Genomic DNA, 108,248 nt, shown 5'->3' on the forward strand with positions numbered 1-108,248 from the left:
ATGGTGGTCTTCGCGGTGAAAGCCGCGCTGTTCCCGGTGCAGTTCTGGCTGCCCGGCGCCTATGCCAATGCCCCCGCCCCGGTCGCCGCGCTGTTCGCGATCATGACCAAGGTGGGCGCTTACGCAATCATCCGGGTGCACACGCTGGTATTTGGCCCCGGTGCCGGGGCAACCGCCGACATCGCCTCGACCTGGCTGTTCCCCGCAGCCCTCGTCACCATTGCCATCGGCGCGTTTGGCGTGCTTGGTGCGCGTCGGCTCATGCCGATGGTTGCGTTCTCGGTGGTTGGGTCGATGGGCGCGCTGCTGCTGGCGGTTTCGGCCTTCACCCCCACCGCCCTCGCGGCAGCGTTCTACTACCTCGTGCATTCCACCTTCGCCGCCGCCGCGCTGTTTCTAGTGGCCGACCTCGTGCTCACCCGGCGCGGCGACGAGCGGCTCCTTGCCCTGCCGCCAACGGTGCAGAATGGGCTCTTTGCCGCGCTGTTCTTCGCCGCCGCCATCGCCATGGCGGGGATGCCGCCGCTCAGCGGTTTCCTCGGCAAGCTGCTCGTGCTCGACGCCCTGCGCGCGCCGGGACAGATCGGCTGGGCCTGGAGTGCGATCCTGATCGGCTCGCTGCTCACCATCCTCGGTTTCGCCCGTGCCGGGAGCACGCTGTTCTGGAAATCGACCGCGGTCGACACCGAGGCGACCACCACGACCGCCGCCACGCCGCTCCAGCTCGCCCCGGCGATGGTCGCGCTGGCGATGCTGGCCGGTCTGACCGCCTTTGCGGGCCCGCTCACGGCACAGTTCCAGCACACCGCCGACCAGCTCTTCGACCGCGGCGGCTATGTTGGCGCGGTGCTCGGCGCATCGCCGCCGGAGCCCACAACGGACGCCGCCACCGTGCCTGCGTCCAGCGAGGAGAATTGAGCCATGTTCGCCCGCCTCGTGCCGCACCCGGTCCTGAGCCTGACCCTCCTTCTCGTCTGGCTCGGCCTCGTCAACAAGGTCACCCCCGGCAACCTGCTCCTGGGCCTCGCCCTCGGTCTGGTCGTGCCGCTCATCACCGCCGCCTACTGGCCCGACCGCCCCACCCTGCACCGCCCGCTGAAAGCCGCCGAGTACGTGGCTGTCGTGTTCTGGGATATCGTCGTGGCGAATATCCACGTGGCCATGATCATCCTGTTCAAACCGAACGCGAATCTGCGCTCGTGCTGGATCACCGTGCCGCTCGAACTAACCTCGCCCGAGGCGATCACCGTGCTTGCGGGCACCATCACGCTGACGCCCGGCACGGTCTCGACCACGCTTGCCGCCGACGCGGGCAGCCTGCTCGTGCACTGCCTGCACGCCGAAGACCCGGACGCGGTGCGCGACACCATCAAGGCCCGTTACGAATCGCGTCTCATGGAGGTTTTCCAATGATCGCCGCTGCGCTCACCTTCGCCTTCGCCTGTTACGGGCTCGCGCTCCTGTTCAATCTCTGGCGCATCATGCGCGGCCCCACCAGCGCCGACCGCATCCTCGCGCTCGACACCATGGTGATCAACATCATCGCGCTGTTGATCCTCTACGGCATCCTGCGCGGCACCGCGGTCTACTACGAGGCGGCGATGCTCGTCGCCATGGTCGGTTTCGTGTCCACCATCGCCTACAGCCGTTTCGTGCTGCGCGGCGATATCATCGAGTGAGGCAATGATGGATTTGACACTGCTCAGTGAAGCCTTCATCGCGCTGTTCCTCGTGATCAGCGGCATCTTCGGCCTCGTCGGCTCCTTCGGGCTGGTGAAACTGCGCGAGACGATGCAGCGGCTGCACGCCCCGACCAAGGCCACCACGCTTGGCGTCGGCGGCGTGCTGATCGCCTCGATGCTCTATTTCCTGCTGGTGAAAGGCAGCCTGTCGTTTCACGAGCTTCTGATCACGCTGTTCCTGTTTCTCACCGCCCCGATCACCGCCGGGTTCATCGCCAAGACCTACATGCTTCATCGCGTTTCGCGCGAAGACCTGCCGTCCACCGGGCGCGACTATGGCTGGGCGCTCTACGATGCCGCGCCGGGCAAGGAAGACGACGGCAACGATCAACCCTGACCCGGGCCGGGCGTTGCCCTGCGCGAGCGCCTTGATTGCGCCCGGCAAACCCGTAATACTCTGATAACCGGGCCGGAGCGGCCATTTATCCCGGGAGGGTCTATGCGACGGATTGTTCTTGGGCTCGGTGCCGGGCTCGGCCTTGGGCTGGCTGTCAGCGCAGCGCATGCCGGCCCGCTCGACGTTCAGCCGGTGGTGCCGGATGTCTGGGCCATCGTCGGCCCGACGGAACAGCGCAGCCCCGAGAACCTCGCCAACAACGCCACCTTCGGCCTTGTCGTGACCGACGAAGGCGCGGTGCTGATCGACCCGGGCGGGTCCTCGCAAGGGGCGGCGATGCTGCATGAGGCGATCCGCGCGATCACCGACCAGCCGGTGGTCTACGTCATCAACACCGGCGGGCAGGATCACCGCTGGCTGGGCAACGGCTACTGGCAGGCAGAGGGCGCGACGGTGATCGCCAGTGCGGCGGCGGATGCCGACCACCACGCCCGGGCCTCACTGCAGATGAGCGCGCTCGCCACGTTTCTGGGCGACGGGCTGGAGGGCACCGCGCCCGCCTATGCCGATATCACCTTCGAGAGCGACCACAGGCTTGATATCGGCGGCCTCAGCTTCGAGATCATGCATCGCGGCCCGGCCCACACCCCCGGCGACGCCTTCGTCTGGCTCGATGAGCGCGACGTGATGTTCACCGGCGATATCGTCTATGTCGACCGGCTGCTCGGCAATGGTCCGGCCGGCAACACCCGAAGCTGGATCGAGGTTTTCGACGCGATGGCGGCGTTCGAGCCGGCCCATGTCGTGCCCGGCCATGGCCACGCCACCGACCTGGCCACCGCCCGGCGCGATACATACGACTACCTCGTGCACCTGCGCCGCGAGATCGGCGCGCTGATCGAGGCGGGCGGCAGCATCATAGAGGCACCGCAGATCGACCAGAGCGCCTGGGATCACCTGTCGCAATTCGACAGCCTCGCCGGGCGCAACGCGCAAGCGACCTTCGAAGAGATGGAATGGGATTAGCGCCGGGCCGGAGCGTCTGACCGGTCGCGACACAGGGCTGTTACAGAAATTTCACCCTCCGGTTATCTTATTTCTGTTATCCATGAAATATGGAAACAGTGATTCCCGACCGTCTTGCCACCCTCGGCCACCCGCAACGCCTGGCGATCTTCCGGCTGTTGATGCGGCGTCACCCCGACCGGTTGCCTGCCGGCGAGATCGCGGGCGCGTTGGGCTTGAAGCCCAGCACGCTCTCGGCCTACCTCGCCGCGCTGATGCAGGTCGGGCTGGTGCAGCAGGAACGCGCCGGCACATCGCTGCTTTACTCCATAGCCATGACGGAAGTGCAGAACACGCTCGACTACCTGATGCGCGATTGTTGCCGCGCGCGTCCCGAGCTTTGTGCTCCCGTCGCCTCATCCCGCCCCCAAGGACAAACCGCCATGCCCGACCGTAAGTTCAACGTGCTGTTCATCTGCACCGGGAATTCCGCCCGCTCGATCTTCGCCGAATCGATCCTTCGCGATACCGCCGGCGATCGCTTCACCGCCTATTCCGCCGGCACCAAGCCCTCGTCGGAGTTGAACCCCTATGCGCTCGAGGTGCTCAAGGCCAACGGCCACGACATCTCGCTGCTGCGCGCCAAGAACGTCGGCGAGTTCTCCGGCCCCGACGCCCCGGCGCTCGACTTCGTCTTCACCGTTTGCAACCAGGCCGCCAACGAGGAATGCCCGGCCTGGGAAGGCCAGCCGATCAGCGGCCACTGGGGCATGCCCGACCCGGTGAAAGCCGAGGGTGCCGAACCGGAAAAGCGGCTTGCCTTCCGCGAAGCCTATGGCGCGCTCTACCGGCGGATCACCGCCTTCGCCGCCCTCCCGATCGCCTCGCTCGACCGCATCGCCCTGCAGGCCGCCGTCGATGACATCGCCCATCTCAAGAAGGACTGACCCCTCATGACCACCTACGCCCTGAACGGCCTTGGCCGGATCGGAAAACTCGCCCTGAGGCCGCTTCTGGAGCGCGGGGCCGAGATTGCCTGGATCAACGACGCGGTGGGCGATCCCGAGATGCACGCGCACCTGCTGGAGTTCGACACCGTGCACGGGCGCTGGCCGGCCACGTTCAGCCATGACACCGCGAGCCTCACCATCGACGGCACCCGCCTGTCCTTCATCGGCACCAGGAACCTCGCCGATCTGCCGCTCGACGGCGTCGACGTGGTGATCGACTGCACCGGCGTGTTCAAGTCCGAGGCCGCCCTCGCGCCCTATTTCCAAGCCGGGGTGAAAAAGGTCGTGGTCTCGGCCCCGGTGAAGGACGGGCCGACCGCCAACATCGTCTACGGCGTGAATGATGACACCTACGACCCGGCGGCGCATGACATCGTGACAGCCGCCTCCTGCACCACCAACTGCCTTGCACCCGTGGTGAAGGTGATACATGAAAACCTCGGCATAAAACACGGGTCCATCACGACAATCCATGATGTTACCAACACCCAGACCATCGTCGACCGCCCCGCGAAAGACCTCCGCCGCGCGCGCTCGGCGCTGAATTCGCTGATCCCCACCACCACCGGCTCGGCCACCGCGATCACGCTGATCTATCCCGAGCTCACCGGCCGGTTGAACGGCCATGCGGTGCGCGTGCCGCTGCTCAACGCCTCGCTCACCGATTGCGTCTTCGAGGTGGAGCGCGCAACCACGCCCGAAGAGGTCAACGCACTGTTCGAGGCCGCCGCAGGGGGGCCGCTTGCTGGCATCCTGGGTTACGAGACCCGCCCGCTGGTGTCGGCCGATTACACCAACGACACCCGCTCGGGCATCGTCGACGCCCTCTCCACCATGGTGGTAAACGGCACCCAGGTGAAGGTCTACGTCTGGTATGACAACGAGATGGGCTATGCCCATCGGCTGGTCGACGTGGCGTTGATGGTGGGAGCTTCGCTTTGACCACCCGCCCCGAGGGACTTTCGGCCTATATCGCCGTCACCGCCGCCTATTGGGCCTTCATGCTCACCGACGGCGCGCTCAGGATGCTGGTGCTCTTGCACTTCCACACGCTGGGCTTTTCACCGGTGCAACTGGCCTATCTCTTCGTGCTCTACGAGATCGCCGGCATGGTCACCAACCTTTCGGCGGGCTGGATCGCCGCGCGTTTCGGGCTGACCTCGACGCTCTACGCCGGGCTCGGGCTCCAGGTGCTGGCGCTCCTCGCGCTGGCGCAGCTCGATCCGGGCTGGGCGCTCGGGCTCTCGGTGGCCTATGTGATGATCGTGCAAGGCGCGAGCGGCGTGGCCAAAGACCTTGCCAAGATGTCGTCCAAATCGGCGGTGAAGCTGCTCGCGCCCACCGAGGATGGCGGGCTGTTTCGCTGGGTCGCCCTGCTCACTGGCTCGAAGAACGCGGTAAAGGGCCTTGGTTTCCTGCTCGGCGCGGCGCTGCTGGCCACGCTCGGCTTCGTGCCCGCGGTGCTGGCCATGGCCGCGGTGCTCGCGGTGATCCTCGTGGCGGTGCTGGTGGCGATGCCCTCGGGCCTGCCGCGCGGCCGCAAGGGCGCCAAGTTTTCGGAAGTCTTCTCGAAATCGGCCAATGTGAACTGGCTGTCGGCGGCGCGGGTCTTCCTCTTCGGCGCGCGTGACGTGTGGTTCGTCGTCGGCATCCCGGTCTATTTCTACGCCGTGCTCTCGGACGGCAGCACCGAGGGTAACCGCGCCGCCTTCTTCCTGATCGGCACCTTCATGGCGGTCTGGATCATCCTCTACGGCGCGGTGCAGGCGGCCGCGCCCCGGCTGCTCGGCGCGCGCACCCGGCCCGAGGCGGAGCTGATCCGCGCCGCGCGGGGCTGGGCCGGGCTGCTCTTCGTCGTGCCCGTCGCGCTCGCCGTCGCCGCCGCATTCGCGGGCGGGCCGCAGCCATGGCTCACCACCTCGGTGGTGGCCGGGTTGCTCGTTTTCGGCGCGCTCTTTGCGATCAACTCGGCGCTGCACTCCTACCTGATCCTTGCCTTCACCCGGTCCGAGCGGGTGACGATGGACGTGGGCTTCTACTACATGGCCAACGCCGGCGGGCGGCTGATCGGCACGCTCTCCTCCGGGCTGACCTACCAGATCGGTGGCCTGCCGCTGATGCTGGGCACCGCCGCGGTGATGGTGGCGCTCGCCGCGCTCGCCGCCGGCCGGCTCGACGCGGGCGCGGGGGAGGCCGCCCCATGAGCCTGTTCGAACGCTACCTCACGCTCTGGATCGCGCTTGCCATGGCGGGCGGCATCCTGCTCGGCAGCCTCGCGCCGGGGCTGGTGTCCGCCATCGCCGCCGCCGAGGTGGCGCGGGTCAACCTGGTGGTGGCGGTGCTGATCTGGGCGATGGTCTACCCGATGATGGTGGCGGTCGACCCGGCCCATATCGGCGGCGCGCTGCGCGAACCGAAGGGGCTGGCGATCACGCTTGCCGTCAACTGGCTGATCAAGCCCTTCACCATGGCGGCGCTGGCGGTGCTGTTCTTCGAAACCGTCTTCGCCCCCTTCATCGCCCCCGAGGACGCCTCGCAATACATCGCCGGGCTGATCCTGCTCGGCGCCGCGCCCTGCACGGCGATGGTGTTCGTCTGGTCGCAGCTTACGAAGGGCGACGCCAATTACACCCTGCTGCAGGTCTCGGTGAATGACGTGGTGATGGTCTTCGCCTTCGCGCCGATCGTGGCCCTGCTGCTCGGTGTGACCGACATCTCGGTGCCCTGGGAAACGCTGGTGCTCTCGGTCGTGCTGTTCGTGGCGCTGCCGCTTCTGGCCGGGGTCGCCACCCGCCGATGGCTGGCCTCGCCCGCCCGCATCGCCACGTTCCAGGCCCGGGTGAAGCCGTGGTCGGTGATCGGGCTGATCGCGACGGTGGTGATCCTGTTCGGCCTCCAAGGGCAGGTGATCCTCGACCGACCCGCCGTGATCGGGCTGATCGCGGTGCCGATCCTGATCCAGTCCTATGGCATCTTCGCGCTGGCCTATGCCGCCGCCTGGGCGCTCAAGGTGCCGCACCGGATCGCCGCGCCCTGCGCGCTGATCGGCACCTCGAACTTCTTCGAACTGGCGGTGGCGGTGGCGATCTCGCTGTTCGGGCTCAATTCGGGCGCGGCGCTGGCCACCGTGGTGGGCGTTCTGGTCGAGGTGCCGGTGATGCTCTCGCTGGTGGCGCTGGCCAACCGCACGCGGGCGCGCTTCGGCTGAGCCGGGCGCGGCGAAATGGGGCCTTGGCAATCATCGCCCGCGCCGCTAAACCCGCGCCGAACGCATTTGGAGCCGGGTGAAACTCCCGGCTGGCTCCTCCGGCCGCCGATCCGCCGGATAACCCGACACGCACACCAATGACCAAGACCGCGATGCGCCGTCGCGGCCCCGGGAACCGCTTTCATGATCACACCCGCCCAATACCGCCGCCAGTGGACGAGCAACATCCGCGGCGATCTGCTCTCCGGCCTCGTCGTCGCGCTCGCGCTGATCCCCGAGGCCATCGCCTTCTCGATCATCGCCGGCGTCGATCCGAAGGTCGGGCTCTACGCCAGTTTCTCGATCGCGGTGATCATCGCCATCACCGGCGGCCGGCCGGGGATGATCTCGGCCGCTACCGCCGCCACCGCCGTGCTGATGGTGACACTGGTCAAGGACCACGGGCTGCAATACCTGCTCGCCGCCACCGTGCTGGCGGGGCTCCTGCAGATCGGCGCGGGGCTCTTGAAGCTCGGCCGGGTGATGCGCTTCGTTTCGCGCTCGGTGATGACCGGCTTCGTCAACGCGCTGGCGATCCTGATCTTCATCGCGCAACTGCCCGAGCTCGATCCGCGCAACGTGCCGATGCTCACTTACGTGTTGGTCGCCGCCGGGCTGGCGATCATCTACCTGTTTCCGCGCCTCACCACCGCCGTGCCCTCGCCGCTGGTCACCATCATCGTGCTGACCGGGCTCGCGCTGGTGCTCGGGCTCGACGTGCGCACCGTGGGCGACATGGGCGCCCTGCCCGACACCCTGCCGGTGTTCCTGATCCCCGACATCCCGCTCAATTTCGAGACCCTGCAGATCATCTTCCCCTATTCCGTCGCCGTCGCCATCGTCGGGCTGCTCGAAAGCCTGATGACCCAGCAGATCGTCGACGACCTGACCGACACCACCTCCGACCGCAACCAGGAGTGCATCGGCCAGGGCATCGCCAATACCGCCACCGGCTTCATCGGCGGCATGGCCGGCTGCGCGATGATCGGTCAGTCGATCATCAACGTCAAATCCGGCGGTCGCGGGCGGCTCTCGTCCTTCGTGGCGGGGCTGTTTTTGCTGATCCTCGTGGTCATGCTCGGCGATATCGTCGCGATCATCCCGATGGCGGCGCTGGTGGCGATCATGATCATGGTCTCGATCGGCACCTTCTCGTGGTCGTCGATCCGCAACCTGCGCGACCATCCGCGCTCGTCGTCGATCGTGATGCTGGCGACGGTTTTCTTCGTGATCTACACCCACAACCTCGCGATCGGCGTGCTGGTCGGCGTGCTGCTCTCGGGGCTGTTCTTCGCCTGGAAGATCGCGCAGCTTTTCCGGGTGCGCAGCGCGATCACGCCCGACGGCAGCCACCGCACCTATCACGTCGAGGGCCAGTTGTTCTTCGCCTCGTCGGAAGACTTCATGAAGGCGTTCGATTTCAAGGAAGCGCCCGAGAAGGTCACCATCGACGTGACCGGCGCGCATATCTGGGACATATCGTCGGTTGCGGCCCTCGACATGGCCGTGCTCAAGTTCCGCCGGGAAGGGGCCGAGGTCGAGATCATTGGCCTCAACGAGGCGTCCGAAACCATCGTCGACCGGCTTGCCGTCCATGACAAACCCGGCGCGATGGACAAGTTGATGGGCCATTGAGGGAGACAGACCCATGTTGAATCATACACTCATCGCGCTCGTCGACGGCTCGGCCTATGCTGAAAGCGTCTGCCATCACACCGCCTGGATTGCCCGGCGCACTGCCTCGCGGGTCAAGCTCTATCACGTGATGGGGCGGCGCGACGCGACGGAAAAACAGGATCTGAGCGGCGCGATCCGGCTCGGAGCCCGCACAAGGCTGCTCGAACAGCTTTCCGAGATGGACGCCGCCCGCGCGAAACTCGCCCATGAACATGGCCGCGCGATCCTCGAAGACGCCAAGGCGATCGTGGAAAGCGGCGGCGATATTGAGGTGGAAACCCGCCTGCGCCAGGGCGATCTGGTCGAGACGGTCACCGACAAGGAAGATCAGGGCGACATGATCGTGGTCGGCAAGCGTGGCGAGGCGGCGGGACTGGCCTCCGAGCACCTCGGCTCGAACCTCGAACGCATCGTGCGCGCCAGCCACAAGCCGGTTTTCATCGCCAACCGCGCCTTCAAGCCGGTCGAGAAGGTGCTTGTTGCCTTCGACGGCGGGCCTTCGGCGATCAAGGCGGTCGATTTCCTTGCCGATTGCCCCTTGTTCGCGGGCCTTGCGGTGTCTCTGGTGTCGGCCGGGCTCGAAACCCCCGACCTGCGCGCCGCGCTCGACAAGGCCGCGGCCCGGCTTGCCAAAGCAGGGCTCTCGGCCGAGATCATCCTGCGGCCGGGCGAACCGGAACAGGTGCTGTCGCAGATGACCGCGCTCGAGGATTACGACCTGCTGGTGATGGGGGCCTATGGCCATTCGCGGGTGCGCCACCTGATCATCGGCTCCACCACCACCGCGTTGATCCGCTCCTGCCGTGTGCCCGTCCTGATCATGAGGTAACCGATGGAAGAGCACGATCTCACGCCGCTGATCGACCGGCTGTTGCCGCGCATGCAGGCCGACCTGGCGGAGTTGAAAGCCAATTCGGCGCAGACCTCCGCCGATCGCAAGCCGGTCGAACTCGATCAGCAGAGCGTAGGCCGCCTGAGCCGGATCGACGCGATGCAGCAACAAGCCATGGCCGCCGCGCAGGAAGCCCGGCACCATGGCCGCGCCCGGGCCCTCGAAGCCGCCATTGCCCGGGTCGATAGCGGCGATTTCGGCTGGTGCGCTGATTGTGGCGACTTCATCGGCGCGCAGCGGCTGGACCTCGACCCGGCGATCATGAAATGCCGTGATTGCGCGTCGTGACAGCGCGCTTGAGCCGCGGGGCGCGCCGGTGCTAAGGCATCTCGTCATGACAAGTCTTGCTTTTACCTGCCACCACGTGCACCGGGTGCCCGGATGATCGACGCGGCCCTTCTGCCCTTGCAGCGCCGGGCGCTGGCACCGCTTGCGCGCACCCTCGCCGCGCGCGGGGTGAGCGCCGACGCGATCACGCTCGCAGGCTTCGCCATCGGCCTTGCCGCAATCCCCGCGCTGGCGTCGGGCCAGTTCGCCCTCGCGCTCGCGCTGATCCTCGTCAACCGGCTGGCCGACGGTCTCGACGGCGCGGTGGCGCGTCTCACTCGGCCCACCGACCGGGGGGCCTTTCTCGATATCGCGCTCGATTTCGTCTTCTACGCGCTCGTGCCGGTGGGCTTCGCGCTGGCCGACCCCGCCGCCAACGCGCTTCCCGCCGCGGTGCTTGTCGCCGCTTTCGTCGGCACCGGCTCGTCCTTCCTCGCCTTCGCGGTGATTGCGGCCGCAAAGGGCATGAGCGCCGCCGCCTATCCAACCAAGGGGATCTACTACCTTGGCGGCCTCACCGAAGGCTTTGAAACCATCGCGCTGTTCGTGCTCATGTGTTTGTTACCGCAGCACTTTGCAGAATTGGCCTATATCTTCGCGGGTCTCTGCGCGGTCACCACGTTCACGCGCTGGCGGCAGGGTTGGATCGCCTTCACGCCGACCGAAGACAACGACACCGCCTGAGCCCCGCGTGAGGGCCTGCATGAAGGATAAGCAATGCGCCTTGCCATCGCCGCCGCCGTCGCGGCCAGCCTGATGACCGCCCCCATCCGCGCACAAGACTGGCAAGACACGCTCGACGCCGCGCGCGGCCAGACCGTCTACTGGAACGCCTGGGGGGGCGACGGGCGCACCAACGCCTTCATCGACTGGGTGGGCAAGGAGACCGAGGCGCGCTTTGGTGTCTCGGTGCGTCACGTCAAGCTCACCGACACCGCCGAGGCGGTCACCCGGGTGCTGTCGGAGAAGGCCGCCGGGCGCGATACCGGCGGCTCGGTCGACCTGATCTGGATCAACGGGCCGAATTTTCTCGCGATGAAGCAGCAGGGGTTGCTCCATGGCCCTTTCGTGGCGGACCTGCCCAATGCGGATTACCTCGACTTGTCCCCCGGTGCCCCGGCCACGGTCGATTTCACCGAGCCGGTCGAGGGCATGGAAAGCCCCTGGCGGCTCGCCCGTTTCGTCTTCGCCTACGACACCGCCCGGGTCGATGCGCCGCCCGCGACGATGGCCGATTTCGTGCCCTGGGCCGAGGCCAACCCGGGGCGGATGACCCACCCGGACCCGTCCAACTTCATGGGCGCGACGTTTCTGAAACAGGCGCTGATCGAACTCGCCCCCGACGCCGGCGTGCTGCAAATGCCCGCCGACGATGCCGGCTTCGCCGCCGCCACCGCCCCGCTCTGGGACTGGTATGACGCGCTCAGACCCAACCTCTGGCGCGGCGGCGCGGCCTTTCCCGAGAACGAGTCGATCCAGCAGCAGCTCATGAACGACGGCGAGATCGACATCGCGATGTATTTCGACCCCGCCGCCCCCGCCGCCGCGATCAGGGCGGGGCTTCTGCCCGACACCGCCCGTGTTTTCGTGCCCGAGGGCGGCAGCATCGGCAATGTCAGTTTCGTGGCGATCCCCTACAACGCCGCCAACCGCGACGGCGCGCTGGTGGTGGCGGACTTCCTGCTTGCCCCCGAGACCCAGGCGCAGATGCAGAACATCGACGTGCTCGGTGCCTTCTCGGTGCTCGATCCGGGCAAGCTCGACGACGCCGGGCGCGCCGCCTTCGCCGCGCTGCCCGACGACCCCGCCCTGCCCCGGATCGAGGATCTCGGCCCCACCCTGATCGAGCCGCACGCAAGCTGGATGACCCGCCTCACCGAGGCCTGGGCGAACCGCTACACGCGATGAGGGTTTCGCCCGAAGGAAGGGTCTTGCGCGGGCTGGTGCTCGCGGTTCTGGCCTTCGGGTTGATCGGCCCGATCGCGGCGGGGCTTTGGGTCACCGCGCGGGCGGGGTTCGGGCTGATGCCCGCGATCGGGGCCACCGAGGCCGGACTTGACCCATGGGCCGCGCTCTTCGGCTTGCCGGGGCTGGTCACCTCGCTCAAGATCACCGCCTTCACCGGCGTTGTCTCAACCCTGCTTTCGCTCGTGCTCGCGCTGGCGCTCACCGCCGCGTTGCAGCCCCGCCTCAGTGGCGGGCGCGCGGCGCGGCTGCTTGCGCCGTTCCTCGCGATCCCCCATGCCGCGCTGGCGATCGGGCTGGCCTTCGTGCTTGCGCCCTCGGGCTGGATCGCCCGGGCGCTTGCGCCGGTGCTCGGTCTCGACCGCCCGCCCGATCTCGCGCTGGTGGGCGACCCCTGGGGGATCGCGCTAATCCTCGGGCTGATGCTGAAGGAGGTGCCCTTCCTGATGCTCGTCAGCCTCGCGGCGCTCACCCAGATCCCGCTGCGCCAGCACCTCGCCACCGGGCGTTCACTCGGCTACGGGCGGGCCGCGGTCTGGCTCAAGCTGATCGTGCCGCAGCTTTGGCCGCTGATCCGGCTGCCGGTGATGGTGGTGCTGGCCTATGCGCTCTCGACGGTGGAGATGGGGCTGATCCTCGGCCCCTCGAACCCGCCGGTGCTGGCGGTGCTGCTCACCCGGCTGTTCTTCGCCCCCGACACCGCGCTCCTGCTGCCCGCCTCCGCCGGGGCGCTGCTGCAGGGCGCCCTGGTGGCGGTGGCCTTCGCGCTCCTGTGGCTCATCGAGCGCGCGCTGGCGCTGGCCGGGCGGATGTGGGTCTGCCGCGGCGGGCGCGGGCGCGGGCTCGACCCGCTCCTCGGTATCGCCCATGCGCTCGGCTTCGCGGCGATCACCCTTGGCGGGCTGTCGATGCTGGCCTTGCTGATCTGGTCGTTCGCCTGGCGCTGGCCCTGGCCCGGGGCGCTGCCGGAAAGCTGGTCGCTCAGGGCCTGGACCGGGGCCGGGCCGGGGCTTGCGCGGGCATTCGGCCAGACGCTCCTGATCGCGCTCGCCACCACCGGCATCGCCCTCGCCCTCGCGGTGGCCTGGCTCGAAGGCGAGGATCGCGCCCGCACCCCGCGCGCGGCCTGGGCCGAGGCGCTGATCTACCTGCCGCTCCTGTTGCCGCAGATCGCCTTCCTGTTCGGGCTCAACGCAGGGTTCCTGCGGCTCGGCCTGCCCGGCGGGCTTGCAACCGTGATCTGGGCGCAGGCGCTCTTCGTCTTTCCTTACGTGATGATCACGCTGTCCGACCCCTGGCGCGCCCTCGACCCGCGCCTCACCCGCGCCGCCGCCTCGCTCGGTGCCGGACCGTGGCGGCGGCTGTTCACGGTCAAGCTGCCGGTGCTGCTCGCCCCGATCCTCACCGCCGCCGCCATCGGCGTTGCGGTGTCGGTCGCGCAATATCTGCCAACGCTGTTCATGGGCACGGGGCGCATCGCCACGCTCACCACCGAGGCGGTGACGCTTTCCTCCGGCTCCGACCGGCGGGTGACCGGGGCCTATGCGACGTTGCAAATGGCGCTTCCGCTCGCGGCCTATGCCGCGGCCTTCCTGATCCCCGCGCTCTTGCACCGCGACCGGCGCGCCCTGAAAGGCGGTGCCGCATGAGCCTCGTTCTCGACCGCATCACCCTGCAACCCGCAGGTGCCGCGCCGCTCTTCGCGCCCCTGAGCCTCACCATCGGCCCCGGCGAGATCGCCACCGTGATGGGCCCCTCCGGCGTCGGCAAGTCGACCCTGCTCGATGCCATCGCCGGTCACCTCGCCCCGGCCTTCACGCTCACCGGCGCTGTCACCCTCGACGGGCGCGATCTGCTCGCACTCCCCGCCGAGGCGCGTCGCGTCGGGCTGGTGTTTCAGGATGCCGTGCTGTTTCCCCACCTCGCGGTCGGTGACAACCTCGCCTTCGGCCTCACCGCCACCGTGAAAGGGCACACGGCGCGGCGCGCGGCGGTCGAGGCCGCCCTGGCACAGGCCGGGCTTTCAGGCCTGCATGACCGCGACCCGGCCAGCCTCTCGGGCGGCCAGCGCGCCCGCGCCGCCTTGATGCGCAGCCTGCTCGCCGAACCGGCTGCCCTCCTGCTCGACGAACCCTTCTCCAAGCTCGATGCGAACCTGCGCGACGAGATACGCGCCTTCACCTTCGCCCATATCCGCGCGCGTGCGATCCCGGCATTGATGGTCACCCACGATCCGGCCGACGCCGAGGCCGCCGCCGGGCCGGTGATCGGCCTGACCTCGCAAGGAGACCCCGCATGACATTCTCGCCCGCATCCACCGCATTCGCCCTTGGCACGACGGCCGTTTTGATGGCCTTCGCCGCACGCGGCGGGGCCGAGGCGCTCGGTGCCCACCCGTGGTGGGCCGCGCGGACCGGGCTTGTCGGTGCGCCGATCGGTCTTGGCCTCCATGCCCTGGCCCGCGCCTTCGGGCTGACCTCTCCCCGGCTCGCCCTGCTGGCGCTTGCCGGGTTCGTGCTGGCCGTGGCCGCAGCCATCGTCGGCAAGCAGCGCTTCGTTGCGTCGATGGCAGAAGACGCGCTTGCCGGTCGGTTCTGGTTCTTCGGCTGGTTCGGCGTCTTCGCCATGGCCTGCCTGCTGAGCCTCACCTTGATTGCACGCGCCCGGCGCACCTGACCTCATGCCGGCGTTCGAAAGCGCGCCTTGCCCCCGGCGCGCGTTCCTGCCATGCTGGGCGCGATGGTGGTCGTTCGGCTTGTCCGATGACCTTAAAAGGGAACGCGGTGCGGGGCTTGCCCCAAATCCGCGACTGCCCCCGCAACTGTGAGCGGCGAGCCATCCTGCAACATGCCACTGGGTCCCGTCCCGGGAAGGCGCAGGAGAGCCGAGACCCGCGAGTCAGGAGACCTGCCATCCTTGTCATGTCAACCCGGGCGGGGTGCCCCGGAGGAGGATCGCGGATCATGGGCCCTGCCCGCCAAATCGTTCGGTCTTTCACCGCCCCCGCCCTCATGCGCGGAGGGCGCGATGGATATTCACACCTTGTCACAATTGCTGATGGCCCCGGCGGACCCGGCCCGGGCGCGCGAGATTGGCCAGATGGGCTACATGCAATGGCTCGCGGGCCTGCCCGGGGGGGCGTGCTACGCGGCGGAGGCGCGCCGTGCGCTCTGCGCAGCGCAGCCGTTCGCCGCGAGCGATCCGGCGGTGGCCGAGGTCTGCCGCGTGTTGCGGGCCTCGCTCGGCGGGCCAACGGTGGCGCTTGGCCTTGCCCTGCCCGCCCCGCGTCGACGGGGCGGCGCAGGCGAGCGGCGGCGGGCGCTGTGACGGTCGTTCCGCGCGCCGGGTCAGAACCCGCTTTCCACCTTCACGTGGCTATGGGCATGGGCCTCGCCCGCGTTGTGCACATGTTCCGGCCCGCCTTCGGAGACCGGCACCAGCGCCAGAGCCCCGTGCATCACCCCGCGCTCGAGAAACAGCGCCTCGGCAAAACTCGCCACGTCACCGACCTGCCCGCGCATCACCGCCACCTCCAGCGAGGTGCTGTGATCGAGCGGCACCGAGAGCGCCGCCACGGTCTGGTCGTGCCGGTCGAGACGGCTTTGCGGCACCCGCACCGCGAGGTTGCGCGTCGAGTGATCGACGGCGCAGGACACGACACCGTAGCACGCGGCCTCGGCCGGGGCATCGGCGCGCGCGGCAAGACCGCGGCGCACGAGGTCGCGGATCGCCTCCGAGCGATTGGCTGCGCCGCTCGCGGACATGAAGGCATCGAGCGCCTCGGCGATGTCGTCGGTGAGAGTGATGGTCACGCGCTGCATGGGAGCCTCCGTCTGCCTTGCCGCAGCATATCAGCGCGGAATCGGCGGCGAAAGCGCCGGGTTTTCTGCACCTGCATCTTGCGCCCCTGATCCAGTATGATAATCATGCTTCATTGTCATACCCTTGCGGAGATTCGTATGCCCCAGCGTCCCCTCACCGTCGCAACCGCCCTTTTCCCGGTGATTGTCGGCCTCGGCCTCGCCCTGCCTGCGCAGGCGCATTTCCTTGAGATCCTGCCGCAGGCCGATGTGCTGCCCGAGGGCGGCGAGGTGACGCTCGATCTCACCTTCACCCACCCGTTTGAAGGCGGCCCGGTGATGCAGATGGACCGCCCCGCCGAGGTCGGCGTGCTGGCGGGCGGTGCAAAGACCGATCTCGACGCAGCGCTGGTGGAAGCCCCGAAAGACGGCGCCATGGCCTGGCAGATGAGCCACAGGCTCGACACCCCCGGTGCGGCGGTGTTCTGGGTTGCGCCGCAACCCTACTGGGAACCCGCCGAGGGCGCCTTCATCGTGCATTACGCCAAGGTCGTGGTTGACAGCTACGCAAGCGGCGAGGGCTGGGACGAGATGGTGGGCCTGCCGGTCGAGATCGCACCGCTGACACGCCCCACCGGGGTCTGGGCCGGCAACCTGTTCTCCGGCGTCGTGACCAAGGCGGGCGACCCGGTGCCCTTCGCCGAGGTCGAGGTGGAATTCGTCAACGACGGCCGCTTCGAGGCACCGAACGAAGCCTTCATCACCCAGGTGATCAAGGCCGACGCGGGTGGCACCTTCACCTATGCCATGCCCTTCCCCGGCTGGTGGGGTTTTGCCGCCCTGCTCGAAGCCGACTCGCCGATGACCTCGCCCGAGGGCGACGAGGTGCCGGTGGAGGAAGGCGCGCTGATCTGGGTTCACGCCCAGGGTACGGAAGACTGAGCCGGTGCACATTCCCGACGGCATCCTCTCGGCCCCGGTTCTGATCGGCGGCGCGGGCGTGGCAGCGGCAGGGGTTGGCCTTGCGCTGGCACGTCTCGACGAGCGCGCGATCCCGCGCGTGGCGATGCTGTCGGCGGTGTTCTTCGCCGGGTCGCTGGTCGCGGTGCCGGTCGGGCCATCGAGCGTGCACCTGGTGTTTTCGGGATTGTTGGGGGTGATGCTGGGGCTCGGCATCTTCCCCGCCGTTCTGGTCGGTCTGGCGTTGCAGGCGGTGATGTTCGGCATCGGCGGGATCACCACGCTCGGGATCAACACGGTCAACATGGCGCTGCCTGGCGCGCTGATCGGCCTCGCGGTCGGTCCGCTGATCCGCGCCGCCCGGTCGCCGGGGCGCGCGGCTCTGCTCGGGGGGATCGCGGGCGCGGCCACGGTTGTTGCCTCGGGGTTGCTGGTGGCGGCCTCGCTCTGGCTGTCGTCGGCGGATTATGGTCTGGTCGCGCAGGTCTTGCTGGTCACCTACCTGCCGCTGGCACTGGCCGAGGGCGCGGTGACGGCCGCCGTGGTGATCTTCCTTGCCCGGGTGCAACCCGAGGCCCTCGCGCCGCGTCTCGCCGTCGGACCGGAGTAGACGATGCGCGCCCTCGCCGCCTTTCTCCTCGCCCTGCTCCTCGCCGCCCCCGCCGCGGCGCACGGGCTGAAGGTTTTCGCTGCCGTCGAGGGCGACAAGGTGTCGGGCCATGCCTTCTTCATCGGCGGGGGGCGGCCCAGGGGCGGGGCCTGGCGCGCCGAGATGGGCGGGGCCGAGATCGCCTCGGGCAAGACCGACGACGAGGGCGGCTTCGGTTTTGCCGTGCCGGGCGCGGTGAGCGGGGATGTCACGATCACGGTCAGCCTCGGCGACGGCCACGCCGCATCGACGAGCCTTGCACCGGAGCGGTTCGGCGCGGTCTCCGTGGCGGGGTCCGATCCCCCCGCACCCCCCGCACCCGGGCCGAACGCCACCGACGCACCCGATGCCGTGGCCCGCGCGGTCGAAGCCGCCGTCGCCCGCCAGATCGCCCCGCTTCATGCGCGGATCGAGGCGCTTGACGCCCGGCTGCGGCTCACCGATGTGCTCTCCGGCATCTTCTTCATCCTCGGGCTGGCCGGGATTGGCCTCTGGGCCAAGGGGCGGCGGCGGTGATCCTGCCCGGCGATCTGCGCCTGCGCCTCGCCGCCGCCTTCGTCGCGGTGGCGCTGTGGTCGCAACTCGCCGGTCTCGCGCCGGCTCTGCTCGCCGTATTGCTCGCGCTGGCGCTCTTTGCCCTCGCCCGCCAACCTCTGCCGTGGCGGCGGCTTCTGCACCTCGAAGCCTTCCTGCTCCTTCTTTTTGTCACCCTTCCCTTCACCATCGAGGGCCACCCGGTGCTGAGCCTCGGCCCGCTCGACGCCAGCGCCGAGGGCTTTGCCCGTGCCTTTGTGCTGGCGGCCAAGGTGACCGCCTCGGTGCTGCTGATCGCGCTGCTGATTGGCGGGCGCGAACCCCTGCACCTTGGCCGCGCGCTCGCCGGGCTGGGCCTGCCCGAGCCCCTCGTGCGGCTCTTCATCGCCACCGCGCGCTACATCGGGGTGATCGGTGCCGAGGCGCGCCGGCTGCGCGACGCGATGCGCGCACGCGGCTTCCGGCCCCGATCCAACCTTCACACCTGGCGCAGTTACGGCTATCTCGTCGGCATGTTGCTCGTGCGTGCTCTGGACCGGGCCGACAGGGTGGAAGACGCGATGCGCCTGCGCGGCTTCACCGGTCGCTACCCGCGGGCCCCGTTGCCCGCCCCGGTGCCAGCCGACTGGGTGGGGGCTGCGCTGATCACCGGTGCCGCCGCGCTCACCCTGATTTGGGACAAGTTGTGACCGACCTCATCCGACTCACCGATCTGGACCTCGCCCGTGACGGCCGTGCGGTGCTTTCGGGGGCCAGCCTCGCGCTCGCGCCCGGCGAGCGCCTCGCCATCGTCGGCGCGAACGGGGCGGGGAAAACCACGCTCTTGCGCGCCATCGTCGGGCTGGAGCGGGCGCAGGCGGGCGAAGTGGCGCTGTTTGGCAACCCCGCCACGCGCGAGGCCGATTTTCGCGCCGCCAGGCCGCGCATCGGCTTTCTGTTCCAGGACAGCGACGATCAACTGTTCTGTCCCAGCGTGCTGGAAGACGTGGCCTTCGGCCCGCTCAACACCGGGCTGGGGCCGGGCGAGGCCAATGCCCGCGCCGCCACCACGCTGGACCGGCTCGGAATCGCCCATCTCGCCGAGCGCTTCACTCACCGGCTTTCGGGCGGCGAGAAACGCCTCGTCTGCCTTGCCGGGCTGCTTGCGATGGAGCCCGAGGTGCTGCTGCTCGACGAGCCCACCAACGGGGTCGACGCCGCCAACGGGGCCCGGCTGGCCGCGGCCCTTGCCGCCTACGACGGCGCGATGATCCTCGTTTCGCACGACGATGTCTTCGTCGCCGCCTTCGCCACCCGCGCGATGATCCTTGCCGAGGGCCGCCTCGCGCCGGGCGAGATCCACGACCATCCGCACCTGCACCGACACCCGCATATCCACCCGGCCTGACCGATCCCCCCTTTTCCCCAACCCCGCCGCGTGGCAGGTTCGGGGCGAACAGGGACAGGATCGATGACGCTCAAGCTTTACAACTACTTCCGCTCCTCCACCTCCACCCGGCTGCGCGCGGCGCTGAACCTCAAGGGTGTGGCCTATGATTACATCGGCGTGCACCTGCCAACCGGCGCGCATCGCACCGAGGAGTACGCCGGGGTGAACCGGCAAGAGCTGGTGCCGGCGCTGGAACTGGAGGACGGCACCGTGCTCACCCAGTCGCTCGCGATCATGGAATGGCTCGACGAGACCCACCCCGAGCGCCCGCTTCTGCCCGCCGAGCCGAAGGCCCGCGCAAGGGTGCGCGCGCTGGCGCAGATGGTGGCGCTGGAGATCCACCCGATCAACAACCTGCGGGTGCTGACCTTCCTCGATGCCGAGTTCGGGGCCGGTGACGCGGGCAGGAAGGCATGGTTCAACCACTGGGTGCACACCACCTTTCAACCGCTTGAAGCGATGCTTGCGCACAGCCCGGATACCGGCACCTTTTGCCACGGCGACACCCCCGGCTACGCCGATTGCTGCCTCTACGCCCAGATGTGGAACAACCGTCGCTTCGAGGTGGATATGACGCCCTACCCGACGATCCGGCGGATCTTCGACGCCCTCGATGCCTTGCCGGAATTCGCCAGCGCCGCGCCTTCGCAACAACCCGACGCGGGCTGACGCCTGCGCCGCCGCATCGCCGCAGGCCGGTTCAGACCGGGTTTCTCGGCGTGAGGCGAAGCCAGATGCCGTCTTTTCCCCGCACTGTCAGATGCGCCACCGGCATCGCAGGGCGGCCTTCCACGGGTTCGAACCGGAAGGCCCGCACCAGGAGCGCAAGCAGGAGCGGCCCCTCGGCCATCGCGAATCCCGAGCCGGTGCAGACCCGCGCGCCGGCCGAGAACGGCATATAGGCCGTGCGCAGCCCCTGTTTGCCGTTCTCGGTCGCAAAACGGGCGGGGTCGAAGGCATCGGGATTGTCCCAGATCCGCTCGTGGCGCTGCTGGTGCCAGGGGCTGAGCACCACCTGGCTGCCGGGCTTGACCTCGCGGCCCCGGAAATGCTCGCAGCCCGCCGCCTCGCGCACCATCATCGGCACCGGCGGGTAGAGCCTGAGGGTTTCGCGGAACACGTCGCGCGTGACCTTGAGGCGCTTGAGCGAGGAGAAATAGATCCGGTCGGGGTCGATCTCGCGCGCCGCCTCTTCGGCGACCTTGTCCTGCCAGTCGGGGTAGAGCGCGAGCAGGTAAAGCGCCCAGGCCAGCGCCGAGGCCGAGGTTTCATGCCCCGCGAGGAAGAAGATCGCCACCTGGTCGACCATCTCGGCGGTGTCAAAGGTTTGCCCGGTGACCGGATCGCGCGTCGTCATGATCTTGGTGGCGAGATCGTCGGGCGCGCGGCCCGCCTCGATCTCTGCCATCCGGCGCGCGGTCAACTCGGTGATCAGCGCGCGGATCCGGCGCGCCGTGCGCTTGGTTTCGCGACGGTGAAAGCGCGGAAACCAGTGCGGCAGCGGCAGGACCGCGCCGAGGTTGAGCACCGGCTGGGCACGCTGGTGGGCCTTGAACTCGGAAAACACCTTGCCCGCCACCTCGTGTTCGATCGGGATCGAGAACAGGGTGCGGAAGATCACGTCGGCCGCCGCCTCGCTGGTCTCTGCCTCGATCTCGACGGGCTGGCCGTCGGCGCGCGCCCGGAGCCGTTCGACCGCTGCCACGCCGGCGTCCCACATCGCCGGGAAGGTGTCGCGCAAGCGGCCCCCCTCGAAGGCCGGGTCGATGATCCGGCGCTGGCGCTTCCAGGTCTCGCCATTGGTGACGAAGACCGAGTTGCCAAGGAGCGGCGCCAACCCCTCGCGGATCCGGTCGGATTTCGGGAAATCGTCGGGCCGCGCCTTCAGCACCAGATCCACCAGCGCGGGATCGTTGCACATGTAGGAACGAAAGAACGGCGTGCGGAACTCCGCCATCCAGGCCCGGTAAAGATGCGCGGGCTGGGCCGAGAGGATATCGGCGCGAAACAGCCGCATGTAACGCCAGAGCGAAACCTTGCCGGGCCGGGCGGGGGGCTTGGGGGGAAGCGTCATGGCGCCATACTGGTATGTTTCGAGACGGCGACGTCAATGCGGCTTTTCGACGGGGGACGGCCTGCGAAGCGGCTGGCGAGGCTGAGCGGCCCGGCGGTAATCTGGAAATAGTCGTAATCCTTCGGCCGGTCGAAGGCGCAGAGATACTGGAAGTGCAGCCGGAAGAAGCGCCAGCGCAATTGGCGCCAACGTTCGGGGCTCAGCGTCTGGGTGAAGGCCGCCGAGATCACCAGCGGCCAGCGTTTGCCCTCGGCGGGTGCCACGCCCGACACGCTCACCGGGTCGCAGAGTGCGAAGGCGCAGCCGTCGCCCGGCGCGGTGACGTCGACCCAGGCGATACCCTCGGCCCGGCTCAGATCGTGCAGATCGCGCCTGAGCCGCCCGGCGTCAGGCAGGAACGACACCATCGGCACCACCTGCCCCAGCGTCAGGAACCCGAGCTTCGGCCCTCGTTCGGGCACCCGCCCCGCGCGGATCAGATCGGCGAGGATCGTCACGCCCAGATGCGCGCCCGACGAATGCCCCACCACGAGAACCTCGTCCACGTCCGCCTCCAGCGCCTCCGCGATCTGGTCGGCAAAGCGCGCCATTCGTGCCTCCAGCTCGGGCGAGTTCGCGCCCCGCGTGGCTGCCGAATAGGCGTAATCGTGCATCAGGTAATAGACGTAGAGCCGGTTGTCGATCTTGCGAAACCAGCGCAGCAGCGCGACGCCCGCACCGGCACCGAGCACCAGCCCGGCGGCCCAGCCGAGCCAGCCCGCCCCGGGCAGGAGCCGCTCCACGCCGAGCGCCGAAAGCGCCACCACCACCCAGGCCAGCGCCAGCGCCGCCAGAGCTTGCAGGATCAGCATCCCCACCGGGTAGAGCGCCGCGATCACCGGCCCCTTGCGCAGCCGCATCAGCCGTGCGAGCGCGCCGGTTGAGATGTATATCCACGCGGTGCGCGCCATCAGCGCATAGGTCTGCGGGATGTTCAGATCCATCGAGGCGCGCACGATATCGGACCAGACCAGCACGTCGAACTCGGCTTCCGTCTCGGCCCCGTCGATCCGTCCGGTCACCTGCCAGCCGTAGCTGTCGCCGCCCTGCCGCCCGATCAGGTCCACCTCGAAGCCCGAGATCTTTCCCTGCGCCGCCGCCTCCTTGCGGTAAAGCTCGCGGTAGCGGCGCGGGTGAATCGGGTCGTAGCCGGGAATATAGAACACCCGGCGGCGTTTCACCTGTTGTGGCATGGCACTGCTCATCGCCCGGCTTCAGATTGTTTCAGCACAGGCTATACCGGCAATCGGGCAATGATAAGGCCCTGCCGCCGTCATCTGTCTGCAAACGTCTCGTGGGGTCCGGTGGGGCGAAACCAGCGGCACTTCGGCCGGGCGCAAGCCCGCTCGAACCTCACCCCAGCGCCGAAAGCGCCGGGAAGGTTTCAAGCAGCCACCACGAGAAGGCCGAGAACCCGCCGGTGAGCATCAGGAGGCCGATGGTCCAGAGCAACAGCCCCATGACCCGCTCGATCCGGTCCATGTGCCGCTTCATCCACGACATCAGCCCCTGCATCCGCGGGAAGAAGGCGGCGACCAGCAGGAACGGCACGCCGAGCCCGGCCGCATAGATCGCCAGCAGGAAGGTCCCGCGCGCCACGCTCGCCTCGGAGGCGGCGAGCGACAGGATCGCGCCAAGTTGCGGACCGATGCAAGGCGTCCAGCCAAAGGCGAAGGCAAGCCCGAGCAGGTAGGCCCCGAAGGCCGAGCCGCCCTGGTCGCCGGCATCGAGCCGGGCTTCGCGGTTGAGGAAGGGAATCGTGAAGATCCCGAGGAAATGCGCCCCGAACACCATCACGATGATCCCGGCGATGGTGCTGAACAGGCTCTGGTTCTGCAAGAACAGCGCGCCGAACGCGGATGCCGCGAAACCGAGGAACAAGAACACCGTCGACAGCCCGAGCACGAAGAACAGCGCGGTGAGCATCGCCTTGCGCGAGCCCTTGGCTCCCGCCGACAACTCGCCCACCGAAATGCCCGACATGTAGGCGATGTAGGGCGGCACGATGGGCAGAACGCAAGGGCTGAGGAAGCTGAGAACCCCGGCGATGAGCGCGATGCTCATGGCCGGGATCAGGCTGGCGTCGATAAGGTCAATTCCGAACATGAGACTTCTCTAGCCTGCCCGCCTGCGCCCGTCACGCGCCATTTGGTCACATCAAGGGGAGCGGTCGGCCGGGCCGCGAAGCCCGGCCGAAACGGGATCAGCGTCCGAGCGCCCACCAGCCGCGCTTCTTGGGCGCGGCCGGCTTGGCCTCGTCCTGTTTGGTCTCGTCGGGCTTCGTTTCCTTTGCCTTTTCCGCCTCGGGCTTGGCGGGCGTGGCACGCGGTTTGCGGGCCGGCGCCTCTGCCTCGGCGGATTGCGGCGCGGGCTGGTCTGCCTCGGCCTCAGGCTCGGCCTGCTTTGCCGCCGCGGCCTTGGCCTTGCTGGCGGCCGTGCTGCGCGGCTTCGCGGTTGTGCTCTTCGCAGCCGCCGTCTTGCCGGCCGACGATTTCGCCCGTGACGAGGTGGTGGTTTTCGTCCGGGTCCGCGTGGGCTTCTTGGCGGTCTCTTCCTCGGCGGTGTCGGCGGCAGGGGCCTCGGGCGTGGCACCGGCACCGTCCTCGGTGGTTTCCGGCGCGCTCATGTCCTTCGGCTTGGTCGCCTTCGACGACCGCGACCGCGAGCCGCGCCTTGGCGCGGGTTTTTCGGCCGCGACATCGTCCGGCTGCGAGGCTTCGGCAGGCTCCACGGCAGCTTGCGGCGCAACCGCGCCGTCGTCCTGCGTCGCCTCGCTGGCGGCACCGTCGGTGTCAGCCGCACCGTTGTCGGCCTCGCCCGCCTCGCCGCCGTTCTGCGCGGATTTCGACTTCGACGGACGACGACGCCGACGGCGGCGCTTCTTCTTGGGCTGGTCATCGCCCTCGGTGCCCGCCTCGACGGCCTCATCCACCTCGTCCTCGACCTCGGGCTCGGACACGTCTTCATCGACCTCTTCCATCAGCGCCGCACCGGCCGACACCACCGGGGCCTCCGGCACCGCGCGGATGGCGGTCTTGAATTTCTCGATCGAGAAATCCGGCGAGATCAGGAAGGCATCGGCCTCGATGCGAATGCCCATGCCATAGCGCAACTCGATCTGGGCGATGTGCTCGCGCTTGTGGTTCATCAGGTAGTTCACGATGGCCACCGGGGCCTTCAGCAGAACCTCGCGTGACCGGCGGCGGGTGCCCTCTTCCTCAAGCTGGCGCAGGATGGTGAGCGCAAGGTTGTCATCCGAGCGGATCAGCCCGGTGCCATGGCAATGCGGGCAAGGCTGGGTGGTGGCCTCGATCATGCCCGGACGCAGCCGCTGACGGCTCATCTCCATCAGCCCGAAGCCCGAGATCCGGCCAACCTGGATGCGGGCGCGGTCGGTCTTGAGCTTGTCCTTCATACGCTTCTCGACGGCGGCGTTGTTGCGACGCTCCTCCATGTCGATGAAGTCGATCACGATCAGCCCGGCAAGGTCACGCAGGCGCAACTGCCGGGCCACCTCCTCGGCGGCTTCGAGGTTGGTCTTGAGCGCGGTTTCCTCGATCGAGCCTTCCTTGGTGGCCCTTCCCGAGTTCACGTCGATCGCCACCAGCGCCTCGGTCACGCCGATCACGATGTAACCGCCAGAGCGCAGTTGCACCGTGGGGTTGAACATCGAGCTGAGATAGCTCTCGACCTGGTAACGTGCGAACAGCGGCAGACCTTCGGCGTAATGCTTCACGTTCTTGGCGTGGGACGGCATGATCATCTTCATGAAGTCCTTGGCCACGCGGTAGCCCGCGTCGCCTTCCACCAGAACCTCGTCGATCTCCTTGGAATAGAGATCGCGGATCGAGCGCTTGATGAGGTTGCCTTCTTCGTAGATCTTCGCCGGTGCGATGCTCTTCAGCGTGAGGGTGCGGATCTCTTCCCACAGCCGCTGGAGATACTCGTAATCGCGCTTGATCTCGGCCTTGGTGCGCTTGGCACCGGCGGTGCGGATGATCAATCCGGCGCCGCGCGGCACCTCGATCTCGCCCGCGATCTCCTTGAGCTTCTTGCGATCGACCGCGTTGGTGATCTTGCGGCTGATGCCGCCACCGCGGGCGGTGTTGGGCATCAGCACGCAGTAGCGGCCTGCGAGGCTGAGATAGGTGGTGAGTGCCGCGCCCTTGTTGCCGCGCTCTTCCTTGACGACCTGCACCAGCAGGATCTGGCGCACCTTGATCACTTCCTGGATCTTGAACTTCTTCGGACGCGGCTTGCGCGGCTGACGGATTTCCTCGGTGACATCCTCATCGGCAACCGACTCGATGTCCTTGTCGTGGCCATTGTCGTCGTCGCCGTCATCGTCCTGGTTTTCGTCGTCCTGGGCCTCGCGCGGCGCTGCGTCGCCGTTCACGGGCTCTTCGACCGGGGTTTCCTCGACCCGCTCCATCGGCGATTGCGCGTCATCCGCATCGCCTTCGCCGTCGAGGTCGATCACTTCCATGCTCTCGGGCAGGTCCGAGTCGGCGTCGCCCTCGACCTCGGCGGTGACCACGGCATCGTCGGCGCGGGTGCCCTCGGCCTTCGGGCGCGACCGCGACCGCGAACGCGAACGGGAGCGCGACGACCGCGACTTCTCGTTGCGGGTCTCGCGCTCTTCCTCCTCGGCCTCCATCGCCTCGGCATAGGCGCGCTCTTCCTCGAGCAGCGCTTCGCGGTCGGCGACAGGGATCTGGTAGTAATCCGGGTGGATTTCCGAAAACGCCAGGAAACCGTGGCGATTGCCACCGTAATCGACGAAAGCCGCCTGAAGCGAGGGCTCTACGCGGGTGACCTTGGCGAGATAGATGTTGCCAGCGAGCTGGCGCTTGTTTTCGGACTCAAAGTCAAATTCCTCGACCTTGTTGCCGTCCACCACGACGACGCGGGTTTCCTCCGCGTGGGTGGCGTCGATAAGCATTTTCTTGGGCATGTTGTCTCGATGCACCCCGGCAACCCGCGGATCCTGTCGGAGGCGCGGCGGAACGGGGGTGACTTGTCTGGGCGACCATCGGCGCGGGCAGCGGCAGCGCGGACAGCGGCCATGTGCTGGCCCCTGCTCCTGTCTGGTCCTGTCCTGCGCGCCTCATCGCGTTTCTTCTCCGACACCGGTAGGCATGGCACCTCCGGGGCCTGTTCAGGGCCACGCCGCACCCTCGGGCTTGGCGGGCAAATGTCTGGCCGTTAGGCCGGTCCGGCCCGATGGGCCGCCTCTCGGTCTGGTCACGCGCCCGGGCAAAACGCGCCAAGGGCTCACGATCCAGCGAAACTTGTGGGCGGGACGGGCCATCGCCCGGCATCGCCTCCCCCTACATAGGGGCAGGCCAAGGTCCATGACAATGGCAAAATGCGCAATCGCGGCGATTGCCGAAACACGCACAGGTTGAAACTGGCGCTTTGGCAGAGCCTTAGTAGAGCCCGCCCGCGGCCACCGACCCGCTCTCGGCACGCTCGGGGACGACAACCACGTTGCCAGTCGAGGTCGTCACCTCGACGCCGCTGTCGACTTCGCCGGGCAGGAACAGCGGCAGGTTCGACCCCATCGCGAAGCCGCCATCGAACATCACCCCGAACAGCGGCTCCTCGCCGTCGCGGAAATACTCCGCCACCACGTGGTCGCCGCTGGCATCGTTCGGCAGGCGGGCCCCCGAGAAGCGGTCGATCTTGATGAAGTGGCCGCCGGGCGGCAGCTTGAACCGGCCGCCACCGTATTTTTCGACCGCCTCGGCCATGAACCGCTGGAACACCGGCGCGCAGGTGCCGCCGCCCGAGGCCCCCGACAGCGTGCGGGGACGGTCGTAACCGATGTAGCAGCCCGCCACCACGTTGGAGGTGAAGCCGACGAACCAGACATCGCGGGAATCGTTGGTGGTGCCGGTCTTGCCCGCGGTCGGCACCGGCAGGCGCACGGCCCCCGCCGCGGTGCCGCGCTGCACCACGCCCTGCATCATCGAGGTGAGCTGGAAGGCGGTGATCGCATCCATCACCCGCTCGCGGTTCGCGGTGATCTGCGGGCTCTCGCCCTCGGGCAGGTCGGGCACGTCGCATTCGTCGCAATGGCGGGTGTCGTGGCGGTAGACCGTGCGCCCCCAGCGATCCTGCACCCGGTCAACCAGCGTGGGCTCGACCCGTTCACCGCCATTGGCAAACATCGCGTAGGCCGCGACCATCCGCCAGAGCGTGGTTTCCTCCGAGCCGAGAGCATTCGCGAGATAGGGGTTCATCCGGTCATAGACGCCGAAACGTTCTGCATAGGAGGCCACCGTCTCCATCCCGACTTCCTGGGCCAGACGAACCGTCATCAGGTTGCGCGACTGCTCGACCCCGGTGCGCAGCGGGGTCGGGCCGTAGAACTTGTTGGAGGCGTTCTTCGGCCGCCAGACCGAACCGCCAACCTCCACCTCGATCGGCGCGTCGATGATGATCGAGGCCGGCGAGAACCCGGAATCCAGTGCCGCGGCATAAACGAACGGCTTGAAGCTGGAGCCCGGCTGGCGGGTGGCCTGGGTGGCGCGGTTGAACACCGAATGCTGGTAGGAAAACCCGCCCTGCATCGCGATCACCCGGCCGGTGTTGACGTCCATCGCCATGAAACCGCCCTGCACCTCCGGCACCTGCCGCAAGCTCCAGCGGATGAAATCGCCGTCGCCGTCGTCGCCGGAGGTCATCCGGCGCACATGCACCACGTCGCCGCGCTCGAAATTGTCGGCAAAGGAGCCGCTCATCCAGGAGATGTCGTCGCGCGGCACCTCCCAGGGATCAGGCTCGGGCTGGCCCTCGATCTTCAACGTGAGGCGCTGATCTCCGATCTCGTCGACCGCGGCGACGAACCACTTGCCGTCGAGCGTGACATCGCGCGCCACCGACACCTCTCCGAGCGCCTCTTCCCAGGTGCCGTCGTCAATCCGCGCCGGGTCGATCCGCTCATCGGTCCCGCGCCAGCTTCCCCGCGCGCGGTCGAACTCCTCAAGCGATTTCTGCAGCGCATGGGCGGCGACGACCTGGAGTTCCGGGTCCACCGTGGCGCGGATCGAAAGACCGCCGCCGAAAAACTCGTCCTCGCCGAAATCGCGGCTGAGCTGGCGCCGGATTTCATCGGTGAAATAGTCGCGATCGGGCAGGCTGGAGCGGAACGAAGGAATATCGCCGCCCTGAACCGTGCGCAGCGGTTGTTGCAACGCGCGGTCATATTCGGCGGTTTCGAGATAGCCGTTTTCCTGCATCTGGCGCAGCACGTAGTCGCGCCGCGCCACCGCGTCCTCTTTGTCGCGCACCGGGTGCAGAGTGCCCGGGCGCTGGGCGAGCGCGGCGAGATAGGCGGCTTCCTCCGGCGAAAGTTCGTCGAGGGTCTTGTTGTAATAGGTCTGCGCCGCCGCGGTCACGCCGTAGGAGTTCTGGCCGAGAAAGATCTCGTTGAGATAGAGGCCGAGGATCTGTTCCTTGTCGAGCGTCCCTTCGAGCCGCGTGGCGAGGATCAACTCCTTGATCTTGCGCTCGGCAGACCGGTCGGACGACAACAGGAAGTTCTTCATCACCTGTTGGGTGATCGTCGAAGCCCCACGCAGGCGCCCGCCCTGAAAGGCCTCGACGGCCGCTGCCGCCATGCCGCGCATGTCGTAGCCGCGATGGACGTAGAAGTTCTTGTCTTCCGCCGAGATGAAGGCGTGCTTGACGAGTTCGGGGATCTGCTCGCTCGGCGTGAACAACCGCCGCTCGGTGGCAAACTCGTCCATCAGGCGGCCCTGGCCGGAATAGACCCGGCTGATCGTCGGCGGCTGGTAATTGGCAAGCTGTTCGTGGCTCGGCAGGTCACGGCTGTACATCCAGAAGATCGCGCCAAGCGTGAGCGCACCCATCAAGGCCGCGAGCGTCAGCCATGAAAAGATCGCGCCAAAGATGCCAAGGATGAATCGGATCACGCCAGACCCCCGTAAACGAAACAGCGTGCTGTCTACACGAGCGGGCGCGACGGGTCAAAACACCTTTGCCAGATCTCGGCGGTAAGTGGCCAACAGCGGGCGGCTTTGTGCCAGTTCCGCGCGCGCACGAGGAGGTGACTGGACGCACCCGCCGCACAACGCCATGTCGGGGCCATGAAAGATGCATCTGCTCGCCCCGCCACCGCCCAGGCCACGCCCGAGGATATCCTGGCAACCTACGACCGCGTGGCGGAAGCCTTCGCGCGGTCGCGCGATCGCACCCTGTACGAACGGCGCTGGCTCGACCGCGCGCTCGCCCATGTCGGCGGCCGCCGGGTGCTCGATCTGGGCTGCGGCACCGGATTGCCGATCGCGGCCTACCTGCAGGATCGGCGCGGCACCGTCACCGGGGTTGACGGCGCGGCGGCGATGCTGGCGATCTTTGCGCGCAACCTGCCTCGCGCCCGCGCGATCCATACCGACATGCGCGGGCTGGATCTCGGCGAGACCTTCGACGTGATCCTTGCCTGGAACAGCCTGTTTCATCTTTCCGCCGACGATCAGCGCGACATGTTCAAGACCTTCCGCGCCCATGCCCATCCGCGCAGCGTGCTCCTGTTCACAACCGGGCCGGGTCCGGGCGAGGCGGTGGGCCGGGCCGGGGGCGCGCCGGTCTATCACGCCTCGCTCGCGCCGGAAGACTACCGCGCGCTGCTCGCCGAACAGGGTTTCGAGGAAATTGCCTTCGTCCCGGAAGATCCGGCCTGCAAAGGCCACTCGGTCTGGCTCGCGCGCCTGCGCGACGACGGTTGAGGCCGGGCTTGTCCTGATCGGGCCGGGCCGTGCCTTACCACCGACCGGTGAGAGACTTGACCAGCAAACTGCCGCGCCGCGTGATCTCGGCGCCTTCGAGCTCACCCGACGCAATCGCCGCAGGCCGGCGCGCCGCGCGGGCCAGCACTGCCGCGGCGCGCCACGCGGCGCGGATCGCCGGCAGGCCCGGGCCGAAGCGCGTTGCGCGGGCGGCCGCAAGCTCTGCCCGCGCGCGCGTGATCAACCCGGCAAGCCCCTCCGGTCGCGCGGGCCAGCCGCGCGCCTCCAGTTCGGGCACCGCCATCAGCCAGTTCGCGAGCCCCGAGGCCCGGCCCACCGCGCGCGCCGGCGCTTCGAGCGCAACACCGCCGCCAAGGGCGGTCACGCTGGCCCACATCAGTTGTCCCGACGTCGCGTCGAGATAGGCATCGAGGGCGGCGGCGTCGGCAAAGGGCGCGCGTTCCAGATCGGTCCAGCGCGCGCGCACAATGTCATCAAGCGGTGCCACCGGCAGCCCGGTCTCGCGCAGAACTTCGGCCAGCGGGCGCACCACCTCGTGCGCCCGGGGCGCGTCCCCGGCCCCGATCTCGGCCAGCACGTCGCGCCAGAACTGGAGCCGCATCTGGCCGATCATCGGTTCGGGCGACACCCAGGGCGCTCGGGCAACTTCGAGGTTGAAGGCGTAGAGCGGAAACAACCTTTCGCGCGCCTCTGGCGGTGCCGCCATCGCGGCGAGAAAGCGATCGGGATCGCCGCGCGACACGATCTCTGCGCAGGCCGCGAGGCTCATTTCGGCCGCACCACCGCGAGCGCGTAGCCAAAGGCGGCGCGATGCGCGCGCCACAGCGCGGCTTCCGTCTCGGCCTCGTCGAGCACCCGCGCCAGCGCCGCGTCGCCCCCCGGCCGGAGCCGGGCAATGCGCGCTTCGAGCGGCGCGTAGTAAGCTTCCCAGGCGGCGTCGGAGAGCACCCGCACGCCGCACAGCGCATACCCCGACGCCTCGATCCGCGCCTGCAGCGTCGCGAGATCGCCCATCGGCGGATATTCCTGTGCCAGCAGCGCCACCGCCGCCGCCGGGCGATCCTCGCCCAGCCAGACCAGTTCGGAGAAGGCCACCGCGCCGCCCGGCGCAAGCCGGGAGCGGAAATGCCCAAGCCCCTCGGTGATGCCGAGGAAATAGAGCGCCCCCGCCGACCAGACCAGATCGAACGGACCTTCGGGCGCGCGCATGTCGGCCACCTCGGCGGTCACGCGCGGATCATCGCCCCAGCGCGCTCGCACTTGGCCGATGAAGTCAGGGTGCAGGTCCACCGCCGTTACGTGCCCATGAGGCGCATGCGCCAGCAGCCCCTCGATATCGGCCCCCGGCCCGCAGCCCGCATCGAGAATCTCCGCATCGCGCGGCAGGTTGGCCACGCCCATCGCCCAGTCGAGGCTTTCACGGTCGCCCGGCCCCTCGCGCGGCATATCGGCATGGAGCGTGAAGAACGGATCATTCATTGCGCCGCCACTCCCATGTCGCGCACCGGCGCAACACCGTCGCGCAGAAGCTTCCAGTTGATCGCGTCGAGCAGGGCCTCGAAACTGGCGTCCACGATGTTGGGACTCACCCCCACCGTCGACCAGCGCCGCCCCTGCCCGTCTTCGCTGTCGATGATCACCCGGGTGACGGCTTCGGTGCCACCTTGGGTGATCCGCACCTTGAAGTCGACCAGCTTGAGATCGTCGATACAGGCCTGGTAGGGGCCGAGATCCTTGCCGAGCGCCTTGGCCAGCGCGTTGACCGGGCCGCGATCCGCGCCGGTCTCGTCCATGCTTTCCGACACCGAGAGCTTTTTCTCGTCGCCGATCTTCACCACCACGACGGCTTCGGAAAGGCTCACCATCCGGTCATAGCGGTTCTTGCGCCGCTCGACGGTGACCTTGTAGCGCTTGACCTCGAAGAAGCGCGGCATCTGCCCGAGCATGCGCCGCGCCAGCACCTCGAAACTGGCCTGCGCCCCGTCATAGGCATAGCCCTCGTCCTCGCGCCGCTTGATCTCGTCGAGGATCTCTCCGAGCCGTGCATCGCCCTTGTCGATCTCGATCCCGGCTTCGGCCAGCCGGCGACGCAAGTTCGACTGCCCGGCCTGGTTCGACATCGGCACGAGCCGGGCATTGCCGACGAGGCCCGGCGGGATGTGTTCGTAGGTGGTTGGGTCCTTGAGGATCGCGGAGGCATGCAGCCCCGCCTTGTGGGTGAAGGCCGAAGCCCCGACGTAAGGCGCCGAGCGTAAGGGCACACGGTTGAGGATATCGTCAAGCTGGCGCGAAAGCCGGGTGAGACTGGTCAGCGCCGCTTCGGTGATCCCGGTCTCGTAGGCAGAGCGGTAGGGCTCTTTCAGAAGCAGCGTCGGGATCAGGCTGACGAGGTTGGCATTGCCACAACGCTCACCAAGCCCGTTCAGCGTGCCCTGCACCTGCCGCGCGCCTGCGTCGATCGCGGCAAGGCTGCCCGCCACCGCGTTGCCGGTGTCGTCATGGCAATGGATGCCGATGTTGTCGCCCGGGATGCCCGCCTCGATCACCGCGCGGGTGATGTCGTGGATCTCGCCCGGCAGCGTGCCGCCGTTGGTGTCGCAGAGCACCACCCAGCGCGCGCCCGCGTGGTAGGCCGCCAGCGCGCATTCCAGCGCGTAAGGCGCATTGGCCTTGTAGCCGTCGAAGAAATGCTCGGCATCGAACAGCGCCTCGCGCCCCGAGGCGACCATATGCGCCACCGAGGCGCGGATGTTCTCGAGGTTTTCCTCCAGCGTGATCCCGAGCGCGGTGCTGACGTGGAAATCATGGGTCTTGCCGACGAGGCAGACGGCGGGGGTGTTCGCGTTCATCACCTGCGCCAGCACGTCGTCGTTCGCCGCCGACCGCCCGGCCCGCTTGGTCATGCCGAAGGCGGTGAAGGTGGCTTTTGTTTGCGGCCGCTGCTCGAAGAAATCGCTGTCGGTCGGGTTGGCCCCGGGCCAGCCGCCCTCGATGTAATCCACCCCGAGATCGTCGAGCGCCTCCGCGATGGCGACTTTTTCGGCCACGGAGAACTGCACGCCTTGGGTCTGCTGGCCGTCGCGCAGCGTGGTGTCGTAGAGGGTGAGGCGGTCAGTCATGGGACCGGCCCTTCCTGAGACTGTCATTGGTATCGTAACCCCACCGGATCGCTTGCGATCCGGTTTGCGCCCGCCCCGCCCCCAGGGCGGGCGCAAGCGCCCCCCCTCGGTCCGGGCGCAAACCTCTGTTGTTCAATGCCCGCATCACAGCCCCTCCAGTTTGGCGGGGTCGAACCCCGCGCCCGGCACCAGCTCGACGCCGTCTTTCGACATACGCACTTCAACGCCCGCCTCGGTGAGAGCGGTTTTCAGGGCATCGACGGCGGAGAAGTCCTTGGTTTCCATCGCCGTCCTACGTAATTCTTTTAGGCGATTGGCCATTGCCTTCAGGGCATCGCCATCATAATCCACCCCCTCTCCAAATGTTCTAAGGCCGACACTGGAGACAAATTCGTTGTCGTGCGCGGAAAGATGAAAGCTCTGAAACTTCTCCACCAAACGCACATCGTCAAAACCCAACAGCCGCATTGAAGCGACAAGATGGGATTCTTGCTCGGTTTTCAGGTATTTGCTTACAAGCGTAAGGGCCAACGGTGTATTTAGGTCATTTGCAACCGCTTGGACAAATTCTTCGGGCGGGCGAGTGTTTCGGCCCACCCACGGTTTCTGAGAAGGGTCTCGTCCCAGAAACCTAGCGATCTTCCGCAACGTCGCCTCTGCCTCCTGCCGCTTCTTCTCCGTCCAGTCCATCGGCTTGCGGTAATGCGTGCCGAGAAACACGAAGCGGATCACCTCCCCCGGCACCCCCTGCTCCAGCAAATCCCGCACCGTGAAGAAGTTGCCCAAGGACTTCGACATCTTCTTGCCCTCCACCTGCAGCATCTCGTTGTGCAGCCAGTAGCGGGCGAAGTCCGAGCCGGGATGGGCGCATTTCGACTGCGCAATCTCGTTCTCGTGGTGGGGAAACTGCAGATCGTTGCCGCCACCGTGAATGTCGAAGGTCTCGCCCAGGATCTCGTGGCTCATCGCCGAGCACTCGATGTGCCAGCCCGGCCGGCCTCGGCCCCAGGGCGAGTCCCAGCCCGGCTCATCCGCGCCCGCGGGCTTCCACAGCACGAAGTCCATCGGGTTCTTCTTGTAGGGCGCCACCTCCACCCGTGCCCCCGCGATCATGTCGTCCACCGAGCGGCCCGAGAGCTTGCCGTAATCGGCGTAGCTGTCGACGGCGAACAGCACGTGGCCCTCGGCCTCGTAGGCATGGCCGCGCGCGATCAGGTCTTCGATCATCGCGATCATGTCGCCGATATGCTGGGTCGCGCGCGGCATCTGGGTGGGCTCCAGATTCCCCAATGCTTTCATGTCGTCGAGATACCACTGTGTCGTTTCCGCCGTGATCTCGTCGATGGGCTTTGCATCGCGCTTCGCCCGGGCGATGATCTTGTCGTCCACATCGGTGAAGTTGCGCACGTAGGTGACGTGATCCGGCCCGTAGACGTGGCGCAGGAGCCGGAAAAGCACGTCGAACACCACCACCGGCCGGGCATTGCCGAGATGCGCCCGGTCATAGACCGTGGGCCCGCAGACATACATCCGCACGTTGTCCGGGTCGATCGGCTCGAAAACCTGTTTCGAGCGGGTGGCGGTGTTGTAGAGCTTGATCTCAACCATGGTCGTCCTCGCGCGCGCGTCCCGCGGCGGGCTTAGCAACTTCGACCAAAAGAGGAAACAGAAGAACGGCCCGCCTGACGGATGTCAGCCGGTAATGCAGATGCAGATGATGCTGCCGTTGGTCTTCATGGTCTCTGGATATCAGCCTGTGCACCGCCCCGCAAGCCTGCTAGGATCACCGCCATGTCACGCGCCTTCGTCATCGAGCTTTGCGCCGGCCTGCCCGCTGCCGAATGGTCCGAACCCTTCGGCCCCGGCACCGATGTCTGGAAGCTCGGCGGCAAGATCTTCGCGGCCATCGGCGAAAGAGCCGAAGGTGTCTCGGTCAAATGCCCCGATGTCGAAACCGCCGAGATGCTGCGCGCGGCGGGCGTGGCGAAGAAGGCGCCCTATTTTCACAAATCCTGGGTCATGGTGCCCTTCACCGCGGGCGAGGACGAACTCAACCATCGGCTGCGGGTGAGCTACGAGACGATCCGCACCTCTCTCCCCAAGAAAGTGCAAGCCGGCCTCACGCAGGCAACCTGACCCCCCCCTCTTCTTGGGTCGAAAAATACCTCGGGGGGTCCGGGACCCTCTCGGCGCTTCCCGCTGCGGGGAAGCGCCTGCCGGGTTACCGATCGCGCAGAGCGCGATCGTCCAGGCAGCGCCCCTCGCTTGGGTCGCGGCGCATGAGCGCCGTGAAACCGGTCAGGCCACCGCCGCGTTGGTTTTCGGCCCGAGGGTGCCCTTGAGCCACATCTGCCCCACTTTCCCCACCACGTAAGGGATGAATGCCGTCGCCACCACAAGGGCAACCGCACCGAGCAGGCGGAAACCACCACCATAGCCCGCCGCGCCCAGCATCATCATCAACGAGGCGAAAGCGGCGAGCGGAAAGGTCATCGCGCCCCAGAGCGGCGAAACCCCGGCCGCGATCAACCAGCGCCCCCGCGCCACCAGCAAAGCCATCAGCACCAGCGCCCAGATCGCCAGCCCGAAGCCGAGCGCGCCATGCCCCAGCAGGAGCGCCACCATCGCCAGCAGGCTCGCCGGTGCGGAATGGATCGCCAGCAGCGGGCGCAGCGGCGCGGGCACGTCGCGGCGGGCGAACTGTACCGCGGAGGCGATCCAGATCAGCACCGCCGCCGCCAGCGAGGCCCAGAATACGACGGTGGAATACCCGGTCCAGCCCAGCGGCAGCGCCGCCAGCGGGCTGACGATCAGGCCCACGAAGGTGAGGTGAAACACCGGCGTCACCGTGCGCGCCTCCGCCGGGCCGGTCAGCAGCGCGCGCGTGACGAGCAGCATCACCGCGACATGCCCGGCAATCCCGAGCACCAGAACCGCACGGGCCAGCGCCTGCGACCATGGCAGAACCGCCACCGCCAGCAGGATCAGCGCCATCGTCATCGCCGCCAGCCCGGCCCGACCGGGCAAAACCTTGAGGTCTTCCGCTACCACACCGGGGCGCGCCGCGATCTTGGCGAGATAATTGCCGAGCGCGAAGACAAACAGCAAGGTCACCGCCCCCATCAGCAGCTCGCCCACCGCGCCGCTGATCCCGAAGGCATCCGGCGCCCGGCCCCAGGCCAGCGCGAGGCCGAACAGCCCGAGGATTGGCGGAAAGATCGCCGGCGGGGTCTTGCGCCAGCGTGGTATTTTCTTCTGCGCCTGGAAGGCGGGGGGCTGTGCGGCCATGGGTGGTCTCCTGTCCTGTCCGCCCCGGATGACCCAGGCGCGGGTGAATGGGAATGCGCCCGGTGGTCGCGGTCACGCCGCGCAGTGGCTGCGCCGACCGTTGACCGAGGTCAACACCGCGTGCAACATCCCCATGAGGGGAGTCGGCACCCAGGGGTGGGGGCCGGACAAAAACGAGGGAAACGCATGAAAACCGCCATTACCACGGCCGTTCTGGCCTCTACTCTGCTTATGTCCTGCGCCCAACGCGCAAACGAGGTTCAAGCCAGTTATGTATCGCCGCTGACCTATCAAAGCTACAGTTGTAAACAGATCGAGGTCGAGGCGCGCCGCGTTGCGGCCCGAACAGGGCAAATCGCAGGGACTCAAGATCAAAACGCGAGCCGCGACGCGGCAGCCACCGCAGCAGCCGTCATTTTGTTCTGGCCCGCCGCGTTCTTCGTGAAAGGTGATGGTTCGAACGCGACCGAACTCGCCCGGCTGCGCGGCGAACTCGAAGCGCTCGAAGTGGTCTCAAACGAGAAGAACTGCGGCCTCGTGTTTGAATCCAACCAAGCTGCCAGCAGCTAACGACGGGACAACACGGTCTTGTGTCGCGGTCAGCCCATGCCGAGCGACCGGCGCAGCATGTTGAGCGCCACCAGCGTCAGGAACACGCCGAACACGCGCTTAAGCGGTTTCGGGTCGAGGGCATGGGCGAGTTTCACCCCGAGCGGGGCGGTGAGGATCGTCATCGCGATCACCACGAGAAAGGCGGGCAGGTTCACCGCACCCAGCGTGTAGGGCGGCGCATCGGGCACGGTGACGAACAGGAAGGCGATCACCGAGGGCAGCGCGATGATCAGCCCGAAGCCCGCTGCGGTTGCCACCGCGCGGTGAATCGGCACGCCGTGCAGGGTCATGATCGGCACCCCGAACGAGCCGCCGCCGATTCCCATCAGGACCGAAAGAAACCCCACGACCGGCGAAAGCACGCTGCGCAACGCCACCCCCGGCATCACCTGCGCGATCCGCCATTCGAACCGACCGAACAGCATGTAAAGCCCGATCGCGAAGGCGAGGCCGCCGAAAATGCCCTGCAAGGTCGACGACTGCAGGCTCGCCGCCACCAGAACACCGAGCACCGCGCCGATCACGATCCCCGCGCCCCAAGATCTCAGGATCGGCCATTCCACCGCGCCGCGCTTGTGATGCGCCATCACCGAGCGCGCCGAGGTCACGATGATCGTCGCCAGCGATGTGGCGAGACACACCTGCATCAGCGCACCGGACTCGTACCCCAGCGCCGCAAAAGCATAGTAGAAGCCCGGCACCAGGACGATCCCGCCACCGACTCCGAGCAGCCCGGCGAGCACCCCGGCCAGCGCGCCGATCACGACTAGGAGAACAAGCATCTCCAGGATCAGGATGGTGTCGGGAAAAACCATGGTCGCGCGCTCGCTGTTGGAACCTCGACGTGCCATACACCGCGCCCGCGGGAAGGGAAAGCGCCTCGGGGGACTGGGCGGGATTCCGGGGATGGCGCGGCCGCGCGCCGTGCCCGCCGCGCGCCCTGCCCGGCGTTACCCGCAGACCGGCCGCGCCATCGGCGCTTGCGCGCCCGTTTGCGCAGCAAGGCACGGCGCGAGCGCCTGCTCCACCAGGTCCGGCCCCGCCCCGGGCCGGGTGGCCCCTTCCGACAGCAGCCGCCGCCAGGCCCGCGCACCGGGACGGCCCGCGAAAAGCCCCAGCATGTGCCGGGTGATCTCGTGCAGCCGTCCGCCGCCGGAAAGATGCGCCTCGATATAGGGCAACATCGCGCGCACCACCGCCTCCGGCGTGGTCGCGGCGTGCCCATCTCCAAAGATGCGCGCGTCGGCGCCGATCAGAACCTCCGCCGGATGGTGATAGGCCGCCCGCCCGATCATCACCCCGTCGATCCCCGCCGCAAGCTGCGCCGCAGCCGCGTCGAGCGTGGCGATGCCGCCGTTGATCGAGATGTGCATGTCGGGAAAGGCGCGTTTCATCGCCTGCACCAGCGGATAGTCGAGCGGCGGCACCTCGCGGTTTTCCTTCGGGCTCAAACCCTTGAGCCAGGCCTTGCGGGCGTGGATCGTCACCCGCCGCACCCCGGCGTCACGGATTGTCTCAAGGAAGGCGGGCAACACCTCGGCCGGTTCCTGATCGTCCACCCCGATCCGGCATTTCACCGTGATCTCAATACCATCGGAGGCGTCCTTCATCGCGCGCAGGCAGTCGGCCACCAGCTCCGGGCTCTTCATCAGCACCGCGCCGAATGTGCCTGATTGAACCCGGTCGGACGGACACCCGACGTTGAGGTTAACCTCGTCATAGCCCTGCGCGACACACAGCGCCGTCGCCCGCGCAAGCTCGCCCGGGTCCGATCCGCCAAGCTGCACCGCCACCGGGTGCTCGGCCGCATCGAAATCGAGAAGATGAACGGCACCGCCGCGCACCAGCGCCGCCGCCGTCACCATCTCGGTATAGAGCAGCGCATGGTTGCTCATCTGCCGGTGAAAATACCGGCAGTGACGATCTGTCCAGTCCATCATCGGAGCGACGGACAATCTGGCGTGTTGGTCGAGTTCCATGTTTCTGTTTGTCTTCTGTCCCTTGGCGGCGGCTTTTGCGCATCCGGGCCAGGCCCCGATATGCCGGTTTCTGCGTCGTCACGATGACCCGTTGCGCCGCCCGGGCGGACCAGGGGCGGGTGCCAACCGGGTCGCCCGTCTCCAGCCGCCTCCCTCGGGCAGCCTCATCGGTCTCCACTTAATGGAAATGTCCAGGGTAGGCAAACCGCCGCGCTGCAGCAAAGCCGCAACTCTCTCCGGCTCATGGCGTTTCGATCCGGGAGGCGGTTTCAACGCGACGGCCGCGCGCGTCCGTTCAGCGTCGCCTTGCGCGCGATCATGAGCGGCCCGGGGTCTCTTCATCGGTGCCTTCGGCGCATCGCGAAAGGCTGGCCGGGGTTTGCGAAACGGGATTGGCGCGCGCCGCAATCCGCGCCTTTGCCGGGTCAGTCGTTCTCGCGGCCAAGGCTCATCGCCCCGACGGCGACGCCAAGCGTGCCGAATATCAGCGCTCCCTGCGCGAGGAACAACGCTGCGGCGCCGGCATTCAGCGGGCTTTCCAGCAATCCCCCGAGCCCGGCGGTGTTCGTGTGATACAGCACCAGGCCAAACATGCAGCCCATCGCCGCGCCGTCCAGGAAATGGCCGATCATCGTGCGCACGAGGCGGGGTTGCCGACTGCGTATCCATCCAAACATCGTGCCACTCCCTTTGTCCTGTGCATTGGTCTCCTGTGCTTATGCAACCGCCAAACCGGCGGAATGTTCCATCTAACGAGGCTAAAAGGGGCACAACGGGTGGCGCGCGAGCCCCGAATTGCCGCCCCTGCCCGTCCGCGACGGGTCCGCCGCGCCGGGTGCGTCACCGCGGCCGCATCGGGCGACGGTCTTGCGCTTCGGATTGCACAAAGCGAAACGCCAGCACCCCGACGGCGGCCAGGAACAACAGACCGCCGGCGATCCACATCAATCCGCCTGCCAGTTGCTGATCGGCCAGCGGTCCGATGCCGTAGGCATGGGTCGTGACGAGGTGGAAGGTGTGCCATGGGCCCGCCGCGAATGTCAGCATCACGGCATAGCCGGTCATCTGTGCGCTGGTCAGGGCCGCGGCCGCCAGCGCGCGCTCGGGCGCGGCTCTCATCGCGGCAAACAACAGCACCGCCGACCCGAACAGGCTCAGATGCATGGTCCAATAGACCAGATCGCCTTGCAGGGTGGCATCGTAGGGGCCGGGCGCGTGCCATGTCCAGAACAGCACCGCGAACAAGCCGGCCATCGGCAGCGCCGGGAGGCGCAGCTTCGGCAGGGCGGATGCGATGATCGGGGCGGCCAGCAGCGTCAACAGGACATGCTGCGCCACCCGCGCCGAGAACAGCGCCATCGACGCCGCGCAAAGTGGCGAAACAAACAGGAGCGCAACTAGGCCCCAGCCCACCGAAAACCGTCGCGGGTTCTGCGCCAGCATCTGGCCGCCCGCCAGACCGAGCGCAAGACCCGCCAGCAGCCACGGATCAAACAGCCAGCGCCCCCAGAGGTCTTCCGGCGTGGGCGGGACGCCGCAAAAGGGCACATAGGGTTCCATCTGAACCTCCTTTCGTGTCAGCCTGAACAGCTGCTCAGAACCGCGACCGGAACCGCATTCAGCAAGATCGCCAGAAGCGATATGGTGGCCGTCCAATACGCGGTGGCGGCGAGGCTTGCCTCGGGGGCCAGCGCGGTGTCGGCGACGATCCGGCCCCGCCGCCGTGCGGCGGCGACCAGCAACGCCAACACCCCAAGCGCCGGAAACACCGTCACAAGGCTGACGGTGGCGCGCAGGATCTCCGGCGTCATCAGGGCGCGTGGCCCGCAAGTGGCGGAAATCAGCGCAAAGACGACACCAAAATGCACAGCCCAGAGCAGGATCGGGCAAACGGTCCAGATCACCAACCGGGTCATGCCATCCTCCCCAGGACCAAAAACAGGACGGCTGCGCCAGCCACCATCAGGGCGGTGCCGTTGACGAAGCTCGCCAGCAGCAGATCGGGCAGGGTCTGTCCCGGCCGCACCGCGCCCGCGAGCTTGCGCAGGGCGTTGAAGAGCGCCCAGTAGACGACGACCGCCAGATTCAGGACGACGAACACCCCAAGCGCCCATCCCACCGCGCCAAACGCGGTCGCCCATGGATCGACAGGAGCCAGGGCCAGTCCCACCGCAAACGCGGCGCCGATCGCGGCCAGAGCACAGCCCAGATCGAGCAGCGCCGCGCCGACGAGACGGGACACACCGGCAAGACGCCGGGCGAACCAGGCCAGGATCGGCGTCGCGCAGGCCCCGGCAAGGGCGGCGATCGCCGGCATGGCCTCGGGCAAGGCGGTCTGCGCAACCGCGAGCGGCCGGGTGTTCCACAGGTACAACCCGGCAAACAGGATCGACGCATAGAGGGCAAAGGAGATCAGGAGCGCCCCGGCGGTGCCGACATAGAGGTGGCTGCGCCGGTCCACGGCATTGACCGGAAGTGCCAGGCCCGCCACCCCGGTCTGGCGGATCACGCCGCTGTCGGAAGGCTCCCATATCCACCCGGTCAGACCGATCAGGGCGATGACGGCCCCCGCCATGGTCCACGGATACAGCCCCGCCAAGGTCAGCGCAAAGATCATGGTGAGGCCGAGGGCAAAGACCAACGGAAACCAGGTTGGATGCGGCAGGCGCAGGATCTGTATCGGCGCGCCGCTTACCGGATCGCACCCGATCGTTTCGCGGCGGTGATCGGGATATGCCCGCAAGGCCCCGTCGATCCCGGCCGGATCGCCGCGCGACAGTTCGGGCTGATCCCAAAGCGGCTCGCGCGAGTGTATGATCGGGATGGCGCGGAAGTTGTAGCCCGGCGACCGTGGCGGATAGAGCCATTCGAGCGTTGCCGCCCCCCAGGGATTGCGGCCCGCCGGGCGACCGACCCATCGGTGACGGAAGAAGTCGACGATGAAAAGCGCGATCCCGGCCGCCAGGATATAGGCCCCGATTGAAGACAGCATGTTGAGCCGGTCCCAGCCGATCCCTTCCGGGTAGGTGGCAACCCTGCGGGGCATCCCGCGCATGCCGGTCAGGTGCATCATGAAGAAGGCAAGGTTGAACCCGAGGAACATCAGCCAGAAGACCCATTTGCCAAGGGTTTCCGACATCATCCGCCCGGTGAAATGCGGCACCCAGTAATACAGTGCGCCAAACATCGGAAAGACGAAGCCACCGATCAGAACGTAATGAAGATGGGCGACGACGAAGTAGCTGTCATGTGCCTGCAGGTTGAACGGCACCGAGGCGAGCATGACGCCGGTCAGTCCCCCCAGCACGAAGATAAACAGGAACCCGAGGATGAAGTGCATCGGCACCGTCAGCCTTGGCCGACCTTGGGTCAGCGTGGCGACGAAGCAGAAGATCTGCACGCCGGTCGGGATCGCCACCATCGTCGAGGCCGCCGAGAACAGCGTCAGCGACATGTTGGGCAGCCCGGTGGCGAACATGTGGTGCGCCCAGAGCCCGAACGACAGGAACCCCATCGAGACAACCGCCGCCACCGCGAACCCGTAGCCGAACAGCGGTTTGCCGACAAAGACCGGCAGCATGGTGGCAACCATGCCCGCGGCCGGCAAAAAGATGATGTAGACCTCGGGGTGGCCGAACAGCCAGAACAGGTGCTGCCACAGCACCGGGTCGCCGCCGAATTCCGGATCGAAGAACGGCAGGCCCAGCAGCCGCTCGGCCTCCAGGATGACGGTGCCGAAGATCAACGGCGGAAACGCCAGCGCGATCATGAAGGCGGTGACCAGCAGGTACCACATCAGGATCGGCATCTGCGACAGGCTCATGCCCGGGGCGCGACTGCACAGGATCGCGGCAATGATCTCGACCGCGGCGGTCACGCTGGCGACCTCGGCGAGGGTGATCCCGATCAGCCAGAAATCGGCCGACATGCCGGGGGTATGGGCGCTGGTGGTCAACGGCACATACATGAACCACCCCGAGTCCGGCGCGGCATCGAACAGGAAAGACGACAGCACGATGATCCCGCCGAACAGGTAGCAGAAATACCCGAACGATCCGATGCGGGGAAAGACCAGGTCGCGCGCGCCCACCATCATCGGGATCAGATAAATGCCAAAGCCCTCCAGCATGGGGATGGCAAACAGGAACATCATTATGGTCCCGTGCATCGTGAAGATCTGGTTGTAGGTTTCGCTGTCGAGGAAGGTGTTCTCCGGCACGATCAACTGCGTGCGCACCAGCAATGCAAGAACCCCCGCGATCAGGAAAAAGACGAAGCCCGTGATCAAGAATCGCTTGCCCACCACCCGGTGCGAGACCGACGACAGCACCCGCAGGCCCGGAGGCGGCTGCCAGAACTGCTCGAACGTCGCGTCGTGCGCGCCGGACGGCGCGCGATCATAGGCGGCAGGCGTGCGGTTGGCAGTCTGTGTCATTTCAGGCTCGCCAGGTAGGCCGATACCGCGCGCAGGTCGGGGCCCGACAACTGGGTATAGCCGGGCATTTGCGCGCCCGGTTTCATCGCGCGGGCATCGGCGATCCAGCCCGCGAGCGCGCCCTGGCTCATGCGCCACATCCCCGCCCCGAGGCTGCGGCGCGCCCCGATCCGGGTCAGGTCGGGGCCCATGCGCGCGCCTTCCGCGACGCCGCGGATCTCGTGGCAGGCCGCACAGCCGGCGGTCTCGAACACCTCGCGCCCGTCCTGCAGGTCAGGGCGCGCGGCCTTGCGGGCCTCGCCCCCGGTCTGCTCCAGCCAGTCGTCGAACGCCCCGGGGTCGAGCACCCGCACCTCGAACGCCATGCGCGGATGGCCGACCCCGCAAAACTCCGCGCATTGGCCACGAAACAGGCCGGTCCTGGTTGCGGTCAGCGTCAGGATGTTGGTGCGGCCGGGAACCATGTCCATCTTCCCCGAGATCGACGGCACCCAGAACGAGTGGATCACGTCCTCGGCATGGAGTCGCAGGGTGACCGGACGATCCTTCGGCAAGACAAGCTCGTTGGCGTCACGGACCGCAGCCCCCTCGGGGTCATAGACGATGTCCCACCAGAACTGGTGCCCGGTCACGTCGATCACCAGGGCGTCATCGTGGGCGCGGGTCATCGCCAGCAGTGCCATCGTCGATCCGAGAAGAATGAGCAGGATCGCCCCCAGCGGCACGATCACCCCGCCCGACCAGATCCACCAGCCACGCGGCGCGGTATCGGCGCGCCACGCCAGCGCGATCAGCGCCATCACCACCACGAACACGACACCCAGGCCGATCGCCATGGCCACGGTCAGATCATGGGCCGACGCCGCACCGATACCTGCCGGGCGCAACCATGACTGACTGCCGAAGATGCCGAGCGCACTGTCCATCACCGGCCTCCGACAGCGTAAAGGTAAGCCGCCATGTGCCGCGCCTCGTCTTCGGTCACGCCGAGGTCCGGCATCGCCGTACCCGGCGAAAGCGTGGTCGGCTCGACGATCCAGCGCACCAGCCCGCCCGGCCGGTTCGCCACCACGCCGGCGACGTAGCCGCGCCCTTGCGCGACCCGGTCCAATGCGGGCCCGACCCGGCCCCTGGCGCCCCGGATGCCGGGTATCCGATGGCAGGCACCGCAGCCATGGTCGCGCATCAGGCGCGCGCCCTTGGCGGGCTCGCCGCCGGGAACGTCGCGGGCCGCGGTTTCCCAGTCGGGACCGCTGCCGGGGGGCATGTCGCTGTACCAGGTCGCCGCACCGGTCACCGCCCGCTCGATCCTGTCTGGAAGCGGCCAGCCCGGATCGGCACCGGGCGGCAGCGCGGCCCAGCCCATCGCCAGCAAACAGATCAGGCTCAAACCACCCCGGAAGGCATATGCGCGGACACCTTCCATGGCTCAGTCGTCTTCATTCGAATCCGCCACTTCGCCATCTTCGGCGGCTTCGGCGTCTTCCCCGCGAACGCGGGCGAAATAAGCCGAGACCGCCTTCATGTCGTCTTCGGTCATCTTCTCGGCGACCGCAGACATCACGTTCATCGCATCGTTGTCGCGCGCACCATCGGCCCAAAGCTGCAACTGGTACTCCGTGTAGCTGGAATGCTGCCCGGCCAGGTAGGGCACCGTCGGCGGCACCCCCGCCCCCGCCGGCCCATGGCAATTGGCACAGGCCGGAATACCGCGCTCGGACGATCCCACGGCGGCCAGTTTCCCGCCCCATTGCAGGGTTTCGGCATCGACATCGCCCAGCGGCGCGATGAGCGGCGCATCGATCGCCGCGTAATAGACGCTGACCGCTTCCATCTCGTGCTCGGTCAGGTTTCGGGCCACGTCGGTCATCACCTCGTTCGGCCGGGCCTCCGAAGCATAGTCCATCAGTTGTTTGTACAGGTACCAGCCCGCTTGCCCGGCAATCCGCGGAAACGCGCCCGATCCGTCGCCCTGCCCTTGCGCGCCGTGGCACGAGATGCAGGCCATGTCGGCACCGCCCGCCTCGGCCCCGCCCATGGCGACGAGACGCCCCTTTTTCAGAAGGTCATCGGTAACCTCCCCGTCCACCTGCACGCCGAACAGAACCCGCTCATCGGTGACGCGCTCCTGCAACTCCTCGATATCCGGATCGTCCTGGCGGTCCTGGGCAGGAAGGGTGGTCGCAAACGCGACCGCGCCGATCCCGACGGCGGCGATCAGGGGTGACGGAACAAGGCGGGGCATGGGTCAACTCCTTGCGTTATCAAGACAAACAAGCGTCACGCGTCCATCAAGGGTCGCGGGTTCGACAGGTAGTCGGATTTCAGATGGTGAAGTGTCCAATAGGCGAGGCCCATCAGCGGTCCGGTCGGGTTGTAGCCGAGGTTCTGCGGAAACAGGCAGGCCCCGAACACGAAGACATTGTGATGATCCCACATCTGGCCATAGCGGTTGACCACGCTGGTGCGCGGGTCGGTGCCGATCACGGCACCTCCCGCATTATGCGTGGTCTGGTATGGGACCAGCGAATAGCGGGAGTCCTGGGCGGCGCGGTTGATCGTCGAAATCGAGCGGACATGATCCATCTCCTCGGCGATTTCGACCGCACGTTGCAGAACATAATCGCTCATCTTGCGGTCGTTCTGCGGGAAATCGAAGGTCATCCGCAACAGCGGCCGGCCATAGGCATCTTTCCATGTCGGATCGAGGTCGAGGTAATTGTCCGGGGTGGCGGCAGACGAGCCATGCACGACGATCCCGGTATGGTGCAGGTAATTGTCGCGCACCGCTTTTTTCCACTCGGCACCCCATGCAGGCGTGCCCTCGGGTACCGGCTGATACGAGATCGGCCGCCCGTGATACTGGGTGCAGGCGATATAGCCGCCCCCCAGGAACCCGAGGTCGGAATGGTCGAAATTGTCGCCGTTGAAATCGTCGACCGCGACCCCGAGGGCGCCCGCGCCCATGAACGGGTTGGTCACGATCTCGTCGTCAAGAAAGACATCGACAGCGGCGATGGTCTGGTAGGAATAGTTTCGCCCGACCACGCCGCTGCGGGTTTCGGGATCATAGGGCTCGCCGAGGCCCGACACCAGCATCAGGTGCACGTTCCACAGGGCATAGGCGTTCAGGCAGACGATATCGGCGGGCTGGAAATATTCGACGCCGCTTTTGTCCAGATAGGTGACGCCGGTTGCCGTCTTGCCATCCGACGCCTTCTCCACCCGCAGCACTTGCGAGTCGCACCGGATCTCGAAATTCTCGTGATCCTTGATGCGATCGTAGACGCAGATGATCGGATCGGCCTTGGCATGATAGCCGCATCCGAACCGTTCACAGAACCCGCAATAGGTGCAGGGATGAAGCTGCGCGCCATAGGGGTTTTCATAAGCCTGCGTGACATTGGCCGAGGGCATCGGAAACGGGCTCATCCCCAGCCGCGCCGCCGCCTCGCCGAACAGGGTGGTGGCGATCGGCTGTTTCATCGGCGGATTGGGATATCCCGACGCCCGCGGCCCCTCGTGCCGATTGCCCCCTTCGCGCGGCTCACCGTCAAGGTTGCCCGCGGTTCCTGCCGTGCCGCAGATCCGCTCGAAGAATTCAAGGTGCGGCTCAAGCTCGTCGTAGCTAACGCCCCAGTCCTGAATGCTCAGCTCATCGGGGATGAAATCGGCACCATAGCGATCGGCGTAGTGGCTGCGCATCTCCAGATCCGACGGCAACGGCCGCCACAACTGCCCGTTCCAGTGAATACCGGCACCGCCCAGCCCCGACCCCGGCAGGAACGACCCCAACCGCCGCATCGGCAAGGCGCGTTGATCGCGGGTGTTGCGAAAGGTCAGGGTCTCCTTGCGCAGCTCCATCATGTGCGCGTGATGCAGGGCATATTTCAACTCGTCATGCTCTTCGGGCCCGGCGAAGGAAGTGGCGGTATGGCGGTCGCGCCCGCGTTCCAGCACCACGCAGCGCTGCCCTTCGCGGGCCAGCTCGTAAGCCGTGGTCAGGCCGGTCCAGCCTCCGCCCACGATGACGACATCGGTCTTGGGAAGGATGTAATCGGCCATGGCTCACTCGCCTCTTTCGATCAGCCGAGGCAGGGAGGAACCGCCGGAGCGGTCATGCGCCACCCCCATCGGCGGGGCAGGATGGTGACGGTTGTGATCGTCGACGGTGCTCAGGTAATAGGCATGCGCCCCGGGAAACCCGACCATCTGCCACCCGGCATAATCGTGGTTGCCGAGGTGAATCGGGTCCGCGAAATAGCCCTGGTTTGTCAGGGTTCGCAGCTCGGTGAAGAAGGCTTGCGCCGGGATGTCGTCGGTCAGGTTATCCTCGCTCTCGGACAGGCCGCGCAACGCCTCGTGCCGACCCTCGGCATCGAGTTCAGTCAGCGGTGGATCGTCCTGCAACAGGGCGTCGATCGCGTTGCGGAACAGGTCCGACGGAGGAAAGGCGAACTGGTAGCCCTGCTCCGGCGTGCCGGATTGATGCGGGCCATCCATGTATAGTCCGGCGCCCGCGCCGTAATCGCTGGCCAGTTGAAAATCTATGAAATCCACGACCCCGGCCTGGCTCGCGCTCGGATACTCGTCTTCGGGGATCAGCGTGTCACAGGCCGCCGCAAGCCAACGTGCCTCGGCGTCGTCCAGAAAATACCACGGCCGCCCGTCGTCCTGCGCGAAGGCGTGCCGCACGCCGCGCAACTGACCAAGGGTCGCGGCAACGCCTCCCAGCCCGACCTGTGCCAGAACCGCCCGGCGGGAATAGCCGCGTTTGCGGCCGTAACAAGGATTGCTCATGCCTCCCCTCCGATGATGTGTTCGCAAAACCAACCGCAGCCCATGCGCATTGTTCCCGTTTGCAGGAAACTTTTTTGCTTCCCGCGGGTTCGGAAAGCATGTTCTCGCAACTCTCGCTCGGCCTGCTGGGTCTCATCGCGCTTGGTGCGGCCCTTGCCATCCTGTTCGCGGGGACACGCGTCACCGGGCTTGCCGACCGCATCGCCGACCGCAGCGGGATGGGCGAAGCGCTGACCGGCGGACTTCTTCTGGGGGCAAGCACGTCGGTTCCCGGTGTCATCGTATCGTTCACCTCGGCGCTGGACGGGCGGGCATCGCTGGCGTTTTCGAACGGCGTCGGCGGCATCGCGGCGCAAACCGCGTTTCTGGCGATTGCCGATCTGCTGTATCGGCGGGCCAACCTCGAACATGCGTCGGCCGAGTTGGCCAACATCTTCCAGTGCGGGCTGTTGATGCTGCTGTTGACGATCCCGTTGCTTGCCCATGTCACTCCCGCCTTCACGGTCCTTGCGGTTCATCCGGCGTCGATCGGGCTTTTCGCGGTCTACGTGGCAGGCGTGGTGGCCACCTCGCGGCTCAAGGAAAACCCGATGTGGACGCCCGTGCAAACCGGGGACACCCGCCGCGACACCCCCAGCGAGGACGACGCGAAGGGCAAGCCGATGTTCAGTTTGCTGGTCAGAACGGCGGGCCTGATTGCCATTCTGAGCCTGTCAGGGTGGGCCGTGGCGAAAGTTGGTGCCGAGATGACCGAACGGCTCAACCTGTCGGCATCCTTTGTCGGGGCCGCGATGACCGCCGTGGTCACCTCGCTGCCCGAACTTGTCACGACACTGGCGGCGGTGCGGCGCGGGGCGCTGCAACTGGCCATCGGTGGCATTATCGGCGGCAATACCTTCGACACGCTGTTCCTGACGATGTCGGACATCGGCTACCGCGACGGGTCGGTCTATCACGCCGTCGCGCTGTCCGACATCTTCTGGTTGGCGATCAGCCTGACCATGACCTCGGTCCTGCTTCTCGGGCTGTTGTTTCGCCAGCGACAAGGCCCTGCCGGTATCGGTGCCGAAAGCGTGGCGCTTCTGGCGATCTACCTGACGGCGCTTGTGGTGCAATTCTTCGGCGGACAGACGTAACCGGGCGGGTGCGCTGCCGGACCCTGCCGCGCCACGCCGGCTCATTCGTCGGCGCGCAGGTCGGCAATCAGGCCCTTCATCTCGGCAATCTCCTCGCGCTGGGTTTCGATGATGCGCCCGGCCAGATCGCGCACGCGCGGATCGGACAGGTCCGCCCGTTCACTGGTAAGAACAGCGATGGAATGGTGCGGAATCATTGCGCGCATCCACGACACGTCCTCGACCGTTTCCTGACTTCGCAAAAGCCAGGTGGCCGCAACGAACAGAGCCGCCGCCAACAGGTAGATCGCGGCATTGACGGCGGTATTGCGGTACATGCCCAACATGAACGTCAGCATGATGACGGCCATCGCCGCGCCCATGTAAAGCGCCATGTAGATCCGGGTTTCACTGAAGAACACGTGGTCCCAGCTATAGGTGTTCAGATACATCAGCACGAACATCGTCAATGTCGATGTGCCGATCATGGCGGCAAAGCGGGCGTAAGAGTATTTCATGGTCGGTCTCCTGCCTTGGTGGCGGCATCTGGCAAAGCCTGCCTGTCCGACCAACCGAACCGGCACCGGTTCGGTTCCATCGCTGCCGCTTGTGGCTCTGAAACAGTGACGGCCTAGCACCGGACACCGGCACCGCGCCGTGCCGTTTAATGGTAGACGTCATCATCCTTCTGCGCTTTCGCGGCCAATTCCGCCACCTTGATCACCCGGATGATGATCAGCGCCAGAATGGCCGAGGCCGCCGAAAGCACCCAGAAGCCAAAGCCCGCCCCAAGGCCGAGGGCCGCGGCCAGCCACAGGCTGGCCCCGGTGGTCAGCCCGTGGACCTTGCCTCTTGCAAAGACGATCATGCCCGCAGCCAGAAACGCCACCCCGCTGGTGACCGCTTCGAGCAGGCGCAACGGGTCCATCGCCAGATCCGCAGACTTCCCCTCGGACTGCGCCAGCAATTCGAGCATGATCATGCAGTAGGACGCCGCCGCCAAGCCGACCAGCATGTGCGTGCGCAACCCTGCCGGCCGGTTTTTGGCCTCGCGCTCGAACCCGATCAACCCGCTGAAAGCGACAGCGCCCAGAAGCCGCAGGATGATGGACTCAACGCCTAGACTGGGGCCGCCGCCAAACTCGGCAAGAATGCTCTCCATCCGGATCCACCGTTCGTTGTTCCGAAGATCAACGCGGCGGCGGATGAAGTTGTTCCCCGACTGCGTGGCGTCAGGGCTGCTCTTCGATCTCGCTGCCCTGCGGCACTTCGTTCTTGACCTGCCCCCAGGCCAGCAGGGTGAAGATCGCCGTTCCGCCAAGGACGTTACCCGCCAGCACCGGCAGGAAGAACTCGAGGCCCGCGCGCAGGATTTCCAGATCGCCGCGCAGGACCAGGTACCACATTTCAACCGCGCCGGCGATGATATGGGTGAAATCGCCCGCCGCGATCAGCCAGGTGAAGGCGGTGATGATGATGATGCCGCTGCCCTGCGCCGAGGGCATCATCCAGACGATCGCCGCCACCAGAACGCCCGCCGGAATGGCCCGCGCAAAGCTTTCGCCCGCCCCCATCATCACCGCGTGGCGCGACAGCTCGGCAAACATCTCCAGCATCGGATCGGAAAACGCGCCGCTTTCGAGCATGAAGAGGGCCGCAAGGCAGGCCCCCACCACGTTCGCCGACAGAACCACCGACCAGAGCTTGACCATCCGCCTCAGCACATCGCTCGACCACTTGGCCACCACCGGAAGGACCGTCGAGATGGTATTCTCGGTGAAAAGCTGCATCCGGCCAAGAATGACCGCGATGAAGCCGAAGGAATATCCCAGGTTTTCGAGCAGGAACACCCAGTCGGCCTCGGGCAGATACGTCCGGAATATGGCTTCGCCCAGAACCGACAGCGAGATCAGCAGGCCTGCCGCAACGCCGGACCAGATCAGCGACACCAGCGGGCGGGTCAACTCGGCCTCGCCATCGCGGCGAATGACCTCGTAGATCAGGCGCGCGCTGAGGCGCGTGGCGTCGTTGACGGATTCTTCCTCGACCTTCTCCTGCATGTCGCGCGGTTCGCCAGGAATCGGGCCGGGATGGTTTTGATCGGACATGATGGATGAACCCCGCCGACCGCGCACAGGTTCCATTGCAGGCTGGCCGAAGTGGTGTTTGCTGCGCCGCCAGCATCGCGCGCGACGGGCCGCGGGAACGCCGGGTGCGGCTCGCCTGCCCGGCGTCCCGGCCTTGTTCACGCGGCCTTGTTCAACCGTTGCTCGGCGAGCCTGGTCAGGTGTTCATCGGCGGCCTTTCCGACAGTATGGAAACACCCGGCGTGATCCACCCGTCCGCTTGGCTTATCATCGCGCCGGCTTCAATCCGCGGAACCATCCTTCCTCGGCTCAAGATCGTCGTGCGGAGTCGCGGCCAACTCTTCGAGTTCCTCCTCGGTCATGCTGTCATACATTTCCTTCGACGCGCCTTGCAGGGTCTTCACCTGGCTCTTGTCGCGTTTCGCAGCAAGCGCTGCGCCGGCTGCCTTCTGTTGCGCTTTGGATTTGGCGGGCATGGCATTCTCCTTTCCGGGACGTGTTGCTTCACCTGGCAAAACCACGGCGGCGCTGTCGAGTTCCCGGCCGACCGCACCGACGCACCCTGCCCGGCCTTGCCGTCGCGCAGGCATCACCGGATCGAACCCCGTCGCCGGAACCCCTTGTCGGGCTGGATGCGATCAGAACGTCAGCAGGAACAGCACGGACAGCACCGCGAGGATCCCGAGAATCGCGATCATGAGTCCGACCTCGCGACCGAGTGGCCCGGACCAGTCGGTGCGCGGCGAGGGTCGGGGCTGGACATCGGTGCCTGTGGTGCGTGACCCTGCAGGTGCCTCGGCGGCTTGCCCTTGTTGCGCGGCATCATCCGCCGCGGCGGAGGTTTCAGCCCCCTCGGCCAGAACCGGTGGCGCGTGGCTGGGGGGCCTCGCCTGTCCCGGCGTGGTCGTGTCCTGACCGGACTGCGGCCGGAACTGCGTTTTGCCGCCATCCGCCGCATCGGACCGGGGTGATTCGTCGCTGGCACCGCGCGGGGCACCACCGCCCAACCGGCCCTGCGGGTTTCGAGTAACCATCGGCGTCTCCTTTCCGGCGTTACCCAACCTTTGCAGAAACGAAATTCCGCAGGCCCCGTTTTGTTCCCGCCAAATCCCCGCGGCGACGCCCCTGTTGTGGTGATGTTCCGCAAGCATTGCCGCCGGGTGAAGACCCGTCAGAACAGCCCCGCCACGGCGAGCACAACCGTCGCGGCGGCCGCCATGAGGATCATGCCCAGCAGCGCCAAAAGCCCGTCACGGATCAACAGCGCCGTGCCGAACAGCAATACCGCCGCCCCCAGCATCGAAGACGAGAATGGCACGAGCTCAAGAAACGGCATCGCCGCCCCGCACAGAATGCACAGCGCTTGAATCACCTTGCGGCTCGGCCAGCGCATCAGCGGCCGCAACCGATCGCGCGCATGTTCGTCAAGCCATCGCGCAAAGCCGTGCAGGCGGCGGATCGCACGTTGCGCGTTGGTGCCTCCCAGCGACCTGCGCATCACGAACCGGGGCAGCCAGATATGGTCGCGCCCTGCAAACATCTGTGCGGCAACAGTTGCGATCGTGAGGCCACAGATGGTCGGCAGCAGGGGAATCCCGCTCAGCGGCGAGACCACAAGCAAGGCCGGCACCATCAGGACCGGAAGAAAGGAGCGGTTGCCAAAGGCTTCCAGTATCTCGCGCACGCTGACCCGGTTCTGCCCGGTCAATTCTTCAAGTTGGTCCACGATCTGATCAACCCGCTTGGCCTTCGCCTGGTTTTCCACTGCCACACTCCGTTCCGCAGAACACGGGTAATCAACGCGCAAGTCGGCCCGCCGTTCCACACCAGAGGGAACAACTTGCCGCGCCGGTGGTTTGTCCGGCTGAAGGATTGGCCATCATGCGACACCCCCGGGGTCAGGCAAGCACGAGCTGGCAGGCGCGCCCATCCTGCGTGCTGCAGGCGGTGTTGGCGCATGGTGGCATCATGGCTGCCGTCGTGGCGGTGCCCTGCCTGGCTGCGGCGGCGGAGGCCGAATGGTCCCTGTGTGCCGCGCTGGCTGGCCCGCTGGCGTTGTGCCTTGTCGCCGCATGGGCCAGCCGCCGCGTGGGGGTTCCCGATGATCTGCGCGAGATCGAGGCGATCTGCACCCTCGTCGCGCTGTTCCTGCTGCTGTCGGTGTTGCCGGTCCCGGCACTGATCGTCCTCGGGCTGGCACCAACCGACGCCTTGTTCGAGGCGGTGTCGGGCATAACCTCGACCGGGTTGACGATGGCGCGGGGCACACCCGACTGGCCGTTCGCCGGGCATGTGCTGCGGGGTTGGCTGCAATGGTCTGGCGGGTTTGCCATCGCCGTGGCCGGCGTGATGCTGATCGTCGGGCCGGGTCGTGCCGTCGGAACCATGGGCGACGCCGGTGTGGCCGACCGCGACATCCTGCAATCCACACGGTCGCAGGCGCGCGAGTTGCTGGTGGTCTACGCGGCCCTCACGCTGATCGCCATCGGCCTGCTGGTGCTCCTGATGCCCGGTTGGAAGGAGGGGGCGGTGATCGCCCTCTCGGCGGTGTCCACCGGCGGTTTCGCGCCGCGGCCGGACAGCCTGGCGAGCTACTCGAAGGCCGCGCAGGCGGTGACCATGCTGATCTGCCTTGCCTCCTCGGTGTCGCTGATCGCCTATGTCTACCTGATCCGCCGCGACTGGCGCGCGGCGCTGGACCACAGCCTGGCCCGCGGGGTCGCCGGGGTCGCGCTCTCGGGGCTGGTCCTTGTCGTTCTGGTGCTGGTCCTGACCGGACGGCCGACCGGTCCCGAAATCCGGGACGCGATCCTGAATTTCCTCAGCGGGCTGTCGACGGCGGGTTTCACGGTGGCACCGCTGGACCCGACGCCGGGGTACCTTGCGCTGGTCCTGGTGGCGATGCTGATCGGCGGTGGCGTCGGATCGACCGCCGGCGGGATCAAGATAAACCGGGTGATCACCATGGCCGCGATGCTGCGCCTGACCCTGCTGCGGTTGCGCGTTCCGCCCCGCGCGGTCACCACCTTGCGGGAAGGCCATACCCGGGTTCACGCCGACCGGGTCATCTCGATCGCGGCCGTTGTGCTGTGTTATGCGGCCTCGGCGCTGGCGTTCTGGATCGTGTTCCTGCTGTCGGGGCAGCCGCCGTTGTCGTCGCTGTTCGATGTCGTCTCGGCGCTGTCGACGGTTGGCATCACGTCGAGCGTGACCGGGGCCGAGATGGCAACTCATCTGAAATTCGTCTTGATGGCGGCAATGCTGCTGGGCCGTCTGGAGTTCCTGGCCCTCCTGCTGGCGTTGTCGCCGGGAACATGGATCGAACGGAGGTAGCATCATGCGGATCGTCATCGTGGGGGCCTCGCGCTTTGGGCTGGCCACAACCGAGCAGTTTCTGGAGAAGGGCCACGAGGTCGTGCTGGTCGACAGCGACCGCGACAAGCTCCTTGCCCTGGAAGAGGAGATCGATTGCGGGATGCTGCACGGCGACGGCTCCCTGCCCTCCGTGCAGCGCGAAGCCTTCGGTGATCATGCCGACGCGCTGGTGTTGCTGACCAACAACGACGATGTGAACATCCTTGCCGCCGCGGTCGGCAAGTCGATCGGGTTCGAGCGGGTGTTGCCGCAGATCGTGCGCGCCGAGCTGATCTCGGTCTGCGAAGAACTGGGGCTTGAGGATCTGATCGCGCCGCACTCGAAAATCGCCCGGTCGATCGTGCATCTGCTCGAAGACAACGAAGATGCGTCGGTGGAACTTCGGTTTCACAAGGGCCTGCAGGTGGTGGGCTACCAGGTGCCCGAATCGATGGACGGGCAGACGGTGGGAGAGCTCGGGCTGCCACGCCGCAGCCGCGCCTTCGGGATCGCCCGTGGTGAGGATGAAGACCTGGTGTCGGACGACACCCGGCTTCACACCGGCGACAAGCTGGTGTTGCTGATTGATGACAATATCAGGGACGAGTTGAACGACTATTTCGGCACCAAGCACACCGCGCCCCGTGCGCGCGACCAAAGCCGCAAGGAGGACCAGGACTGACCGGCACGCCGGGCACCCCCAACTGGATCATCCAGGCCGGCAACGGCCTTGCGCCTAGGGTTGGGTCTCGACATCCGGATCGTCCGGCTCAACCGGTTCGGCAGGATCGGACGGCGGGGCATTGCCTTCGCCCTCGGGATCATCGGCCGGGGTTGCGGCCTCGCTTTCGTCCTGCGGTCCGGGTGCCGTCGCGACCTCCTCGAGGATCCAGTAAATGATGACGCCAATCGCGAAGACCGCGATGATCGCCATGCCGACGAGCGGGAAGCGATGGCGGCGTTTCTGCTTTTTCAGATTGGTATCCGGTGGGGTCATGTCGCACCTCTTGTAGCGGATCGAATGGTCGGATTGCGCCGGTTTCGCGCGGGCTGATGTTCAAACGCGCACATGGCACAAAGGTTCCCCCGATCCCGGCCTGTCAGCCACCGGGAAGGGTGTGCGGACGGAACCGGAGGGCGACAAGGCCCCCGGACACCGACGAAAGCCAACGAAGTCGATACCGGCAGTGCCAAAGGATCCACGGCACCGCGGCGAGATGGCGCAGACCGGCAAGACCTGTGGCACCCGAACCTGCCGTGGGCGATAGCGCGCAACCATCCCGCTCCGACACTTGCGGGAGCCTAGCAAGCGCGGTTGCCCGACGATGTGCCACGCCAGCACCACGAGCGCCGGTTCCGCCTGCGCGGGGCCGGATCATGCAACGCCACCGCCGGAAACCCGCTGCGCAGATCAAGGGCGTCCAGTGGTAGAACCGGCGATCATGCGGTTTGTTCCCTCCACGATCGGCGGTCTGTCTGGCGGCCGAGGGGCCGTGCCGGGGACAGGCGATCCGACAGGTTGCGCACCGGGCGCCGGGAGCCAGTCGAGGCAGTCGATCCCCGTGACCCGCGACGAAACGATGCGCACCCGGGGCGGAGAACCCGGTTGACGCTGTCAGCGCCCGACCGTATTCTTAGTGAAATTGTCGGGTTTGACGCCCACGCGATATGTTGATGCTCTCGAAGGACCAACGATGGACCCTTGGCTTCCCCTTCGCCGCCCTCGGGATGACCGGGTTGGGCTCTCCGCCGGCGGCAAGAGTGTGACAGACCTGGCGCGGTTGCATGGCGGCTGGTAGTCTGCATCGTCGCGTCTGCGTCGCCGCGATCACCGACCTCGGGGCGACGGTGACACGGGTGCGTTTCACGCCCCGATCCCAGCCCGTGCCATTGGCCGAGCGCGTGCCCGGCGGACACCTCAAGCTGTTCTTTCCCTGCAATCTCCAAGGCCACAGCCCGGTCGCGCGCCCGGAGGTCGATCTGTGCCACAAGCCGCGCAGCTTCACCTACCGCGGTTGGGCTGGCGACGGTGCATTCGACGTCGATTTTGCCCGCCACGAAGGCACCGGCCCGGCGGCGAACTGGATCGCGCAGGCCCGGGCGGGCGACATGCTCCTGATGCGCCACGGCGGCGCCCCGAAGCTCGACCCCGCCGCCACCGCCGATCCGCTGGTGCTGGTGGCCGATCCGACCGGCACCCCGGTGGTGGCGGCGCTGGTGGAAAGCCTCGCCGATGCCGTCGACGTGACGATTTGCCTCGCGGTCGAGCCGGGGGCCTCGCCCTGCGCCCTGCCGCGCGACCACGGCCAGCAGGTGCTGGTGACCAGCCGCGACCGCAGCGGCCACCGCCTCCCGCTCGCCGATCTTCTGCGCTGCGCGCCTATCGCGCCCCGTGCCCGGGTCTTCGTCGCCTGCGAGGCCGGCGAAATGCGCGCGATCCGCCGCTTCCTGCTTGATGAGGCCGGGCACGATCCGTCGCGGGTGATCACCTCGGGCTACTGGAAAGCGGGCCTGAACACCGAGGCGGTCGAGGCGGCCAAGCGCCGGCCGGACTGGTTCGCCGACCCCGCCCCCGCCGCGCCCCGGCACGCCGAGGTGACGACATGATCCTTTCCCGGTTGTCGCTGTCGGCCGCGCCCGCCCCTTCCACTGGAGCCCCGCGATGCCCCGCCTGAAACCTCTCGCCCTGCACGGGCTCGCCCTCGCCGGGCTGCTCGTGCTCGCCGCCGCCATCGCCACTTATCGCGGCGCGCTCTGGCCCTTCGATATCCGCGCCACCCTGCTGATGACCGGCGCGGGCCTTGCCACCGTGCTCAGCGCCTGGGCGCCGCTGTGGCTTCTTGTCGGGGGTGTCTCGGCGCTGCTCGACCGGCCCGGGCACCGCGCCGCGCTCTGGCTGATCACGGTGTGGACGGCCATCGTCCTGCACGCCGCCATCGGCCCGCTTCTCGGTTTTGCGCCGCTGCCGGTGCTTGGCATCGGCGGCCTCATTGCCCTCTACCTGGTGCCTGCCGGGCTCGCCGTGCTCACCGGCTCCGCCCTGCACCCCGCCCTGCCCCGAAGGCGCCGCCGCCTGTTCGCATGAGCGCGCCCTGCCCCGATCCGACCCCGACCAAGAGGACTGCAACCATGACCCTGCCCACCCGCCATACCCGCCGAGCCGTTCTCGGGGCCGGTCTCGCCGCCGGCGCGGCGCTTGCCGCGCCCGGTCTCCTGCGCGCCGCGCCGATGCTGGAAGCGCTTACCCTCTACGGTCCGCCCGCCGGGCCCTCGATCACGCTCGCCCACGCGGTGGCCACCGGGGCGTTCGAGACCATCGCGGCCAGCAGCCGCTTTGTCGCGTGGCGCGACCCCGACGAGTTGCGCGCAGGGCTGACCTCGGGCACCATGCAGGTGGTGATCCTGCCCGCCAACGCCGCCGCCAACCTCTACAACCGCGGCATGGAGCTTGCCATGGTCAACGCGATGACCGGCGGGCTCAACTACGTGACGACCCGCGATCCCGGGATCACCACCCCCGCCGATCTCGCCGGGCGCTCGATCGCCCTGCCCTTCCGCAACGACACCCCCGACATCCTGCTCAAGCGTATCCTCGCAGAGGCAGGGCTGGCCGAGGCCGACGTCACCATCGTGCCTGCCGCGACGCCAATCGAGGCGGTGCAACTCCTGCTCACCGGCCGGGCCGATGCGGCGGTGCTGCCCGAGCCCGCCACCACCATGGCCGAGATGCGCGCGCTTCAGGCCGGCCAGCAGGTGTTTCGCGCCATCGACCTCCAGGCCGAATGGGGCCGGATCACCGGGCTCGGGCCGCTGGTGCCGCAGGCCGGGCTGGCGGTGACGCGCGATTTCGACGCGGCGCACCCCGGGGCCGTCGAGGCCTTGCAGGCCGCCATCGCTGCCACCCTGCCCGAAGTGCTCGCCAACCCTGAGGCCGCCGCCGCCTCGGCCACCGAACCGCTCGGCATGCCCGCGCCGATCCTCGCCAAGTCGATCCCCACCTCGGCGCTCATTGCCGAACCCGCGCGCGGCATCCGGCCCGCCTTCGAGGCGATGTTCGCCGCCGTCGCCGAGGTCGATGCCGCCGCAATCGGGGGCGACCTTCCCGACGCCGGGTTCTACCGGCTGTGAGCGCGCTTCTCGACAGGCTCGGGCGCACCGGGCGCTTTCTCTGGGGCGGCTGGGCCGGGGTCGCGGCGCTGGCGCTGCTCGCCGCGCTCTGGCAGGCAGGCCACGAGGCCTACGGCGATTTCATCCTGCCCGCCCCGCTCGCCACGATCCACGCCGCCGCCGACATCCTGTCGGACCCGGCGCACTGGGCGATCTTCCGCGACACCATGCAGCGCGCGCTCGCGGGCTTCGCACTCTCGGCGCTGATCGGCGGCGCGGCCGGGCTGGCTGCGGGCTATTCGCCCGCCACCCTGCGCCTCGCCCGCCCGCTGATCACCGTGATCCTCGGCGTGCCGCCGATCGCCTGGCTGGTGCTGGCGCTGATCTGGTTCGGCTCGACGGGGGGGATGGTGATCGTGACCATCCTCGTCGGCGTGGTGCCGCTGGTCTTCGCCGGCACCGCCGAGGGCGTGGCGGCGCGCGACCGCGGGCTCGACGCGATGGCGCAGGTCTTCGGGGCCGGGCCGGTGCGCCGCTTCGTCTCGGTCGGGCTGCGCCAGATGCTCACCCACCTGTTCCCGGCGCTGATGCTGGGGCTCGCCACCTCGGTCAAGGTGGCGGTGATGATCGAGGTGCTGGCCTCGGTCGGCGGCATCGGCAACGAGCTGGCCCGCGCCCGCCAATACATGGACGTGACCGAGGCGCTGGCCTGGATCGGCATCGCCGTGGCCGGGCTTATCGCGGTGGAATACGGGCTGGTTCACCCGGTGCGCGCCGAGTTCGAACGCTGGCGCGATGCCGCCCGGCCCTGGGGGGTGAAACGATGAGCGCCGCGCTGGACATCCGGGGCATGTCGCAGGCCTTCCTCGGCCGCGAGGTGCTCTCGGGCATCACTCTCGCGGTCGATCCCGGCGAGGTGGTGGCGCTGGTCGGCCCCTCGGGCTCGGGCAAGTCGACGCTGATCCACGTCGCCGCCGGGCTGATCGACCCGCGCGAAGGGCGGATCACCCGGCGTTACCGGCGTCACGCCATGGTGTTCCAGGAGCCGCGGCTGATGCCCTGGGCCACGGCGGAGGACAACATTGCCTTTGCCGCCCGCCTTGCAGGTCAGCCCCGGCGCGCTGCCCGCGAGGCCGCCCGCGCCGCCGCCGCGGCCGCGCATTTCGCCGCCGAGGATCTCGGCAAGTTCCCGGTCGAGCTTTCCGGCGGGATGCGCCAGCGCGTGGCGATCGCCCGCGCGCTCGTGGTGCGGCCCGATTTCATCTATTTCGACGAGCCCTTCACCGCGCTCGACGTGGCCCTGAAACGGCGGATGCAGGATCTGGTGCTCGATGCCACCGGCGCGGGGCATTTCGGCGCGGTCTTCGTCACCCACGACCTCTCCGAGGCCGCGCGGGTGGCGCACCGCGTGATGGTGATGCATCCCACCGGGCAAGGCATCGACGGAGAGCGCCGGGTGCCGGGGCTGCCGGGCGCGCGCAGCGAGGCCGAGCTTTTTGCGCTCACCCAGACCTGGCTGCACGAGGACCGGCTGTTTCGCCACATCCACGACGTTGACGAAAGGCGGATCGCATGAGCGGTATCCCCGACCTTGGCGGCCCGGGCCTCGTGCCGGCCGACGCCCTTCACACCCTGCCGCGACCGGGCCTTGCCCGGGTGTTGTCCGACGAGGGTTTTCGGCTTTTCTTCCCGCTCACCGCGCTGCACGCGGCGCTCTGGCCCTTCCTCTGGGTGGCGCTCGGCGGATACGGTCTGCCCGGTGCCAGCGTGATCGCCCCCACGGTCTGGCACATGCACGAGATGATCTACGGGGCCTTCGGCGCGGCGCTGATCGGCTTTCTCACCACCGCCTTCGCGGAATGGACCGACACCACCCCGATGAAGGGACGGCTCCTGTGGGGCCTCGCCGCGCTCTGGGGCACTGCCCGGCTGATCGGCTTTTTCGGCCTCGATGCGCTCACGCCGCTGGCCGCGCTGGCCGATCTTGGCTGGATCGCCGGGCTCATCGCCTATGGCCTCTGGCTGAGCTGGACGCGCCGGAGCGACCGGCTCCTCTCCTTCGTGGTCTGGCTCGCGGCCTTTTTCGCCGCCGAGGCCGTCGCGCGCCACTGGATGATCGCGGGCGACAGTTATCTCGCGGGCGAGGCGGTGAAAATCGGCGGGCTGATCTTTCTCGGTCTGCTCGGCCTTGCGCTGGCGCGGATCACCGTCCCGGTGACCAACCTCGTGCTCGATCCTTCCGAGGAGACATCGCCGTTCCGGCCCCACCCCGGCCGGCTCAACCTTGCCCCCGGTATCGTCGCGCTGCTGACCTTCGGCGCGGCCCTGGGCTTTTCCGAGCCGGTCGTCGGCTGGCTCGCCATTGCCGCCGGGGCGGCCTTTCTCGACCGCGTCGGCGAGGGCTTCATCGGTCGCGAGGCGCTGCGCGCCGAGATCCTTGCGCTGATGCTGCCCGCCGGGCTTGCCGGGGCCGGGCTGATCTGGCTCGGCGCGGCCTGGCTCGGGGCCCCGCTTGGCCCCGCCGGAGGCTGGCACCTCGCGCTGATGGGCGGGCTCGGGCTTGCGGTGCTCGCGGTGATGTCGATCGCGGGGCTGTTCCATGCCGGGCTGACCCTGCCGGTCGGGCGCGCGGTCAAGGTGGCGATCGCTTTGCTGCTGGCCGCCACCGCCCTGCGGCTTGCCCCCGACTTCGGCCTGCTCGACACCTTCGTGGCCCATCTCGCCGCATCGGTGTTCTGGGCGGCGGCCTTCGGGTTGTGGCTGCGCGCCTACTGGCCGATCCTGTCAGACCCCGAAACGCTCGGCCGGCGCGAAGGCTGCTGACAAACCAGAGGGCGCGCCGATCCTGGCGCGCCCCCTCTTGTTTTTCGGTGGTCTTGCCGAAAGCGGGCGGTCCGCTCCCCCGGCCCGCCTGCGAGATCGGCGCTTACTCGCCCTCGTCCATCGTCGAGGCGTTGAGCAGGGCGTAGCGCTCCGCGCCAAGCCGCTCGAACAAATCGATCTGGGTTTCAAGGAAGTCGACGTGGCCTTCCTCGTCGGTGAGCAGGTCCTCGAACAGTTTCGCGCTGACGTAGTCCTGCACCGAAAGACAATAGGTGCGCGCCTCGCGGTAGAGCGCCACGGCACCAAGCTCGGCAGCGAGATCGGCATCGAGGGTCTCGCGCGGGGTCTCGCCGATCCGGAGCGGATCGAGTTTTTGCAGGTTCGGGTGTCCGCCGAGGAAGATGATCCGCTCGATCAGGCGGTCGGCGTGGTGCATTTCCTCGATGCTCTCCTCGCGGCTCTTGGCGGCCATCTTGCCAAGCCCCCAGTCCTCCTGCAGCCGGAAATGCACCCAGTATTGGCTGACCGCGGTCAGTTCGCCGCGCAGGGCATCGTTGAGATACTGGATAACCTTGTCGTCACCTTTCATGTGCCTTCTCCTTTGGCTGGCTTGCTTGGCTGGCGCGGAGTGTCCGAAGCTCCTGGGGCACCCCGATATCCGGGTCGGACCGCATGACCGCAACGAAATGGCTGATGCATCCGCCGCAATCGGCGGATTTGCCGAGAGCGTGATAGATCCGGCCCGGGGTGATGATCGAGCGTGGATCAGCGGCGCGCATCCAACCGATCGCGGCGTGGATGTCGCGGTCGGTGATGTTCTGACAATGGCAAACGATCATCGGTTTTCCCTATTTTGTCAAGATCGGCTTGGCCGCACGGGTGCGGCGCAAGGTGTTAATCCGGTCGCCCGGCGTGATACGCGCCTCGACCCCCGGGCCAATCGGCAGCCCGGCCTCCGACAGAACCGCAAGCGCCTCGTCGCGGTCGGTTTCCTGCCGCCGCCGGGAGGGTGTCTGGGCTGCACCAACAACTTGGTCCGACATCGAAGCACCTCTCGCACCTGCGACCCGGCTTCCCCGAATTGCGGCGGGGTGGCTTCGCATCGCCGTATATCTGACAAAAATGGTATGGTAAGTCAATGGCGGCATTTCAAGTGCGCGCGGCACAGATTTTCCCCGCCGCACGCCGCCCCGAACGGGGCCACCTCAGCCTTGAGGGCGAAGCACAAGGACACGGCGTGGCCACCAACCGGCGGTCCCACGGATCGCATGACCGGCACACGGGTCTCAGATCGGCTGGGGCCCCGTCACCGCGATCGCCGGCGCTGCCAGAGAGGGCGCGCAGGGTGTTGCGACGGGCACCGAACTTCCAGCCGGCACCCTGCCGCGAACCGCATCGCGAGTCGCACCGCCTTGCCGTCGATCAGGCGCAAGGGCTGTCTTGACGTCGGACGCACACCGCTCTGGCTGGCGCGTTGCCGCCTCAGCGCGGGGCCATCCTGATCGCGCCGTCGAGGCGGATGACCTCGGCGTTCAGCATGTCGTTCTGGGCGATGTGCAGCGCGAGGGCGGCGAATTCCTCGGGGCGTCCGAGCCGCGACGGGAACGGCACCTGCGCGCCGAGGCTGGCTTGCACCTCGACCGGGAGCTGGTCGAGAAGCGGGGTATGGAAGATCCCCGGCGCGATGGTGTTGACGCGGATACCGTCGCGCGAGAGGTCGCGGGCCATCGGCAGGGTCATGCCCACAACGCCGCCCTTGGAGGCGGCATAGGCCACCTGCCCGACCTGCCCGTCGAAAGCGGCGACGGAGGCGGTGTTGATGATCACGCCGCGTGCGCCGTCGTCGTCGAGCGGATCGGCGGCGACCATGCCTTCGGCGGCCTGGCTGGCGCAGTTGAAGCTGCCGCCAAGGTTGACCGTGATCGCCTTCATGAACAGCCGCGGGTCATGCGCCACGCCCTTGGCGACGGTTTTCGCCGCCGGGCCGATGCCGGCGCAGTTCATCAGCACGCGCTCCTGCCCCTGCAGGGCGCGCACCTTGGCAAAGCCCGCGCGCACGCTCTCGGGGTCCGACACGTCGACCCGCGCGAAAACGCCGCCAAGCTCGGCTGCAACCGCTTCGCCACGCTCTTCGTTGAGATCGAACAGCGCGACCGGCGCGCCCAAGGCGGCAAAGGCCCGTGCAACGGCCTCGCCAAGCCCGGATGCGCCGCCCGTGACCACCAGCGGTGTGTTCTTGCCGATCTGCATTGTTATCTCCCATAACTATTTTTCTCGCAGATAGCAGGAAGCCCGCCACGAGGCAATCGCGATGCCGACCGGGGGTGCAGAAACGAAAAGGCCCTCCCGGATGCGCCGGGAGGGCCTGTCATTTTTCGAGGTGCACGGCCGTCAGCCGCCGGCAGCCATCCGTGCCTTGGCGGCGTTCCACAACGCTTCGCTGCGGGCCCCGGACCGGCAATAGGCAAACACCTTGCCCTCGGTCTCGCGCATCGCGCCGACGAAGCCGCTCACCGCGTAATCGGTCGGGCTGCGGTCGGCTTGTGGCAGGTAGCGCGCCGCGATGCCGTTGTGCTTGCAGGCTTCGGCGATCTCGTTCCAGTCGGGCTGGCCGGGCTCCTCGCCATCGGGCCGGTTGCACATCACGACCCGGAACCCGGCGGCGGCGAGTTGGCCGACGTCTTCGGGCCGGATCTGGCCCGCGACGGTGACCTGTTGATCAAGCTCTTTCCAGTCCCTGCGCATCTCGTCGTTCCTCAGAGCGTGTTGACCGGAACCTTGAGGAAGACCTTGCCGTCCTCCTCCGCCGGGGGCATCTCGCCGGCCCGCATGTTGACCTGCAACGACGGGATGATCAGGCGCGGCATGGCGAGCTGGGCATCGCGCTCGGTGCGGAACTTGACGAAATCTTCCTTCGTCTTGCCGCCGCCAACGTGGATGTTGTGCTCTTTCTCTTCCGCCACCGTGGTTTCCCACTGGATGTCGCGCCCGTTGGGCCCGTAGTCGTGGCACATGAACAGCCGGGTTTCCTCGGGCAGGCTCAGCACCTTCTGGATCGAATCGTAGAGCACGCCGGCATCGCCGCCGGGGAAGTCGGCCCGCGCCGAGCCGCCATCGGGCATGAACAGCGTGTCGCCGACGAAGCCGGCATCGCCGACCACGTGGGTCATGCAGGCCGGGGTGTGGCCCGGGGTGTGCATCGCGAAAGCGGTCATGTTGCCGATCTTATAGGTGTCGCCTTCCTGGAACAGCTTGTCGAACTGCGAGCCGTCACGCTGGAACTCGGTGCCCTCGTTGAACACCTTGCCGAAGGTGTCCTGCACCACGGTGATGTTCTCGCCGATGCCGATCTTGCCGCCGAGCTTGCCCTGGATATAGGGCGCGGCGGAAAGGTGGTCGGCGTGAACGTGGGTTTCGATCAGCCATTCGAGCTTGAGGCCGTTGTCTTCGATGAACTTGATCATCTTGTCGGCGCTCTCGTAGGAGATGCGGCCGGCGGCGTAGTCGATATCCATCACCGAATCGATCACCGCGCAGGCGTTCGACGTCGGGTCTTTCACCACGTAGGAGATCGTGTTGGTGTCGGGATCGAAAAAGGCTTCGACGTCCGGCTTGATCGAGGTGTCGATCGGGTAATCGGTGGCAAAATCTTTCATCGTCTCGCTCCTTCTTGCCGGGATGCCCTGCCCCGGCCGGTTTCGTTGACCCCCGGCGACGGCTTGATCTTGCGCCGCCAGAGCTGTTGATGGGTCATGTAGGGATCGTGATTGCTGTCGTAAAGCCCCTTACATGCAGGTTTTTGAATTTGTTCTTGTCCCAAGTCCCGCAGGTTATGCCGAGACGGTTGCCGCCCGGGTCGCGTTCAAGCGCATCAGCCAGCGCGCCGTGAACATCCCCGCCACCAGCGCGCCGGTAAAGGCGAAGACCTCGACCCGGCCGGTGCCGAGCGCGGGCAGCGAGGCACCGGGGCAGAAGCCCGACATCCCCCAGCCGATGCCGAACAGCCCCGCGCCGAGCACCAGCCTGGCGTCGATCGCCCGCGCGGTGGGCAGTTGGAACCGCGGCGCGAAGAGCGGGGCGGACCGGCGCAGAACCAGCCGGTAGCCGCCCGCGGCCACCGCCAGCGCCGTCACCATGACCACGGCGAGCGAGGCGTCCCAGCCCCCTGCCACATCAAAGAAATTCAGCGTCTTGGCCGGGTTGACCATGCCGCTGATCGAGATGCCGAGGCCAAACAGGAGCCCGGCGAGGTAGATCGCAACGAGGTGCATCACAAGCCTCCGAAAACATGGCGCACCGCGTAAACGGTGAGCGCGGTGGTGAGCATGAAGGTGGCGGTGGCGACAATCGAGCGGCGCGCGCCGCGCGCAAGGCCGCAGATGCCGTGGCCCGAGGTGCAGCCCGCCCCGAAGGTCACGCCGAGGCCGACGAGAAAGCCGCCGACCAGCACCATCCAGGGGGCCACCGGCACCTCGACCGGCGGCATTTCGCCGAGCAGCGCGAAATGCGCCAGCGGACCGCAGACCAGCCCGGCCATCAGCGCCGCACGCCAGGCCCAGTCCGAGGAAGAGGACGGGCTCAGGAAGCCCGCGAGAATGCCCGTCGCGCCGAATACATTGCCGCGCAGGGCCAGCAGCAGCACCGTGGCAAGCCCGATCATCGCACCGCCCAGGGCGGCGCTCACCGGGGTGAACGTCGTCTCGATCATGGTTTGTCTCGTCTCTCCGAAAGTCGTCTGTTCGCCCCTCGACGCTAACAAGGGGCGCGGTCAGGTCGCAAGGACTTATTCCATGTTATGAATTTGTTGTGAGGTCGCCTTGATCGTATCTGGCCGGCGTTCGATGCCACAGCGGAGAATTCAAATTCCCGCAAGTGAATTGATTGCCTCGTCACAATCGCTTATGTCGGAAGGAAAGGTTGTGAAAAATGAGCAAGGTTTCTTTCATGGAATCGCCCGTGATCACCGAAGATATGTCGGCGGAGGACATGGACAAGATGATGTCCGCGGCCTGCGATGCGTCCGCGTTGCTCAAGGCGATCAGTCACGAAGGACGGCTGATGATCCTCTGCGCACTCGTCACCGGTGAGAAGTCGGTGACCGAGCTTGAGGAACTTCTGCACGCGCGCCAGGCGGCGGTCTCGCAGCAACTGGCGCGGCTTCGGATGGAAGGTCTGGTGGTGCCCCGGCGCGAAGGCAAGGCGATCTTCTATTCGCTCGCCGACGAACGCCCCAAGCGCATTCTCGAAGTGATCTACGAGATGTTCTGCTCCGTACCTGACGAGGGCGAGAGCGAGGTTGCCGACCAGTCGGCCGCGCGCGCCTGAATTCACGGCACAGGCCACGCAATCCCGTCAGGAGCCTTCATGGCACAGAACTTCATCCCGGGCCCGGAAAATACCCGTGCCCTGCGCAGCGCTTTCGGCCGTTTTGCGACCGGCGTCACGGTGGTGACCGCAGCGGTCGAACGTGGCCCGATCGGGATCACCGCCAACAGCTTCACTTCCGTTTCGCTCGATCCGGCCCTGCTGTTGTGGTGCCCGGCCAAGGCGTCGCGCCGCCACGACGCCTTCGTGAGCGCCGAGCGCTTCGCGCTGCACGTGATGGGCACCGGGCAGGACGAGGTCACCTGGGCCTTCGCCAATACCGCCGAGGCCTTCGAACATTGCGACTGGGAGATGTCGGAACACGGCGTCCCGCTGATCGCGGGCTGCCCGGCGCGCTTCGAATGCACCATCCGCGACCGGATCGACGCCGGCGATCACACCGTGATCATCGGCCAGGTCACCCGGGTATCGACCGAAGACGGCCCGATGGCGCGGGTGTTTCTCGGCGGCGATTACGGGCAGTTCGATCCGGGCTGATCGCGCGCGGGATCAGTTCGTCAGAACGTCAGCGCGCTGGTAGCTCGCACTGTCGGTCGAGCCATCGTCGTATTCGAGCCGGACCGTCACGCTTTCGACCGATCCGAGCGGCAGCGCCACGAAAGGCAGCACATCGGCAGCCTTGATCGCGTTCGGCTGCGCTTCACCCTCGTAGCACGGCTCGCCGTCCCAAGGCCGTTCGCTGCCGCCGTTCAGGGCGTAGTAGATCTGGTCGATACCGCAGCGCCAGGCCATCAGGTGGGTGAAATAGAGCAGATCCTGCCCGTCATACTCGCGCACCGCGATCCAGTTCGACTTGGTGGCGTCCAGAATCGGCTTCACTTCCGCGGCGGTGGTGAATTGCTGGCCAAACGCCGGTGTCGCCAGCGCCACAATCAGACCAAGCGTTTGAAAAACCTTCATTTGCGCTCCTGCACCAAGAAACCTGAGGGTGCTTTTCCTCGCAGCATCTGGGCCTATACTGGCAGAAAATCAAGGGGCGGGCAAAGCGGTCATGGCAGGGCAGGCGGAAAAGCGTTCAACCTTCAATGTCGTCGTCATCGGTCAGGCCGGGCGGCTGCAATACGAGGCGTTGCTGTTTGCCGCCTCGCTGCGCCAGAACGATCCCGGGTTTGCCGGTCGCCTCTTCATCGCCGAACCCCGGCCCGGCGGGGCCTGGCCGGGTGATCCGCGGATCGAACCCGCGGTGCGCGCGGCGCTCGAAAACCTGAATGCCGAGATCCTGCCGTTCGAGGCGCGCCATTTCGGCAAATCCTACCCGCAGGGCAACAAGATCGAGGCGCTGCTGGCGCTGCCCGAGGGCGTGCCCTTCGTGTTCTTCGACAGCGACACCGTGATCACCGGCGCGCTCAGCGCCGTGCCTTTCGATTTCGACCGACCCTCGGCCTCGATGCGGCGCGAGGGCACCTGGCCCGAGATCGAGCTTTACGGCCCCGGCTACAGCGATATCTGGAAATCGCTCTACGACCGCTTCGGCCTCGACTTCGAAAGCTCGCTCGATCTTGCCGAGCCCGACGAATACTGGGGCCGCTACCTCTACTTCAACGCCGGCTGGTTCTTCGCCGCCGATCCCCACGCCTTCGGCCAGCGTTTTCTCGAAACCGCGATCGCGATCCGCGACGATCCGCCCGAAGAGCTGGTCTTGCAGAAACTCGACCCGTGGCTCGACCAGGTGGCGCTGCCTCTGGTGATCCATGGCTTCGGCGGCGGCCGGCCCGGCCCGGAGCTGGACGGACTCGACGGCGCAGTATCCTGCCACTGGCGCATCCTGCCGCTTGCCTATGCGCGCGAGAGCGACCGGGTGATCGAGGTGATCGAGGCGGCGGCCGCACCAAACCGGATCAAGAAACTGCTCAAGGCCTACGATCCGATGAAAAAGATGATCTACCACGGGCGCGGGCGAAAGCTGCGCGAGATGTTCGACCGCAACCGCCTGCCCCGTTCCGAGAAGGTCTTGCGCAACCGGATCAAGCGCGAAGGGTTCTGGATGCGCTGACCGGCGGCGCGCCGATCAGCGCCCCTCGAACTTCGGACTGCGTTTTTCAAGGAAGCTCAGCACGCCTTCCTTGAAATCGCGCGAACGTCCGCATTCGCCCTGGATCTGTGCCTCCAGCGCGATCTGGTCGTCAAAGCTGTTGCCGAGCGAGGCCCGCATCGCCCGCTTGATGCCCCGGTAGGACAGCGTTGGCCCGGTGGCGAGGTGGCGCGCGCGCGCCTGCCAATGGCCCTCGAAATCAATATCCGGCACCGATTCCCAGATCATCCCCATGGCCGAAGCCTCGTCGGCACTGATCTTCTCGGCGAACAGCGCCGCCCCCATCGCCTTCGCCAGCCCCATGCTGCGCGGCAGGTTATAGGTGCCCCCGGCGTCGGGAATGAGGCCGATGCGGCTGAAGGCCTGCAGGAAGTAGGCCGACTGGGTCGCAATCACCACGTCCGCCGCGAGCGCGATATTGGCCCCTGCCCCCGCCGCCGGACCATTCACCGCCGCGATCGTCGGAATCGGGCTGTCAACGATGGCGCGCAGGAGCGGTTCGTACTCGTCGCGCAGGGTGCGTTCGAGGTCGATGTTGTCGGCATTGGCGCGGTCACCGAGATCCTGCCCCGAGCAGAACGCCTTGCCTGCGCCGGTCAAGACCAGCACCCGCGCCTCGGACCCGGCGCGCTTCACCGCGTCGGCCAGTTCGGCGCGCATCAAGGTGTTGAGCGCGTTCATCTTCTCGGGGCGATCGAGGAGGATCACCGCGAGCCCGTTGTCGATGTCGTAGCTGATCGTGTCGTAGTTCATGCGCGCCTCCCTGTCGGTTGCGGGCGAGACTAGCCGAGCCCCGCGCCAAGGGGAAGAAACAAAACCGACCGGGAAGTCGGAGTTTTGAGCCGGACCCGTCTGACGTGCTGGATTGTGCCTTGATCCGCCCCGTCAGCCCTTCATCAACTCATCAAGCCGCGCCTGTTCCTCCGATGTCAGCTTCGCCGCCGGCTCCGCGCTCGCCGCACGCCGGCGCAGATAGGCACCCGCACCGAGCAGCGAGATCACGAAGAGCGCCGGGCCGGCCCACCAGAGCAGGATATTGGCCCCCTCGGTGGTGGGTTTCATCAGCACGTATTCGCCGTAGCGTTCGACCACGAAATCCACCACCTGCACGTTGCTGTCGCCCTCCAGCAGACGTTCGCGCACGATCCCCCGCAGGTCGCGGGCGATCGCGGCGTTCGATTCGTCGATGTTCTCGCCCTGGCAGACCACGCAGCGCAATTCGGCCGAGATTTCGCGCGCCCGGGCCTCGAGCGCGGGATCCTCGAGCACCTCGTCGGGGTTCACCGCAAAGGCGGGGCCGGCGATCAGGGCGAGCGCAAGAAACAGCTTCTTCATTCTGCCGGCACCCCCCCGGGCACGGTTTTTCGCGCCTTCGCCGCCGGGGCGGCGACCCGGTAGCGCCGATCGGAGAGCGAAAGCAGCCCGCCGAGCGCCATGATGATCGACCCCGCCCAGATCCAGTTGGCGAAAGGCTTGATGAAGGTCCGCACCGCCCAGCCGCCGTTCTCCTGCGGGTCGCCGATCACGACGTAGACATCGCGCCAGAAGTTGTAGTTGATCGCGGCCTCGGTGGTCGGCATCGCCTGCACCGGGTAGACGCGCTTTTCCGGCCGCAGGGTCGCGATCAACTCGCCGCCCCGGCGCACGTCCATGATGCCGACGGTCGAGACGTAGTTCGGCCCCTGTTCACGCACCACGTCCTGAAGGGTGATCTCGTAGCCCGAGGTTTCAAAGGTTTCGCCGATCTGCGCCACCCGGATATCCTCGGTATCCCAGGCCATCAGGCCGGCGACCCCCATGAAGGTGATCCCCAGCCCGGCATGGGCCGTGGATTTGCCCCAGTCGGCGCGCGGCAGGCGGGCGAGGCGGGCAAGACGGCCCCCGATCGCACCGCGCCCGGTGCGCCCCATCAGGTCGGTCAACGCGCCCGCCACCAGCCAGGTGCCGAGCAGAAAGCCGACCGGGCCGAGGATCGAACGGTTGGTTTGCAGCGTCCAGACCAGCAGCGCCACCAGCACCGCGAGCACCGCTGCGGGCAGGAGCGGGCGCATCGCCCGGCCCAGTCGCGCGCGCTTCCACGGCATCATCGCGCCCACCGGCAGCACGATTGCCAGCACCACCATGAACGGCGTGAAGGCCGCCTCGAAGAAGGGCGCGCCGACCGAGAGCTTGCGGTCCATGAAGGCTTCCGCCACCAGCGGCCAGATCGTGCCGATGAAGACCACGAAGGACGAGACCGCCAGCAGGATGTTGTTGACCACGAGCGCCGATTCCCGGCTCACCATCGAGAACACCCCACGCGCCTCGAGCGCCGCGGCGCGGAAGGCGTAGAGCATCAGCGCGCCGCCGGTGAAGAAGGCGAGGATGCCGAGGATGTAGACGCCCCGGGTCGGGTCGGAGGCGAAGCTGTGCACGCTGGTGATGATGCCCGAGCGCACGATGAAGGTGCCGATCAGCGAGAAGCCGAAGGCGAGGATCGCGAGCAGAACCGTCCAGCTTTTGAGCGACTCGCGCTTTTCCACCACGATCGCCGAGTGCAGCAACGCGGCGGCGAAAAGCCAGGGCATGAAGGAGGCGTTTTCCACCGGGTCCCAGAACCAGAAACCGCCCCAGCCGAGCTCGTAATAGGCCCACCATGAGCCGAGCGCGATGCCGATGGTGAGGAACACCCAGGCCGCCAGCGTCCAGGGCCGCACCCAGCGCGCCCAGGCGGCATCGACCCGGCCCTCGATCAGCGCCGCCACCGCGAAGGAGAACGCCATCGAGAGGCCAACGTAGCCGAGGTAGAGGAACGGCGGGTGGAAGGCGAGGCCCGGGTCCTGCAACAGCGGATTGAGATCGCGCCCGTCGAAGGGCGGAAATTCAAGCCGCAGGAACGGGTTCGAGGTGAAGATGATGAAGCCGAGGAAGGCCAGCCCGATCGCGCCCTGCACCGCGAGAACGCGGGCCTTGAGACGCGGCGGCAGCCCCTTCCCGAACCAGACCGCCATCGCCCCGAACAGCGCCACGGTGAGCACCCAGAGCAGCATCGAGCCCTCGTGGTTCCCCCAGACACCCGAGATCTTGTAGAGCATCGGCTTGTCGGAATGTGAGTTTGCCCAGACCAGATGGAGCGAGAAATCCGAGGTGACGAAGGCCCAGGTCAGCGCCGAGAAGGAGATCGCGACGAAGGCAAATTGCAGGTTGGCGGCCGGGGCGGCCACGGCCATCCAGCCGGTCCATCCCTTGTGGGCACCGATGAGCGGCACGATCGTTTGCACGATGGCGACGGCGAGCGCGAGGATCAGCGCGACATGTCCGAGTTCGGTAATCATGGCGCGGACAATAGGCACATTCGCGAGCGCCGCCAATCCCGTGCGCGCGGATGTCGCGGATTTGTCATTTGCCGCCGTGGCGGGCGCGCGCTCGGCCGCCTGCGCGGCCAAGACTTGATGCAGGTTAAGGCAGGCCGCCGGGGCCTGTGTCATGGTCGTGTCGTGGCGGGAAATCACCGGCCACACGACAGGCGTGGAGGGTTCGATGAAACTGAAACTCAAGACCATCCTTCTGTCCACCGCACTCGCCCTTGCCGCAAGCACGGCGCAGGCGGGCGAATGGGAAGGGCCCTATGCCGGAGCCTTCCTTGGTTACATCAGCTTTCCGAGCATGATCGCGGGTGTGCAGGCGGGGTATGCCTTCGAGATCGACGAGGGCATCTATCTCGGCCCGGAAGTGGACAGCTTCTACATCGCCAGCACCGGCGCACTGGCGGGGAGCGCCACGGCGCGACTCGGCGTGGCAGTGTCGGACGAGGTTCTGCTCTACGGGCGTGCCGGCGTCTTCGGTTTCAGCAGCGGCGCCAGCGGCTGGCTCGCCGGGGGCGGCGCGGAGGTTTCGCTCACCGACAGGGTGTCGCTCTTCGCCGGGGCCGACCGCTACGATTGCGGCTGCGTCTACAGAGTGGTGCGCGCGGGCGTGCAGATGAGGTTCTGACCGGGCATTGCCGCCCCGCCCCGGGTCCGGCACCGGCGGCAGGGCCGGTCACGGCAGCGCCAGAGCGAGCAGCCCGGCTGCGAGCGACACCCCCACCGGCCAGAGAAAGCTGGCCCCGTGCCAGCCGAAGGACCGGTGGATCACCGAGAAGTGCAGCACCGCACCGACGATGCAGAACGCCAGCACCGCAAGCAGTGCGCCCGGTGCCTGCCCCGCCCCGACCAACCAGACCGAGCCCGCGAACAGCCCCCAGCCCAGCCAACTGAAGGCCATGCCGAGGGCCAGCGGCGTGGCCCGCACCGCGTAGAGCCACAGGAAGGTGGCCGCGATCATCAGCGCCATCAGCGCCATCGCCCCCGTCGCCACCACCAGCACCACCTCGCCGCCAAGCCACACGCGGCCAAGGTGCAGCCCGGCGAGGACGAGGGCGAGTAGCCCGATTGACTGTCTCATCGCGCCAGCACCTCCCGCACAACCTTGTCGAGATCCCGCGCCGCGCGGGTGTTGCGGGCCACCGCGCGGGCGAATTTCGGCCCGGCGAGCCAAGCCCGCAGCCGGCGCGCCCAGCGTCTCACGCGCGCCGTCATAGCCCCGGTCTCCCGGCTTGCGGCAGCCGCTCGCGGATGATCGTGGTGATCTCGATCAGGATCGCGGAATTCTTGTCGAGCACGGCGCGGGTGGCCTGATCTTTCTGCAGGTCGCGCCAGAGCAGGTAGAACACCAGAAGCACCCAGGGGCCGTGCTCGGTCAGCGCGGCTACGAAGAAATCGCCGCTCATCGACCATCGCCGCGCCAATCGGCCAGCGCCGGGTTGGGATCGTCCGAGGCGCGCGCGCCGGCGTCGAGCGCCTGGAGCGCGCCGATGTTGCGCACCACGGTGCCGGTGCGGTTCATGGTCTCGGCCAGCGAGCGTTGAAACTCCTGCCCCTTGAGCTGGTGGCGGGCACCGAAATAGAAGCTCACGATCGCCCCCATCAGCCACCACAGCGGTTCGGGCACGAGCTGGATGCCCTGCATCCGCGCGGCGAACCAGACCGGATCGACCATCGCCGCCACGAAGAGCCCGAGCGTGCCAAGCGCCAGCGCCGGGCGCGGAAGCCGGTTCACCCCGTCGATGAAGCGGTCGAACAGCCCCTTGTGCGGCCGGGCGAACTCGCCGGCAAACTGCCCCAGCGCCGCCGCCCGCCACGCCGCCTCGCGTTCCGCCCCCGCCTCGCTGTTTTCCATGAAGATCCCGGCGGTCTCGCGCACCACGTTGCGCCCGCCGCCGAACAGCGCGCCGACCATCGCCGCCACCCCGGTGCTCAGCCCCATGCCGCCACCCGGGCTTGGTGCTCGGCCTCGGTGAGGTGGAACCTCGGCGAGATGAAGGCCTCGGCGCGCAGGATCCAGCCGCCCTTGCCGCCGTCGCGGCGGAGGGCGTATTTGCGGCTCGCCGGGCGGCCGTCGGCCAAACGGTAATAATAATTGCGCCGGGCGATGCCGTAGGCGTCGGCGATGTGGCCCGGTGCCTCGGCCGCGGCACGCTGCGCCGCCGCCACCGTCTGCGGCCCGATCGCCCCGTCCACCGTTACCGGGTGGCCCATCTCCACCAGCAGCCGTTGCAGGATGCGCACCGCGTTGGCCCCTGCGTTCACATGCATGTCGAACACCGAAGGCTGGAGCGCCTCGGGCAGCCGGGCGATGCCGGGACGGTGGAAGTAATGCTCGATGAAAATGTCGCGCGCCTGGTCGCGGCTGAGCCGCTTCACGTCTTCAGGCGTCACCTGCCCGTCGCCGTCGAGATCTCGCCCGAGCGCGCGCATCGTGTGGATCGTCACGCCGAAGTTGGTGGCACCACCGGGATCGTCGGGATCGTTGACGTAACCGCCTTCGCGGTCGAGAATCTCGTCGGCGATGTCGCGGATGGAAAGCATGGCCGCCCCCGTTGTTGAAACCGGGGGCAAGCCTCATCGCTCGATGTTAACGCCGGTGAAACCGGGCGCGCGGCGCGCCTCAGGAGCCGGTTTCGTCCGCCGCCGTCGGGTCCTTGTAGAGCCCGTCTTCCTTGAGCGAATCGAGCACTTCCTTGGGCATGTAGGTCTCGTCGTGCTTGGCGAGGATCTCCGAGGCCTGGAACACGCCATCGACGTAGGTGCCGGTGCCGATCATGCCCTGGTTCTCGCTGAACAGGTCCGGCAGGATTCCGGTGAACACCACCGGCACCGACTCCGCGCCGTCGGTCACGATGAAGCGCACCGTTTCGCTCTGGCCACGCTCGATCGAGCCCGCCTCCACCAGCCCGCCAATGCGGAACACCTCGTTCGGCGCGGGCGGTTCGGCAATGATCTGGCTCGGATCGCGGAAGTAGTTGATCCCGTCCTTGAAGGCGTAGCCGATCAGACCCGCCGCAATCCCCAGTGCAACGAATGCCAGAATAACGATCTGGATACGCCGTTGTTTCTTCAGGCCTTTCATACCAGCCATGTGATCCTCCTCACGGGAACACCGGGGCCAGCATCAGCCCGGTGGTTTCATCTTCGCCCAACATCAGGTTCGCGTTCTGCACCGCCTGCCCCGACGACCCCTTGGTGAGGTTGTCGAGCGTCGAGACGATCAGCGCGCGGTTCTCCTTGCGATCCGGGATAACACCGATGTGGCACAGGTTCGACGCGGTAACATGTCCCATCCCCGGCGCGCGCCCGAACGGCAGAACGGTGATGAAGGGCTCGTCGGCATAGGTTCGCGCGAGCGCCGCGTGAATCGCCTCCGGGTCGCCCTCGACGTAGCAATCGGCAAGGATGCCCCGGCTCGCCGGCACGAGGTGCGGGGTGAAGACGATCTCCACCGGCCGCCCGGCCAGCAACGCGAATTCCTGGTCGAACTCGCCGAGGTGGCGGTGCTTGCCACCTTGCGCATAGCCCTCCACGTTGGTCGATCGCTCGGCAAAGAGCATGTTTTCCTTGAGCGACCGCCCGGCCCCGCTGACGCCGTTCTTGAGATCGCAGATGATCCGGTCGAGGTCGATAAGCCCCTGCCCGATCAGCGGGCGCAGCGCATATTGCACCGTGGCCGCGTTGCAGCCGGTCCCCGCCACGAGGCGCGCATCGCGGATCTCGTCGCGGTAGAATTCGGTGAGGCCATAGACGGCCTCTTTTTGCAACTCGGGCGCCACATGCGGCTGGCCATACCATTTTTCATAGGCCGCAGGATCGCGCAGGCGGAAGTCGGCACCAAGATCGACCACCTTCACCGAGCGCGGCAGATCGCGCACCAGCGCCTGGCTCAAGCCATGCGGCAGCGCGGCAAAGACGAGATCGACGCCGGAAAAGTCGATCTCCTCCATCTTCACCAGCGCCGGCAGGTCGAGATGGGCAAGATGGGGGTAGACATCGCCCATCCGCATCCCCGCCTTGCGGTCGGCCGAAAGCGCGACGATCTCCATCGTTGGATGGGTGGCGATGATCCTCACCAGTTCCGCCCCGGTGTATCCCGAGGCGCCGAGGATGGCGATCTTGTGACTCATGAAGCCCTCGTTGTCTTGGGTCTGCATATGGGGTCGCTCGGGCATCCGCGCAATCAGGCGGCCTCGAAGGTGATCTTGCGGCGCAGGAACTGGGTGGCGCGGTCGCTCACCCGGCGCGGATCGCCGGTGGTGAGAAACTTCGCCGCCTCACCCTTGCCCTTCATCTGGGGATGACGACCGAGGTAATGGGCAAGGCTCTCCGCCACCAGGCTGGCCTGGCTGTAAACACTTACCTCGGCCCCGAGCGCATCCTGGAACACGTCTTCCATCAGCGGATAATGCGTGCAGCCCAGCACCGCCGCCTCCGGGGTCGGCATCTTGCGCTTGAGCGCATCGACGTGGGAGCGCACGAGGGCTTCGGCAAGGATCATGTCGCCCTCCTCGATGGCATCGACCACCCCGCCGCAGGCCTGCGCCTCCACGTCCACCCCGATGGCGCGGAACGCCAGTTCGCGCTGGAAGGCGCGGCTCGCAACCGTCGCGGGCGTGGCAAACAACGCCACGTGCTTCACCGCCACCTCGCGCGGCGGCGAATTGTCGCCCCAGTCGCGCTCGGTCAGCGCCTCGATCAACGGCACGAAGACGCCGAGCACCCGTTTTCCCGGCGGCAGCCAGCTTTCCTGCATCCGGCGCAGGGCGGCGGCCGAGGCGGTGTTGCAGGCGAGAATCACCAGGTCGCAACCTTCCTCCCAGAGCCGCTCCACCGCGGCGGTGGTGAGCTTGAAGATGTCATCGGCATCGCGCACGCCGTAGGGCGCATGGGCGTTGTCGCCGAAATAGACGAAGGGCACATCCGGCAGGCGCCTGGTCAGCGCATCGTAAACCGTCAGCCCGCCCAGACCAGAATCGAAAACCCCTACCGCCATGTTTCGCCCTCTTGGAATAACGGCTCGGTTCTACGATCAAACCCGGGGCGATGCCAGCAAAAGCGGCGTCACTCGGCGGCGCGTGCCACGGCGTCTGAGCCCGTCCGCAAGGTGTCGAGCAACTCGGCCCGGCGCCGCGCCGCCGCCGCGGCATTGGCGGCCTTGACCGGACCGAAGCCGCGGATCGTGAGCGGCAGCCGGGCCAGTTCCCGCGCCGCCGCCTCGGTTTCGGGCGTGAGCCGGGCAAACACCTCGGCCATGTCGGCCTCGTATTGGCGAATAAGCGCGCGTTCCATCCGCCGCTCGGTGGCATGGCCGAACGGATCGAAGGGCGTGCCGCGCAGCGCGCGCAGCCGCGCGAGCCCCGCCATCACCGGCCGGATCCACGGCCCGAAAGCGCGCTTTTTCGGCCGTCCGTCGGGGCCGGGGCGCGAGAGCAGCGGCGGTGCCATGTGGTATGTCAATTCCAGATCGCCCTCGAAGGCCGCCGCTGCCTGCGCGCGGGTCTCCTGCATCAGCCGGGCCACCTCGTATTCGTCCTTGTAGGCCAGCGCCTTGTGATACCCGAGCGCCACAGCCTCGCGAAGCACCTCGGGCGCGGCATCCACAAGCGCCCGGTAGCGCCGGGCCAGCTTCTCGCCCTGGTAGGCCACGAGGTGCGCCTCGCGAAAGGCGATGCGCTCGGCGAGGGTTCGGGGCTCCTCGACCACCTGCCCGCCGATGTGCCGCGCCGCCTCGCCAGGGTGGAGCACTGCCCAGCGACCGAGATCGAAGGCGCGCCGGTTGGCCTCCACCGCCTGCCCGTTCAGCCTGATCGCATCGAAGATCGCCGCCCGGCCCACCGGCACCAGACCCGTCTGCCAGGCCGCGCCGAGCACCATCATGTTGGAATAGATGCTGTCGCCCAGAAGCGTGCGGGCCAGTTCGCTGGCGTCGAAGAGCCGCAGCCGATCCTTGAGACGCGCCTCAAGAGCGAGCCCCAAGCCTTTCGCAGGTATGCGGAATTCCGGATCGCGAGTGAAGGCCCCGGTGATCTTCTCGTGCCCGTCCACCACCGCGCCGCTGCGCCCCGTCTGCAACAGCGCGAGCGTGGCGGGGCTGGCCGAAACCACGAGATCGCCGCCGATCAGGGCATCGGCCTCGCCGGTGGCCACCCGGATCGCGGTGATCTCCTCGGGCCGGGCAGCGATGCGCAAATGCACCGTCACCGCGCCGCCCTTCTGGGCGATCCCGGTCATGTCGATCAGCGCGGCCCCCTTGCCCTCGATATGCGCCGCCTGCGCCAGCACCGCGCCGATGGTCACCACCCCGGTGCCGCCCACGCCCGTGATGATCGTGTTCCAGGTGCCTGAAAAGGCGGGAAATTCCGGCTCCGGCATCTCGGGTAACGCGATCTCGGCGGACGCCTCGCCGCGCGGCTTGCCGCCTTCCACCGTCACGAAGGAGGGGCAGAACCCGTTGAGACAGGAGAAATCCTTGTTGCAGGCGGATTGGTCCACCGCCCGTTTGCGGCCCAGTTCCGTCTCCACCGGCACGATCGCCACGCAGTTCGACTGCACCCCGCAATCGCCGCAGCCCTCGCAGATGTCGGGGTTGATGAACACCCGGGTGTCGGGGTCGGGAAAGGCTCCGCGCTTGCGCCGCCTGCGCTTCTCGGCGGCGCAGGTCTGAAGGTAAAGAAGAACCGTCACCCCATTGATTTCGCGCAGTTCTTTCTGAACCACGTCCAGCTCGTCGCGGGGCCTGCGCGCCACATCCCGCGGGAAGGCGGAAAGGTCGATCTCCTCCTTGGGGTCATGCACCAGCACCACCCGCGCGGCCCCTGCCGCCACCATCTCGGCGGCCACCTTCTGCGGATCGAGCCCGCCGTCGTTGGCCTGCCCCCCGGTCATCGCCACCGCGTCGTTGTAGAGGATCTTGTAGGTCGCGTTCACGCCCGCCGCGATGGCCGCGCGGATCGCCATGATCCCGGAGTGGTTATAGGTGCCGTCGCCGATGTTGACGAACACGTGGGGGCGGCTGGAGAACGGTGCCTCGCCGATCCAGTTCGCCCCCTCACCGCCCATCTGGGTGAAGCCCTCGGTTTCGCGGTCCATGAATTGCACGAGGTAATGGCAGCCGATCCCGGCATAGGCCCGGCTGCCCTCGGGCACCTTGGTGGAGGTGTTGTGCGGGCAGCCCGCGCAGAAATAGGGCAGCCTCGCGGCCAGCGCCGCGCCGTTGTCGGCCCGGCGGCTCTCGGCCAGCCGCGCGCGCGCGGCGGCAATCGCCTCGGTCTCGCGGCTTTCCGCTTCGAGCAACGCGCCGATCTTCTCGCCGATCATCACCGGGTCGAGCACGCCGTGGGCGGGGAAAAGCTCCGCCCCCGCCCCGTCGCGCGCGCCCAGCACGCGCAGGCCCGGCGTGCCGAACAGGAGGTCCTTCACCTGCCCCTCGATCACCTTGCGCTTTTCCTCGACGCAGACGATCAACTCCAGCCCCTCGGCCCATTCGGCAAAGCTTTCCCGGTCGAGCGGCCAGACCTGCCCCACCTTGTAAGCCGTCACCCCGAGCCGCTCCGCCTCCGCCGCGCCGATCCCGAGAAGCTCCAGCGCATGGGCGAGATCGAGCCACGACTTGCCCGCCGCCACGAAGCCGATCTTCGCGCCGGGTTTGCCCAGCATCCGCCGGTCGATCCGGTTGGCACGGGCGAAGGCCTCGGCGGCGGGGATCTTGTGGGCATGCAGGCGCGGCTCCTGAGGCACCCGGTCGTCGACCAAGCGGATGTTCAGCCCGCCCTCGGGCATGGCGACATCCGGGGTGACGAAGCCCATCCGGTCGACCCGGCCATCGACAACGGCGGTGCTCTCCACCGTGTCCTTGATCAGCTTCAGCCCGACCCAGAGTCCGGCAAAGCGGCTGAGCGCCCAGCCGTAGAGCCCGTAATCGAGCACCTCCTGCACGCCCGCGGGGCTGAGCACCGGCATCCCGGCGTCGATCGCCGCCCAGTCGGAGGCATGCACCACGGTCGAGCTTTCGCCGGTGTGATCGTCGCCCATCGCCATCAGCACACCGCCGTGGGGCGAGGTGCCGGCCATGTTCACATGCCGCATCACGTCGCCCGACCGGTCGACCCCCGGCCCCTTGCCATACCAAAGGCCAAAGACGCCATCGAAGCGCCCCTCGCCGCGCAACCCGGCCTGCTGGCTGCCCCAGAGCGCGGTGGCGGCAAGGTCTTCGTTGAGCGCCGGCTCGAAGCGGATATCGGCGGCTTCCAGCGCCGCGCGCTGACGCATCATCCAGGCATCGAGCGCGCCCAGCGGCGAGCCGCGGTAGCCGGTGACGTAGCCTGCGGTATTCAGCCCGGCCGCACGGTCACGCGCCTTCTGCATCAGAACCAGCCGCACCAGCGCCTGCGTGCCGGTGATCAACACCGGGCTCGCGGCCAGATCGAACCGATCTTCAAGGCTGGGTCTCTGCTTCGTCATCGCGCGCTTTCGCTAAAATCACAGGCAATCCGCCAATCGCCGGGAGCCTAGCGGCAAAAACCGTGTCGGTAAAACGACAAACCGGGCCAGCCCCTTGGCTTTTCACATGACCGTGCCGATCTCATGGTATACGAATGTTCACGGTAACAGTAACCCGTCGGGATTCAGATGGATTGGGACAAGCTCAGGATTTTTCACGCGGTGGCGGATGCGGGATCACTCACGCATGCGGGCGATACGCTCAACCTCAGCCAGTCGGCGGTGTCGCGCCAGATTCGCGCGCTTGAAGAAAGCCTCAACGCAACCCTGTTCCACCGCCACGCGCGCGGGCTGATCCTGACCGAGCAAGGCGAGCTTCTGTTCGACGCCACCCGCGCCATGAACCAGCGCCTCGAGGCGGCGGTGGCCCGGATACGCGATTCGAAGGAAGAAGTGTTCGGCGAATTGCGCGTGACCACCACCACAGGCTTCGGCTCGCTCTGGCTTGCGCCGCGCTTGCCCAAGCTCTACGAGCAATACCCCGACCTCAAGATCGACCTGATGCTGGAAGAGCGCGTGCTCGATCTGCCGATGCGCGAGGCCGATGTCGCGATCCGGATGAAAGAGCCGAGCCAGGCCGATCTGGTGCGCAAGCGGCTGATGAGCGTCAACATGCGCCTCTACGCGATGCCGGGCTATCTCGATGCCCACGGCCGCCCCGCGAGCCCCGAAGACCTGCACGACCACCGGCTGATCTGCATGAACACCACCACTGCCCAGGTCAGCGCCGGGGCGAGCTACGTGCAGGAGTTGCTCACCCACGACGTGCGGTCGCTGCTCACCGTCAACAATTACTTCGGCGTGCTCCAGGCGGTGCTGAACGGACTCGGCATCGGCGTTCTGCCCGACTACGTGGTGCACGACTTTCCCGACCTCGAACGCGTCCTGACCAGTTCGCAATCGAACGAGATCCCGGTTTTCCTCGCTTTTCCTGAGGAATTGCGCCACTCCAAACGCGTTGCCGCGTTCCGCGATTTCGTCACCGAGGAAATCTTCGAGTACCGCCGGCACCAGACTAGCTAAGGCGATTGCAACTGCGGCCCAGCAGCAACAGGCGCGAACTATGCGCTGGCCGCATAGCCGCATTGCAGCATTTGTGCTTGAACCATAGGCACCACGCCCATAATTAAGCTTCAAAGTTGATCACCGGGGAAACCCAGATCAGCTTTTACCTCCCTGTTGGACTTAGGCCGGGCCTTGTGCCCGGCTTTTTTTGGCCAAGGCCGATTTGTGCCGCAGCCTTTGCCCTTCCCCCGCACCCGCCGATCCCTTATGACGCAGGCATTCCAAGCCGGAGGGGACAACCTTGAGCCAAGAGCCCGAGATCACCGAAGACCTGATCGCAGCCCACGGGATCAAGCCCGACGAATACGCCAACATCCTGCGGATCCTGAACCGCGCGCCGAACTTCACCGAGCTCGGCATCTTCTCGGCGATGTGGAACGAGCATTGCTCCTACAAATCATCGAAGAAGTGGTTGCGCACCCTGCCGACCGAGGGGCCGCAGGTGATCTGCGGGCCGGGCGAGAACGCCGGTATCGTCGATATCGGCGACGGCCAGGCGCTGGTGTTCAAGATGGAGAGCCACAACCACCCCTCCTATATCGAGCCCTACCAGGGCGCGGCGACCGGCGTCGGCGGCATCCTGCGTGACGTCTTCACCATGGGCGCGCGCCCGATCGCGGCGATGAACTCCTTGAGCTTCGGCGAGGTCAGCCATCCCAAGACCAAGCGCCTCGTGCATGGCGTGGTCGAGGGCATCGGCGGCTACGGCAACTGCTTCGGCGTGCCCAATATCGGCGGCGAGGTCCGGTTCCATGCCGCCTACAACGGCAACTGCCTGGTCAACGCCTTCGCGGCCGGGCTGATCGACACCGACAAGATCTTCTATTCCGCGGCCTCGGGCGTCGGCATGCCGGTGGTCTACCTCGGTGCCAAAACTGGCCGCGACGGTGTTGGCGGCGCCACCATGGCGAGCGCCGAGTTCGACGATACCATCGAGGAAAAGCGCCCCACCGTGCAGGTCGGCGACCCGTTCACCGAGAAACGGCTGATGGAGGCCACGCTCGAACTCATGGCCACCGGCGCGGTGATCTCGATCCAGGACATGGGCGCGGCGGGCCTCACCTGCTCGGCCGTCGAGATGGGCGACAAGGGCGGCCTCGGCATAAGGCTCGACCTCGACGCCGTGCCGCAGCGCGAAGAGAACATGACCGCCTACGAGATGATGCTGTCGGAAAGCCAGGAGCGCATGCTCATGGTGCTCGAACCCTCGAAGGAGGCCGAGGCGCGGGCGGTGTTCGAGAAATGGGATCTCGATTTCGCCATCGTCGGCGAAACCCTGCCCGAGGACCGCTTCGTGATCATGCACGGCGGCGACTGCAAGGCCGATTTGCCGCTACGCGCGCTCTCCGGCAACGCGCCGGAATACGACCGCCCCTGGGAAGAAACACCCGCTGCCGACCAACTGGAGGACGTGCCTCAGATCGACGCCATCGACGGCTTGCGCGCGCTGATTTCCTCGCCGAACTACGCCGCCAAGCAATGGGTCTACGAGCAATATGACCACATGGTGATGGCCGACACGGTGCGCGCGCCTGGCCTCGGTGCGGGCGTGGTTCGGGTGCATGGCACCAACAAGGCGATCGCCTTCACCTCCGATGTCACCCCGCGTTACGTCAAGGCCAACCCGGTCGAGGGCGGCAGGCAGGCGGTCGCGGAAGCCTATCGCAACCTCACCGCCGTTGGGGCGACGCCGCTCGCCACCACCGACAACCTCAACTTCGGCAACCCAGAGAAGCCCGAGATCATGGGCCAGTTCGTCGGCGCGATCAAAGGCATCGGCGAAGCGGTGGCGGCGCTCGACATGCCGATCGTGTCGGGCAACGTCTCGCTCTACAACGAGACCGACGGGGTCGGCATCCTGCCCACCCCCACCATCGGCGCGGTCGGACTGATCCGCGACCTCGGGTCCGAGTTGATCGCGGGCCTGCCCCGCGAGGGCCACGTCGCCCTGCTGATCGGCGAAACCCGGGGCCACCTCGGCCAATCGGCGCTGCTGGCGGAAGTGTTCAACCGCGAAGACGGCGACGCGCCGCATGTCGACCTTGCCGCCGAGAAGCGCAACGGCGACTTCATTCGCGCCAACCGCCAATATATCAAGGCCTGCACCGATCTCTCCGATGGCGGCCTCGCGCTCGCCGCCTTCGAGATGGCCGAGGCCGCCGGTGTCGGCGTGCACCTCGATGCCTCCGACACCCCCACCCTGTTCGGCGAAGATCAGGCGCGCTATCTCGTCGCCTGCAATTTCGACGAGGCCGAGGCGCTGATGGTCGCGGCCGGTCAGGCCGGGGTGGCGCTCGAAAGCGTCGGCCGCTTCACCGGCCACGCGGTGCGTCTTGGCGGCTCCGAGGCCCCGCTGGCGGAGCTTGCAGAGATCTACCGCACGAGCTTCGAGGCCAAGGCCACTTGACCCTGCCCCGGCTTCTCTGGTCCACAAATACCTCACGGGGGTCCGGGGGTGTGAAACCCCCGGTCCCGACATCGAAACGCGCGCGCGCCCGTCACCAGCCATGAGCCATATCCCCGATCTCGAAGCCGATTGCGCCGCCTGTGCCGCGCTGTGCTGCATGGCGCTGGCCTTCGACGCGGGCGAGGATTTCGCGATCGACAAGCCCGCCGGGCTGCCCTGCCCGAACCTCGACGCCGATCTCGGCTGCACGCTCTATTCCCGTCTCGAATCAGCGGGGTTTCCCGGCTGCGCGCGCTACGATTGCACCGGCGCCGGCCAGCGGATGACTCAGGAGCTGTTTGCCGGCCGAAGCTGGCGTGACGAACCGGCGCTGGCCGAGCCGATGATCGCCGCATTCGCGCAGATGCGCCAAGTTCATCGCGGGATCGAGCTTCTGGTTGCGGCGGGCAGGCTCGATCTGCCAGGCGCGCTCGAAGAGGAGCGCGAAGAACTTCTCATAGCCCATGCCCGCACCGACTGGACACGCGACTCGCTCGACGCGTTCACCACCTGCGGCGTTTCCACCCGACTCGCCGCCTTCCTGCACCGCCTGCGCGACTGGGTATGACGCGCGTTCCCCTTGCGGCGGACCGCTTACCCGCCTAAATCTGTCGGGAACCATCGAACGGAGAGAGCGCGCATGGCAATGGAAGCACGGGAAATCGAGGCCCTGATCCGGGAAGACTTCCCCGACGCAAAGATCACGATCACCGACATGGCCGGCGACGGCAACCACTGGGCCGCCGAGGTGATCGACGAGAGTTTTCGCGGCATGAACCGCGTCCAGCAGCAGCGCAAGGTCTATGCCGCGCTCAAAGGCAAAATGGACGGCCCGAACGGTGCCCTGCACGCGCTTGCGCTGACCACCAAGGCCCCCGACTGACCCAAACACCGACCCAACGCGACGCGAACAGGAAAGGCAACACCATGAGCGTTCAGGACAATATCCGAGAGACCGTGACCAGCAACAACGTGGTGCTCTTCATGAAAGGCACCAGAGACATGCCGCAATGCGGGTTTTCCAGCCGCGTCGCGGGGGTGCTCAATTTCATGGGCGTCGATTTCGTCGATGTGAACGTGCTCGCCGACGAACAGATCCGCCAGGGGATCAAGGATTTCTCCGACTGGCCGACGATCCCGCAGCTCTACGTGATGGGCGAATTCGTCGGTGGCTCGGACATCATCACCGAGATGACGCTCTCGGGCGAACTGGACAAGTTGTTCGACGACAAGGGCATCACCTATTCCAAGGATGCCGCCGAGAAGATCCGCGAAGCCAACGGCTGAAGGCCCGGACCCCGGCGAACCACGCCTGCTCAGGCGATCCGGCCGCCGCAGGATCCCTGCCATGTCCCGAGCCGCGCGACCCCAAATGAAACGGGCCGGTTTCCCTTTCGGAACCGGCCCGTAATCCGTCGCGGGATCGCCCCGCTCAGCCTGCGGCCTTTTCTTCCACCGCCATCGCGATTGCCTCGGCGCGGGCCGCGATCTCGGCCATGGTGTCGGCGAGACCTTCGGGCAGCCGTGCCGCCTTTGCCGCGTTCTGGGCTTCGGCAAGCTGCGCTTCGAGCTCGGCAATGCGCTTTTCGGCGAGCTTGAGATTGTCGTCGATCCCGGCGGTCTTGTCGGCAAGCATCAGCCCGGCCATCAACAACATCCGGCTTTCGGTCAGGTGCCGGATCTGCGCCACGAGGGTCTGCGCCTCGGTATCGAGCATTGTAGCGGCAGCCCGCAGGAAATGCTCCTCGCCGTCCTGGCAGGCAACCTCGAACTCGCGGTTGCCGATGGTGATGTTAACGTCCGGCATCGGCGCTCTCCTCCTTGCTGGATGCACGTACCCCGGCTTCGGCCTCGGCCACCAGCGCACCAAGCTCGCCCAACACCGCGTCAAGCTCGGCCCGGTCCGCGCCTCGCGCCGCGCGCAGGCCCTCGAGCTCGGCCATCATCGCCTTGTTGACGAGGTGCGGTTCGGCCACGCCGTTCCCGATCGCCTCGCGCATCGCGGCGTTGTTGGCGCGCAGTTCGGCATTGACCTGACCGAGCCTGGCCACGGCCGCCTCCTCTTTCTCAAGCAGGCGTCGCAGCCGCTCGACTTCGCTGGCCAGCGTTTCCACCGCCTGGTCCTGTTTTTCCCGGACCGCGCGCACGCGCTCCTCAAGCTGGGCATTCGCCGTGCGCTCCTCTTCGAGCGCCTCGGTGAGCCGCGCCAGTTCATCAGCGTCGGCGGCCTCGGTCTTGGAAGTGTCGCCGGCCTTGTCGATCGCCTCGAGGCCGGTGCCGATCCGGTCGAGCGCGGCCGTGATCCTGGCCTGGAGATCGGAAAAATCGGTCATGTCTGCCCGCGCGTCCCTTGTGCTTTTCGTTCCCCGGAGGCGAGACGCCACACGACGCCGACGGCGCGAATCGCAAGGTTCGCCTCCCTTTCGCAAGTTTATCGAACTCCCCGGCCGAATGCGCCCCCTTTGTTCCCAGTCACTTGGGCGTCAAGCTTGATCTTGCCGCCCCGGCTGGTATGCACGTCGCGTAAACCAGAAAAGCCTGAGAGGAACGGCCCCGTGGACATCGCAACGCTTCGTGACAAACACCCCGAACACTGGATGCGCGCGGCCGCCGTGCGGATGCTGGCCGTTGACGCCGTTCAGGCGGCGAACTCGGGCCATCCGGGCATGCCGATGGGCATGGCCGACGTTGCCACCGTGCTGTTTTCCAACCACCTCAAGTTCGACCCCAAGGCCCCGGACTGGCCCGACCGCGACCGGTTCGTGCTGTCGGCCGGTCACGGCTCGATGCTGCTCTATGCGCTTCTCCACCTCACCGGCTACGAAGACATGACCATCGAGCAGATCAAGAACTTCCGCCAATGGGGCTCGATCACCGCAGGCCACCCGGAATACGGCCACGCGTCGGGGGTCGAAACCACCACCGGTCCGCTCGGGCAAGGTCTCGCCACCGCCGTCGGCATGGCGATGGCCGAGGAAGCCTTGCGCGCCCGTTTCGGACGCCGGGTGCAGGACCATTACACCTACGTCATCGCCGGTGACGGCTGCCTGATGGAAGGCATCAGCCACGAAGCCATCGGGCTCGCGGGCAAGCAGAAGCTCAGCCGCCTGATCGTGATGTGGGACAACAACAACATCTCGATCGACGGCGAGGTCTCGCTCTCCGACGTCACCGACCAGCGCGCCCGTTTCAAGGCCGCCGGCTGGCAGGTTCTGGCCTGCGACGGGCATGATCCCGAAGCCATCGACGCGGTGCTCAGCGAGGCGAAAGCCTCGAAAAAACCCACGCTGATCGACTGCAAGACCCATATCGGCCTCGGCTCGGCGGTGCAGGACACCGCCAAGGCGCATGGTGCGCCGCTGGGCGCCGACAACATCGAGAAACTGCGCGAAGTCTACGGCTGGAGCCATACCGCCTTCGAGATCCCGGAAGATGTCGCCGCCTGGTGGCGCGACGTGGGGGGGCGTGGAGCCGCGGTGCGGGCAGAATGGCAGGAGCGCCTCTCCGCCCTCACCGAACAGCGCCAGAAGGAGATCGCCCGGGTCTTCGAGGGCACCGCTCCGCGCAAGCTTTCGGCCACGATCAAGGCATTGAAGAAGCAGATCGCCGACGAGGGCCCGAAGGTGGCCACCCGCAAGAGCTCCGAAATGGTGCTCGAAGTGATCAACCCGATCATGCCCGAAACCATCGGCGGCTCGGCCGACCTCACCGGCTCCAACAATACCCTCACCGCGGGTCTCGGCATCTTCGACGCATCCAACCGCAAGGGTCGCTACGTGCATTTCGGCATCCGCGAGCACGGCATGGCGGCGGCGATGAACGGCATGGCGCTGCATGGCGGCATCCGCCCCTATGGCGGCACTTTCATGGTGTTCACCGACTACGCGCGCCCGGCGATGCGGCTCGCGGCCCTGATGGGTGTGCCCAGCGTCTTCGTGATGACGCACGACTCGATCGGCCTTGGCGAAGACGGCCCGACCCACCAGCCGGTCGAGCACCTCGCGATCTGCCGTGCCACGCCCAACACCTTGACCTTCCGGCCCTGCGACACGGTCGAAACGGCGGAGGCCTGGGAACTGGCGCTGACCTCGGAGAAAACGCCCTCTGTGCTGGCGCTGAGCCGGCAGAACCTGCCCACGCTGCGCCGCGAGCACAAGGCGAAGAACCTCACCGCCCAGGGTGCCTACGTTCTGAAGGAAGCCGAAGCCAAGCGCCGGGCGATCCTCATTGCCACCGGCTCGGAAGTCGAGATCGCCGTCGCCGCGCGGGATATCCTGGAGGCCGAGGGGATCGGTACCCGGGTCGTCTCGATGCCTTCGATGGAGCTGTTCGCCGCCCAGGACGAAAGCTACCGGCGCAAGGTGCTCCCTGCCGGGCCGGTGCGCGTGGCGATCGAAGCCGGCCTGCGCGCGGGCGGCTGGGATCGCTGGCTGCTGGGCGAGCGCGGCCGCGAGGCCAAGGCCGCTTTCGTCGGGATGGAGAGCTTCGGTGCCTCCGCCCCTGCGCCGCGGATCTACCAGGAACTCGGGATCACGGCCGAAGCGACGGTCGAGAAGGTCAAGGCGCTGCTGGCGTAAGGCGGCCCTCCCAGGCTGCCACCCGCATCTGCGCAAAAAAAACAGACCTGCCCGGCCATCGGGCAGGTCTTTTCATTTTCGGGTTTGCCGCCTGCGCTCCGGGCGAGGGCACGGGTGCGGTGCCGGCCCGGCTCCGGTGCGCGCGGGCCTCAGGCCCCGCCCGCGAGGTCGATCATCGCCGAGAACTCGGCCTGGCAGGCAACCTGCCCATCCACCGTCGCCTTGCCCGAGAACTTCCAGACCTTCGAGCCCGGGCCGCCGCGCAGCGTGGTGATCTCCATCCTGAGCACGTCGCCCGGCACCACCTTGCGGCGGAACTTCACCCCGTCGATGCCCATGAAATAGACCAGCGCGTTCTTGCCCACCAGATCGAGGCTGAGGGCCACCATCACCGCGCTGGTCTGCGCCATCGCCTCGACGATGGTGACCCCCGGCATGATCGGTGCCGAGGGGAAATGGCCCTGGAAATGCGGCTCGTTGACGGTGACCATCTTGATCCCCACGGCGCTTTCGTTGGCAACGATCTCCTCAACCCGGTCGACGAAGAGAAACGGGTAGCGGTGCGGAATGCAGCGCTTGATCAGCTCGATATCGGCCGTGGTGGGCACGTCGGTCATGGAAGTCTCCTCGAAAACGGGCGCAAGTTCACTCTTCGGCGGGCGCAACGGGGGCTGGGGCTGGGATGATGTCGAGCGGCGCCTCGGGGTCGACCTCGGGTTCAACCGGCGCCGGCGCCGTGTTGTCGCCATCGCCGAGCACGGAATCCGACCGGGCAATGGCATCGTCGGTGATGTCGATATCCGCCGCCGTCAGCAGGATTGCGCGCCGGTCTATGATCAATACCGCGCCCCGCTCACGGACGATCTCACCCAGAATCGGGCCGACGCGCTCGAAAAAGTCGGCCTGCGCCGCCTCGATCTGCCGCCGCAGGTTGTCTTCCGCCATCTCGCGTTCGCGGCGCAGCGACTGAACCTTCTCATCGAATTCCCGGGCCAGTTCGCGAAACGCCTCCGGTTCCATCGTCTCACGCTGTTCGGTGAGCCTGAGCTCTTCCTCCTCCAGCGCCGCCTCGATCCGGCGTGTCTCGGCCGCCATCGCGCTCGACGCCGCCTCCAGCTCGCGGTTGACGCGCCGACCGAAGGCAGATTCCGAGAACAGCCGCTCGCGGTCGATGGTCAGGATCGGTGAGATCACACGGCCGAGCGACTGCGCCCCCGCCGTCACCGGCAGCGAGAGCGCAAGCACAAGCCCGAATACCAGGACGCGGAAAAGGGCCACCCCGCCAGCCATCGTCGGCGGCCGCTCAGAAGCCCGTCGAGATCGACACGCCGAAGCGCTGCTCGATGTCATAAGCCTGCTTCCTCACCGGGTAGGCATAGGAGAACCGCAGCGGGCCGATCGGCGTATCCCAGTAGATCGCCGCCCCGACCGAGGCACGCAGGTGGAACGTGTCATCCACACCGGGCGAAGAATCGAGACCCCAGACCGAGCCGACATGGCCGAACACACCGCCCGAGATATTGTATTCTTCCGGCAGACCGAGCGGGAATTGCGCTTCAAGACGCGCGGCACCGAAGTAATTGCCACCGAGGGCATCGTCGTCGGCCGCGGTCAGATCGCGCGGGCCCTGCCCATAGCTGGCGAAGCCGAGAAGCTGGTCTGGGTTCATCATGAACCGGTCGACAACCCGCGATCCCGCGCCACCAACGCTGACCAGCGCCCCGCCCTCGACCGTGGCCGAGAGGGTGACGTCCTCGTTCAGTGCCTTGGTGGTGAAATTCGCCAGCGCCGTGGTTTTCACGAACTGGTTGTCGGCCCCGAGCCCGCCGACATCGCCAGACACCTGTGCGAAGAAGAAGCTCGGGCTTTCCAAGCCGTTGCGGCGGGTATCAAAGGAATAGGTGAAGCCCGCGCCGCCGCCGATCTGCAGCCCGCGCGCCTCTTCCGCGGCGATGATTGCCGAGGTGCCGGTATAATTCAGGATATCGGTCAGTTCGCCGCTGGCGCGCACCCTGACCCGCCCGGTTTCGCTGAGCGGGAACTCCAGCGAGGGGGTCAGAACCCCGCGGCGGGTGTCGAACAAGCCGCTGGCCCAGGTCGTCTCGTTGTAGGAGGCGTTGAGGCCAAGGCGCAGATCGCGGCCAAACAGGGCCGGCTCGGCAAAGGCGAAGCTGTAGGTGCGCTTGTCGAGGCCGCCGGCGAACTCGAGGCTCAGGTATTGCCCCCGGCCGAGGAAGTTGCGCTCGGAGAACGACAGCATGAAGCCGATCCCGTCGCCCAGGGCATAGGTGCCGCCGACCGAGAACGAGCCGGTGCCCTGCTCCTCGAGGTCGACATCGACGACCACGCTATCCGGTGCCGACCCTTCGCGGGCCTGCACGTCGACATTGGCGAAATATCCCAGCGCCCGGATCCGCTCGGCCGCCGCACGGATCGCGCGCGGGTTGAACGGGTCGCCCTCGACGGTTGTGAACTGGCTGCGCACCACCCGGTCGAGCGTGGTTTCGTTGCCCTCGATGTCGATCCGCTCGACGACGATACGCGGGCCGCGGACAATGGCGAAGGCGATGTCGAGCGTGCCTTCGCGTTCGTTGCGGGTCACCCGGGGATCCACGCGGACAAAGCCGAAGCCCTGCTGTTGCGCTTCCTTTTCCATCCGCGCAATCGCGCGTTCGACCACTGCCGGGTTATAGGTGCTGCCGCTGCCGATCCGGGCCAGATCCTCGAAGGCCGCCGGATCGATCCCGTCGACTTCCGAAACCGTGGTGATCTCGCCAAAGCTGAATTTCTGGCCTTCGCGGATCTCGTAGCTGACGAAGAACCCATCTTCCTGCGCCGGCACCTCGGAGGTGACTGCGACCGCGTCGAAATCGACGTAGCCGCGCGAGGCGTAGAAATCCGCCAGCAGTTGCTTGTCGAACTCGATCCGGTCGGGATCGAAGGTGTCGTTGGAGATCAGGAAGCGCAGGATGCCCGCCTGTTTCGATTCGATCACCCGGCGCAAACGACCATCGGAATAGGCGCGGTTGCCGGTGAAGGTGATACGCTCGATATCGGAGTTCTTGCCCTCGACCACCTCGAACACGAGGTCAACGCGGTTTTGCGGACGGCGAATGATCCGCGGCGTGACCTGGGCGGCGAGCCGGCCCTGGTCGCCGTAAGCCTCGGCAATGGCCTGCGCGTCGCGCTCGGCCACGGCCGGGTTGAACACGTAGCGGGCCCGCGATTGCAGCAGTTCCAGCAACTCGTCGTCCTTGAGCCGCTTGTTGCCCTCGATGTTGATCCGGTTGATCAGCGGAAACTCGGTGACCTTGACCACCAGCGTGCCACCACGCGGGCTGATCTCGACCTTGTCGAACAGACCCGATCCCACGAGGCGTTGATAGGCGTCGTTCAACTCGCCCGCGCTCACCTGCTCGCCCCGGCCGAATCCGAGATAGCTCATCACGGTACTGGCCTGAATCGTGTCGAGGCCTTCGATCTGCACCGAATTGAAAGCATAGCTCTGCGCCTGCGCCGCCCCCGGAACAGCGAGCGAAGCCGCTGAAAAACCGAGAAAAACGGCCATCGCCGCCGGCTTGAAAACAGAGGTGGAGAGAAGCGTTTTACGGGCTTCGACGTGCCGCTCGTCATACGTCATGTTGTTGTCATCCACACAGACATCCCAGTCCCTTGTGTCGATACCGGGAAAGGGCGCGCGAGTCAAAGCGTCTCACGAGAAAGGCGCGCAGGCTGTTGCCGCGCGCCCATGGTATTGGTCGATGGAGGTGTCGGGTGTCGATCCGGCCCGCGCCGCGCCTCAGTTCAGCAGGTTGCCGACGAAGGAGCCTGCGACCAGCGCGAAAGCGATGGTGCCGCCGTAAAGCAGCCGGTCCCAATTGAGGTTCATAAGGAGAGAGAGGCCGCGATAACCCTGCTCGACGTGTTCCATCACTCAACTCCGGTAGGCGTTTCGGTCACGCTTGCATTTTCGGTGGGGATTGTGACGGCAGCAACGCCGAAATGCGGCATTTTCGCGGCAGCCATCGGGGATTCGGCCGGTGGGTCAGCAGGTCAGATCGTTGAACAGCCCCAGCATCATGATTCCCAGCACCAGCGCGAGCCCGATCATGGTGAGCAGGTTCAGCACCTTGTCGGACGGTGCCCGTCCGGTGAGCGCCTCCCAGGCGTGGAACATCAGATGCCCGCCATCGAGCACCGGAATCGGGAACAGGTTGAGAAGCCCGATCGCGGTCGACAGCACGGCGACAAACCAGATGAAGTTGCTCACACCCTGGCTCGCCACTTCGCCGGACGTGTCGGCAATGGTGATGACCCCACGCAGGTTGCACGACGAGATCGCGCCGGTAACCATGTGCCAGATCCCCGAGAGCGAGGCCCGGATGATATAGCTCACCTGCCCTGCCCCCGCCGAGACCGCTTCGATGATCCCCGGCCGGTCGGTCGCCGGCTCGAACACCAGCCCGCCGCTGATGCCGATCAGCCAGCGGGTCTCGTAGCTGCCATCGCTCAGCGGCAGGTCGACCCGACGCGGCTCGAGCGTGAGGTCGATCCGCTCGCCGCCGCGGTTGATCCCGAGCGCCAGCGCCGCGCCGTCGCCGCCGCCGACGATCTCGCGCAATTCGGCGAAGGTTGCCACCGGCTGGCCATCGATGGTTTCGATCAGGTCGCCCGCCCGAAGACCGGCGTCGGAGGCCGCCGACTGCGGGTTCACGCTATCGACGAGCGGCGGATAGGGATGCAGCGTCGAGATCCGTGTCTCGACGCCATCGCGGCGCACCGTCCAGTCCAGCGGGCTTTGCTGCGGCAGGTCTTCGACGAAAGCGCCGAATTCCTCGAGCGCAGGGGTTTCGCGGCCCGCGATCGCGAGGATCTCGTCGCCCGGTTGCAGCGTGCCCTCGACGCCCGCCACCGGCTTGAGCTCGGCCACCGTGAGCGGATCGGACGCCACCCCGGTCCAGAACGCCATCACCGTGAAGATCACCGCCGAGAACAGGAAGTTGATCAACGGTCCCGCCGCCACCGTGGCCGAGCGCGCCCAGAGCGGCGCGCCGTGCAGGGTCGCGCGGCGTTCAGCTTTGTCCATGACGCTCAGCGCGGATTCGTCAGCCGAGCCGGAGGCGGCGTTGGCGTCGCCGTGAAACCGCACGTAGCCGCCGATCGGCAGCGCCGCGATCTGCCAGCGCGTGCCGCGCTTGTCGGTCCGGCTGACCAGCACCGGGCCTGCGCCGATGGAAAACACGTCGGCCTTGATCCCCGACCAGCGCCCGACGATGTAGTGGCCGAACTCGTGCACGAAGACGATCGGGATCAGCGCCAGAAGGAACGCGACGATGGTCAGCGCGAGGTTGCCGAATGACGGAATCAGGCCTGCCAGATCCACGAATGCCTCCTGTGTGCCGGGTTCACGTCCCGGTCTCGATGATGTTGCGTGCGGTCATCCGCGCCATGTCGTCCACCGCGCGCACGTTATCAAGGGTAATCTCGGCATGAATAAGGCTGCGGTCGACTGACAAGCGCGTGAGCACCTCCTCGACCACCTCCGACATCCGCACGAAGTTGATCCGCCCCGCGATGAACCCGTCGAGCGCCGCCTCCTTGGCGGCGTTGAACGCGGCCCCCGCAAGCCCGCCCTCGGCCATGACCTCGCGGGCAAGCCTGAGCGCGGGCCAGCGGCGCTCGTCGGGGTGGCGAAACTCGAGATTGCCGATCTGCCCGAGATCGAGCCGGTCAACCGGCACGTGGCGCCGCTCGGGCCAGTGCAGCGCGTAGCCGATGGCGTGCCGCATGTCGGCCGGGCCGACGTGGGCCATCAAGGCGCCATCGTTGAAGCCGACCAGCGCATGGACCAGCGATTGCGGATGCACGAGCACCTCGATCTTGTCGGGCGAAACACCGAAAAACTCTTTTGTTTCGATCAGTTCCAGCGCCTTGTTGAACATCGAGGCGCTGTCGATGGTGATCCGCTGGCCCATGTCCCAGTTCGGGTGACACGAGGCCTGCGCCAGCGTTGCCTCGGCGAGCTTTTCGATCGGCCAGTCCCGGAAGGCACCGCCCGAGGCGGTGATGATGATCCGCTCCACCGCGGCGATGTCCTCGCCCACCAGCCCCTGGAACACCGCCGAATGCTCGCTGTCGACCGGCAGAAGCCGCGCGCCGTGTTTCTCGGCCGTCGCCAGAACCAGTGGCCCGGCGGTCACCAGGCTTTCCTTGTTGGCAAGGGCAAGTGTCGCGCCCGCCTCCAGCGCGGCGAGCCCCGGCGGAAGTCCCGCCGCCCCGACGATGGCGCTCATCACCCAGTCGGCCGGCCGGCGCGCTGCCTCCTCGATCGCCGTGATCCCCGCCGAAGCTTCGATGCCGGTCCCCGCGAGTCGCTCGCGCAATTCGGGCAGGTTTTCCTCGTGCGCCGTCACGGCAAGATCTGCCCTGAGCGCTCTGGCCTGTTCGGCCAGCCGGGCGACGTTGTGGCCCCCGGTCAGCGCCACCACGTCATAGGCGTCGGGATCGCGTTCGATCAGGTCGATGGTGCTTTCACCGATCGAGCCGGTGGCGCCGAATATGGAAATACGTCGGGTCATGCGCTCCAGGCCAGATAGGAGAAGGTCAGGATACCGGCAAGCGCGGCCGCGGCCACCAGCGCGTCGAGCCGGTCGAGAAAGCCGCCGTGGCCGGGGATCAGGCGGGAGCTGTCCTTGACCCCGGCCCGCCGCTTGATCGCGCTCTCGGCGATGTCGCCCATTTGCCCGGCGAAGGCGAGCCCGATGGCCGCCCCGGCCCCCAGCAGCGCCGCGCCCTGGGCCTGAAACATCAGCGCCCCGAACAGCCCTGCGCCGATCCAGCCCGCGACGGTGCCCGACCAGGTTTTTTTCGGGCTGACGCGTGGCCAGAACTTCGGCCCGCCGATCAGCCGTCCGGCGAAATAGCCAAGGATGTCGGAGATCGCGACGATGGCGACGAGGATCGCCACGCCGATCACGCCGAATTCCTGCAAGGCAAAGACAAGATAGAGCGCGCCGATCAGCGCCATCGGCGCATAGCCTGCCCAGATCAGCCGCCCGGAGCGCAGGTTGACAGCGCCGGCGAGGATGACCAGCGCGAGCCCCGCGCCCAGCCCTGCCAGCGCGCGCAACAGCATCCCCCCAGTTTCGGCGTCCGCCGGCGATGGCGGCGGCACTGCGAATCCGCCGGCCAGCGCCACCGTGAGTGCGCCGGGCAGCAGCACCGGGGCGAAGGTCAGCGAGAAACGCCGCACCGGCGCGATCCCCGGCTCACACAGCGCCGCCAACTCCCAGAACATCACGAAACTGACCGCCAGCACGAACAGGCTCCAGCCGAGCGGCCCTGTCATCAGCGCCAGAACGGCGACGGCGAGCATGACCACGGCCGAGAGGATGCGGGTGGAAAGATCCGCCCAGGCGGATGCCTTTTCAGGCATTCCTGACTCCGCCATAGCGGCGGTCGCGCCCGGCGTAACCTTCCACCACCCCGGCAAACACCTCGGGGCTGAAATCGGGCCAGAGGGTTTCGATGAACTCGTATTCGGCATAGGCCGACTGCCAGAGCAGGAAGTTGGAAATCCGCGCCTCACCGCTGGTGCGGATCACCAGGTCGGGATCGGGCAGCAGGCAGGTATCGAGGTATTTCGGCAGGGTTTCCTCGTCGATCCCATCCGGGTCAAGCTTGCCCGCCGCAACGTCCTGCGCCAGCCGCTTGGTCGCCCGCGCCACCTCGTCGCGCCCGCCGTAGTTGATCGCAACGGTGAGGTGAACGCGGGTATTATCCGCGGTCAGCGCCTCGAGGTCGTCCATCATCTTGATCAGGCTCGCTTCCAGCTTCACCCGGTCACCGATGAAGCGGACCCGCACGCCGTTGTCCTTGAGATCGCGCGCCTGGCTGGTGATGTAGCGGCGAAACAGGCTCATCAGCCCGGCCACCTCGGTTTGCGTGCGTTTCCAGTTCTCGGTCGAGAAGGCGAAGATCGTAAGGTATTCCACCCCGAGGTCCGGGCAGGCCTCGACGATCTCGCGCACCCGCTTGGCCCCGGCGTGGTGGCCAAACAGCCGCGGCCGCCCCCGGCTCTGTGCCCAGCGGCCGTTGCCATCCATGATGATGGCAACGTGACGCGGACCGCTGCTGGCATCAACCAACGTCGTCACTTCACTCGGGTCTGACTTGTTACGCGCGCGCTTGATCAAATCGCTCTCCTCGCGCAGATCGGGCCAATCAGCCTCAAACCTGCATAATCTCTTCCTGCTTATGGTCGAGCATCTTGTCGACCTTGGCAACAAAACTGTCAGTCAATTCCTGAATCGAATCCTGCCAGAACTTCTGGTCGTCTTCGCTCATGCCGTCCTTGTTCTTCTTGATCTGGTCCATGCCGTGGTGACGCACGTTGCGCACGGCCACCCGGGCGTGTTCGGCATATTGCGCGGCAACCTTGGTCAACTCGCGGCGGCGTTCCTCGTTCAACTCCGGGATCGGCAGCATGATGATCGTGCCGTTGGTCTGCGGGTTGATCCCCAGCCCCGATTCCATGATCGCCTTCTCGACCTTGTTGACCAGCGACTTGTCCCAGACGTTGATCGTCACCATCCGCGGCTCGGGCACGTTCACCGTGCCGACCTGGTTGATCGGGGTCAGTGCGCCGTAGGCATCGACGTGGATCGGCTCCACCATCGTGGCCGAGGCCCGGCCAGTGCGCAGGCTGGCGAATTCATGTTTCAAGGCTTCTAGCGCGCCTTTCATCCGGCGCTCGAGATCGTCGAGGTCAAGCTCGAATTCCTGATCGGCCATGGGTCTGCCCTTCTTGCTGGCGGCTCACGCGCGTTCGACGTGGTATAGCCGCAACTTCACGGATTTGTATAGGGTTGCGCGAGGTTTTCCACCGCACTTCGCGGCATGGTGGCGGGAATGCGCCAAGGCGCCTGTCCTTGCCGCCTATCCGGAAACGGTTGTGTAGGTGCCCTCGCCGGAGAGGATGCCGCGAAAGCCGCCCGGCTCGTCGAGGCTGAAGACGATGATCGGCAGGTGGTTGTCGCGCGCCAGCGCGATGGCGGACGCGTCCATCACCCCGAGCCGTTTGGCCAGAGCCTCGTCGAAACTGACCCGCTCGTAGCGCACGGCATCGTCGTGCCTGGCCGGGTCCTTGTCGTAGACACCATCGACCTTCGTGCCCTTGAAAATTGCCTCGCAGGCCATTTCCGAGGCCCGCAGCGTGGCCGCCGTGTCGGTGGTGAAATAGGGGTTGCCGGTGCCCGCGGCAAAGATCACCACGCGTTTCTTCTCAAGGTGGCGCACCGCGCGGCGGCGAATGTAGGGTTCGCAGACCTCGTCCATCCGGATCGCCGAGATCACCCGGGTGAACACCCCCAGCCCCTCCAGCGCCGATTGCATCGCCAGTGCGTTCATCACCGTGGCGAGCATGCCCATGTAGTCGGCGGTGGTGCGCTCCATCCCCTGCGCCGAGCCCTGAAGCCCGCGAAAGATGTTGCCGCCGCCGATCACCATGCAGATCTCCACCCCCATCTCGTGCACGCTCTGCACCTCGCGGGCGATGCGCTGGACCGTCGGCGGGTGCAGCCCGTAGCCCTGATCCCCCATCAGCGCCTCGCCCGAGATTTTCAGCATGACGCGCTTGTATCTTGTGCGGGGAATGTCGCTCGGGGTGTCGCTCTCGGTCATCGTCCAGCCATGCGTTTGGGATTTCGCGGCAAGATGTCGGAAAACCCGCTCGGGAGCAAGGCGCGAATGCCGCCCAGGGCTTGGCGCGCGCCGCCGGCTGTCCCATGTTGGCGACGGAAAGGACCGTGCATGGATTTCGATATCACCCGCCTCGATCCCGCCCGGCCCGTGCTGATCGCCGGGCCCACCGCCAGCGGCAAATCCGCGCTGGCGCTGGCGGTGGCGCGCGCGCAGGGCGGCGTGGTGGTAAACGCCGACGCGCTCCAGGTTTTCGCCAACTGGCGCGTGCTCACCGCGAGACCCTCGCCCGGCGAGGAGGCCGAGGTGGCGCACGCGCTCTATGGCCATGTGCCCGGCGACAGGGCCTATTCCGTCGGCCACTGGCTGCGCGAGGTGGCCCCGCTGCTGACAGCCGACGCCCGCCCGATCATCGTTGGCGGCACCGGGCTCTATTTCTCCGCGCTCACCGAGGGGCTTGCCGCGATCCCCGCCACCCCCGACGCGGTGCGCGCCGAAGCCGATGCCCGGATCGCCCGCGACGGCCCCGATGCGATGCTGGCCGAGCTCGACCCCGCCACCGCCGCCCGGATCGACGTGCTGAACCCCGTCCGGGTGCAGCGCGCGTGGGAGGTGCAGCGCGCCACCGGCCAGGGCCTCGCCGCCTGGCAGGCGGCCACGCCGCCCCCGCTCCTGCCGCTCGACAAGGCGCAGGCGCTGGTGATCGACGCCCCGCGCGACTGGCTGCGCACCCGGATCGAAAAGCGATTCGACGCGATGCTGGCGGCGGGCGCGCTCGACGAGGCCCGCGCCAATCTCGATGGCTGGTCCGAGGCCCTGCCCTCGGCCAAGGCAATCGGCGCGCGCGAGTTGATCGCCCACCTGCAAGGCAGGCTCGACCTCGAAGACGCCCGCGCCCGCGCGGTCATCGCGAGCCAGCAATACGCCAAGCGCCAACGCACCTGGTTTCGCGCCCGGATGCGCGATTGGCACCCCGTCGCGGCGGCGGCACCACTGTGACCGAACGGTGACAGTCACGATTCGGAAACAGCTTATCCACAGCAAATCCCGGCTGCCTGTGGATAACATGCGCGACACTTCGCCCGGAATCGGCTAGGCAGGGTGGGTGCGCGCCACCAAACCGATAACACGACAGGGACAGCTGCCACACCCATGACCCAAACCTTCGCCTCCCCGTTCCGCGTTCTCCCTCTTGCCCGCCTTGCCAAAGGCGGTCGATGGCGCACCGAGGCGATGCGCAGCTACGGCGCGCCGGTGTTCCTGTGGTTCACCCGTGGCCAGGGCCGGATCACCCTCAACGGCAAGACCGCCGGCTACACCGCGCACAACTGCGTCTTCATCCCCGCCGGCACGATGCACGGCTTCGAGATGAACAATTCCGTTGCCGGCTTGATCGTGGTGTTCCCGCCGGGGCTGGAGCAGGAACTGGCGCTGCCCGAAGACCCGGTGCACCTGCGTCTGTCGGACGCCGAACAGCATATCGAACTCAATCGGCTGATCGACTCGATCCAGACCGAAATGGAGAACGGCGAAACCGCTTCGGAACGCGCGCTGCTAAGCCACGCCGGGTTGCTCTCGGTCTGGCTCGAACGCCAGATCGGCGATGTCGTGGTCGAGGCCCCGCGCGAAGACGCCACCACCCGCCTTGCCGCCGCCTTCACCGCGCTGGTGGAGCAGGATTTCCACTCGTCGAAGACGGTGCGCGACTATGCCAAGGTGCTCGGTGTCACGCCGACGCATCTCAGCCGGGTCTGCAACAAGGCTTGCGGTCGCCCGGCCTCTGCCATCCTCGCCGACCGGGTGCATTACGAGGCGCGGCGATTGCTGACCGAAACCCACATGCCGGTGAAAGACATCGCCCGGGCCCTCGGTTTCGCCTCGCCGGCCTATTTCACCCGCGCGTTCTCGCAGCACACCGGCCGCAGCCCGTCGCAGTTCCGCCGCGGCGCCTGAGGCGGCGCTGCTTGCCCGTGCCTTCAAGGGCGCGGGAGCTTGCGTTCCTACAGGACTTTTTTTCCGACCGTTCCCCCAACGCGTCCCCGCGCGCTACATGGTGCCGTGTTGCCTCGTAATTTTCGTTGCATTTGCAACGGTAATCGGGCATGATCGCCAGATCACAGTCAGGGAGCGCGAAAAACATGAAAATCGAACAGATCCACCACGTCGCCTATCGCTGCAAGGACGCCAAGCAAACCGTCGAATGGTATGGCAAGATGCTCGGGATGGATTTCATCCTTGCGATCGCCGAAAACCACGTGCCCTCCACGCACGAGCCCGATCCCTACATGCATGTCTTTCTCGACGCCGGGAATGGCAACGTGCTGGCGTTTTTCGAGCTGCCCACCAAGCCCGAAATGGGCCGCGATCCAAACACCCCCGTCTGGGTCCAGCACATTGCTTTCAAGGTGAAAGACCGGGATGAACTCATTGAATTCAAGGAGCATCTCGAAGCGAACGGCGTCGAGGTCCTGGGCGTGACAGATCACTCGATCTTCCATTCGATCTACTTCTTCGACCCCAACGGCCACCGCGTCGAGCTGGCCTGCCCGGACCCCGAGGAAGACGCGATGCTGGCAAAGCTCGACGCGGTGAAATGGGACATGCTGGAGGAATGGTCGCGCACCCGGCAGGCACCGCGCCATGCCGACTGGATGCACCAGAAAGAGCTGTCGGACGTCTGAGGGCAGGATCCCCGGGCGGTCTCAGCCGCCCAGGATCGCCGTCACGTAGCCTTGTGTTTCGGCATAGGGCGGGATGCCGTCGTGCTTCACCACCGCTTCGGGGCCCGCGTTATAGGCGGCAAGCGCCAGCCGCCATGACCGGAACCGCTCGTATTGCGCCCGCAGATACCGCGCGCCGCCGTCGAGGTTTTCCAATGGGTCATGCGGGTTCACCCCGAGCCGCACGGCGGTGTCGGGCATCAGTTGGGCAAGACCGATCGCGCCCTTGTGGCTTTCGGCTTTCACGTTCCAGCCCGATTCCTGCTGCACGAGGCGCAGGAACAGGTCGGTCGGGATGCCATGCCGCCCCGCGGCCTGCCTTGCCGCTTCGAGATATTCACCCTTGTATTTGCCGCTGTAACGCGGAATCGCGCCGTCGCGGGCAGCCGGGTCGTAGTTCGGGGTGAGCCGGGCCGAATGGCGGTACTGGTCGGACGCGCGCCCGTCGAGCACCTTGAGCGCATTATCGAAGCCGGACCGGCCCGATGACGAGGAAAACAAGGTTTCTGCCGTGGCCGGAACGACGCTGGCAAGGCTCAGGATCGCGGTGACAAAGGCAAGGCGCTTCATGCAGTCCCCCGGGGCGTGACTGGCGCACAGATTAGACCGATTTTTCGCGCGCCGCCAGTGCCTGCGTCAGCTCCAGAGGCCGCCCGCCGGCCCCTCGGCGGAAATTAACCTTTCCTTCACCGTGGTCGGGTGATGTAACCATGACGACAATTTTACAGATTCGGAGGGGCTCATGGCAGGGTCGGTCAACAAGGTCATTCTGGTCGGCAATCTCGGCCGCGATCCGGAGGTGCGCACCTTCCAGAACGGCGGCAAGGTCTGCAACCTGCGGATCGCCACGTCGGAGACATGGAAGGATCGCACCACCGGCGAACGTCGCGAAAAGACCGAGTGGCACTCGGTCGCGATCTTCCAGGAAGGGCTGGTGCGGGTGGCCGAACAATACCTGCGCAAGGGCTCGAAGGTCTATATCGAGGGCCAGTTGCAAACCCGAAAGTGGCAAGACCAGTCCGGGCAAGACCGCTATTCAACCGAGGTTGTTCTGCAGGGATTCGGCGGCACGCTGGTGATGCTCGACGGCCGCAGCGGCGGTGGTGGCGGTGGCGACTACGGCAATGACGGCGGCTATGGCGATAACAACGGCGGCTACGGCGGTGACGATATGGGCGGCCCGGGTTCGGGCGGCTCCGGCGGCGGCGGCAGCAGTGGCGGCGGCGCGGGCGGCCCCGGCGGTTTCGACGACGAAATCCCGTTCTGAACAGCCGCCTTGCGCAAAGGCTTGCGGCCCCGGCGGACGGTCTCCATGTTGAAAGGGCGTGCAGATCCCCTGCGCGCCCTTGTCATGCGGGGGCAACCAGATGTCATGGTCCTTTCCGATCGGCCACCTCTTCGGCAGCGAACTCAGGGTGCATGTCACCTTCTTTCTGCTGATCACCTGGATCGGCGCGACCGGCTGGCTGCAAGGCGGACCCACCACCGCCGCGATCTATATCCTTTACGTGCTGATCCTCTTTGCCTGCGTCATCGCGCATGAATTCGGCCATGCCCTCACCGCGCGCCGCTACGGCATCCGCACCCCGGACGTAACGCTGCTGCCGATCGGCGGCCTCGCCCGGCTCGAAAAAATGCCCGAGAAGCCCGGGCAGGAAATCATCGTCGCCCTCGCCGGCCCGGCGGTGAACGTGGTGATCTTCCTCGTGCTGGCGCTGATCCTCGGCCCCGCGCGGCTGGCAGACGTGGCCTTCACCGAGATCACCCTCGCCTCTTTGCCGGCGCAGGTGGCGATCCTCAATCTCGTGCTCGCGGTGTTCAACCTCATTCCCGCTTTCCCGATGGATGGCGGCCGGGTGCTGCGGGCGGTGCTCTCGCTCTCGCTCGGGCGCGCCGCGGCCACCCGCGCGGCCGCAACCGCGGGCCAGGTGCTGGCTTTCGCGATGGGCCTCCTCGGCCTCGTCGCGGGCAACCCGTTCCTGCTGCTGATCGCCTTCTTCGTCTTCATCGCGGCCGGGGCCGAGCGCTCCGACGATGCCATGCGGATGCTCGCCCGGGGCATGCTGGCACGCGACGCGATGATCACCGAGTATGAAACCCTGCGCCCCGACGACAGCCTCGACCTCGCCGCCACCACGCTGATCCGCACCACCCAGCACGAGTTTCCCGTGGTCGACCCGGAGACCGGGCGTTTCGAGGGGCTGCTCACCCGCGCCGCGCTCTACCGCGCACTGGAGGCAAGCCCGCGCCCCGCCCGGGTGGTCGAGGTGATGGAACGCGACTTGCCCTTGGCGCAATTGACCGAACCGCTCACCGGTACGCTGGCCAAGATGCAGACCGGCGCGCCTGCGGTGATGGTGATCGGGCGCGAGGGCACGCTGGTGGGCTACATCACCCGCGAGAACGTGGGCGAGTTGATGATCGTGGCCAGCGCGCGCGGGGGGTGAGGCGGCAGCCGTCTCGGTTTCGTGCGCTGTCGCGGCGCAAATTGCCCCTAGCGCCCCGCGAGCGCTTCCGCCAGAACCCCGCGCACCACCGCCAGGTCAACGTCCTCGGCCACGAATGCCTCGCCGATGCCGCGCGCGAGGATGAAGCGCAGCCGCCCGGCGTCCACCTTCTTGTCCTGCGCCATCAGCGCCATCAGGCCCTCGACGTCCGGGAGATCGCCGGGAATCTCGGCGAGGTCGCGCTTCATGCCCATCGCCGCGAGATGCGCACGCAGCCGCGACGGTGCCTCCTGCGCCATCAACCCGAGGCGGGCGGAGGTCTCGAAGGCCAGCACGCAGCCGATCGCCACGCCCTCGCCGTGCAACAGCCGGTCGCCGTAGCCGGTTGCCGCCTCCAACGCATGGCCGAAGGTATGGCCGAGGTTCAGGAGCGCGCGGTCGCCCTGCTCGGTCTCGTCGCGGGCCACGATATCGGCCTTCATCTGCACCGAGCGGCGCACCGCTTCCTGTCGCAGAACCGTATCGCCTGCCGCAAGCGCAGGCCCATGGGTTTCGAGCCATTCGAAGAAGTCGAGGCTCCCCAACCCGCCATATTTCACGACCTCGCCATAACCGGCGAGAAAATCGCGGGGCGTCAGCGTGCCGAGCACGTCGATATCGGCCAGCACGAGGCTGGGCTGGTGGAAGGCGCCGATCAGGTTCTTGCCCCGGGGGGAATTGATCCCGGTCTTGCCGCCGACCGAACTGTCGACCTGCGCCAGCAGCGAAGTGGGGATCTGCACGAAGCGCACCCCCCGGCGCAGGATCGCGGCGGCGAAACCCGCAAGATCGCCGATCACGCCACCGCCGAAGGCCACCACCATGTCGCCGCGCTCGATCTTCTGCGCGATCAGCCATTCGACCACTTCCTGCAGGTGCGCCCAGCTTTTCGTGGCCTCGCCCGGCGGCAGGATCAACGTCTCGGCGGTGATGCCCTCCGCGGCGAGGCCGGCTTCGAGCGCGGCAAGGTGGAGCCCGGCCACCCGTTCCTCGGTGACGATCGCCACGCGCTTGCGGGCGAGCAGCGGCGCGATCTGCGCGCCCGCGCGCGCCACCAGACCGGCACCGATGCGCACCTCGTAGGCCCGCGCCCCGAGCGCCACCTTCACCACATCCATCAAGCGTTCTCCTCGATCACGTCGGGCCGGGTTTCAAGTGCCCGGATCACCTGGCGGGTCATCTCCGGCAGGGTGTAGCCGGGATCGGCCTCGACCACCAGATCGGCCCTTGCATAGCTCGCCTCGCGCGCCGCGTAGAGCCGGGCCAGCGTGCCTTTCGGATCGGGCGTCTGCAACAGCGGCCGGGTCGGCTTGTGGCGCACCCGCTCCCACAACAGGTCGAGATCGGCCTTGAGCCAGACCGACACCCCGGCCGCGGCGATCGCGGCGCGGTTCTGCTCCGACAGAAACGCCCCGCCGCCGGTCGCGATCACGCGCGGCCCCTCGGCGAGCAAGCGCCGCAGCACCTCCGATTCCCGGGCACGGAAAAACGCCTCGCCGTCGCGCGCGAACACTTCCGCAATGGTCATCGCGGCAGCGCGCTCGATCTCGTCGTCACTGTCGATGAAGGGCACGCCGATGGTCTGGGCAAGGGTGCGCCCGACCGCGGACTTGCCCGCGCCCATCATCCCCACCATCACGATGGGTTTCTTCACCCGGAATGCCAAACCGGCAATGCCTCGCCAAAAATTCACGTCGCGCCGACATGGCGTGACCTCCGAAAGCATGGCATATAGGAAGTGGCGGGGCAAAAAAACCTGCGAAACACGAAGGGGCAACATTATGATCGGGCGGCTGCTGAAACTGGTCCTGGTTCTGGCAATCCTCGGTGCCATCGGGCTTGTCGCTTTCGCCTATCTGGGGGACCTCGGGCCGCCACAGAGCCCGCAAAACCTTCCGGTGACGCTGGATGCAAACTAGGAAGACGACGGCCCTGTCGATGATCTTCGGCCTCGCCGCGGCATCGCTCGCGGCGCAGGAATCGGGCGCGCCGATGTCGGCGATCGACTGGCTCTCCGACAGCGTCGCCACCCCTGCTCCGGTGCCCGCGACCCCGGCCGAACCGGCCATCGCACCCGGCCCGCCGCTGGCCCCGGTTACCGTCTCGCCGCTCGATTCCGCCGATCAACGTCCCGATGCGATCGGCATCCTCTCGCCCGCCGTCACCGGCCTGCCCGCCGATCTCTGGGGCACCTCGCGCGCCGAGGACATCGTGCGCCGGATCCGGGCCGAGCGCGCCGAAACCCTGCCCGCTCTGCAGGCGCTGCTCAACACGATCCTGCTCGCCGAGTTGGCCCCCCCGCGCGATCCGAGCGCCGATGGCCGCTCGATCTTCTTCGCCAGGGTCGATAAGTTGCTCGAAATGGGCGCGCTGGACCAGGCCGGAGCCTTGCTCGAACGTGCCGGGATAGAAGACCCCGAGGTCTTCCGCCGCCGCTTCGATGTGGCGCTGCTCACCGGCGAGGAACAACCCTTGTGCGAGAACCTGACGGAGCTTCCGGGCCTGTCGCCCAGCTACCAGGCCCGGATCTTCTGCCTTGCGCGCGCGGGCGACTGGACCGGCGCGGAGCTTCTGCTCGGCACCGGCGCGGTTCTGGGGTTGATCGACGAGGACGACGCCGCGCTCTTTGAACGGTTCCTCGATCCCGAGCTTTTCGAGGGCGAGCCGCCCCTGCCCAACCCGGTGCAGCCGTCGCCCCTGACCTTCCGGATGTATGAAGCGATCGGCGAGCCGATCCCCACCGCGGGCCTGCCGCTTGCCTTCGCCCATTCCGACCTCGGCGAGGATAGCGGCTGGAAGGCCCGCATCGAGGCGGGCGAGCGGCTGGCGCGCGTCGGCGCGGTGTCCGGCAACCAGCTTCTCGGGCTCTACACCGAACGAAGCCCCGCCGCCTCCGGCGGCGTCTGGGAGCGGGTTGCGGCAATTCAGGCGCTCGACTCACGGCTCGAGATCGACGACAGGGCCGGCGTGGCCCAGGTCTTGCCGCGCGCATGGGCCGCGCTCGACGCGGCCCGGGTCGAGGTGCCCATCGCGCGCATTCTCGGCCCAAGGCTGCACGCAATGGGCCTGCCCGTCGAAGCCGGAGAAATCGCGTTCCGGATGGCCCTGCTTTCGGATGATTATGAAGATGCCGCGCAATCGGACGTTCCCGACACCCCGCTCGACGCCCTCCTCGCGGGCGTCGCGAAGGGCAATGTTGCCGGGCTCGCCGCGCCCGATGGGCGGGCCCGCGCGGTGATCGAAGGGTTCTCGTCGACGCGGCCCCCGGCTCGTCTTGCCTCGCTGATCGAGGACGACCGGCTCGGCGAAGCGGTGCTGCGCGCGCTCGCGTTGTTCGACGAAGGCACCGACGGCAATCTCGACAAGGTCACCGATGCCCTCGCCTTGCTGCGCGCGGTCGGGCTGGAAGACACCGCCCGGCGCGCCGCGCTCGAATTCCTGGTCCTGGATCGGCGCGGATGAGCATCGGAGATGAGGCCGGGCGCTGGATTTCCGCCTTTCTGGAGGCACAGGCCGCCGAGCTTGATGCCGCGCGCAACACCCTGCTGGCCTACGGCCGCGACCTGAAGGATTTTACCGGGTTTCTTGAACGCAAGGGGCGTGGCCCCGCCAGCGCCAGCCGCGACGACATCGAGGCATGGCTGGTGGATTGTGCGGACCAGGGCTTGGCGGTCTCGACCCGCGCGCGCAGGCTCTCGGCGGTCAAGGGGCTCTATCGCTTCGCCTTCGAGGAGGGCTGGCGCGACGACAATCCGGCTTTGCGGATCAGCGGGCCGGGCAAGGTGAAATCCCTGCCCCAGACATTGAGC

General features: G+C 67.1%; 119 protein-coding genes, 1 riboswitch and 1 other annotated feature (2 of these 121 only partly in view). Of the genes, 54 read left to right on the plus strand and 65 right to left on the minus strand.

The window, feature by feature from the left end; genetic code table 11:
- The 18 genes from B9Y97_RS16655 to B9Y97_RS16740 form a co-directional block, all read left to right on the plus strand.
- Window positions 1–918, plus strand: the 3' portion of a protein-coding gene (locus B9Y97_RS16655; protein WP_085527798.1) for a monovalent cation/H+ antiporter subunit D. The gene continues 642 nt to the left of window position 1, outside the view; the window shows 918 of its 1,560 coding nt (coding positions 643–1,560); its start codon lies beyond the left edge, outside the window; its stop codon occupies window positions 916–918.
- Window positions 919–921: 3 nt separating this feature from the next.
- The gene (locus tag B9Y97_RS16660; protein WP_085527799.1) at window positions 922–1,413 is read left to right on the plus strand and encodes a Na+/H+ antiporter subunit E; all 492 of its coding nucleotides are present in this window, start codon (window positions 922–924) and stop codon (window positions 1,411–1,413) included.
- A complete protein-coding gene (locus B9Y97_RS16665; protein WP_085527800.1) occupies window positions 1,410–1,679 on the plus strand; it encodes a K+/H+ antiporter subunit F in 270 nt (89 codons plus the stop codon). Before B9Y97_RS16660 ends, B9Y97_RS16665 begins: the two co-directional genes overlap by 4 nt.
- Window positions 1,680–1,686: 7 nt before the next feature.
- Window positions 1,687–2,079 (plus strand): Na+/H+ antiporter subunit G, encoded by a 393-nt coding sequence (locus tag B9Y97_RS16670; RefSeq protein ID WP_085528323.1) that lies wholly within the window; start codon window positions 1,687–1,689, stop codon window positions 2,077–2,079.
- 102 nt (window positions 2,080–2,181) lie between these two features.
- Complete coding sequence (locus B9Y97_RS16675; protein ID WP_085527801.1) at window positions 2,182–3,105, plus strand: MBL fold metallo-hydrolase; 924 nt, start codon at window positions 2,182–2,184, stop codon at window positions 3,103–3,105.
- Between the two features lie 89 nt (window positions 3,106–3,194).
- Window positions 3,195–4,031: an arsenate reductase/protein-tyrosine-phosphatase family protein gene (locus tag B9Y97_RS16680; protein ID WP_085527802.1), complete on the plus strand. Its 837-nt coding sequence runs from the start codon at window positions 3,195–3,197 to the stop codon at window positions 4,029–4,031.
- Window positions 4,032–4,037: 6 nt separating this feature from the next.
- Complete coding sequence (locus B9Y97_RS16685; RefSeq protein WP_085527803.1) at window positions 4,038–5,036, plus strand: ArsJ-associated glyceraldehyde-3-phosphate dehydrogenase; 999 nt, start codon at window positions 4,038–4,040, stop codon at window positions 5,034–5,036.
- Window positions 5,033–6,298 (plus strand): organoarsenical effux MFS transporter ArsJ, encoded by a 1,266-nt coding sequence (gene arsJ, locus B9Y97_RS16690; protein WP_085527804.1) that lies wholly within the window; start codon window positions 5,033–5,035, stop codon window positions 6,296–6,298. The genes B9Y97_RS16685 and arsJ overlap by 4 nt, the downstream gene beginning before the upstream one ends.
- Entirely contained in the window at window positions 6,295–7,302 is a 1,008-nt protein-coding gene (arsB, locus tag B9Y97_RS16695; RefSeq protein WP_085527805.1) for an ACR3 family arsenite efflux transporter, read from the plus strand. Before arsJ ends, arsB begins: the two co-directional genes overlap by 4 nt.
- 65 nt (window positions 7,303–7,367) lie before the next feature.
- Window positions 7,368–7,425, plus strand: a sequence feature (sul1 is cis-regulatory element that is thought to sense ions involved in sulfur or methionine metabolism; They are found in Alphaproteobacteria).
- A gap of 60 nt (window positions 7,426–7,485) precedes the next feature.
- Window positions 7,486–8,976 carry a SulP family inorganic anion transporter gene (locus B9Y97_RS16700; protein WP_085527806.1) on the plus strand — a complete coding sequence of 497 codons (1,491 nt, stop codon included), beginning with the start codon at window positions 7,486–7,488 and terminating at the stop codon, window positions 8,974–8,976.
- Between the two features lie 13 nt (window positions 8,977–8,989).
- Entirely contained in the window at window positions 8,990–9,847 is an 858-nt protein-coding gene (locus B9Y97_RS16705) for a universal stress protein (protein ID WP_085527807.1), read from the plus strand.
- Between the two features lie 3 nt (window positions 9,848–9,850).
- Window positions 9,851–10,198, plus strand: coding sequence for a TraR/DksA family transcriptional regulator (locus B9Y97_RS16710; protein ID WP_085527808.1), 348 nt, complete (start codon window positions 9,851–9,853; stop codon window positions 10,196–10,198).
- A 93-nt stretch (window positions 10,199–10,291) separates the two neighbouring features.
- Window positions 10,292–10,921 (plus strand): CDP-alcohol phosphatidyltransferase family protein, encoded by a 630-nt coding sequence (locus tag B9Y97_RS16715; RefSeq protein WP_085527809.1) that lies wholly within the window; start codon window positions 10,292–10,294, stop codon window positions 10,919–10,921.
- 33 nt (window positions 10,922–10,954) lie between these two features.
- Complete coding sequence (locus tag B9Y97_RS16720) at window positions 10,955–12,145, plus strand: ABC transporter substrate-binding protein (protein WP_085527810.1); 1,191 nt, start codon at window positions 10,955–10,957, stop codon at window positions 12,143–12,145.
- Between the two features lie 23 nt (window positions 12,146–12,168).
- Complete coding sequence (locus B9Y97_RS16725; RefSeq protein ID WP_217809467.1) at window positions 12,169–13,851, plus strand: ABC transporter permease; 1,683 nt, start codon at window positions 12,169–12,171, stop codon at window positions 13,849–13,851.
- The gene (locus tag B9Y97_RS16730) at window positions 13,848–14,501 is read left to right on the plus strand and encodes an ATP-binding cassette domain-containing protein (RefSeq protein ID WP_085527812.1); all 654 of its coding nucleotides are present in this window, start codon (window positions 13,848–13,850) and stop codon (window positions 14,499–14,501) included. Before B9Y97_RS16725 ends, B9Y97_RS16730 begins: the two co-directional genes overlap by 4 nt.
- Entirely contained in the window at window positions 14,498–14,878 is a 381-nt protein-coding gene (locus B9Y97_RS16735; protein WP_085527813.1) for a hypothetical protein, read from the plus strand. Before B9Y97_RS16730 ends, B9Y97_RS16735 begins: the two co-directional genes overlap by 4 nt.
- 47 nt (window positions 14,879–14,925) lie before the next feature.
- Window positions 14,926–15,132: riboswitch (cobalamin riboswitch) on the plus strand.
- Window positions 15,133–15,229: 97 nt separating this feature from the next.
- Window positions 15,230–15,529, plus strand: a complete 300-nt coding sequence (locus tag B9Y97_RS16740) for a hypothetical protein (RefSeq protein WP_085527814.1) — start codon at window positions 15,230–15,232, stop codon at window positions 15,527–15,529.
- Window positions 15,530–15,549: 20 nt separating this feature from the next.
- Here B9Y97_RS16740 and nikR read toward each other — a convergent pair whose 3' ends face one another.
- Window positions 15,550–16,023, minus strand: coding sequence for a nickel-responsive transcriptional regulator NikR (gene nikR, locus B9Y97_RS16745; protein WP_085527815.1), 474 nt, complete (start codon window positions 16,021–16,023; stop codon window positions 15,550–15,552).
- A gap of 138 nt (window positions 16,024–16,161) precedes the next feature.
- Between nikR and B9Y97_RS16750 the strand changes: the two genes are divergently transcribed.
- The 6 genes from B9Y97_RS16750 to maiA all read left to right on the plus strand — a co-directional run bounded on the left by B9Y97_RS16750 (window position 16,162) and on the right by maiA (window position 20,243).
- Entirely contained in the window at window positions 16,162–16,944 is a 783-nt protein-coding gene (locus tag B9Y97_RS16750; protein ID WP_085527816.1) for a DUF4198 domain-containing protein, read from the plus strand.
- A 4-nt stretch (window positions 16,945–16,948) separates the two neighbouring features.
- Window positions 16,949–17,572, plus strand: coding sequence for a cobalt transporter CbiM (gene cbiM / locus B9Y97_RS16755; RefSeq protein ID WP_085527817.1), 624 nt, complete (start codon window positions 16,949–16,951; stop codon window positions 17,570–17,572).
- 3 nt (window positions 17,573–17,575) lie between these two features.
- Window positions 17,576–18,127 (plus strand): hypothetical protein, encoded by a 552-nt coding sequence (locus B9Y97_RS16760; protein ID WP_085527818.1) that lies wholly within the window; start codon window positions 17,576–17,578, stop codon window positions 18,125–18,127.
- The gene (gene cbiQ / locus B9Y97_RS16765; protein WP_085527819.1) at window positions 18,124–18,834 is read left to right on the plus strand and encodes a cobalt ECF transporter T component CbiQ; all 711 of its coding nucleotides are present in this window, start codon (window positions 18,124–18,126) and stop codon (window positions 18,832–18,834) included. The genes B9Y97_RS16760 and cbiQ overlap by 4 nt, the downstream gene beginning before the upstream one ends.
- On the plus strand, window positions 18,831–19,532 hold the full coding sequence (locus B9Y97_RS16770; protein ID WP_085527820.1) for an energy-coupling factor ABC transporter ATP-binding protein: 702 nt from the start codon (window positions 18,831–18,833) through the stop codon (window positions 19,530–19,532). The genes cbiQ and B9Y97_RS16770 overlap by 4 nt, the downstream gene beginning before the upstream one ends.
- Before the next feature lie 63 nt (window positions 19,533–19,595).
- Complete coding sequence (gene maiA, locus B9Y97_RS16775) at window positions 19,596–20,243, plus strand: maleylacetoacetate isomerase (protein ID WP_085527821.1); 648 nt, start codon at window positions 19,596–19,598, stop codon at window positions 20,241–20,243.
- A 31-nt stretch (window positions 20,244–20,274) separates the two neighbouring features.
- Here the strand turns inward: maiA and B9Y97_RS16780 are convergent, their stop codons facing one another.
- The 5 genes from B9Y97_RS16780 to B9Y97_RS16800 all read right to left on the minus strand — a co-directional run bounded on the left by B9Y97_RS16780 (window position 20,275) and on the right by B9Y97_RS16800 (window position 29,627).
- Entirely contained in the window at window positions 20,275–21,648 is a 1,374-nt protein-coding gene (locus B9Y97_RS16780; RefSeq protein ID WP_085527822.1) for a cytochrome P450, read from the minus strand.
- The gene (locus B9Y97_RS16785) at window positions 21,645–22,880 is read right to left on the minus strand and encodes a hypothetical protein (RefSeq protein ID WP_254900949.1); all 1,236 of its coding nucleotides are present in this window, start codon (window positions 22,878–22,880) and stop codon (window positions 21,645–21,647) included. The genes B9Y97_RS16780 and B9Y97_RS16785 overlap by 4 nt, the downstream gene beginning before the upstream one ends.
- Window positions 22,881–23,040: 160 nt before the next feature.
- Window positions 23,041–23,793 (minus strand): cytochrome c biogenesis CcdA family protein, encoded by a 753-nt coding sequence (locus B9Y97_RS16790; protein ID WP_085527824.1) that lies wholly within the window; start codon window positions 23,791–23,793, stop codon window positions 23,041–23,043.
- A gap of 97 nt (window positions 23,794–23,890) precedes the next feature.
- Complete coding sequence (locus tag B9Y97_RS16795; RefSeq protein ID WP_254900950.1) at window positions 23,891–26,629, minus strand: ribonuclease E/G; 2,739 nt, start codon at window positions 26,627–26,629, stop codon at window positions 23,891–23,893.
- Window positions 26,630–27,116: 487 nt separating this feature from the next.
- On the minus strand, window positions 27,117–29,627 hold the full coding sequence (locus B9Y97_RS16800) for a penicillin-binding protein 1A (RefSeq protein ID WP_085527826.1): 2,511 nt from the start codon (window positions 29,625–29,627) through the stop codon (window positions 27,117–27,119).
- A 174-nt stretch (window positions 29,628–29,801) separates the two neighbouring features.
- Between B9Y97_RS16800 and B9Y97_RS16805 the strand changes: the two genes are divergently transcribed.
- Entirely contained in the window at window positions 29,802–30,440 is a 639-nt protein-coding gene (locus tag B9Y97_RS16805; protein WP_085527827.1) for a class I SAM-dependent DNA methyltransferase, read from the plus strand.
- A 34-nt stretch (window positions 30,441–30,474) separates the two neighbouring features.
- On the opposite strand, the gene B9Y97_RS16810 is transcribed toward B9Y97_RS16805, so the two are convergent.
- The 4 genes from B9Y97_RS16810 to cysS form a co-directional block, all read right to left on the minus strand.
- The gene (locus tag B9Y97_RS16810) at window positions 30,475–31,230 is read right to left on the minus strand and encodes a squalene/phytoene synthase family protein (RefSeq protein ID WP_085527828.1); all 756 of its coding nucleotides are present in this window, start codon (window positions 31,228–31,230) and stop codon (window positions 30,475–30,477) included.
- Complete coding sequence (locus B9Y97_RS16815) at window positions 31,227–31,940, minus strand: class I SAM-dependent methyltransferase (protein ID WP_085527829.1); 714 nt, start codon at window positions 31,938–31,940, stop codon at window positions 31,227–31,229. Before B9Y97_RS16815 ends, B9Y97_RS16810 begins: the two co-directional genes overlap by 4 nt.
- Window positions 31,937–33,580: a citramalate synthase gene (cimA, locus tag B9Y97_RS16820; RefSeq protein ID WP_085527830.1), complete on the minus strand. Its 1,644-nt coding sequence runs from the start codon at window positions 33,578–33,580 to the stop codon at window positions 31,937–31,939. Before cimA ends, B9Y97_RS16815 begins: the two co-directional genes overlap by 4 nt.
- A gap of 144 nt (window positions 33,581–33,724) precedes the next feature.
- Complete coding sequence (gene cysS / locus B9Y97_RS16825; protein ID WP_085527831.1) at window positions 33,725–35,188, minus strand: cysteine--tRNA ligase; 1,464 nt, start codon at window positions 35,186–35,188, stop codon at window positions 33,725–33,727.
- Between the two features lie 183 nt (window positions 35,189–35,371).
- Between cysS and B9Y97_RS16830 the strand changes: the two genes are divergently transcribed.
- Window positions 35,372–35,716 (plus strand): MmcQ/YjbR family DNA-binding protein, encoded by a 345-nt coding sequence (locus B9Y97_RS16830; RefSeq protein WP_085527832.1) that lies wholly within the window; start codon window positions 35,372–35,374, stop codon window positions 35,714–35,716.
- Between the two features lie 162 nt (window positions 35,717–35,878).
- Here B9Y97_RS16830 and B9Y97_RS16835 read toward each other — a convergent pair whose 3' ends face one another.
- Window positions 35,879–36,868: a TDT family transporter gene (locus B9Y97_RS16835; RefSeq protein WP_085527833.1), complete on the minus strand. Its 990-nt coding sequence runs from the start codon at window positions 36,866–36,868 to the stop codon at window positions 35,879–35,881.
- A gap of 186 nt (window positions 36,869–37,054) precedes the next feature.
- On the opposite strand from B9Y97_RS16835, the gene B9Y97_RS16840 reads away from it, so the two are divergent.
- Window positions 37,055–37,438: a hypothetical protein gene (locus tag B9Y97_RS16840; protein WP_085527834.1), complete on the plus strand. Its 384-nt coding sequence runs from the start codon at window positions 37,055–37,057 to the stop codon at window positions 37,436–37,438.
- Between the two features lie 29 nt (window positions 37,439–37,467).
- Here the strand turns inward: B9Y97_RS16840 and B9Y97_RS16845 are convergent, their stop codons facing one another.
- From B9Y97_RS16845 to B9Y97_RS16895, 11 genes are all read right to left on the minus strand, one after another.
- Window positions 37,468–38,295: a sulfite exporter TauE/SafE family protein gene (locus tag B9Y97_RS16845; protein WP_139828356.1), complete on the minus strand. Its 828-nt coding sequence runs from the start codon at window positions 38,293–38,295 to the stop codon at window positions 37,468–37,470.
- Window positions 38,296–38,430: 135 nt separating this feature from the next.
- Window positions 38,431–39,459: a tRNA dihydrouridine(20/20a) synthase DusA gene (dusA, locus tag B9Y97_RS16850; RefSeq protein WP_085527836.1), complete on the minus strand. Its 1,029-nt coding sequence runs from the start codon at window positions 39,457–39,459 to the stop codon at window positions 38,431–38,433.
- 425 nt (window positions 39,460–39,884) lie between these two features.
- Window positions 39,885–40,091 carry a hypothetical protein gene (locus B9Y97_RS16855; RefSeq protein ID WP_176224404.1) on the minus strand — a complete coding sequence of 69 codons (207 nt, stop codon included), beginning with the start codon at window positions 40,089–40,091 and terminating at the stop codon, window positions 39,885–39,887.
- Window positions 40,092–40,299: 208 nt separating this feature from the next.
- Entirely contained in the window at window positions 40,300–41,019 is a 720-nt protein-coding gene (locus tag B9Y97_RS16860) for a cytochrome c oxidase assembly protein (protein WP_085527838.1), read from the minus strand.
- A 17-nt stretch (window positions 41,020–41,036) separates the two neighbouring features.
- Window positions 41,037–41,375 (minus strand): hypothetical protein, encoded by a 339-nt coding sequence (locus B9Y97_RS16865; protein ID WP_085527839.1) that lies wholly within the window; start codon window positions 41,373–41,375, stop codon window positions 41,037–41,039.
- The gene (gene ctaD / locus B9Y97_RS16870) at window positions 41,372–43,894 is read right to left on the minus strand and encodes a cytochrome c oxidase subunit I (protein WP_085527840.1); all 2,523 of its coding nucleotides are present in this window, start codon (window positions 43,892–43,894) and stop codon (window positions 41,372–41,374) included. Before ctaD ends, B9Y97_RS16865 begins: the two co-directional genes overlap by 4 nt.
- Window positions 43,891–44,820 (minus strand): cytochrome c oxidase subunit II, encoded by a 930-nt coding sequence (gene coxB / locus B9Y97_RS16875; protein WP_085527841.1) that lies wholly within the window; start codon window positions 44,818–44,820, stop codon window positions 43,891–43,893. Before coxB ends, ctaD begins: the two co-directional genes overlap by 4 nt.
- A complete protein-coding gene (locus B9Y97_RS16880; protein ID WP_085527842.1) occupies window positions 44,820–45,320 on the minus strand; it encodes a c-type cytochrome in 501 nt (166 codons plus the stop codon). Before B9Y97_RS16880 ends, coxB begins: the two co-directional genes overlap by 1 nt.
- Window positions 45,321–45,323: 3 nt before the next feature.
- Window positions 45,324–46,139 (minus strand): c-type cytochrome, encoded by an 816-nt coding sequence (locus B9Y97_RS16885; protein ID WP_085527843.1) that lies wholly within the window; start codon window positions 46,137–46,139, stop codon window positions 45,324–45,326.
- Window positions 46,140–46,174: 35 nt separating this feature from the next.
- The gene (locus B9Y97_RS16890) at window positions 46,175–47,959 is read right to left on the minus strand and encodes a GMC family oxidoreductase (protein ID WP_085527844.1); all 1,785 of its coding nucleotides are present in this window, start codon (window positions 47,957–47,959) and stop codon (window positions 46,175–46,177) included.
- A 3-nt stretch (window positions 47,960–47,962) separates the two neighbouring features.
- Entirely contained in the window at window positions 47,963–48,694 is a 732-nt protein-coding gene (locus tag B9Y97_RS16895; RefSeq protein ID WP_085527845.1) for a gluconate 2-dehydrogenase subunit 3 family protein, read from the minus strand.
- Window positions 48,695–48,792: 98 nt separating this feature from the next.
- Between B9Y97_RS16895 and B9Y97_RS16900 the strand changes: the two genes are divergently transcribed.
- A complete protein-coding gene (locus B9Y97_RS16900) occupies window positions 48,793–49,830 on the plus strand; it encodes a sodium:calcium antiporter (protein ID WP_085527846.1) in 1,038 nt (345 codons plus the stop codon).
- A 41-nt stretch (window positions 49,831–49,871) separates the two neighbouring features.
- On the opposite strand, the gene B9Y97_RS16905 is transcribed toward B9Y97_RS16900, so the two are convergent.
- The 6 genes from B9Y97_RS16905 to B9Y97_RS16930 all read right to left on the minus strand — a co-directional run bounded on the left by B9Y97_RS16905 (window position 49,872) and on the right by B9Y97_RS16930 (window position 53,667).
- Window positions 49,872–50,327 (minus strand): DUF305 domain-containing protein, encoded by a 456-nt coding sequence (locus tag B9Y97_RS16905; RefSeq protein WP_085527847.1) that lies wholly within the window; start codon window positions 50,325–50,327, stop codon window positions 49,872–49,874.
- A gap of 146 nt (window positions 50,328–50,473) precedes the next feature.
- Window positions 50,474–50,971 (minus strand): MgtC/SapB family protein, encoded by a 498-nt coding sequence (locus B9Y97_RS16910; RefSeq protein ID WP_085527848.1) that lies wholly within the window; start codon window positions 50,969–50,971, stop codon window positions 50,474–50,476.
- Window positions 50,972–51,041: 70 nt separating this feature from the next.
- Window positions 51,042–51,917 (minus strand): formate/nitrite transporter family protein, encoded by an 876-nt coding sequence (locus tag B9Y97_RS16915; RefSeq protein WP_085527849.1) that lies wholly within the window; start codon window positions 51,915–51,917, stop codon window positions 51,042–51,044.
- A gap of 260 nt (window positions 51,918–52,177) precedes the next feature.
- Window positions 52,178–52,372, minus strand: coding sequence for a DUF3008 family protein (locus tag B9Y97_RS16920; RefSeq protein ID WP_085527850.1), 195 nt, complete (start codon window positions 52,370–52,372; stop codon window positions 52,178–52,180).
- 162 nt (window positions 52,373–52,534) lie between these two features.
- Window positions 52,535–52,930, minus strand: a complete 396-nt coding sequence (locus tag B9Y97_RS16925; protein WP_139828357.1) for a hypothetical protein — start codon at window positions 52,928–52,930, stop codon at window positions 52,535–52,537.
- 137 nt (window positions 52,931–53,067) lie between these two features.
- Complete coding sequence (locus tag B9Y97_RS16930) at window positions 53,068–53,667, minus strand: exopolysaccharide biosynthesis protein (protein ID WP_254900951.1); 600 nt, start codon at window positions 53,665–53,667, stop codon at window positions 53,068–53,070.
- A gap of 110 nt (window positions 53,668–53,777) precedes the next feature.
- Here B9Y97_RS16930 and B9Y97_RS16935 point away from each other — a divergent pair, with 110 nt between their 5' ends.
- Together B9Y97_RS16935 and B9Y97_RS16940 are read left to right on the plus strand one after the other, a co-directional pair.
- A complete protein-coding gene (locus B9Y97_RS16935; protein ID WP_139828358.1) occupies window positions 53,778–55,229 on the plus strand; it encodes a TrkH family potassium uptake protein in 1,452 nt (483 codons plus the stop codon).
- Between the two features lie 4 nt (window positions 55,230–55,233).
- Window positions 55,234–55,932 (plus strand): potassium channel family protein, encoded by a 699-nt coding sequence (locus B9Y97_RS16940; protein WP_085527854.1) that lies wholly within the window; start codon window positions 55,234–55,236, stop codon window positions 55,930–55,932.
- Window positions 55,933–55,986: 54 nt separating this feature from the next.
- On the opposite strand, the gene B9Y97_RS16945 is transcribed toward B9Y97_RS16940, so the two are convergent.
- Window positions 55,987–56,247 (minus strand): hypothetical protein, encoded by a 261-nt coding sequence (locus tag B9Y97_RS16945; RefSeq protein ID WP_085527855.1) that lies wholly within the window; start codon window positions 56,245–56,247, stop codon window positions 55,987–55,989.
- 788 nt (window positions 56,248–57,035) lie between these two features.
- On the opposite strand from B9Y97_RS16945, the gene B9Y97_RS16950 reads away from it, so the two are divergent.
- The 6 genes from B9Y97_RS16950 to B9Y97_RS16975 are packed head-to-tail and all read left to right on the plus strand — an operon-like array spanning window position 57,036 to window position 62,180.
- Window positions 57,036–57,857, plus strand: coding sequence for a siderophore-interacting protein (locus B9Y97_RS16950; RefSeq protein ID WP_085527856.1), 822 nt, complete (start codon window positions 57,036–57,038; stop codon window positions 57,855–57,857).
- Window positions 57,858–57,912: 55 nt separating this feature from the next.
- A complete protein-coding gene (locus B9Y97_RS16955; RefSeq protein ID WP_085527857.1) occupies window positions 57,913–58,335 on the plus strand; it encodes a hypothetical protein in 423 nt (140 codons plus the stop codon).
- 44 nt (window positions 58,336–58,379) lie between these two features.
- Window positions 58,380–59,378 carry an ABC transporter substrate-binding protein gene (locus B9Y97_RS16960; RefSeq protein WP_085527858.1) on the plus strand — a complete coding sequence of 333 codons (999 nt, stop codon included), beginning with the start codon at window positions 58,380–58,382 and terminating at the stop codon, window positions 59,376–59,378.
- Window positions 59,375–60,184, plus strand: a complete 810-nt coding sequence (locus B9Y97_RS16965; protein ID WP_085527859.1) for an ABC transporter permease — start codon at window positions 59,375–59,377, stop codon at window positions 60,182–60,184. Before B9Y97_RS16960 ends, B9Y97_RS16965 begins: the two co-directional genes overlap by 4 nt.
- Window positions 60,181–60,933, plus strand: a complete 753-nt coding sequence (locus tag B9Y97_RS16970) for an ABC transporter ATP-binding protein (protein WP_085527860.1) — start codon at window positions 60,181–60,183, stop codon at window positions 60,931–60,933. Before B9Y97_RS16965 ends, B9Y97_RS16970 begins: the two co-directional genes overlap by 4 nt.
- Window positions 60,930–62,180 carry an NnrS family protein gene (locus B9Y97_RS16975; protein ID WP_085527861.1) on the plus strand — a complete coding sequence of 417 codons (1,251 nt, stop codon included), beginning with the start codon at window positions 60,930–60,932 and terminating at the stop codon, window positions 62,178–62,180. Before B9Y97_RS16970 ends, B9Y97_RS16975 begins: the two co-directional genes overlap by 4 nt.
- A gap of 103 nt (window positions 62,181–62,283) precedes the next feature.
- On the opposite strand, the gene bfr is transcribed toward B9Y97_RS16975, so the two are convergent.
- From bfr to B9Y97_RS17015, 8 genes are all read right to left on the minus strand, one after another.
- The gene (gene bfr / locus B9Y97_RS16980; protein ID WP_085527862.1) at window positions 62,284–62,769 is read right to left on the minus strand and encodes a bacterioferritin; all 486 of its coding nucleotides are present in this window, start codon (window positions 62,767–62,769) and stop codon (window positions 62,284–62,286) included.
- Window positions 62,759–63,019, minus strand: coding sequence for a (2Fe-2S)-binding protein (locus tag B9Y97_RS16985; protein WP_085527863.1), 261 nt, complete (start codon window positions 63,017–63,019; stop codon window positions 62,759–62,761). The genes bfr and B9Y97_RS16985 overlap by 11 nt, the downstream gene beginning before the upstream one ends.
- 9 nt (window positions 63,020–63,028) lie before the next feature.
- The gene (locus tag B9Y97_RS16990; RefSeq protein ID WP_085527864.1) at window positions 63,029–63,223 is read right to left on the minus strand and encodes a hypothetical protein; all 195 of its coding nucleotides are present in this window, start codon (window positions 63,221–63,223) and stop codon (window positions 63,029–63,031) included.
- Between the two features lie 439 nt (window positions 63,224–63,662).
- Window positions 63,663–64,430, minus strand: coding sequence for an SDR family NAD(P)-dependent oxidoreductase (locus tag B9Y97_RS16995; RefSeq protein WP_085527865.1), 768 nt, complete (start codon window positions 64,428–64,430; stop codon window positions 63,663–63,665).
- 141 nt (window positions 64,431–64,571) lie between these two features.
- Window positions 64,572–64,925 (minus strand): protein tyrosine phosphatase family protein, encoded by a 354-nt coding sequence (locus tag B9Y97_RS17000; RefSeq protein WP_085527866.1) that lies wholly within the window; start codon window positions 64,923–64,925, stop codon window positions 64,572–64,574.
- A gap of 11 nt (window positions 64,926–64,936) precedes the next feature.
- Window positions 64,937–65,836, minus strand: coding sequence for an MBL fold metallo-hydrolase (locus tag B9Y97_RS17005; protein ID WP_085527867.1), 900 nt, complete (start codon window positions 65,834–65,836; stop codon window positions 64,937–64,939).
- Window positions 65,837–66,010: 174 nt separating this feature from the next.
- Complete coding sequence (locus B9Y97_RS17010) at window positions 66,011–66,451, minus strand: DUF6691 family protein (RefSeq protein ID WP_085527868.1); 441 nt, start codon at window positions 66,449–66,451, stop codon at window positions 66,011–66,013.
- Complete coding sequence (locus tag B9Y97_RS17015) at window positions 66,451–66,888, minus strand: YeeE/YedE family protein (protein WP_085527869.1); 438 nt, start codon at window positions 66,886–66,888, stop codon at window positions 66,451–66,453. The genes B9Y97_RS17010 and B9Y97_RS17015 overlap by 1 nt, the downstream gene beginning before the upstream one ends.
- Before the next feature lie 218 nt (window positions 66,889–67,106).
- On the opposite strand from B9Y97_RS17015, the gene B9Y97_RS17020 reads away from it, so the two are divergent.
- Complete coding sequence (locus B9Y97_RS17020; RefSeq protein ID WP_254900952.1) at window positions 67,107–67,505, plus strand: ArsR/SmtB family transcription factor; 399 nt, start codon at window positions 67,107–67,109, stop codon at window positions 67,503–67,505.
- Between the two features lie 39 nt (window positions 67,506–67,544).
- Window positions 67,545–68,042, plus strand: a complete 498-nt coding sequence (locus B9Y97_RS17025; RefSeq protein WP_085527870.1) for a flavin reductase family protein — start codon at window positions 67,545–67,547, stop codon at window positions 68,040–68,042.
- 12 nt (window positions 68,043–68,054) lie between these two features.
- Here the strand turns inward: B9Y97_RS17025 and B9Y97_RS17030 are convergent, their stop codons facing one another.
- On the minus strand, window positions 68,055–68,465 hold the full coding sequence (locus B9Y97_RS17030) for a hypothetical protein (protein WP_085527871.1): 411 nt from the start codon (window positions 68,463–68,465) through the stop codon (window positions 68,055–68,057).
- 91 nt (window positions 68,466–68,556) lie between these two features.
- Here B9Y97_RS17030 and B9Y97_RS17035 point away from each other — a divergent pair, with 91 nt between their 5' ends.
- Complete coding sequence (locus B9Y97_RS17035; protein WP_085527872.1) at window positions 68,557–69,558, plus strand: hypothetical protein; 1,002 nt, start codon at window positions 68,557–68,559, stop codon at window positions 69,556–69,558.
- 15 nt (window positions 69,559–69,573) lie between these two features.
- Here B9Y97_RS17035 and B9Y97_RS17040 read toward each other — a convergent pair whose 3' ends face one another.
- From B9Y97_RS17040 to B9Y97_RS17050, 3 genes are all read right to left on the minus strand, one after another.
- On the minus strand, window positions 69,574–70,350 hold the full coding sequence (locus B9Y97_RS17040) for an enoyl-CoA hydratase-related protein (protein ID WP_085527873.1): 777 nt from the start codon (window positions 70,348–70,350) through the stop codon (window positions 69,574–69,576).
- 132 nt (window positions 70,351–70,482) lie between these two features.
- Entirely contained in the window at window positions 70,483–70,932 is a 450-nt protein-coding gene (locus B9Y97_RS17045; RefSeq protein ID WP_085527874.1) for a cytochrome c-type biogenesis protein, read from the minus strand.
- Window positions 70,929–72,911, minus strand: coding sequence for a heme lyase CcmF/NrfE family subunit (locus tag B9Y97_RS17050; RefSeq protein ID WP_085528325.1), 1,983 nt, complete (start codon window positions 72,909–72,911; stop codon window positions 70,929–70,931). The genes B9Y97_RS17045 and B9Y97_RS17050 overlap by 4 nt, the downstream gene beginning before the upstream one ends.
- Before the next feature lie 205 nt (window positions 72,912–73,116).
- On the opposite strand from B9Y97_RS17050, the gene B9Y97_RS17055 reads away from it, so the two are divergent.
- Window positions 73,117–73,569 (plus strand): outer membrane protein, encoded by a 453-nt coding sequence (locus B9Y97_RS17055; RefSeq protein ID WP_139828359.1) that lies wholly within the window; start codon window positions 73,117–73,119, stop codon window positions 73,567–73,569.
- A gap of 48 nt (window positions 73,570–73,617) precedes the next feature.
- Here the strand turns inward: B9Y97_RS17055 and B9Y97_RS17060 are convergent, their stop codons facing one another.
- From B9Y97_RS17060 to B9Y97_RS17095, 9 genes are all read right to left on the minus strand, one after another.
- Complete coding sequence (locus B9Y97_RS17060) at window positions 73,618–74,022, minus strand: hypothetical protein (protein ID WP_085527876.1); 405 nt, start codon at window positions 74,020–74,022, stop codon at window positions 73,618–73,620.
- A complete protein-coding gene (locus B9Y97_RS18215) occupies window positions 74,019–74,156 on the minus strand; it encodes a hypothetical protein (RefSeq protein WP_176224405.1) in 138 nt (45 codons plus the stop codon). Before B9Y97_RS18215 ends, B9Y97_RS17060 begins: the two co-directional genes overlap by 4 nt.
- On the minus strand, window positions 74,153–74,347 hold the full coding sequence (locus B9Y97_RS17065) for a hypothetical protein (RefSeq protein WP_085527877.1): 195 nt from the start codon (window positions 74,345–74,347) through the stop codon (window positions 74,153–74,155). The genes B9Y97_RS18215 and B9Y97_RS17065 overlap by 4 nt, the downstream gene beginning before the upstream one ends.
- Window positions 74,344–74,883, minus strand: a complete 540-nt coding sequence (locus tag B9Y97_RS17070; protein ID WP_085527878.1) for a holin family protein — start codon at window positions 74,881–74,883, stop codon at window positions 74,344–74,346. The genes B9Y97_RS17065 and B9Y97_RS17070 overlap by 4 nt, the downstream gene beginning before the upstream one ends.
- The gene (locus B9Y97_RS17075; protein WP_085527879.1) at window positions 74,874–75,485 is read right to left on the minus strand and encodes a holin-associated N-acetylmuramidase; all 612 of its coding nucleotides are present in this window, start codon (window positions 75,483–75,485) and stop codon (window positions 74,874–74,876) included. Before B9Y97_RS17075 ends, B9Y97_RS17070 begins: the two co-directional genes overlap by 10 nt.
- Before the next feature lie 79 nt (window positions 75,486–75,564).
- On the minus strand, window positions 75,565–76,026 hold the full coding sequence (gene ccmE / locus B9Y97_RS17080) for a cytochrome c maturation protein CcmE (protein WP_085527880.1): 462 nt from the start codon (window positions 76,024–76,026) through the stop codon (window positions 75,565–75,567).
- A 19-nt stretch (window positions 76,027–76,045) separates the two neighbouring features.
- Window positions 76,046–77,074, minus strand: coding sequence for an N-acetyl-gamma-glutamyl-phosphate reductase (argC, locus tag B9Y97_RS17085; protein WP_085528326.1), 1,029 nt, complete (start codon window positions 77,072–77,074; stop codon window positions 76,046–76,048).
- 53 nt (window positions 77,075–77,127) lie between these two features.
- Entirely contained in the window at window positions 77,128–77,940 is an 813-nt protein-coding gene (murI, locus tag B9Y97_RS17090) for a glutamate racemase (RefSeq protein ID WP_085527881.1), read from the minus strand.
- A 68-nt stretch (window positions 77,941–78,008) separates the two neighbouring features.
- A complete protein-coding gene (locus B9Y97_RS17095; protein WP_085527882.1) occupies window positions 78,009–81,407 on the minus strand; it encodes an indolepyruvate ferredoxin oxidoreductase family protein in 3,399 nt (1,132 codons plus the stop codon).
- A 168-nt stretch (window positions 81,408–81,575) separates the two neighbouring features.
- Here B9Y97_RS17095 and B9Y97_RS17100 point away from each other — a divergent pair, with 168 nt between their 5' ends.
- The 5 genes from B9Y97_RS17100 to grxD all read left to right on the plus strand — a co-directional run bounded on the left by B9Y97_RS17100 (window position 81,576) and on the right by grxD (window position 86,244).
- Window positions 81,576–82,469, plus strand: coding sequence for a LysR family transcriptional regulator (locus B9Y97_RS17100; protein ID WP_085527883.1), 894 nt, complete (start codon window positions 81,576–81,578; stop codon window positions 82,467–82,469).
- 283 nt (window positions 82,470–82,752) lie between these two features.
- A complete protein-coding gene (gene purL / locus B9Y97_RS17105; protein ID WP_085527884.1) occupies window positions 82,753–84,918 on the plus strand; it encodes a phosphoribosylformylglycinamidine synthase subunit PurL in 2,166 nt (721 codons plus the stop codon).
- Between the two features lie 100 nt (window positions 84,919–85,018).
- Window positions 85,019–85,525, plus strand: a complete 507-nt coding sequence (locus tag B9Y97_RS17110) for a hypothetical protein (RefSeq protein ID WP_085527885.1) — start codon at window positions 85,019–85,021, stop codon at window positions 85,523–85,525.
- Between the two features lie 72 nt (window positions 85,526–85,597).
- A complete protein-coding gene (locus tag B9Y97_RS17115) occupies window positions 85,598–85,840 on the plus strand; it encodes a BolA/IbaG family iron-sulfur metabolism protein (RefSeq protein ID WP_085527886.1) in 243 nt (80 codons plus the stop codon).
- Between the two features lie 44 nt (window positions 85,841–85,884).
- On the plus strand, window positions 85,885–86,244 hold the full coding sequence (gene grxD, locus B9Y97_RS17120) for a Grx4 family monothiol glutaredoxin (protein WP_085527887.1): 360 nt from the start codon (window positions 85,885–85,887) through the stop codon (window positions 86,242–86,244).
- Window positions 86,245–86,389: 145 nt separating this feature from the next.
- Here the strand turns inward: grxD and B9Y97_RS17125 are convergent, their stop codons facing one another.
- Together B9Y97_RS17125 and B9Y97_RS17130 are read right to left on the minus strand one after the other, a co-directional pair.
- A complete protein-coding gene (locus B9Y97_RS17125) occupies window positions 86,390–86,764 on the minus strand; it encodes a cell division protein ZapA (RefSeq protein WP_085527888.1) in 375 nt (124 codons plus the stop codon).
- The gene (locus B9Y97_RS17130; protein WP_085527889.1) at window positions 86,751–87,290 is read right to left on the minus strand and encodes a hypothetical protein; all 540 of its coding nucleotides are present in this window, start codon (window positions 87,288–87,290) and stop codon (window positions 86,751–86,753) included. Before B9Y97_RS17130 ends, B9Y97_RS17125 begins: the two co-directional genes overlap by 14 nt.
- 222 nt (window positions 87,291–87,512) lie before the next feature.
- Here B9Y97_RS17130 and tkt point away from each other — a divergent pair, with 222 nt between their 5' ends.
- A complete protein-coding gene (gene tkt, locus B9Y97_RS17135) occupies window positions 87,513–89,534 on the plus strand; it encodes a transketolase (protein ID WP_085527890.1) in 2,022 nt (673 codons plus the stop codon).
- Window positions 89,535–89,683: 149 nt separating this feature from the next.
- Here tkt and fabZ read toward each other — a convergent pair whose 3' ends face one another.
- The 10 genes from fabZ to pyrH all read right to left on the minus strand — a co-directional run bounded on the left by fabZ (window position 89,684) and on the right by pyrH (window position 99,215).
- Window positions 89,684–90,151, minus strand: coding sequence for a 3-hydroxyacyl-ACP dehydratase FabZ (gene fabZ / locus B9Y97_RS17140; protein ID WP_085527891.1), 468 nt, complete (start codon window positions 90,149–90,151; stop codon window positions 89,684–89,686).
- A gap of 28 nt (window positions 90,152–90,179) precedes the next feature.
- Entirely contained in the window at window positions 90,180–90,824 is a 645-nt protein-coding gene (locus tag B9Y97_RS17145) for an OmpH/Skp family outer membrane protein (protein WP_085527892.1), read from the minus strand.
- Window positions 90,825–90,837: 13 nt separating this feature from the next.
- Window positions 90,838–93,189 (minus strand): outer membrane protein assembly factor BamA, encoded by a 2,352-nt coding sequence (bamA, locus tag B9Y97_RS17150; protein WP_369596654.1) that lies wholly within the window; start codon window positions 93,187–93,189, stop codon window positions 90,838–90,840.
- 144 nt (window positions 93,190–93,333) lie between these two features.
- Window positions 93,334–93,465 carry a hypothetical protein gene (locus B9Y97_RS18400; RefSeq protein WP_254900953.1) on the minus strand — a complete coding sequence of 44 codons (132 nt, stop codon included), beginning with the start codon at window positions 93,463–93,465 and terminating at the stop codon, window positions 93,334–93,336.
- Window positions 93,466–93,579: 114 nt separating this feature from the next.
- Window positions 93,580–94,917: an RIP metalloprotease RseP gene (rseP, locus tag B9Y97_RS17155; RefSeq protein WP_085527893.1), complete on the minus strand. Its 1,338-nt coding sequence runs from the start codon at window positions 94,915–94,917 to the stop codon at window positions 93,580–93,582.
- Between the two features lie 22 nt (window positions 94,918–94,939).
- Window positions 94,940–96,112, minus strand: a complete 1,173-nt coding sequence (dxr, locus tag B9Y97_RS17160; RefSeq protein WP_085527894.1) for a 1-deoxy-D-xylulose-5-phosphate reductoisomerase — start codon at window positions 96,110–96,112, stop codon at window positions 94,940–94,942.
- Window positions 96,109–96,969: a phosphatidate cytidylyltransferase gene (locus B9Y97_RS17165; RefSeq protein ID WP_085527895.1), complete on the minus strand. Its 861-nt coding sequence runs from the start codon at window positions 96,967–96,969 to the stop codon at window positions 96,109–96,111. Before B9Y97_RS17165 ends, dxr begins: the two co-directional genes overlap by 4 nt.
- On the minus strand, window positions 96,962–97,690 hold the full coding sequence (gene uppS, locus B9Y97_RS17170; protein ID WP_254900984.1) for a polyprenyl diphosphate synthase: 729 nt from the start codon (window positions 97,688–97,690) through the stop codon (window positions 96,962–96,964). Before uppS ends, B9Y97_RS17165 begins: the two co-directional genes overlap by 8 nt.
- 73 nt (window positions 97,691–97,763) lie before the next feature.
- Window positions 97,764–98,327 (minus strand): ribosome recycling factor, encoded by a 564-nt coding sequence (frr, locus tag B9Y97_RS17175; protein ID WP_085527896.1) that lies wholly within the window; start codon window positions 98,325–98,327, stop codon window positions 97,764–97,766.
- A 144-nt stretch (window positions 98,328–98,471) separates the two neighbouring features.
- Complete coding sequence (gene pyrH, locus B9Y97_RS17180) at window positions 98,472–99,215, minus strand: UMP kinase (RefSeq protein ID WP_085527897.1); 744 nt, start codon at window positions 99,213–99,215, stop codon at window positions 98,472–98,474.
- A gap of 129 nt (window positions 99,216–99,344) precedes the next feature.
- On the opposite strand from pyrH, the gene miaA reads away from it, so the two are divergent.
- The 3 genes from miaA to B9Y97_RS17195 all read left to right on the plus strand — a co-directional run bounded on the left by miaA (window position 99,345) and on the right by B9Y97_RS17195 (window position 101,914).
- Window positions 99,345–100,232, plus strand: a complete 888-nt coding sequence (gene miaA / locus B9Y97_RS17185) for a tRNA (adenosine(37)-N6)-dimethylallyltransferase MiaA (RefSeq protein ID WP_085527898.1) — start codon at window positions 99,345–99,347, stop codon at window positions 100,230–100,232.
- Between the two features lie 234 nt (window positions 100,233–100,466).
- Entirely contained in the window at window positions 100,467–101,186 is a 720-nt protein-coding gene (locus tag B9Y97_RS17190; protein WP_254900954.1) for an AraC family transcriptional regulator, read from the plus strand.
- Window positions 101,187–101,371: 185 nt separating this feature from the next.
- Complete coding sequence (locus tag B9Y97_RS17195; protein WP_085527900.1) at window positions 101,372–101,914, plus strand: VOC family protein; 543 nt, start codon at window positions 101,372–101,374, stop codon at window positions 101,912–101,914.
- A 21-nt stretch (window positions 101,915–101,935) separates the two neighbouring features.
- On the opposite strand, the gene B9Y97_RS17200 is transcribed toward B9Y97_RS17195, so the two are convergent.
- The gene (locus tag B9Y97_RS17200; RefSeq protein ID WP_085527901.1) at window positions 101,936–102,523 is read right to left on the minus strand and encodes a lytic transglycosylase domain-containing protein; all 588 of its coding nucleotides are present in this window, start codon (window positions 102,521–102,523) and stop codon (window positions 101,936–101,938) included.
- 172 nt (window positions 102,524–102,695) lie between these two features.
- Between B9Y97_RS17200 and ssb the strand changes: the two genes are divergently transcribed.
- Together ssb and B9Y97_RS17210 are read left to right on the plus strand one after the other, a co-directional pair.
- Complete coding sequence (gene ssb, locus B9Y97_RS17205) at window positions 102,696–103,220, plus strand: single-stranded DNA-binding protein (protein WP_085527902.1); 525 nt, start codon at window positions 102,696–102,698, stop codon at window positions 103,218–103,220.
- A 100-nt stretch (window positions 103,221–103,320) separates the two neighbouring features.
- Entirely contained in the window at window positions 103,321–104,400 is a 1,080-nt protein-coding gene (locus tag B9Y97_RS17210; RefSeq protein ID WP_085527903.1) for a site-2 protease family protein, read from the plus strand.
- Between the two features lie 47 nt (window positions 104,401–104,447).
- Here the strand turns inward: B9Y97_RS17210 and aroB are convergent, their stop codons facing one another.
- Both aroB and B9Y97_RS17220 read right to left on the minus strand, forming a co-directional pair.
- Window positions 104,448–105,560 carry a 3-dehydroquinate synthase gene (gene aroB, locus B9Y97_RS17215; RefSeq protein ID WP_139828360.1) on the minus strand — a complete coding sequence of 371 codons (1,113 nt, stop codon included), beginning with the start codon at window positions 105,558–105,560 and terminating at the stop codon, window positions 104,448–104,450.
- Entirely contained in the window at window positions 105,557–106,105 is a 549-nt protein-coding gene (locus tag B9Y97_RS17220) for a shikimate kinase (RefSeq protein ID WP_176224423.1), read from the minus strand. The genes aroB and B9Y97_RS17220 overlap by 4 nt, the downstream gene beginning before the upstream one ends.
- A gap of 115 nt (window positions 106,106–106,220) precedes the next feature.
- On the opposite strand from B9Y97_RS17220, the gene B9Y97_RS18220 reads away from it, so the two are divergent.
- The 3 genes in view from B9Y97_RS18220 to B9Y97_RS17235 are tightly spaced (each overlapping or abutting the next) and all read left to right on the plus strand, a layout consistent with a single transcriptional unit that may run on beyond the window.
- Window positions 106,221–106,358: a hypothetical protein gene (locus tag B9Y97_RS18220; RefSeq protein WP_176224246.1), complete on the plus strand. Its 138-nt coding sequence runs from the start codon at window positions 106,221–106,223 to the stop codon at window positions 106,356–106,358.
- Window positions 106,348–107,901: a hypothetical protein gene (locus B9Y97_RS17230; RefSeq protein WP_085527907.1), complete on the plus strand. Its 1,554-nt coding sequence runs from the start codon at window positions 106,348–106,350 to the stop codon at window positions 107,899–107,901. Before B9Y97_RS18220 ends, B9Y97_RS17230 begins: the two co-directional genes overlap by 11 nt.
- Window positions 107,898–108,248, plus strand: partial view of a site-specific tyrosine recombinase XerD gene (locus B9Y97_RS17235; RefSeq protein WP_085527908.1) — the beginning only. It continues 591 nt past the right edge of the window; the window shows 351 of its 942 coding nt (coding positions 1–351); its start codon is at window positions 107,898–107,900; its stop codon lies beyond the right edge, outside the window. The genes B9Y97_RS17230 and B9Y97_RS17235 overlap by 4 nt, the downstream gene beginning before the upstream one ends.

This window comes from Maritimibacter sp. HL-12, from assembly GCF_900177545.1.
Classification (GTDB): domain Bacteria; phylum Pseudomonadota; class Alphaproteobacteria; order Rhodobacterales; family Rhodobacteraceae; genus Sinisalibacter.

Excerpts from the sequence above, each read along its gene's own strand:
- B9Y97_RS16660 (WP_085527799.1), top strand. The coding sequence starts at position 922 with ATGTTCGCCCGCCTCGTGCCGCACCCGGTCCTGAGCCTGACCCTCCTT.
- B9Y97_RS16665 (WP_085527800.1), top strand. The coding sequence starts at position 1,410 with ATGATCGCCGCTGCGCTCACCTTCGCCTTCGCCTGTTACGGGCTCGCG.
- B9Y97_RS16670 (WP_085528323.1), top strand. The coding sequence starts at position 1,687 with ATGGATTTGACACTGCTCAGTGAAGCCTTCATCGCGCTGTTCCTCGTG.
- B9Y97_RS16675 (WP_085527801.1), top strand. The coding sequence starts at position 2,182 with ATGCGACGGATTGTTCTTGGGCTCGGTGCCGGGCTCGGCCTTGGGCTG.
- B9Y97_RS16680 (WP_085527802.1), top strand. The coding sequence starts at position 3,195 with ATGGAAACAGTGATTCCCGACCGTCTTGCCACCCTCGGCCACCCGCAA.
- B9Y97_RS16685 (WP_085527803.1), top strand. The coding sequence starts at position 4,038 with ATGACCACCTACGCCCTGAACGGCCTTGGCCGGATCGGAAAACTCGCC.
- arsB (WP_085527805.1), top strand. The coding sequence starts at position 6,295 with ATGAGCCTGTTCGAACGCTACCTCACGCTCTGGATCGCGCTTGCCATG.
- B9Y97_RS16700 (WP_085527806.1), top strand. The coding sequence starts at position 7,486 with ATGATCACACCCGCCCAATACCGCCGCCAGTGGACGAGCAACATCCGC.
- B9Y97_RS16705 (WP_085527807.1), top strand. The coding sequence starts at position 8,990 with ATGTTGAATCATACACTCATCGCGCTCGTCGACGGCTCGGCCTATGCT.
- B9Y97_RS16710 (WP_085527808.1), top strand. The coding sequence starts at position 9,851 with ATGGAAGAGCACGATCTCACGCCGCTGATCGACCGGCTGTTGCCGCGC.
- B9Y97_RS16715 (WP_085527809.1), top strand. The coding sequence starts at position 10,292 with ATGATCGACGCGGCCCTTCTGCCCTTGCAGCGCCGGGCGCTGGCACCG.
- B9Y97_RS16720 (WP_085527810.1), top strand. The coding sequence starts at position 10,955 with ATGCGCCTTGCCATCGCCGCCGCCGTCGCGGCCAGCCTGATGACCGCC.
- B9Y97_RS16730 (WP_085527812.1), top strand. The coding sequence starts at position 13,848 with ATGAGCCTCGTTCTCGACCGCATCACCCTGCAACCCGCAGGTGCCGCG.
- B9Y97_RS16735 (WP_085527813.1), top strand. The coding sequence starts at position 14,498 with ATGACATTCTCGCCCGCATCCACCGCATTCGCCCTTGGCACGACGGCC.
- B9Y97_RS16740 (WP_085527814.1), top strand. The coding sequence starts at position 15,230 with ATGGATATTCACACCTTGTCACAATTGCTGATGGCCCCGGCGGACCCG.
- nikR (WP_085527815.1), bottom strand. The coding sequence starts at position 16,023 with ATGCAGCGCGTGACCATCACTCTCACCGACGACATCGCCGAGGCGCTC.
- B9Y97_RS16750 (WP_085527816.1), top strand. The coding sequence starts at position 16,162 with ATGCCCCAGCGTCCCCTCACCGTCGCAACCGCCCTTTTCCCGGTGATT.
- B9Y97_RS16760 (WP_085527818.1), top strand. The coding sequence starts at position 17,576 with ATGCGCGCCCTCGCCGCCTTTCTCCTCGCCCTGCTCCTCGCCGCCCCC.
- maiA (WP_085527821.1), top strand. The coding sequence starts at position 19,596 with ATGACGCTCAAGCTTTACAACTACTTCCGCTCCTCCACCTCCACCCGG.
- B9Y97_RS16780 (WP_085527822.1), bottom strand. The coding sequence starts at position 21,648 with ATGACGCTTCCCCCCAAGCCCCCCGCCCGGCCCGGCAAGGTTTCGCTC.
- B9Y97_RS16785 (WP_254900949.1), bottom strand. The coding sequence starts at position 22,880 with ATGCCACAACAGGTGAAACGCCGCCGGGTGTTCTATATTCCCGGCTAC.
- B9Y97_RS16790 (WP_085527824.1), bottom strand. The coding sequence starts at position 23,793 with ATGTTCGGAATTGACCTTATCGACGCCAGCCTGATCCCGGCCATGAGC.
- B9Y97_RS16795 (WP_254900950.1), bottom strand. The coding sequence starts at position 26,629 with ATGCTTATCGACGCCACCCACGCGGAGGAAACCCGCGTCGTCGTGGTG.
- B9Y97_RS16805 (WP_085527827.1), top strand. The coding sequence starts at position 29,802 with ATGAAAGATGCATCTGCTCGCCCCGCCACCGCCCAGGCCACGCCCGAG.
- B9Y97_RS16810 (WP_085527828.1), bottom strand. The coding sequence starts at position 31,230 with ATGAGCCTCGCGGCCTGCGCAGAGATCGTGTCGCGCGGCGATCCCGAT.
- B9Y97_RS16815 (WP_085527829.1), bottom strand. The coding sequence starts at position 31,940 with ATGAATGATCCGTTCTTCACGCTCCATGCCGATATGCCGCGCGAGGGG.
- cimA (WP_085527830.1), bottom strand. The coding sequence starts at position 33,580 with ATGACTGACCGCCTCACCCTCTACGACACCACGCTGCGCGACGGCCAG.
- cysS (WP_085527831.1), bottom strand. The coding sequence starts at position 35,188 with ATGGTTGAGATCAAGCTCTACAACACCGCCACCCGCTCGAAACAGGTT.
- B9Y97_RS16830 (WP_085527832.1), top strand. The coding sequence starts at position 35,372 with ATGTCACGCGCCTTCGTCATCGAGCTTTGCGCCGGCCTGCCCGCTGCC.
- B9Y97_RS16835 (WP_085527833.1), bottom strand. The coding sequence starts at position 36,868 with ATGGCCGCACAGCCCCCCGCCTTCCAGGCGCAGAAGAAAATACCACGC.
- B9Y97_RS16840 (WP_085527834.1), top strand. The coding sequence starts at position 37,055 with ATGAAAACCGCCATTACCACGGCCGTTCTGGCCTCTACTCTGCTTATG.
- B9Y97_RS16845 (WP_139828356.1), bottom strand. The coding sequence starts at position 38,295 with ATGGTTTTTCCCGACACCATCCTGATCCTGGAGATGCTTGTTCTCCTA.
- dusA (WP_085527836.1), bottom strand. The coding sequence starts at position 39,459 with ATGGAACTCGACCAACACGCCAGATTGTCCGTCGCTCCGATGATGGAC.
- B9Y97_RS16855 (WP_176224404.1), bottom strand. The coding sequence starts at position 40,091 with ATGATCGGCCATTTCCTGGACGGCGCGGCGATGGGCTGCATGTTTGGC.
- B9Y97_RS16860 (WP_085527838.1), bottom strand. The coding sequence starts at position 41,019 with ATGGAACCCTATGTGCCCTTTTGCGGCGTCCCGCCCACGCCGGAAGAC.
- B9Y97_RS16865 (WP_085527839.1), bottom strand. The coding sequence starts at position 41,375 with ATGACCCGGTTGGTGATCTGGACCGTTTGCCCGATCCTGCTCTGGGCT.
- ctaD (WP_085527840.1), bottom strand. The coding sequence starts at position 43,894 with ATGACACAGACTGCCAACCGCACGCCTGCCGCCTATGATCGCGCGCCG.
- coxB (WP_085527841.1), bottom strand. The coding sequence starts at position 44,820 with ATGGACAGTGCGCTCGGCATCTTCGGCAGTCAGTCATGGTTGCGCCCG.
- B9Y97_RS16880 (WP_085527842.1), bottom strand. The coding sequence starts at position 45,320 with ATGGAAGGTGTCCGCGCATATGCCTTCCGGGGTGGTTTGAGCCTGATC.
- B9Y97_RS16885 (WP_085527843.1), bottom strand. The coding sequence starts at position 46,139 with ATGCCCCGCCTTGTTCCGTCACCCCTGATCGCCGCCGTCGGGATCGGC.
- B9Y97_RS16890 (WP_085527844.1), bottom strand. The coding sequence starts at position 47,959 with ATGGCCGATTACATCCTTCCCAAGACCGATGTCGTCATCGTGGGCGGA.
- B9Y97_RS16895 (WP_085527845.1), bottom strand. The coding sequence starts at position 48,694 with ATGAGCAATCCTTGTTACGGCCGCAAACGCGGCTATTCCCGCCGGGCG.
- B9Y97_RS16900 (WP_085527846.1), top strand. The coding sequence starts at position 48,793 with ATGTTCTCGCAACTCTCGCTCGGCCTGCTGGGTCTCATCGCGCTTGGT.
- B9Y97_RS16905 (WP_085527847.1), bottom strand. The coding sequence starts at position 50,327 with ATGAAATACTCTTACGCCCGCTTTGCCGCCATGATCGGCACATCGACA.
- B9Y97_RS16910 (WP_085527848.1), bottom strand. The coding sequence starts at position 50,971 with ATGGAGAGCATTCTTGCCGAGTTTGGCGGCGGCCCCAGTCTAGGCGTT.
- B9Y97_RS16915 (WP_085527849.1), bottom strand. The coding sequence starts at position 51,917 with ATGTCCGATCAAAACCATCCCGGCCCGATTCCTGGCGAACCGCGCGAC.
- B9Y97_RS16920 (WP_085527850.1), bottom strand. The coding sequence starts at position 52,372 with ATGCCCGCCAAATCCAAAGCGCAACAGAAGGCAGCCGGCGCAGCGCTT.
- B9Y97_RS16925 (WP_139828357.1), bottom strand. The coding sequence starts at position 52,930 with ATGGTTACTCGAAACCCGCAGGGCCGGTTGGGCGGTGGTGCCCCGCGC.
- B9Y97_RS16935 (WP_139828358.1), top strand. The coding sequence starts at position 53,778 with ATGCGACACCCCCGGGGTCAGGCAAGCACGAGCTGGCAGGCGCGCCCA.
- B9Y97_RS16940 (WP_085527854.1), top strand. The coding sequence starts at position 55,234 with ATGCGGATCGTCATCGTGGGGGCCTCGCGCTTTGGGCTGGCCACAACC.
- B9Y97_RS16945 (WP_085527855.1), bottom strand. The coding sequence starts at position 56,247 with ATGACCCCACCGGATACCAATCTGAAAAAGCAGAAACGCCGCCATCGC.
- B9Y97_RS16950 (WP_085527856.1), top strand. The coding sequence starts at position 57,036 with ATGGCGGCTGGTAGTCTGCATCGTCGCGTCTGCGTCGCCGCGATCACC.
- B9Y97_RS16955 (WP_085527857.1), top strand. The coding sequence starts at position 57,913 with ATGCCCCGCCTGAAACCTCTCGCCCTGCACGGGCTCGCCCTCGCCGGG.
- B9Y97_RS16960 (WP_085527858.1), top strand. The coding sequence starts at position 58,380 with ATGACCCTGCCCACCCGCCATACCCGCCGAGCCGTTCTCGGGGCCGGT.
- B9Y97_RS16970 (WP_085527860.1), top strand. The coding sequence starts at position 60,181 with ATGAGCGCCGCGCTGGACATCCGGGGCATGTCGCAGGCCTTCCTCGGC.
- B9Y97_RS16975 (WP_085527861.1), top strand. The coding sequence starts at position 60,930 with ATGAGCGGTATCCCCGACCTTGGCGGCCCGGGCCTCGTGCCGGCCGAC.
- bfr (WP_085527862.1), bottom strand. The coding sequence starts at position 62,769 with ATGAAAGGTGACGACAAGGTTATCCAGTATCTCAACGATGCCCTGCGC.
- B9Y97_RS16985 (WP_085527863.1), bottom strand. The coding sequence starts at position 63,019 with ATGATCGTTTGCCATTGTCAGAACATCACCGACCGCGACATCCACGCC.
- B9Y97_RS16990 (WP_085527864.1), bottom strand. The coding sequence starts at position 63,223 with ATGTCGGACCAAGTTGTTGGTGCAGCCCAGACACCCTCCCGGCGGCGG.
- B9Y97_RS16995 (WP_085527865.1), bottom strand. The coding sequence starts at position 64,430 with ATGCAGATCGGCAAGAACACACCGCTGGTGGTCACGGGCGGCGCATCC.
- B9Y97_RS17000 (WP_085527866.1), bottom strand. The coding sequence starts at position 64,925 with ATGCGCAGGGACTGGAAAGAGCTTGATCAACAGGTCACCGTCGCGGGC.
- B9Y97_RS17005 (WP_085527867.1), bottom strand. The coding sequence starts at position 65,836 with ATGAAAGATTTTGCCACCGATTACCCGATCGACACCTCGATCAAGCCG.
- B9Y97_RS17010 (WP_085527868.1), bottom strand. The coding sequence starts at position 66,451 with ATGCACCTCGTTGCGATCTACCTCGCCGGGCTCCTGTTTGGCCTCGGC.
- B9Y97_RS17015 (WP_085527869.1), bottom strand. The coding sequence starts at position 66,888 with ATGATCGAGACGACGTTCACCCCGGTGAGCGCCGCCCTGGGCGGTGCG.
- B9Y97_RS17020 (WP_254900952.1), top strand. The coding sequence starts at position 67,107 with ATGAGCAAGGTTTCTTTCATGGAATCGCCCGTGATCACCGAAGATATG.
- B9Y97_RS17025 (WP_085527870.1), top strand. The coding sequence starts at position 67,545 with ATGGCACAGAACTTCATCCCGGGCCCGGAAAATACCCGTGCCCTGCGC.
- B9Y97_RS17030 (WP_085527871.1), bottom strand. The coding sequence starts at position 68,465 with ATGAAGGTTTTTCAAACGCTTGGTCTGATTGTGGCGCTGGCGACACCG.
- B9Y97_RS17035 (WP_085527872.1), top strand. The coding sequence starts at position 68,557 with ATGGCAGGGCAGGCGGAAAAGCGTTCAACCTTCAATGTCGTCGTCATC.
- B9Y97_RS17040 (WP_085527873.1), bottom strand. The coding sequence starts at position 70,350 with ATGAACTACGACACGATCAGCTACGACATCGACAACGGGCTCGCGGTG.
- B9Y97_RS17045 (WP_085527874.1), bottom strand. The coding sequence starts at position 70,932 with ATGAAGAAGCTGTTTCTTGCGCTCGCCCTGATCGCCGGCCCCGCCTTT.
- B9Y97_RS17050 (WP_085528325.1), bottom strand. The coding sequence starts at position 72,911 with ATGATTACCGAACTCGGACATGTCGCGCTGATCCTCGCGCTCGCCGTC.
- B9Y97_RS17055 (WP_139828359.1), top strand. The coding sequence starts at position 73,117 with ATGAAACTGAAACTCAAGACCATCCTTCTGTCCACCGCACTCGCCCTT.
- B9Y97_RS17060 (WP_085527876.1), bottom strand. The coding sequence starts at position 74,022 with ATGAGACAGTCAATCGGGCTACTCGCCCTCGTCCTCGCCGGGCTGCAC.
- B9Y97_RS18215 (WP_176224405.1), bottom strand. The coding sequence starts at position 74,156 with ATGACGGCGCGCGTGAGACGCTGGGCGCGCCGGCTGCGGGCTTGGCTC.
- B9Y97_RS17065 (WP_085527877.1), bottom strand. The coding sequence starts at position 74,347 with ATGAGCGGCGATTTCTTCGTAGCCGCGCTGACCGAGCACGGCCCCTGG.
- B9Y97_RS17070 (WP_085527878.1), bottom strand. The coding sequence starts at position 74,883 with ATGGGGCTGAGCACCGGGGTGGCGGCGATGGTCGGCGCGCTGTTCGGC.
- B9Y97_RS17075 (WP_085527879.1), bottom strand. The coding sequence starts at position 75,485 with ATGCTTTCCATCCGCGACATCGCCGACGAGATTCTCGACCGCGAAGGC.
- ccmE (WP_085527880.1), bottom strand. The coding sequence starts at position 76,026 with ATGAAAGGCCTGAAGAAACAACGGCGTATCCAGATCGTTATTCTGGCA.
- argC (WP_085528326.1), bottom strand. The coding sequence starts at position 77,074 with ATGAGTCACAAGATCGCCATCCTCGGCGCCTCGGGATACACCGGGGCG.
- murI (WP_085527881.1), bottom strand. The coding sequence starts at position 77,940 with ATGGCGGTAGGGGTTTTCGATTCTGGTCTGGGCGGGCTGACGGTTTAC.
- B9Y97_RS17095 (WP_085527882.1), bottom strand. The coding sequence starts at position 81,407 with ATGACGAAGCAGAGACCCAGCCTTGAAGATCGGTTCGATCTGGCCGCG.
- B9Y97_RS17100 (WP_085527883.1), top strand. The coding sequence starts at position 81,576 with ATGGATTGGGACAAGCTCAGGATTTTTCACGCGGTGGCGGATGCGGGA.
- B9Y97_RS17110 (WP_085527885.1), top strand. The coding sequence starts at position 85,019 with ATGAGCCATATCCCCGATCTCGAAGCCGATTGCGCCGCCTGTGCCGCG.
- B9Y97_RS17115 (WP_085527886.1), top strand. The coding sequence starts at position 85,598 with ATGGCAATGGAAGCACGGGAAATCGAGGCCCTGATCCGGGAAGACTTC.
- grxD (WP_085527887.1), top strand. The coding sequence starts at position 85,885 with ATGAGCGTTCAGGACAATATCCGAGAGACCGTGACCAGCAACAACGTG.
- B9Y97_RS17125 (WP_085527888.1), bottom strand. The coding sequence starts at position 86,764 with ATGCCGGACGTTAACATCACCATCGGCAACCGCGAGTTCGAGGTTGCC.
- B9Y97_RS17130 (WP_085527889.1), bottom strand. The coding sequence starts at position 87,290 with ATGACCGATTTTTCCGATCTCCAGGCCAGGATCACGGCCGCGCTCGAC.
- fabZ (WP_085527891.1), bottom strand. The coding sequence starts at position 90,151 with ATGACCGACGTGCCCACCACGGCCGATATCGAGCTGATCAAGCGCTGC.
- B9Y97_RS17145 (WP_085527892.1), bottom strand. The coding sequence starts at position 90,824 with ATGGCTGGCGGGGTGGCCCTTTTCCGCGTCCTGGTATTCGGGCTTGTG.
- B9Y97_RS18400 (WP_254900953.1), bottom strand. The coding sequence starts at position 93,465 with ATGGAACACGTCGAGCAGGGTTATCGCGGCCTCTCTCTCCTTATGAAC.
- dxr (WP_085527894.1), bottom strand. The coding sequence starts at position 96,112 with ATGACCCGACGTATTTCCATATTCGGCGCCACCGGCTCGATCGGTGAA.
- B9Y97_RS17165 (WP_085527895.1), bottom strand. The coding sequence starts at position 96,969 with ATGCCTGAAAAGGCATCCGCCTGGGCGGATCTTTCCACCCGCATCCTC.
- frr (WP_085527896.1), bottom strand. The coding sequence starts at position 98,327 with ATGGCCGATCAGGAATTCGAGCTTGACCTCGACGATCTCGAGCGCCGG.
- pyrH (WP_085527897.1), bottom strand. The coding sequence starts at position 99,215 with ATGACCGAGAGCGACACCCCGAGCGACATTCCCCGCACAAGATACAAG.
- miaA (WP_085527898.1), top strand. The coding sequence starts at position 99,345 with ATGGATTTCGATATCACCCGCCTCGATCCCGCCCGGCCCGTGCTGATC.
- B9Y97_RS17190 (WP_254900954.1), top strand. The coding sequence starts at position 100,467 with ATGCGCAGCTACGGCGCGCCGGTGTTCCTGTGGTTCACCCGTGGCCAG.
- B9Y97_RS17195 (WP_085527900.1), top strand. The coding sequence starts at position 101,372 with ATGAAAATCGAACAGATCCACCACGTCGCCTATCGCTGCAAGGACGCC.
- B9Y97_RS17200 (WP_085527901.1), bottom strand. The coding sequence starts at position 102,523 with ATGAAGCGCCTTGCCTTTGTCACCGCGATCCTGAGCCTTGCCAGCGTC.
- ssb (WP_085527902.1), top strand. The coding sequence starts at position 102,696 with ATGGCAGGGTCGGTCAACAAGGTCATTCTGGTCGGCAATCTCGGCCGC.
- B9Y97_RS17210 (WP_085527903.1), top strand. The coding sequence starts at position 103,321 with ATGTCATGGTCCTTTCCGATCGGCCACCTCTTCGGCAGCGAACTCAGG.
- B9Y97_RS18220 (WP_176224246.1), top strand. The coding sequence starts at position 106,221 with ATGATCGGGCGGCTGCTGAAACTGGTCCTGGTTCTGGCAATCCTCGGT.
- B9Y97_RS17230 (WP_085527907.1), top strand. The coding sequence starts at position 106,348 with ATGCAAACTAGGAAGACGACGGCCCTGTCGATGATCTTCGGCCTCGCC.